Origin of the sequence: Rhodococcus sp. NPDC058521 (assembly GCF_042719695.1) — a bacterium.
In the GTDB taxonomy this organism is placed as follows: Bacteria; Actinomycetota; Actinomycetes; order Mycobacteriales; family Mycobacteriaceae; genus Rhodococcus_F.
This window is the reverse complement of the sequence record NZ_JBHXNL010000004.1, coordinates 1-115,343: the sequence shown is the minus strand read 5'-3', so window position 1 is coordinate 115,343 and position 115,343 is coordinate 1. Positions and strand designations below refer to the sequence as shown.

The 115,343-nt window shown below is 64.9% G+C and carries 107 protein-coding genes, 2 tRNA genes, 1 rRNA gene and 2 riboswitches (1 of these 112 running past the window's edge); of the genes, 38 read left to right on the top strand and 72 right to left on the bottom strand.

The features are described from left to right. On the top strand, positions 1 to 2,144 hold the 3' portion of the coding sequence (locus ACFWO3_RS08730; RefSeq protein WP_378576179.1) for a UPF0182 family protein. 799 nt of this gene lie to the left of the window's left edge; only the last 2,144 of its 2,943 coding nucleotides appear in the window; its start codon lies off the left edge, out of view; its stop codon occupies positions 2,142 to 2,144. Between the two features lie 3 nt (positions 2,145 to 2,147). Here ACFWO3_RS08730 and ACFWO3_RS08725 read toward each other — a convergent pair whose 3' ends face one another. Further along, entirely contained in the window at positions 2,148 to 2,606 is a 459-nt protein-coding gene (locus ACFWO3_RS08725) for a DUF5709 domain-containing protein (protein ID WP_378576177.1), read from the bottom strand. A 116-nt stretch (positions 2,607 to 2,722) separates the two neighbouring features. On the opposite strand from ACFWO3_RS08725, the gene ACFWO3_RS08720 reads away from it, so the two are divergent. Further along, positions 2,723 to 3,286 carry a type 1 glutamine amidotransferase domain-containing protein gene (locus ACFWO3_RS08720; protein ID WP_378576175.1) on the top strand — a complete coding sequence of 188 codons (564 nt, stop codon included), beginning with the start codon at positions 2,723 to 2,725 and terminating at the stop codon, positions 3,284 to 3,286. Positions 3,287 to 3,302: 16 nt separating this feature from the next. On the opposite strand, the gene ACFWO3_RS08715 is transcribed toward ACFWO3_RS08720, so the two are convergent. From ACFWO3_RS08715 to ACFWO3_RS08705, 3 genes are read right to left on the bottom strand one after another with little or no spacing between them, the layout of a single operon-like run. Further along, positions 3,303 to 3,686 carry a PPOX class F420-dependent oxidoreductase gene (locus ACFWO3_RS08715; RefSeq protein ID WP_378576172.1) on the bottom strand — a complete coding sequence of 128 codons (384 nt, stop codon included), beginning with the start codon at positions 3,684 to 3,686 and terminating at the stop codon, positions 3,303 to 3,305. Further along, positions 3,686 to 4,282: a hypothetical protein gene (locus tag ACFWO3_RS08710; protein WP_378576170.1), complete on the bottom strand. Its 597-nt coding sequence runs from the start codon at positions 4,280 to 4,282 to the stop codon at positions 3,686 to 3,688. Before ACFWO3_RS08710 ends, ACFWO3_RS08715 begins: the two co-directional genes overlap by 1 nt. A gap of 14 nt (positions 4,283 to 4,296) precedes the next feature. Next, on the bottom strand, positions 4,297 to 7,917 hold the full coding sequence (locus ACFWO3_RS08705; protein ID WP_378576168.1) for a cobaltochelatase subunit CobN: 3,621 nt from the start codon (positions 7,915 to 7,917) through the stop codon (positions 4,297 to 4,299). Positions 7,918 to 7,955: 38 nt separating this feature from the next. Next, a riboswitch (cobalamin riboswitch) is annotated at positions 7,956 to 8,108 on the bottom strand. A 6-nt stretch (positions 8,109 to 8,114) separates the two neighbouring features. Here ACFWO3_RS08705 and cobG point away from each other — a divergent pair. From cobG to ACFWO3_RS08690, 3 genes are read left to right on the top strand one after another with little or no spacing between them, the layout of a single operon-like run. After that, entirely contained in the window at positions 8,115 to 9,248 is a 1,134-nt protein-coding gene (gene cobG, locus ACFWO3_RS08700) for a precorrin-3B synthase (protein WP_378576165.1), read from the top strand. Positions 9,249 to 9,291: 43 nt separating this feature from the next. Beyond that, the gene (locus ACFWO3_RS08695) at positions 9,292 to 9,918 is read left to right on the top strand and encodes a precorrin-8X methylmutase (protein WP_378576163.1); all 627 of its coding nucleotides are present in this window, start codon (positions 9,292 to 9,294) and stop codon (positions 9,916 to 9,918) included. Further along, positions 9,915 to 11,402, top strand: coding sequence for a precorrin-2 C(20)-methyltransferase (locus ACFWO3_RS08690; protein WP_378576161.1), 1,488 nt, complete (start codon positions 9,915 to 9,917; stop codon positions 11,400 to 11,402). The genes ACFWO3_RS08695 and ACFWO3_RS08690 overlap by 4 nt, the downstream gene beginning before the upstream one ends. A 1-nt stretch (position 11,403) precedes the next feature. On the opposite strand, the gene ACFWO3_RS08685 is transcribed toward ACFWO3_RS08690, so the two are convergent. Genes ACFWO3_RS08685 through ACFWO3_RS08675 form a run of 3 tightly spaced genes read right to left on the bottom strand, consistent with a single transcriptional unit; the run spans position 11,404 to position 13,979 of the window. Next, on the bottom strand, positions 11,404 to 12,144 hold the full coding sequence (locus ACFWO3_RS08685) for a Clp protease N-terminal domain-containing protein (protein WP_378576159.1): 741 nt from the start codon (positions 12,142 to 12,144) through the stop codon (positions 11,404 to 11,406). A 51-nt stretch (positions 12,145 to 12,195) separates the two neighbouring features. Then, positions 12,196 to 13,098, bottom strand: a complete 903-nt coding sequence (locus tag ACFWO3_RS08680; protein ID WP_378576157.1) for a serine hydrolase — start codon at positions 13,096 to 13,098, stop codon at positions 12,196 to 12,198. Continuing rightward, complete coding sequence (locus ACFWO3_RS08675) at positions 13,095 to 13,979, bottom strand: LysR family transcriptional regulator (protein WP_378576154.1); 885 nt, start codon at positions 13,977 to 13,979, stop codon at positions 13,095 to 13,097. The genes ACFWO3_RS08680 and ACFWO3_RS08675 overlap by 4 nt, the downstream gene beginning before the upstream one ends. Before the next feature lie 185 nt (positions 13,980 to 14,164). Between ACFWO3_RS08675 and bla the strand changes: the two genes are divergently transcribed. Then, the gene (gene bla, locus ACFWO3_RS08670; RefSeq protein ID WP_378576152.1) at positions 14,165 to 15,121 is read left to right on the top strand and encodes a class A beta-lactamase; all 957 of its coding nucleotides are present in this window, start codon (positions 14,165 to 14,167) and stop codon (positions 15,119 to 15,121) included. 19 nt (positions 15,122 to 15,140) lie between these two features. Further along, positions 15,141 to 15,809: a DUF5701 family protein gene (locus ACFWO3_RS08665; RefSeq protein ID WP_378576150.1), complete on the top strand. Its 669-nt coding sequence runs from the start codon at positions 15,141 to 15,143 to the stop codon at positions 15,807 to 15,809. Positions 15,810 to 15,819: 10 nt separating this feature from the next. Here ACFWO3_RS08665 and ACFWO3_RS08660 read toward each other — a convergent pair whose 3' ends face one another. The 5 genes from ACFWO3_RS08660 to ACFWO3_RS08640 form a co-directional block, all read right to left on the bottom strand. Next, positions 15,820 to 16,335, bottom strand: coding sequence for a transglycosylase family protein (locus tag ACFWO3_RS08660; RefSeq protein ID WP_378576148.1), 516 nt, complete (start codon positions 16,333 to 16,335; stop codon positions 15,820 to 15,822). Positions 16,336 to 16,539: 204 nt separating this feature from the next. Next, positions 16,540 to 17,280: a cobalt-precorrin-6A reductase gene (locus tag ACFWO3_RS08655; protein WP_378576145.1), complete on the bottom strand. Its 741-nt coding sequence runs from the start codon at positions 17,278 to 17,280 to the stop codon at positions 16,540 to 16,542. A 2-nt stretch (positions 17,281 to 17,282) separates the two neighbouring features. After that, positions 17,283 to 18,032 carry a precorrin-4 C(11)-methyltransferase gene (gene cobM / locus ACFWO3_RS08650; RefSeq protein WP_378576143.1) on the bottom strand — a complete coding sequence of 250 codons (750 nt, stop codon included), beginning with the start codon at positions 18,030 to 18,032 and terminating at the stop codon, positions 17,283 to 17,285. Beyond that, the gene (gene cbiE / locus ACFWO3_RS08645; protein ID WP_378576141.1) at positions 18,029 to 19,276 is read right to left on the bottom strand and encodes a precorrin-6y C5,15-methyltransferase (decarboxylating) subunit CbiE; all 1,248 of its coding nucleotides are present in this window, start codon (positions 19,274 to 19,276) and stop codon (positions 18,029 to 18,031) included. The genes cobM and cbiE overlap by 4 nt, the downstream gene beginning before the upstream one ends. Next, on the bottom strand, positions 19,273 to 20,046 hold the full coding sequence (locus tag ACFWO3_RS08640) for an SDR family NAD(P)-dependent oxidoreductase (protein ID WP_378576139.1): 774 nt from the start codon (positions 20,044 to 20,046) through the stop codon (positions 19,273 to 19,275). Before ACFWO3_RS08640 ends, cbiE begins: the two co-directional genes overlap by 4 nt. A 30-nt stretch (positions 20,047 to 20,076) precedes the next feature. Here ACFWO3_RS08640 and ACFWO3_RS08635 point away from each other — a divergent pair, with 30 nt between their 5' ends. Further along, on the top strand, positions 20,077 to 20,487 hold the full coding sequence (locus ACFWO3_RS08635; RefSeq protein ID WP_378576137.1) for a TIGR03618 family F420-dependent PPOX class oxidoreductase: 411 nt from the start codon (positions 20,077 to 20,079) through the stop codon (positions 20,485 to 20,487). A gap of 12 nt (positions 20,488 to 20,499) precedes the next feature. On the opposite strand, the gene ACFWO3_RS08630 is transcribed toward ACFWO3_RS08635, so the two are convergent. Next, positions 20,500 to 21,636, bottom strand: a complete 1,137-nt coding sequence (locus ACFWO3_RS08630) for a M24 family metallopeptidase (protein ID WP_378576134.1) — start codon at positions 21,634 to 21,636, stop codon at positions 20,500 to 20,502. Positions 21,637 to 21,673: 37 nt separating this feature from the next. Between ACFWO3_RS08630 and ACFWO3_RS08625 the strand changes: the two genes are divergently transcribed. Next, the gene (locus tag ACFWO3_RS08625) at positions 21,674 to 22,621 is read left to right on the top strand and encodes a 5'-3' exonuclease H3TH domain-containing protein (RefSeq protein ID WP_378576132.1); all 948 of its coding nucleotides are present in this window, start codon (positions 21,674 to 21,676) and stop codon (positions 22,619 to 22,621) included. A 2-nt stretch (positions 22,622 to 22,623) separates the two neighbouring features. Here ACFWO3_RS08625 and ACFWO3_RS08620 read toward each other — a convergent pair whose 3' ends face one another. The 7 genes from ACFWO3_RS08620 to pafA all read right to left on the bottom strand — a co-directional run bounded on the left by ACFWO3_RS08620 (position 22,624) and on the right by pafA (position 31,069). Beyond that, positions 22,624 to 23,292 (bottom strand): DUF4333 domain-containing protein, encoded by a 669-nt coding sequence (locus ACFWO3_RS08620; protein WP_378576129.1) that lies wholly within the window; start codon positions 23,290 to 23,292, stop codon positions 22,624 to 22,626. A gap of 89 nt (positions 23,293 to 23,381) precedes the next feature. Beyond that, entirely contained in the window at positions 23,382 to 26,141 is a 2,760-nt protein-coding gene (locus ACFWO3_RS08615) for a DEAD/DEAH box helicase (RefSeq protein WP_378576650.1), read from the bottom strand. 18 nt (positions 26,142 to 26,159) lie between these two features. Beyond that, positions 26,160 to 27,110: a twin-arginine translocase subunit TatC gene (tatC, locus tag ACFWO3_RS08610; RefSeq protein ID WP_378576125.1), complete on the bottom strand. Its 951-nt coding sequence runs from the start codon at positions 27,108 to 27,110 to the stop codon at positions 26,160 to 26,162. A 94-nt stretch (positions 27,111 to 27,204) separates the two neighbouring features. Continuing rightward, positions 27,205 to 27,465, bottom strand: a complete 261-nt coding sequence (gene tatA / locus ACFWO3_RS08605; RefSeq protein WP_378576122.1) for a Sec-independent protein translocase subunit TatA — start codon at positions 27,463 to 27,465, stop codon at positions 27,205 to 27,207. 209 nt (positions 27,466 to 27,674) lie between these two features. Continuing rightward, the gene (locus ACFWO3_RS08600; protein ID WP_378576119.1) at positions 27,675 to 28,664 is read right to left on the bottom strand and encodes a helix-turn-helix transcriptional regulator; all 990 of its coding nucleotides are present in this window, start codon (positions 28,662 to 28,664) and stop codon (positions 27,675 to 27,677) included. Continuing rightward, positions 28,661 to 29,668: a helix-turn-helix transcriptional regulator gene (locus ACFWO3_RS08595; protein ID WP_378576117.1), complete on the bottom strand. Its 1,008-nt coding sequence runs from the start codon at positions 29,666 to 29,668 to the stop codon at positions 28,661 to 28,663. The genes ACFWO3_RS08600 and ACFWO3_RS08595 overlap by 4 nt, the downstream gene beginning before the upstream one ends. A gap of 42 nt (positions 29,669 to 29,710) precedes the next feature. Then, positions 29,711 to 31,069: a Pup--protein ligase gene (gene pafA, locus ACFWO3_RS08590; protein WP_378576114.1), complete on the bottom strand. Its 1,359-nt coding sequence runs from the start codon at positions 31,067 to 31,069 to the stop codon at positions 29,711 to 29,713. Positions 31,070 to 31,156: 87 nt separating this feature from the next. Here pafA and ACFWO3_RS08585 point away from each other — a divergent pair, with 87 nt between their 5' ends. Continuing rightward, complete coding sequence (locus ACFWO3_RS08585) at positions 31,157 to 32,608, top strand: bifunctional phosphatase PAP2/diacylglycerol kinase family protein (RefSeq protein WP_378576111.1); 1,452 nt, start codon at positions 31,157 to 31,159, stop codon at positions 32,606 to 32,608. Positions 32,609 to 32,622: 14 nt separating this feature from the next. Here the strand turns inward: ACFWO3_RS08585 and prcA are convergent, their stop codons facing one another. The 4 genes from prcA to dop form a co-directional block, all read right to left on the bottom strand. Then, on the bottom strand, positions 32,623 to 33,387 hold the full coding sequence (gene prcA, locus ACFWO3_RS08580) for a proteasome subunit alpha (RefSeq protein ID WP_378576108.1): 765 nt from the start codon (positions 33,385 to 33,387) through the stop codon (positions 32,623 to 32,625). Beyond that, positions 33,384 to 34,262, bottom strand: coding sequence for a proteasome subunit beta (prcB, locus tag ACFWO3_RS08575; protein ID WP_378576105.1), 879 nt, complete (start codon positions 34,260 to 34,262; stop codon positions 33,384 to 33,386). Before prcB ends, prcA begins: the two co-directional genes overlap by 4 nt. Next, positions 34,259 to 34,453 (bottom strand): ubiquitin-like protein Pup, encoded by a 195-nt coding sequence (locus ACFWO3_RS08570; protein WP_378576102.1) that lies wholly within the window; start codon positions 34,451 to 34,453, stop codon positions 34,259 to 34,261. The genes prcB and ACFWO3_RS08570 overlap by 4 nt, the downstream gene beginning before the upstream one ends. A gap of 146 nt (positions 34,454 to 34,599) precedes the next feature. Further along, on the bottom strand, positions 34,600 to 36,099 hold the full coding sequence (gene dop, locus ACFWO3_RS08565; RefSeq protein ID WP_378576099.1) for a depupylase/deamidase Dop: 1,500 nt from the start codon (positions 36,097 to 36,099) through the stop codon (positions 34,600 to 34,602). A gap of 131 nt (positions 36,100 to 36,230) precedes the next feature. Between dop and ACFWO3_RS08560 the strand changes: the two genes are divergently transcribed. Beyond that, positions 36,231 to 36,773 (top strand): NUDIX domain-containing protein, encoded by a 543-nt coding sequence (locus ACFWO3_RS08560; protein ID WP_378576096.1) that lies wholly within the window; start codon positions 36,231 to 36,233, stop codon positions 36,771 to 36,773. 43 nt (positions 36,774 to 36,816) lie between these two features. On the opposite strand, the gene arc is transcribed toward ACFWO3_RS08560, so the two are convergent. Next, on the bottom strand, positions 36,817 to 38,592 hold the full coding sequence (gene arc / locus ACFWO3_RS08555) for a proteasome ATPase (RefSeq protein ID WP_378576092.1): 1,776 nt from the start codon (positions 38,590 to 38,592) through the stop codon (positions 36,817 to 36,819). Positions 38,593 to 38,775: 183 nt separating this feature from the next. Between arc and ACFWO3_RS08550 the strand changes: the two genes are divergently transcribed. Then, complete coding sequence (locus tag ACFWO3_RS08550) at positions 38,776 to 39,261, top strand: hypothetical protein (RefSeq protein ID WP_378576089.1); 486 nt, start codon at positions 38,776 to 38,778, stop codon at positions 39,259 to 39,261. Positions 39,262 to 39,337: 76 nt separating this feature from the next. On the opposite strand, the gene ACFWO3_RS08545 is transcribed toward ACFWO3_RS08550, so the two are convergent. Then, positions 39,338 to 40,192: a tRNA (adenine-N1)-methyltransferase gene (locus ACFWO3_RS08545; RefSeq protein WP_378576086.1), complete on the bottom strand. Its 855-nt coding sequence runs from the start codon at positions 40,190 to 40,192 to the stop codon at positions 39,338 to 39,340. Between the two features lie 68 nt (positions 40,193 to 40,260). Between ACFWO3_RS08545 and ACFWO3_RS08540 the strand changes: the two genes are divergently transcribed. Beyond that, positions 40,261 to 41,160 carry a RecB family exonuclease gene (locus tag ACFWO3_RS08540; protein WP_378576083.1) on the top strand — a complete coding sequence of 300 codons (900 nt, stop codon included), beginning with the start codon at positions 40,261 to 40,263 and terminating at the stop codon, positions 41,158 to 41,160. Then, complete coding sequence (locus tag ACFWO3_RS08535) at positions 41,157 to 41,969, top strand: thioesterase family protein (RefSeq protein ID WP_378576080.1); 813 nt, start codon at positions 41,157 to 41,159, stop codon at positions 41,967 to 41,969. Before ACFWO3_RS08540 ends, ACFWO3_RS08535 begins: the two co-directional genes overlap by 4 nt. Positions 41,970 to 41,977: 8 nt before the next feature. Here ACFWO3_RS08535 and hisG read toward each other — a convergent pair whose 3' ends face one another. The 6 genes from hisG to metH are packed head-to-tail and all read right to left on the bottom strand — an operon-like array spanning position 41,978 to position 49,258. After that, on the bottom strand, positions 41,978 to 42,829 hold the full coding sequence (gene hisG, locus ACFWO3_RS08530; protein WP_378576077.1) for an ATP phosphoribosyltransferase: 852 nt from the start codon (positions 42,827 to 42,829) through the stop codon (positions 41,978 to 41,980). 54 nt (positions 42,830 to 42,883) lie between these two features. Beyond that, positions 42,884 to 43,165 carry a phosphoribosyl-ATP diphosphatase gene (locus ACFWO3_RS08525; protein ID WP_378576075.1) on the bottom strand — a complete coding sequence of 94 codons (282 nt, stop codon included), beginning with the start codon at positions 43,163 to 43,165 and terminating at the stop codon, positions 42,884 to 42,886. Positions 43,166 to 43,195: 30 nt separating this feature from the next. Beyond that, complete coding sequence (locus ACFWO3_RS08520; protein WP_378576072.1) at positions 43,196 to 44,089, bottom strand: pseudouridine synthase; 894 nt, start codon at positions 44,087 to 44,089, stop codon at positions 43,196 to 43,198. 2 nt (positions 44,090 to 44,091) lie between these two features. Continuing rightward, positions 44,092 to 44,952, bottom strand: coding sequence for a rhodanese-related sulfurtransferase (locus ACFWO3_RS08515; RefSeq protein WP_378576069.1), 861 nt, complete (start codon positions 44,950 to 44,952; stop codon positions 44,092 to 44,094). 39 nt (positions 44,953 to 44,991) lie between these two features. After that, positions 44,992 to 45,696 (bottom strand): HAD family hydrolase, encoded by a 705-nt coding sequence (locus ACFWO3_RS08510; protein ID WP_378576066.1) that lies wholly within the window; start codon positions 45,694 to 45,696, stop codon positions 44,992 to 44,994. Next, positions 45,689 to 49,258, bottom strand: coding sequence for a methionine synthase (gene metH, locus ACFWO3_RS08505; protein ID WP_378576064.1), 3,570 nt, complete (start codon positions 49,256 to 49,258; stop codon positions 45,689 to 45,691). The genes ACFWO3_RS08510 and metH overlap by 8 nt, the downstream gene beginning before the upstream one ends. Before the next feature lie 51 nt (positions 49,259 to 49,309). Between metH and ACFWO3_RS08500 the strand changes: the two genes are divergently transcribed. The 6 genes from ACFWO3_RS08500 (at position 49,310) to ACFWO3_RS08475 (ending at position 59,986) form a co-directional block, all read left to right on the top strand. Then, the gene (locus ACFWO3_RS08500) at positions 49,310 to 50,248 is read left to right on the top strand and encodes a PAC2 family protein (RefSeq protein ID WP_378576061.1); all 939 of its coding nucleotides are present in this window, start codon (positions 49,310 to 49,312) and stop codon (positions 50,246 to 50,248) included. Positions 50,249 to 50,516: 268 nt separating this feature from the next. After that, complete coding sequence (locus ACFWO3_RS08495) at positions 50,517 to 51,545, top strand: helix-turn-helix transcriptional regulator (RefSeq protein ID WP_378576648.1); 1,029 nt, start codon at positions 50,517 to 50,519, stop codon at positions 51,543 to 51,545. 151 nt (positions 51,546 to 51,696) lie between these two features. Continuing rightward, a complete protein-coding gene (locus ACFWO3_RS08490) occupies positions 51,697 to 52,800 on the top strand; it encodes a hypothetical protein (protein WP_378576058.1) in 1,104 nt (367 codons plus the stop codon). Positions 52,801 to 53,025: 225 nt separating this feature from the next. Beyond that, positions 53,026 to 54,477: a TIGR02677 family protein gene (locus ACFWO3_RS08485; RefSeq protein ID WP_378576646.1), complete on the top strand. Its 1,452-nt coding sequence runs from the start codon at positions 53,026 to 53,028 to the stop codon at positions 54,475 to 54,477. Then, positions 54,474 to 55,829, top strand: a complete 1,356-nt coding sequence (locus ACFWO3_RS08480; protein ID WP_378576055.1) for a TIGR02678 family protein — start codon at positions 54,474 to 54,476, stop codon at positions 55,827 to 55,829. The genes ACFWO3_RS08485 and ACFWO3_RS08480 overlap by 4 nt, the downstream gene beginning before the upstream one ends. Next, positions 55,826 to 59,986, top strand: coding sequence for a TIGR02680 family protein (locus ACFWO3_RS08475; RefSeq protein ID WP_378576052.1), 4,161 nt, complete (start codon positions 55,826 to 55,828; stop codon positions 59,984 to 59,986). Before ACFWO3_RS08480 ends, ACFWO3_RS08475 begins: the two co-directional genes overlap by 4 nt. Positions 59,987 to 60,013: 27 nt before the next feature. Here the strand turns inward: ACFWO3_RS08475 and mshC are convergent, their stop codons facing one another. The 5 genes from mshC to ACFWO3_RS08450 all read right to left on the bottom strand — a co-directional run bounded on the left by mshC (position 60,014) and on the right by ACFWO3_RS08450 (position 64,372). Further along, entirely contained in the window at positions 60,014 to 61,258 is a 1,245-nt protein-coding gene (mshC, locus tag ACFWO3_RS08470; protein WP_378576049.1) for a cysteine--1-D-myo-inosityl 2-amino-2-deoxy-alpha-D-glucopyranoside ligase, read from the bottom strand. 45 nt (positions 61,259 to 61,303) lie between these two features. Next, positions 61,304 to 62,113: an SCO1664 family protein gene (locus ACFWO3_RS08465; protein ID WP_378576046.1), complete on the bottom strand. Its 810-nt coding sequence runs from the start codon at positions 62,111 to 62,113 to the stop codon at positions 61,304 to 61,306. 3 nt (positions 62,114 to 62,116) lie between these two features. Continuing rightward, positions 62,117 to 62,713: a DUF3090 domain-containing protein gene (locus tag ACFWO3_RS08460; protein ID WP_378576043.1), complete on the bottom strand. Its 597-nt coding sequence runs from the start codon at positions 62,711 to 62,713 to the stop codon at positions 62,117 to 62,119. Positions 62,714 to 62,806: 93 nt separating this feature from the next. Beyond that, positions 62,807 to 63,493 (bottom strand): histidine phosphatase family protein, encoded by a 687-nt coding sequence (locus tag ACFWO3_RS08455; RefSeq protein ID WP_378576040.1) that lies wholly within the window; start codon positions 63,491 to 63,493, stop codon positions 62,807 to 62,809. A gap of 33 nt (positions 63,494 to 63,526) precedes the next feature. Beyond that, positions 63,527 to 64,372: an undecaprenyl-diphosphate phosphatase gene (locus ACFWO3_RS08450; RefSeq protein WP_378576036.1), complete on the bottom strand. Its 846-nt coding sequence runs from the start codon at positions 64,370 to 64,372 to the stop codon at positions 63,527 to 63,529. 200 nt (positions 64,373 to 64,572) lie between these two features. Between ACFWO3_RS08450 and ACFWO3_RS08445 the strand changes: the two genes are divergently transcribed. The 5 genes from ACFWO3_RS08445 to ACFWO3_RS08425 all read left to right on the top strand — a co-directional run bounded on the left by ACFWO3_RS08445 (position 64,573) and on the right by ACFWO3_RS08425 (position 69,195). Then, positions 64,573 to 65,493: an aldo/keto reductase gene (locus ACFWO3_RS08445; RefSeq protein ID WP_378576033.1), complete on the top strand. Its 921-nt coding sequence runs from the start codon at positions 64,573 to 64,575 to the stop codon at positions 65,491 to 65,493. A 78-nt stretch (positions 65,494 to 65,571) separates the two neighbouring features. Beyond that, on the top strand, positions 65,572 to 66,258 hold the full coding sequence (locus ACFWO3_RS08440) for a heme oxygenase (biliverdin-producing) (protein ID WP_378576030.1): 687 nt from the start codon (positions 65,572 to 65,574) through the stop codon (positions 66,256 to 66,258). Further along, complete coding sequence (locus ACFWO3_RS08435; protein WP_378576027.1) at positions 66,255 to 67,268, top strand: hemin ABC transporter substrate-binding protein; 1,014 nt, start codon at positions 66,255 to 66,257, stop codon at positions 67,266 to 67,268. The genes ACFWO3_RS08440 and ACFWO3_RS08435 overlap by 4 nt, the downstream gene beginning before the upstream one ends. Positions 67,269 to 67,336: 68 nt before the next feature. Then, the gene (locus ACFWO3_RS08430) at positions 67,337 to 68,335 is read left to right on the top strand and encodes a FecCD family ABC transporter permease (protein WP_378576643.1); all 999 of its coding nucleotides are present in this window, start codon (positions 67,337 to 67,339) and stop codon (positions 68,333 to 68,335) included. A gap of 17 nt (positions 68,336 to 68,352) precedes the next feature. Further along, entirely contained in the window at positions 68,353 to 69,195 is an 843-nt protein-coding gene (locus ACFWO3_RS08425) for a heme ABC transporter ATP-binding protein (protein ID WP_378576025.1), read from the top strand. On the opposite strand, the gene ACFWO3_RS08420 is transcribed toward ACFWO3_RS08425, so the two are convergent. Continuing rightward, positions 69,192 to 69,533: a hypothetical protein gene (locus tag ACFWO3_RS08420; RefSeq protein WP_378576022.1), complete on the bottom strand. Its 342-nt coding sequence runs from the start codon at positions 69,531 to 69,533 to the stop codon at positions 69,192 to 69,194. The genes ACFWO3_RS08425 and ACFWO3_RS08420 overlap by 4 nt on opposite strands. A gap of 152 nt (positions 69,534 to 69,685) precedes the next feature. On the opposite strand from ACFWO3_RS08420, the gene ACFWO3_RS08415 reads away from it, so the two are divergent. From ACFWO3_RS08415 to ACFWO3_RS08405, 3 genes are read left to right on the top strand one after another with little or no spacing between them, the layout of a single operon-like run. Beyond that, complete coding sequence (locus ACFWO3_RS08415; protein WP_378576019.1) at positions 69,686 to 70,696, top strand: YncE family protein; 1,011 nt, start codon at positions 69,686 to 69,688, stop codon at positions 70,694 to 70,696. Then, positions 70,693 to 70,959 carry a DUF5703 family protein gene (locus tag ACFWO3_RS08410; protein WP_378576016.1) on the top strand — a complete coding sequence of 89 codons (267 nt, stop codon included), beginning with the start codon at positions 70,693 to 70,695 and terminating at the stop codon, positions 70,957 to 70,959. Before ACFWO3_RS08415 ends, ACFWO3_RS08410 begins: the two co-directional genes overlap by 4 nt. Positions 70,960 to 70,969: 10 nt before the next feature. Then, entirely contained in the window at positions 70,970 to 72,040 is a 1,071-nt protein-coding gene (locus tag ACFWO3_RS08405; RefSeq protein ID WP_378576014.1) for a quinone-dependent dihydroorotate dehydrogenase, read from the top strand. Positions 72,041 to 72,106: 66 nt separating this feature from the next. Here the strand turns inward: ACFWO3_RS08405 and ACFWO3_RS08400 are convergent, their stop codons facing one another. Both ACFWO3_RS08400 and ACFWO3_RS08395 read right to left on the bottom strand, forming a co-directional pair. Then, a complete protein-coding gene (locus ACFWO3_RS08400) occupies positions 72,107 to 72,637 on the bottom strand; it encodes a YbhB/YbcL family Raf kinase inhibitor-like protein (RefSeq protein ID WP_378576012.1) in 531 nt (176 codons plus the stop codon). Between the two features lie 34 nt (positions 72,638 to 72,671). Next, positions 72,672 to 74,024, bottom strand: a complete 1,353-nt coding sequence (locus ACFWO3_RS08395) for a M20/M25/M40 family metallo-hydrolase (RefSeq protein ID WP_378576009.1) — start codon at positions 74,022 to 74,024, stop codon at positions 72,672 to 72,674. Between the two features lie 189 nt (positions 74,025 to 74,213). On the opposite strand from ACFWO3_RS08395, the gene ACFWO3_RS08390 reads away from it, so the two are divergent. The 8 genes from ACFWO3_RS08390 to ACFWO3_RS08355 all read left to right on the top strand — a co-directional run bounded on the left by ACFWO3_RS08390 (position 74,214) and on the right by ACFWO3_RS08355 (position 84,233). Then, positions 74,214 to 74,299, top strand: a tRNA-Leu gene (locus tag ACFWO3_RS08390). A 106-nt stretch (positions 74,300 to 74,405) separates the two neighbouring features. Then, positions 74,406 to 75,890 carry an SDR family NAD(P)-dependent oxidoreductase gene (locus ACFWO3_RS08385; protein ID WP_378576006.1) on the top strand — a complete coding sequence of 495 codons (1,485 nt, stop codon included), beginning with the start codon at positions 74,406 to 74,408 and terminating at the stop codon, positions 75,888 to 75,890. A gap of 91 nt (positions 75,891 to 75,981) precedes the next feature. Next, positions 75,982 to 76,386: a DUF2784 domain-containing protein gene (locus ACFWO3_RS08380; protein ID WP_378576004.1), complete on the top strand. Its 405-nt coding sequence runs from the start codon at positions 75,982 to 75,984 to the stop codon at positions 76,384 to 76,386. Positions 76,387 to 76,395: 9 nt separating this feature from the next. Next, complete coding sequence (locus ACFWO3_RS08375) at positions 76,396 to 77,655, top strand: saccharopine dehydrogenase family protein (protein ID WP_378576002.1); 1,260 nt, start codon at positions 76,396 to 76,398, stop codon at positions 77,653 to 77,655. 264 nt (positions 77,656 to 77,919) lie between these two features. Then, entirely contained in the window at positions 77,920 to 78,894 is a 975-nt protein-coding gene (locus tag ACFWO3_RS08370) for a sulfite exporter TauE/SafE family protein (RefSeq protein WP_378576000.1), read from the top strand. A gap of 107 nt (positions 78,895 to 79,001) precedes the next feature. Then, on the top strand, positions 79,002 to 81,185 hold the full coding sequence (locus ACFWO3_RS08365; RefSeq protein ID WP_378575998.1) for a malate synthase G: 2,184 nt from the start codon (positions 79,002 to 79,004) through the stop codon (positions 81,183 to 81,185). Between the two features lie 133 nt (positions 81,186 to 81,318). Further along, positions 81,319 to 83,082 carry a substrate-binding and VWA domain-containing protein gene (locus tag ACFWO3_RS08360; RefSeq protein ID WP_378575996.1) on the top strand — a complete coding sequence of 588 codons (1,764 nt, stop codon included), beginning with the start codon at positions 81,319 to 81,321 and terminating at the stop codon, positions 83,080 to 83,082. After that, positions 83,079 to 84,233 carry a metallophosphoesterase gene (locus ACFWO3_RS08355; protein WP_378575994.1) on the top strand — a complete coding sequence of 385 codons (1,155 nt, stop codon included), beginning with the start codon at positions 83,079 to 83,081 and terminating at the stop codon, positions 84,231 to 84,233. Before ACFWO3_RS08360 ends, ACFWO3_RS08355 begins: the two co-directional genes overlap by 4 nt. Positions 84,234 to 84,256: 23 nt before the next feature. On the opposite strand, the gene gcvP is transcribed toward ACFWO3_RS08355, so the two are convergent. The 13 genes from gcvP to ACFWO3_RS08290 all read right to left on the bottom strand — a co-directional run bounded on the left by gcvP (position 84,257) and on the right by ACFWO3_RS08290 (position 95,778). Continuing rightward, positions 84,257 to 87,109: an aminomethyl-transferring glycine dehydrogenase gene (gene gcvP, locus ACFWO3_RS08350; RefSeq protein ID WP_378575992.1), complete on the bottom strand. Its 2,853-nt coding sequence runs from the start codon at positions 87,107 to 87,109 to the stop codon at positions 84,257 to 84,259. Between the two features lie 181 nt (positions 87,110 to 87,290). Then, positions 87,291 to 87,410: riboswitch (glycine riboswitch) on the bottom strand. Between the two features lie 24 nt (positions 87,411 to 87,434). Next, a complete protein-coding gene (locus ACFWO3_RS08345; protein ID WP_378576641.1) occupies positions 87,435 to 88,004 on the bottom strand; it encodes a MerR family transcriptional regulator in 570 nt (189 codons plus the stop codon). Positions 88,005 to 88,351: 347 nt separating this feature from the next. Continuing rightward, positions 88,352 to 88,825 carry a bifunctional nuclease family protein gene (locus tag ACFWO3_RS08340; protein ID WP_378575990.1) on the bottom strand — a complete coding sequence of 158 codons (474 nt, stop codon included), beginning with the start codon at positions 88,823 to 88,825 and terminating at the stop codon, positions 88,352 to 88,354. Positions 88,826 to 88,918: 93 nt separating this feature from the next. Further along, positions 88,919 to 89,659, bottom strand: a complete 741-nt coding sequence (locus tag ACFWO3_RS08335; protein WP_378575988.1) for a MerR family transcriptional regulator — start codon at positions 89,657 to 89,659, stop codon at positions 88,919 to 88,921. Further along, positions 89,656 to 90,156: a glycogen accumulation regulator GarA gene (gene garA, locus ACFWO3_RS08330; protein ID WP_378575986.1), complete on the bottom strand. Its 501-nt coding sequence runs from the start codon at positions 90,154 to 90,156 to the stop codon at positions 89,656 to 89,658. The genes ACFWO3_RS08335 and garA overlap by 4 nt, the downstream gene beginning before the upstream one ends. A 305-nt stretch (positions 90,157 to 90,461) precedes the next feature. Further along, on the bottom strand, positions 90,462 to 90,866 hold the full coding sequence (gene gcvH, locus ACFWO3_RS08325; RefSeq protein ID WP_378575984.1) for a glycine cleavage system protein GcvH: 405 nt from the start codon (positions 90,864 to 90,866) through the stop codon (positions 90,462 to 90,464). 43 nt (positions 90,867 to 90,909) lie between these two features. Continuing rightward, positions 90,910 to 91,659 (bottom strand): DUF881 domain-containing protein, encoded by a 750-nt coding sequence (locus tag ACFWO3_RS08320; RefSeq protein ID WP_378575982.1) that lies wholly within the window; start codon positions 91,657 to 91,659, stop codon positions 90,910 to 90,912. Positions 91,660 to 91,664: 5 nt separating this feature from the next. After that, on the bottom strand, positions 91,665 to 92,015 hold the full coding sequence (locus tag ACFWO3_RS08315) for a small basic family protein (RefSeq protein WP_378576639.1): 351 nt from the start codon (positions 92,013 to 92,015) through the stop codon (positions 91,665 to 91,667). Positions 92,016 to 92,052: 37 nt separating this feature from the next. Beyond that, entirely contained in the window at positions 92,053 to 92,907 is an 855-nt protein-coding gene (locus tag ACFWO3_RS08310) for a DUF881 domain-containing protein (RefSeq protein ID WP_378575980.1), read from the bottom strand. Beyond that, positions 92,904 to 93,527 carry a CDP-alcohol phosphatidyltransferase family protein gene (locus ACFWO3_RS08305; protein ID WP_378575978.1) on the bottom strand — a complete coding sequence of 208 codons (624 nt, stop codon included), beginning with the start codon at positions 93,525 to 93,527 and terminating at the stop codon, positions 92,904 to 92,906. Before ACFWO3_RS08305 ends, ACFWO3_RS08310 begins: the two co-directional genes overlap by 4 nt. 22 nt (positions 93,528 to 93,549) lie before the next feature. Next, complete coding sequence (locus ACFWO3_RS08300) at positions 93,550 to 94,656, bottom strand: SMP-30/gluconolactonase/LRE family protein (RefSeq protein ID WP_378575976.1); 1,107 nt, start codon at positions 94,654 to 94,656, stop codon at positions 93,550 to 93,552. Positions 94,657 to 94,681: 25 nt separating this feature from the next. Continuing rightward, positions 94,682 to 95,299, bottom strand: a complete 618-nt coding sequence (locus ACFWO3_RS08295) for an NUDIX hydrolase (RefSeq protein ID WP_378575974.1) — start codon at positions 95,297 to 95,299, stop codon at positions 94,682 to 94,684. 20 nt (positions 95,300 to 95,319) lie between these two features. Beyond that, the gene (locus tag ACFWO3_RS08290) at positions 95,320 to 95,778 is read right to left on the bottom strand and encodes a hypothetical protein (RefSeq protein ID WP_378575972.1); all 459 of its coding nucleotides are present in this window, start codon (positions 95,776 to 95,778) and stop codon (positions 95,320 to 95,322) included. A gap of 175 nt (positions 95,779 to 95,953) precedes the next feature. Here ACFWO3_RS08290 and ACFWO3_RS08285 point away from each other — a divergent pair, with 175 nt between their 5' ends. Both ACFWO3_RS08285 and ACFWO3_RS08280 read left to right on the top strand, forming a co-directional pair. After that, positions 95,954 to 96,664 carry a hypothetical protein gene (locus tag ACFWO3_RS08285; RefSeq protein ID WP_378575970.1) on the top strand — a complete coding sequence of 237 codons (711 nt, stop codon included), beginning with the start codon at positions 95,954 to 95,956 and terminating at the stop codon, positions 96,662 to 96,664. A gap of 47 nt (positions 96,665 to 96,711) precedes the next feature. After that, complete coding sequence (locus ACFWO3_RS08280) at positions 96,712 to 97,764, top strand: fused (3R)-hydroxyacyl-ACP dehydratase subunits HadA/HadB (RefSeq protein ID WP_378575968.1); 1,053 nt, start codon at positions 96,712 to 96,714, stop codon at positions 97,762 to 97,764. Positions 97,765 to 97,831: 67 nt separating this feature from the next. On the opposite strand, the gene ACFWO3_RS08275 is transcribed toward ACFWO3_RS08280, so the two are convergent. The 19 genes from ACFWO3_RS08275 to rrf form a co-directional block, all read right to left on the bottom strand. After that, positions 97,832 to 97,905: transfer RNA gene (locus ACFWO3_RS08275), tRNA-Pro, on the bottom strand. A 72-nt stretch (positions 97,906 to 97,977) separates the two neighbouring features. Then, positions 97,978 to 99,402, bottom strand: a complete 1,425-nt coding sequence (gene der, locus ACFWO3_RS08270; protein ID WP_378575966.1) for a ribosome biogenesis GTPase Der — start codon at positions 99,400 to 99,402, stop codon at positions 97,978 to 97,980. After that, entirely contained in the window at positions 99,399 to 100,061 is a 663-nt protein-coding gene (gene cmk / locus ACFWO3_RS08265; protein WP_378576637.1) for a (d)CMP kinase, read from the bottom strand. The genes der and cmk overlap by 4 nt, the downstream gene beginning before the upstream one ends. Positions 100,062 to 100,078: 17 nt before the next feature. Then, positions 100,079 to 101,089, bottom strand: coding sequence for a pseudouridine synthase (locus ACFWO3_RS08260; RefSeq protein WP_378575964.1), 1,011 nt, complete (start codon positions 101,087 to 101,089; stop codon positions 100,079 to 100,081). Between the two features lie 18 nt (positions 101,090 to 101,107). After that, positions 101,108 to 101,818: an SMC-Scp complex subunit ScpB gene (scpB, locus tag ACFWO3_RS08255; RefSeq protein WP_378575962.1), complete on the bottom strand. Its 711-nt coding sequence runs from the start codon at positions 101,816 to 101,818 to the stop codon at positions 101,108 to 101,110. Further along, entirely contained in the window at positions 101,815 to 102,573 is a 759-nt protein-coding gene (locus ACFWO3_RS08250) for a segregation and condensation protein A (protein ID WP_378576635.1), read from the bottom strand. Before ACFWO3_RS08250 ends, scpB begins: the two co-directional genes overlap by 4 nt. Before the next feature lie 134 nt (positions 102,574 to 102,707). Then, positions 102,708 to 103,661, bottom strand: a complete 954-nt coding sequence (locus tag ACFWO3_RS08245; protein ID WP_378575960.1) for a ParA family protein — start codon at positions 103,659 to 103,661, stop codon at positions 102,708 to 102,710. 116 nt (positions 103,662 to 103,777) lie between these two features. Continuing rightward, positions 103,778 to 104,695, bottom strand: coding sequence for a site-specific tyrosine recombinase XerD (gene xerD / locus ACFWO3_RS08240; RefSeq protein ID WP_378575958.1), 918 nt, complete (start codon positions 104,693 to 104,695; stop codon positions 103,778 to 103,780). A 3-nt stretch (positions 104,696 to 104,698) separates the two neighbouring features. Continuing rightward, entirely contained in the window at positions 104,699 to 105,331 is a 633-nt protein-coding gene (locus ACFWO3_RS08235; protein WP_378575956.1) for an NUDIX domain-containing protein, read from the bottom strand. A 5-nt stretch (positions 105,332 to 105,336) separates the two neighbouring features. Beyond that, positions 105,337 to 107,076 carry a CTP synthase gene (locus tag ACFWO3_RS08230; protein WP_378576633.1) on the bottom strand — a complete coding sequence of 580 codons (1,740 nt, stop codon included), beginning with the start codon at positions 107,074 to 107,076 and terminating at the stop codon, positions 105,337 to 105,339. Between the two features lie 133 nt (positions 107,077 to 107,209). Further along, complete coding sequence (locus ACFWO3_RS08225) at positions 107,210 to 108,166, bottom strand: copper transporter (protein ID WP_378575954.1); 957 nt, start codon at positions 108,164 to 108,166, stop codon at positions 107,210 to 107,212. Next, the gene (gene steA, locus ACFWO3_RS08220; protein ID WP_378575952.1) at positions 108,163 to 109,347 is read right to left on the bottom strand and encodes a putative cytokinetic ring protein SteA; all 1,185 of its coding nucleotides are present in this window, start codon (positions 109,345 to 109,347) and stop codon (positions 108,163 to 108,165) included. The genes ACFWO3_RS08225 and steA overlap by 4 nt, the downstream gene beginning before the upstream one ends. Before the next feature lie 86 nt (positions 109,348 to 109,433). Then, entirely contained in the window at positions 109,434 to 111,203 is a 1,770-nt protein-coding gene (recN, locus tag ACFWO3_RS08215) for a DNA repair protein RecN (protein WP_378575950.1), read from the bottom strand. 2 nt (positions 111,204 to 111,205) lie between these two features. Then, complete coding sequence (locus ACFWO3_RS08210; protein ID WP_378575948.1) at positions 111,206 to 112,177, bottom strand: NAD kinase; 972 nt, start codon at positions 112,175 to 112,177, stop codon at positions 111,206 to 111,208. Beyond that, positions 112,174 to 112,989 (bottom strand): TlyA family RNA methyltransferase, encoded by an 816-nt coding sequence (locus ACFWO3_RS08205; protein ID WP_378575946.1) that lies wholly within the window; start codon positions 112,987 to 112,989, stop codon positions 112,174 to 112,176. Before ACFWO3_RS08205 ends, ACFWO3_RS08210 begins: the two co-directional genes overlap by 4 nt. Position 112,990: 1 nt before the next feature. Next, positions 112,991 to 113,236, bottom strand: coding sequence for a hypothetical protein (locus ACFWO3_RS08200; RefSeq protein ID WP_378575944.1), 246 nt, complete (start codon positions 113,234 to 113,236; stop codon positions 112,991 to 112,993). Between the two features lie 66 nt (positions 113,237 to 113,302). Next, positions 113,303 to 114,295, bottom strand: coding sequence for an HAD-IIA family hydrolase (locus tag ACFWO3_RS08195; protein WP_378575942.1), 993 nt, complete (start codon positions 114,293 to 114,295; stop codon positions 113,303 to 113,305). Further along, positions 114,292 to 115,179, bottom strand: a complete 888-nt coding sequence (locus tag ACFWO3_RS08190) for a hypothetical protein (RefSeq protein ID WP_378575940.1) — start codon at positions 115,177 to 115,179, stop codon at positions 114,292 to 114,294. Before ACFWO3_RS08190 ends, ACFWO3_RS08195 begins: the two co-directional genes overlap by 4 nt. A 76-nt stretch (positions 115,180 to 115,255) precedes the next feature. After that, a 5S ribosomal RNA gene (gene rrf, locus ACFWO3_RS08185) occupies positions 115,256 to 115,343 on the bottom strand; the annotation flags it as partial.

Sequence of the window (115,343 nt, the reverse complement as noted above, 5' to 3'; positions counted from 1 at the left end):
TCGCGTTCGTCGCCGCCATCATCGCCCACGACTTCCGCATCCCGGCCCTGGCAACAGCGCTGCTCGTACTGTCTTCGATTCTCGTCGGCGGCGTCTGGCCACTGCTGATGGAACAGTTCTCCGTCCGACCGAATGCGGCAGACGTCGAACGTCCGTACATCGAACGCAATATCGCGGCCACCCGAGACGCCTACGGCATATCCGCGGACACGGTCGAGTACGAGGCGTATCCCGGCGTCGGCACCCGGTCTCCACGTGACGTGCCCGCCGACATCGAAACGATCGCCAACACCCGCTTGTTGGACCCGGCAGTGCTGTCGCGGACATTCACCCAACAGCAGCAATTGAAGAACTTCTACAGTTTCCCAGCTGCTCTCGACATCGACAGGTACGAGATCGACGGCGAGCTACGCGACTACATCGTGGCAGCACGCGAGCTGTCGCCACCGAGCCTCACCGGCAACCAGACCGACTGGATCAATCGGCACACCGTCTACACGCACGGCAACGGATTCGTTGCCGCACCCGCCAATCGGGTGAACGCGGCCGTGCGTGACGCCACCCGAGACACGGCGAGCAGCGACAGTGGTTACCCGATCTACAGCGTCAGTGACATCGCATCCCAGGACTCCGGTCGGCAGCTCATCCCGGTGGACCAACCGCGGATCTATTACGGCGAAGTCATCTCGAGCACCAGCCCGGACTACGCCATCGTCGGCACAGCCGACGGTGAGGGACCCCGCGAGTACGACACCGACACGACCAAGTACACCTACGCGGGTGCCGGGGGCGTTCCGATCGGAAACTGGTTCAACCGGTTGGCGTTCGCCACCCAGTACACCGAACGCAACATTCTGTTCTCACGCGCCGTGGGACCGGAATCGAAGATCATCTTCCACCGGGATCCGCAGGTTCGGGTACAGAAGGTCGCGCCTTGGCTCACCACCGACGCCAACCCGTATCCCGCAGTCGTGGACGGCCGCATCGTCTGGATCGTGGACGCCTACACCACCCTCGACAACTATCCGTATTCGAAGCGCACCGCCCTCGAGGAAGCCGGCATCGACCCGATGACCGGGCGAAACCTGCCCCAGGACGAGATCGCATACGCACGCAACTCCGTCAAGGCCACGGTCGATGCCTACGACGGCACGGTCACGCTGTATCAGGTCGTGGACGACGACCCGGTGCTCGAGGCGTGGAAGAACATCTTCCCCGGGTCGGTCGAACCGCAGACTGCCGTGTCGGATTCACTTCGCGAACATTTCCGGTACCCCGAGGACCTCTTCCGGATGCAGCGTGAGCTGCTGTCGAAATATCACGTGGACGATCCCAGGGAATTCTTCACCAATAACGCATTCTGGTCCGTTCCCAGCGACCCGACCGTCGACGCCGACCGGAACCAGCCGCCGTTCTACGTGTTGGTTGGTGATCAGGAGACCGCGGAACCGTCGTTCCGGCTGGCAAGCGCAATGGTGGGATTCAACCGCGAGTTCCTGTCCGCATACATCTCCGCGCATTCCGACCCCGCCGAGTACGGGCGGATCACCGTTCTCCAACTGCCCACGGACACTCTCACCCAGGGGCCGCAACAGATCCAGAACTCGATGATCTCCGATACCCGGGTGGCGTCCGAACGCACGTTGCTCGAACGGTCCAATCGCATCCAGTACGGCAACCTGCTGACGCTTCCGATCGCGGACGGCGGTGTCCTGTATGTGGAACCGCTCTACACGGAACGGATTTCCAACACCCACGACGGGTCGACGTTCCCGCAGCTGTCCCGCGTACTGGTGAGCTTCCGCGAACCCGGTTCCGGCGGTGTGCGGATCGGGTACGGACCCACTCTCGCCGAAGCTTTGGACCAGGTGTTCGGAACCGGTACCGGCGCCGCGGCAACAGCCCCGGGTGGGGATGCGCGCACTGCCCCACCCGCAGAACAGCGCCCCCCGGAAACGGCGCCACCGGAACAGGCACCGCCCACACCGGAGACCGCCGCACCCGATGCGACCCAGTCGGGGGAACTCGCCAACGCCCTGCAAGGCCTTCGCGCTGCTCAGCAGCGTGGCGACAACGCTGCCTTCGGGGCCGCACTCGATCGACTGCTCGCCGCCGTCGACGAATACGTCCGGTCCGGTCGTTGACGATCACTCGAGCGAGTCCTCGTCCTCCACCACATGAACGGCAGCCTCCTCCGCGGACGCCGCACCACCGTCGATACCCACATCCTCGGCGACCAGATCCTTCTCGGTGTCCTCGCCCGCTCCTTCGTCCTCGGCCATCAATCTGCCCGAACGTGCATTGCCCACTTCGCTGAAGTTACGGAACTCCGCCGAATCATCGCCCTCGGCCGAGACGTCGGGCACTTCCTCCGCGAGCCGCTCGTCCAGGGATTCCCCCGCCTGTTGCTCTGCAGTGGTGATGCCGAACGCGTTCGTTCCCAGTGGACGTTCCGGTGGCGAGTAGCCCTCGTCCAGCACGTCGTCCACCCCACGGTCGACGAGCGTGTCCTCGGGCTGGAGCTGATCGTCCTCGTCGAGGCTGTACTCGCCCGTCGACCCCTCGGGAGTGGTGTCGCCTTCTCGTGCACTGTCCGGTGAACTCATACTCCCCACGATGCCACCGGACGACTCTCTCCGTCACGAAACAACGTGGCGAGAACTTGCGGAGTACGGTCGGCCGGGGAGCAACAGGACCGGATTCAGCTCGGAACGGAGGCATCATGTCGGACACGACCACGTCGACTCTCGAAGGCCGCACCATTGCTGTGCTGGCGACCGACGGCGTCGAAGAAGTCGAATTGACCCAGCCCCGCTCGGCGGTCGAGAACGCGGGTGGAACCGTGCGATTGATCTCGCTACGGGCAGGCGACATACAAGCGATGAATGCCGATGTGAACGCCGCCGGTACCTACCCGGTCGATCAGCTGGCTTCCGACGCCGCGATCGACAGTTTCGATGCCCTGATACTCCCCGGCGGCACCACCAATCCCGATCGGCTGCGACAGGATTCGAATGCGGTGGCCTTCGTGCGGGATTTCGTGCGTTCCGGCAAGCCGGTGGCGGTGATCTGCCACGGGCCGTGGACTCTCGTCGAAGCCGACGTCGTCCGCGGACGCACGCTGACGTCGTATCCGAGCGTGCGGACGGACATCCGTAACGCCGGGGGCACGGTGGTGGACGAGGAGGTCGTCATCGACGGCAATCTGGTCTCGAGCCGCAATCCGGACGACCTACCGGCGTTCTGCAAGGTGATCGTCGACGTGTTCGCAGATAGCCCGAGCTGATCCCAGCCCGAATCTCTCACTCGACGGGGCTGATGGACAACCCCGTCGTTCCGTCTTTGCCACGACGCAGTGCACTCCCCTTGACGGTGAGCCAGCCGAGGATTCCGTACTTGCGCGTGATCAACGACCGCACATGCTCGGTCCCGGAACCGTCCAAGACTTCGGCTCGGGCTTCGACCGGATCGCCTTTCGGGTTTCCACGCGCATCGCACACGGCGACGGTGACCTTCGGATTCCGACGGATTCTCTTGATCTTGTACGAGTCCGTCACCGTCCACATCAGGAGGTTTTCACCCTCTGCCGCTGCCCACAGCGGCGTTGCGACCGGACTTCCGTCCTTGCGAAAGGTCGTGAGCAGCACGTATTTCGCGGATGCGACCTTGTCGAATTCTGTGCTCATCACGCGATTCCAGACTGCGCTGCGGCCTGCGACCACGACAGCAGGGTGACCCGGTTCGGCTGTCCGTCCCACCAACCGTCGATGCGCGGGCTCTGCGAAACGCGACCATCGGTGGCGGGGCGACGCACCAACTCCACCGATCCTGCCTTCCCGTCTACAGGGTCGCCCGAACCCACGACGTGCGCGGTGTTCTCCATCGGCTGGGGCCCGGTGTCGGTGTGGCGGAACTGGTCCGCCTCGGTACCGCCCGACGCGATCACCGAAGCGACGACCGACACGTACACGGGATCATGCACGGCGTCGTACACCCATCGCTCCCCCAGAACCGAATGCTGCATGGTTCCGACGAGGGCGTCGTCCGCCCCGGTCAACGGCGCACTGCGGTACGTGAGCGGCACCTGGAACAGTGAGCCCTCCCCGTCCCTCAGCAGATGGGTTTCGATACCCACTTCACCGTCGGGGTCGTCGAAACGGTAGCTGGCCAGCTGCTCGAGCTCCGGATGTTCTCCCGACCCGTACCAGTCCTGCGACGGCAGCCAAGACGCGATGAGATCGAGCTTCGACGGCTGGAGTTCGGCGTTATAGACGAGTGCCATGCCCCGAGCGTATGTCAGTCGCCCTCGAGTTCGCCTTCGGTCTCGAGATACACCTGCCGAAGTCCGTCGAGAGTGCTCTGCTCGGGAGCCTCCCACAGTTGCCGCTCCGCCGCCTCGAGCAGGCGTTCGGCGATCCCGTGCAACGCCCACGGGTTCGATTTCTCCATGAACTCGCGATTGGTTTCGTCGAGCACGTAGGACTCGGCCAGCTTCTCGTACATCCAGTCGGCCACCACATTGGTCGTCGCGTCGTACCCGAACAGATAGTCGACGGTCGCCGCCATCTCGAACGCACCCTTGTAACCGTGTCGGCGCATCGCCTCGAGCCAGCGTGGATTGACCACACGGGCCCGGAAGACGCGGGACGTCTCCTCCGACAGTGTTCGAGTCCTCACCGATTCCGGCCTCGTACTGTCGCCGATGTACGCCTCGGGCGACTGTCCGGTGAGCGCCCGGACAGTCGCCACCATGCCACCGTGGTACTGGAAGTAGTCGTCGGCGTCGGCGATGTCGTGCTCACGTGTGTCGGTGTTCTTCGCCGCCACCGTGATCCGCTTGTACGCGGCACGCATGTCGTCTGCCGCCGGGACACCGTCGAGGCCGCGGCCGTAGGCGAAGCCACCCCAGGTCGTGTAGACCTCCGCCAGATCCTGGTCGCCCCGCCAGGTCTTCGAATCGATCAACTGCAGCAGACCGGCGCCGTACGTACCCGGTTTGGATCCGAAAATGCGAGTGGTGGCGCGCCTTTCGTCGCCGTGTTCCGCGAGGTCCGCCTGTGCGTGGGCACGAACGAAGTTGTGTTCGGCCGGCTCGTCCAGGGCGGCCACGAGTTGTACGGCATCGTCGAGCATCGCGAGCACGTGCGGAAACGCATCGCGGAAGAACCCACTGATACGGACTGTGACGTCGATGCGCGGGCGGCCGAGTTCCTCGAGGCCGATCACCTCGAGGTTCACGACGCGGCGACTGGCCTCGTCCCACACCGGGCGCACACCGAGCAGCGCGAAGACTTCTGCGATGTCGTCACCGGACGTCCGCATCGCCGACGTGCCCCAGACAGACAGCCCTACCGAAGTTGGCCACCGACCGTGATCACGCCGGTAGCGGTCGAGCAGCGAATCTGCCATCGCCTGACCGGTTTCCCACGCGAGCCGTGAAGGGACGGCCTTCGGATCGACGGAATAGAAGTTGCGGCCGGTCGGGAGCACGTTGATCAGGCCACGCAGCGGCGAGCCGCTCGGTCCGGCTGCGATGAACCCACCGTTCAGAGCGTGCAGCACCTGTGCGACCTCGTTGTCGGTCTGCCGAAGTCGGGGAACCACCTCGGTGGCAGCGAACTTCAAGATCTTCGCGACCGTCGGATCGCTTGTGAGGACATCCGCGGCGTCCGGATCCCAGTCCTTGTCGAACATGCCTTTCACGAGGTCGAAGGCCGCCTTCTCCACCTCGTCGACGCGACCCCGTGCCTCGTCACCCTCCTCGCTGAGTCCGAGGGCCTCTCGGAGGCCGGGAACGCTCTTCTCGCCACCCCACATCTGACGTGCCCGAAGCATCGCCAACACCAGTTCGACCTCCGCATCGCCGACGGGGGCCTGCCCCAGCACGTGCAATCCGTCACGGATCTGAACGTCCTTGATCTCGCACAACCAACCGTCGACGTGCAGCAACATGTCGTCGAACACGTCTTCGTCGGGGCGCTCCTCGAGTCCGAGGTCGTGGTCCATCTTCGCGGCCCGCATCAGCGTCCAGATCTGCTGCCGAATGGCCGGCAGCTTGGACGGGTCGAGCGCCGAGATGTTCGCGTGCTCGTCGAGAAGTTGTTCGAGGCGTGAGATGTCCCCATAGCTCTCCGCACGCGCCATCGGCGGGATCAGATGATCGACGAGCGTCGCATGCGCCCGGCGTTTCGCCTGTGTCCCCTCCCCCGGGTCGTTGACGAGGAACGGGTAGATCAGCGGCAGATCTGCGAGAGCTGCATCGGTGCCGCAGGTGGCGGACATGCCGAGGGTCTTGCCGGGCAACCATTCGAGATTGCCGTGTTTGCCCAGGTGGACTACGGCGTCTGCGCCGAAGCCGCCGTCCTCCGCGGCCGCGGCGATCCAGCGGTACGCGGCAAGGTAGTGGTGGCTCGGTGGCAGATCCGGATCGTGGTAGATCGCGACCGGGCGCTCACCGAAACCACGTGGCGGCTGCACCATCAGAACGAGGTTGCCGAACTGCATTGCGGCGATGACGATCTCGCCGTCCTTGTCGACGGAGCGATCGACGAACAGGTCTCCCGGGGCCGGTCCCCAGTGCTCCTCTATTCCCTCGCGCAGATCCGCAGGCAACGTGGCGAACCATTCGCGATACCGGGCGGCGGAGATGCGGATCGGATTGCCTTCGAGTTGCTCGGCGGTCAGCCAGTCCGGGTCCTGCCCGCCGGCCGCGATCAGCGCGTGTATCAGCGCATCGCCGTCCCTGTCTGCGAGGCCTGGAATCGCTTCGGCTCCGCTCTCCGGTCCGAGGTCGTATCCGGCAGCGCGCATTTCGGACAGCAGAGCGATTGCGCTCGCCGGGGTGTCGAGGCCGACTGCGTTACCGATTCGAGCGTGCTTTGTCGGGTAGGCGGACAACATCAGCGCGATCCGACGCTGCGGTGCGGGAATGGTCCTCAACTTGGCGTGCCGGACCGCGATACCGGCCACACGCGCGGCCCGTTCGGTGTCGGGAACGTAGGTCGACAGCCCGTCCTCGTCGATCTCCTTGAACGAGAAGGGAACCGTGATGAGGCGCCCGTCGAACTCGGGGACGGCAACCTGGGTGGCAACGTCGAGCGGCGACAGTCCGTCGTCGTTCGCCTCCCACGTGGCACGACTGCTCGTCAGGCACAGACCCTGCAGAATCGGAACGTCGAGTGCGGCAAGTTCGGCAACGTCCCACGCCTCGTCGTCGCCCCCGGCACCGACAGTGGCGGGCTTGGTGCCGCCCGCAGCTAGAACCGTCACCACGAGGGCATCCGCCTGCGCGAGAGTTTCCAGAAGTTCGGGTTCCGCGGTTCGCAGCGACGCGCAGTAGATCGGCATCGGATCAGCGCCGGCGGCGGTGATCGCCTCGCACAGCGCCTCGACGTAACGCGTGTTCCCTGCGAGATGCTGCGCACGGTAGTACAGAACCGCCACCTTCGGCTGTGAGTGGTTTGCGAGTCCCTGGACTCGCCAACCACTCACAGAGGAAAGGTGGCCCCAACTCGGCAGGTGAACCGGCGGCTCGAAGCCGTGCCCCGTCAGCAGCACCGTGTCGGACAGGAAGTTGTACAGCTGCGCCAGATTCTCGGAGCCGCCCTCGGCAAGGTAGTTGTGCGCTTCTGCGGCGACACCCACCGCGACCGTCGAATGCTCCATGAGCTCCGCGTCGGGCGCGTGCTCGCCGCCGAGCGCAACCACCGGAATCCCGGACGCGACGACCGCGTCGAGACCTTCCTCCCAGGCCCGCCGTCCACCGAGAATGCGGACCACGACGACGTCGACGCCGTCCAGCAGCGCGGGGAGATCTTCGTCCACCAACAGCCGGGCGGGGTTCGCCCACCGATACTCCGCTCCGCTGGCGCGGGCACTGAGCAGGTCGGTGTCGGACGTCGAGAGCAGCAGAATCACGGATGAAGCCTTCCTTGGGGGTGTCGCGCCCCGTGGCATGGGTCGAGTGGCCCGCAGGCGAGGGTCTGGCTGCCCGACGAACCGTTCTCGATCTGCCGGGTACACAGTGGCGCGACCGCACCGGATTCGCACCGGTTTCCTCGCCTGCGGTCGCAAGTGATCGTGATGCTACCGGGGTCGCGCAGTAACCTGTGACCATGCCCCGACCGCGCTCCCGCCCCGACGCCTGCCCTGGCGCCTTGCAGGTTCACGAAGCGGCGGACGGCAACCTGGCGCGCGTCCGGTTGCCTGGTGGAGTTCTCACTTCTGCGCAGATCCAGACGCTCTCCGAGTCCGCGGCCCGGTGGGGCAACGGCGAACTGGAGTTGACCACGCGAGGCAATGTTCAGCTGCGAGCTGTCTCCGACCCCGCCGCGTTCGCCGACCGCATCGCAGCGGCGGGATTGTTGCCGTCTCCGAGCCACGAACGGGTCAGGAACATCCTCGCGTCGCCGCTCAGTGGTCGCGTCGGCGGACAGGCCGACATTCGTGACCTGGTCCAGCAGTTGGATCGAGCATTGTGCGACGCGCCCGCGTTGTCGGGTCTACCGGGGCGGACGCTCTTCACTCTGGACGACGGCCGTGGTGACGTGACGCCACTGGCAGCAGATTTCGGTGTTCACGCAACGACGAACACCGAATCGGCGTTGCTACTCGCCGGACGCGACACCGGGGTGCGCCTGCATCCTTCCGAGGCCGTCGCTGCGCTGATCGAATCGGCACATGCTTTCCAGGCGGTTCGCCGAACGGAGTGGCGGCTCGCCGAAGTCCCCGACGGAATCGACCGTGTCCTCGAGCGGCTCGACCTGTCCACCACAACCGACCCGTTGCCCGCTCCCGCCGAGTCGCCTCCCCCGATCGGATGGCTGGACCAGGACGATGGGTTCGTCACCCTCGGGGGCGGTCTGCCCTTCGGCATTCTCGATGCGCGCCTCGCAGAGTTCCTCGCTGCCGTCGAACGACCGGTGATCATCACCCCGTGGAAAACCCTTCTGCTGTGCGATCTCACCGAGCACATGGCCGAACAGGTCGTCCGTGTCCTGGCACCGATGGGCCTGATCTTCGACGAGAACTCCCCCTGGCTTCACATCAGTGCATGCACCGGCCGGCCGGGATGCGCAAAGGCGTTGGCGGACGTCCGCACCGATGCCCGGGCAGCACTCGAACGTGGCGAAGTACCGATCGTCGGGAATCAGCACTGGTCGGGCTGCGACCGGTTGTGCGGCCGCCCCCGCTCCACCGTCACCGACGTCGTCGCCACCGCGGACGGATATCTCCATCAGGCAACGTGACCACGGTGCGACCGCCCACTCATCCACCTCTATCGTCTAACCCATGACCGAGTACATCCGCGACGGTGCGGAGATATACCGCCAGTCGTTCGCCACGATTCGCGCGGAGGCCGCACTCGACCGGTTTTCCGGTTCCGTCTCCCAGGCCGTCGTACGGATGATTCACGCGAGCGGGCAGGTCGATCTCGTCGACGACATCTCGTTCACTCCCGGCGTGATCGACGCTGCACGCACTGCGATGAAGGCCGGCGCACCCGTTCTCTGTGATGCCGACATGGTCGCGGCAGGTGTCACCCGCACGCGTCTTCCCGCCGACAACGAGGTGCTCTGCACCCTTCGGGATCCACGGGTGCCGGCCCTTGCCGAGAAGATGGGCAACACCCGGTCGGCCGCAGCGCTCGAATTGTGGGGCGACAAGCTCGGCGGCGCAGTCGTCGCCATCGGAAACGCACCGACGGCACTGTTCCACCTGCTCGACATGATCGAAGCCGGCGCGCCTCGGCCCGCCGCGGTGGTGGGCGGTCCGGTGGGATTCATCGGTGCCGCCGAATCGAAGGAAGCACTGATCGCACATCCCGCCGCACTGGGCCACCTCCTGGTACGCGGACGCCGCGGAGGCAGCGCCATCACTGCAGCTGCCGTCAACGCGATCGCGAGCGAGATCGAATGACCGGGAAAATATGGGGTGTCGGCATCGGCCCGGGTGACCCGGAACTGGTCACCGTCAAAGCCGCCCGAGTGATCGGGGAAGCCGACGTGGTGGCGTTTCACAGCGCACGGCACGGCAGGAGCATCTCTCGCGGCGTGGCCGCGCCCTACATGCGCGAAGGCCAGATCGAAGAACACCTCGTGTATCCGGTAACCACCGAAACCGTGGACCATCCCGGCGGCTATCAGGGCGCCATGGACGAATTCTACGAAGAAGCGGCCTCGACACTTGCCGCCCACCTCGAGGCGGGACGTGACGTCGCACTGCTCGCAGCTGGCGATCCGCTGTTCTACAGCTCCTACATGCACATGCACAAGCGGCTCGCAACCCGCTTCGATTCCGAGATCGTGCCGGGAGTCACGTCGATCAGCGCCGCGTCCGCGACGATGGGCACCCCGCTCGTCGAGGGCGAGGAAATCCTCACGGTGTTGCCAGGCACTCTTCCCGAGGCGGAGCTCACCCGTCGCCTCAGGGAAACCGACGCGGCCGCGATCCTCAAGCTGGGGCGCACCTACCCGAACGTCCGCCGGGCACTCACCGATTCGGGGCGAATCGACGAAGCCCGATACGTCGAGCGCGCCAGTACCTCGCGGGAACGTGTCACTTCCGCCGCGCAGGTCTCGGACGACGAGGTTCCGTACTTCTCCATCGCCGTCGTCCCCAGCCCCTCCAACAGTCGGCCCCGACAGGGAGTGGTCGACGTCGGAGAGGTGGTCGTGGTCGGTCTCGGCCCGGGCGACCAGAGATGGACGACATCCGAAGCGGCCCAGGAGCTCTCTCGTGCCACCGATCTCGTGGGCTACGGCCCGTACGTCGATCGCGTCCCCCACCGACCGGGGCAGCGCCGCCATGCCAGCGACAACCGCGTCGAGGCCGAACGGGCCGCCATGGCATTGGATCTCGCGAAGAACGGGGCAACGGTAGCGGTCGTGTCGTCTGGAGACCCCGGGGTGTTCGCGATGGCCGCGGCCGTGCTCGAGGTCGCCGCGGACGAGCAGTGGCGAGACGTGCCCGTCCGAATCGTCCCCGGGATGACCGCGGCCAACGCCGTGGCGAGCCGGGTCGGCGCACCGCTCGGCCACGATTATGCGGTGCTGTCGCTGTCCGACCGCCTGAAGCCGTGGGACATCGTTGCACGACGAATTTCCGCGGTCGCCGGGGCCGACATGGCCTTTGCGGTCTACAACCCTGCGTCGAAGTCACGCACGTGGCAGGTGGCTGCCATGCGCGACCTGGTTCTCGAGCACCGCTCCCCCGACACTCCGGTGATCATCGGGCGAGACGTGGCCGGTGCCGAGGAAAGCGTTCGGGTGGTGCGTCTCGCCGATCTCGATCCGGCCGACGTCGACATGCGTTGCCTGCTGATCGTCGGCTCTTCGACGACGACGGTGCGCGAACACGCCGACGGCCGAAGGGTGTTCACGCCCCGTCGTTACCCGAACTGAGCTATTCGGCGTTCTTCATCGAGTCGACGACGGCCTGCAAGGCGGTCAGCAATTTCGCCTCGGCTGCCTCCTTCTCGATTCCCAGACCCGAGAGCACTCCGTTGCCGTCCTCGTGCTCGAGCAACGCGAGAAGGACGTGCTCCGTGCCGACGTAGTTGTGGCCCAGCCGCAACGCTTCCCGGAACGTCAGTTCGAGGACCTTCTTGGACGCACCGTCGAACGGGATCAGCGCGGGAACGTCCTCCGCGGCAGCGGGCTTCGTCTCGGTTGCCGCGCGTCGCACATCTTCGAGTCCGACACCCAACTCCACGATGGCGCGCGCGCCCAGCCCTGCTGGATCCGCGAGCAATCCGAGAATCAGGTGTTCGGGAGTGATGACGTCGTTGCTCGCGCTGCGCGCCTCGTTCTGCGCCGCAACCACGACGCCGCGGGCGCGCGGGGTGAACCGGTTGAAACCCTCGTTCGGATCGAGATCCGATTCACCACTCGGCCCTTTGGGAACGAACCGTTTCTGCGCCGCCTGCTTGCTCACCCCCATGCTCTTTCCGATATCGGTCCACGAGGCGCCGGATCGGCGGGCCTGATCGACGAAGTGCCCGATCAGATGGTCGGCAACCTCGCCGAGATGCTCGGCCAGCAACACGGCGTCGGACAGTTGGTCCAGGGTATCGGGGTGACCGTTCTTGATGCCGTCGATGAGTTCGTCGAGTCGGACGTTGTGGGTCATCTTCACTGTTTCCATGCGTCAACCATAAGTTGACGAATCGCCTTCGTCAACCCTTGGTTGACGGCCTCAGTTCAAGCGGCCCGTCCGCAGCTCGGTCACCGCGATCCTGGCCGCTCGCCCAATGGCATCGTCGACCACAGGCAGCATCGGATCCGCCCTCGCCGCCCGAGTGAACACGGAGACCACAACCGGAATCTCACCCGGAAAGCTAACCACCGCAACCTCGTTACGGATTGCGCCGATGGTGCCGGTCTTACCCGCCACCACGACGTCCGTGTACGGAAACCCCGACCGAATGCGGTGTGACCAGACCTGCGCAGCCATCACCTCCCGCACGAACGCTGCGCGTTCGGGTGACAGGATCCGATCGGTCCACACCGCATCGAGCAGAGTCGTCATCTCCCGCGGAGTCGTCGCACTCACGTAGGACGGGTCGTATGCGGATACGGTCCACGCTTCGTCGTTGTTGGCCAGTGCCGCGAATGCTTCTGCAGTCGTGTGCGCTTTCGCGTCGATCACCAATCTGCGATGAACGTCTGCGGTGCCACCGACCACTCTGGTCTTCGTGAGACCGAGACCGGCCAACAACGACTCGACACGGTCCACACCGACAAGGCCGAGCACCAGATCGGCTGCGGCGTTGTCGGACACGGTCATCATGGACGTGGCGAGATCTCGCCAACTGAGCGTGACCGCATCTCTGAATAACGACACCCCGGTCGGCCCCGGCGTGCAATACGCGGGTTCGATTCTCACCGTGTCGCGCGGATCGGTTTCTCCGGCGTCGAACGCCTCGCAGAGCGCGAGCATGAGCGGAAATTTGTACACCGAGGCCAACACGACCAGATCGTCTGCGCCTACCGACACCTCTACGTCGTCGCGTCCACCGACTCGCCGCGCATGCAGGTGCCCCACGCACCCCGCATCGGCGAAAACGTCCCGAATACGTTTCTCCGTGTCGGTGGTCATCGGTTCGCCGCCAACATGACTCGGTCCAACGCCCGCACCGCAGCAGCCGGTTCGTGATCGCGCCGCCACACGATGCGTGTTCGCAACGCGAGTTCTTCGCGGAGCAGATCGACCCACGCAACCCCGGGTACCGCGGCGGGCCGCGCCGCCGTGACACCGAAACACTCACCGGCAGCGATTCGACCCAGGAGATCGCGTGCGTTCTTCGCGATCCGCACCTCGGGGTCGAGACCTTTGGTGCGCAGAAGGTCGATCAGCAGGTCGTGTGCGGGCGGATTGTCCGAACGCGAACGGGACGCGAAGGCCAGTCCGCGCAACATCCGCAGATGCGGCCGCTCCGCCTCGACGACGGGGTGATCAGCCGGAGCAAGGAGCCACCGCCGCAGCGTGAGGACGGGGCCACATTCGAGCCCTGTCAACAGAGCCGGATGGTCGACGACGGCGAGATCCAACAGCCCGCCGGCCACGGAGTCCACCAATCGGTTCGTGGAGTCCGTAGTGGTCGATACCGCAGTCACTGCGCCGGACACACTGTGTCGCAATGCGTTGACACACGCCATCGCAGCTTCGTCGGGAACCGTGTCCGTGACTCCCAACCTGATCCCGGAATCGCTGCCGCCGGCAACGCGACGCGCTTCGTCCTCGAATCGCGCGGCATCGGCAACCAACAACCTTGCGCGTGGGAGGAGTTCGCGTCCTGCCTCGGTCAGAACAGCGCCCCGGTGTCCTCGATGTACGAGATCCGTTCCCACCTTCTGCTCGAGCCTGCGCATCCCTTGCGACAACGGCGGCTGGGTCATCCCCAGCCGCTCCGCAGCACGACCGAAGTGACCTTCCTCGGCAACCGCGACAAAGAAGTTCAGATGACGGATCAGATCCATGGGACGCCATTCAACCAGGCACCTGGTGAGGGTTCGGCTTCGATCCCGCCCCGCGGCACACTCCGGACGAACGCGGGTTCGAACCGATCCATACCCCGGCGAACCTGGGACGATACGGTTTGCGACTCACAACCCGTACGCAATCGTATTTGTGAATCACAGCATCCGCGGCCAGATTGTCCGGCATGACCTGGAAACTTCGACCCGCTCGTACCGCCATTGCCCTCGCCGCTTCACTCCCACTCGTTCTGGGAGGGTGCGCCGCCGCCGACTCGTCCGCAACCGAGGCTCCGAATGCCACCGCCCAATCGACGACCTCGGTCGAGCGCAGTACCGACATCGAGCGCAATCTCGACCCCGTCATGGGGGATCTGGAAATCGGCGCGTCCGCCCGCGTCGGAATCGCGGCGGTGAACACGGTCACCGGTGAATCGTACGAACATCGGGCAGACGAATCGTTCGCACTCTGCTCGACGTTCAAGACCTACGCGGCAGCCGAGGTGCTGCGTCGAGCGAGGGCGGGAGCCACGTCCCTCGACAAGCACGTGACCATCGAACCGGGCAAGGTCGTCGAGAACTCGCCCGTCACCGGCCCCGCGGCCGGCACGTCCATGCCCCTCGCGCAGATCGCCCGGGCAGCACTGACACACAGCGACAACACGGCGGGCAACTACCTGCTCGAGGAGATCGGCGGACCACCCGCGGTGACGGCGATCGCGCGCGAGATGGGCGACGACACCACTCGACTGGACCGGTGGGAGACCGACCTCAACGAGGCCCTGCGCGGAGATCCGCGTGATACCTCCACTCCGGGCGAACTGGCCGACGGATACGAGAAGTTGTTGCTCGGAGACGGACTCTTCGACGCCGATCGCGAACGACTCGTCGACTGGATGCGGGAAAGCACCACTTCCGAGCAGCGCATCCGTGCCGCACTGCCGCCCGGCTGGAGCGCGGCCGACAAGACCGGTGGCGGCAGCTTCGGTACGGCCAACGATGCAGGAGTCGTGTGGTCACCGAGCGGTGAACCGATCGTCCTGGTGATCCTCACGGACAGCACGACGAATCGCGCCGACGAGCCGGCGAACAATCGCGTCATATCCGAGGCGGCCGCAGCGGTGATCGACGCCCTCGGATCCTGACTTCAGGCATCATGGTCCGATGAGCGAAGCCCCGAGCGCGACCACATTCCTGGACACATTGCCACCACTGATCGACCAGGCGGAGCGGTTGATCCGAGCGGACGTGCACACCAGTGCCGACATAGCCGAAGACCAGCTACGTGACTACGCCCGGGCCAACGAACGCGGAGACGGCGCGCTGCTCGTTGTTCATCCCGACCGCGCGGTGGGGGCAGCGATCGCCCCGTTGATCGAGCACGCCGGCAAGCCGGGTTTCGTCGTCGTCGACATGACGGATATCGACAGCTTCGCCCCCATCGAATCGGTCGACATCCCGGACACTTCGCTGTACACGGTGTCCGGGATCGACCGCGGTGACGACATGGCGAACTGGAGTCCGGACGAGGCGTTGCCCGCGATCACCGCAGCGGGCCGCACACCGCTGACGCTGACCGAGGGCATCCACTGGCTGATTCAGCAGCCGGAGGCACTCGAACGCAACCGCTGCTTCATGACGATCGGATCCCGCCTGGTCAAGCCCAACGGCGCTCTCGATGCCAGGACCCCAGCGATCTGGATCAGCAACGGCAGCGGGCGCGACGGCGCCGTCAATCGCAATGCACCGAAGGTCGGATGGTGCTGGGCGGGGAACCGACACACCTGGCTGGGTTTCGCGTCCGCGGAGCGGCGGGAGGCCGGTCTCGGCTAGCCGAATCCCTTTACCGGGACGCGGCTTCCGCCGCGATCGCACGGGCCCCTTCCAGGGCGACCCTCGCGATCATGGTGGAAGTACTTTCGTCCGAGGTCGCTGCCGGCGCCGAGTCGGCTTCCGTCTCGGCAGTCACGTCCTGTTCCGGTTCCGGTGTCGATTCCGACGGCGAAGTCTCCAGGGTCAGGAATTGGCCGCACACCGGCCAGGCGCCCCGACCTTGGGTCTGCAGCACGTTCTCGGCGACCATGATCTGTTCGGCCTTGCTGGCTTCCGAGGCAAGCCCCTTACCGCCATGGGACTTCCATGTTTCCGGTGTGAACTGAAGGCCCCCGTAGAACCCGTTTCCGGTGTTCGTGCTCCAGTCGCCACCGCTTTCACACTGCGCTACCTCTTCCCAGTTGTGGGGGGCGGCTGACGCAGTTCCTGCTCCGAGTCCGAGCAATGCGATGCAGAGTGCGCCGAACAGGCCGATCAAGGTCGCGCGGCGGGCGTTGCCGCTGGGTCTTCGATCGATGCGGATCATGCTGGCTCCATCTCTCCGCGGAATGCGGATGTGGCGTGCCGGCAACGTTTCGTTGTCAGCCAACGTAGATGACGTCCGAAAGCCGACTATGCGAGTGACAGAAGTGGGAATTGTTCGGTTCTGAGGTTCCGTGTCCGTTCCGATGCCGTGTCGCAACCTTGTCGTTACTGCAACTTTCAGGACACCGAACGACAAAAGACCAGTTCAGGTGATCGATTCGATCCAGGAAACCGCACCGGCAACGTCGTCGACCACCTCGATACCGGGCGGAAGGGTCGGCCGACGTACGAGGAGCACCGGAATCGCGAGGGCCGCGGCGGCATCCAATTTCGCGGCCGTGGCCTGTCCCCCGCTGTCCTTGGTCACCAAGACGTCGATCCGATGCCTGCGAATCAGCGCCGTTTCCGCGCCGACCGTGAACGGTCCGCGTGCAAATATCAATTCCGAGTTCGGGGGCACCGGCCCCTCCGGTGGATCGATGGCTCGCACCAGAAACCACAGGGCGTCCAGACCGGCGAAGGCGTGAACACCCTGCCTTCCGATCGTGAGGAAGGCGCGGGTTCCCAGTTGCGGCAGCACGGCCGCAGCCGATTCGACGTCGTCCACTGCCGTCCAGCCCTCGCGCTCGGCGCCGAGCCACCCGGGACGCTGCAACGCGACCATCGGCACACCAACCCGTGCTGCTGCCTCGGCGGCGTTCTGCGTCATCCGTGCAGCGAACGGGTGGGTGGCGTCCACGATCAGATCGACGCGGTTGTCGCCGAGCCATCGCACGAGACCGTCGACCCCGCCGAATCCGCCTACCCGGACCTGCCCTGACGGTAGGAGCGGTTCGCGCACCCGGCCTGCCAACGAGGACACCACCTCGATATCCCCCGCCGGTTCGAGGCCGGCAGCGAGGGCGCGGGCTTCACAGGTTCCCCCGAGGATCAGAACGCGGGTCACGGTCAGTGGGTGACTCGGGTGCGGGTAGCCGAATAGAGGTAGCTGTCCGGAAAGCCTTCCGCGGCCAGCACCTTTCCGACGATCACCACTGCAGTTTTCGTGATGCCGGCGTCGTGTACCCGGCCGGTCAACGACGCGAGAGTGCCGCGCAGAACGACTTCGTCGGGTCGTGAGGCGTACGCCACGACGGCCGCCGGACAGTCAGGCCCGTAGTGCTCGGACAGTTCCTCGACTATCTGCTCGATTCGATGTGCGCCCAGATGGACGACGAGGGTGGCGCGGCTACGCCCGAGCGACCGCAGATCTTCCCCCTCGGGCATCGCAGTCGACAAGGTGGACACTCGGGTCAACACGATGGTCTGCGAGACTCCGGGGACCGTGAGTTCGCGACCGAGGGATGCTGCGGCGGCCGTGAATGCCGGTACTCCGGGGACCATTGCGTAGTCCACTCCGGCAGCGTCCAGCCTTCGCATCTGTTCGGCTACTGCGCTGTAGATGGACGGATCACCCGAATGCAGGCGTGCAACGTCGAGGCCGGCCCCGTGCGCCTCCACCAACAGGGCGACGATCTCGTCGAGATTCAAACGCGCCGTGTCGATCACCCGCGCATCCGGTGGGCACTCCTTCAGGAGTTCGTGCGGTACGAGACTGCCCGCGTAGAGACATACCGGGCTCTCGGAGATGATGCGTTGCGCTCGCACCGTCACCAGGTCGGCCGCTCCCGGGCCGGAACCGATGAAGAAGACCGTCATGGTCGCTCCTGTCCTTCTCGTGCCGCCGCAGCCTGTTTGGTCACCGACCACTGCACCACCGGCAGATGTGGGCGCCAGGACGTGAAGTCGCCCAGCGGCTCGCCGCGATACACCTGAAATTTCCGCAGGGTCCCACCGTGGGCTCCGTACCAGGCGAGCAGGGTCGCCTCCGACTCGGCGGTCACCGCGTTCACAACCATTCGGCCGCCGACCGGAAGACGGCGCCAGCAGTGATCGAGAAGCCGGTCCTGGGTAACGCCGCCCCCGACAAAGATGGCGTCCGGCACCGAGGTCGCGGACGAAAGCGAATTGAAAGCATCCGGCACCTCACCGGCCGACACCAGACTCGGCACCCCCAGACGATGGGCGTTCGCCCGGATCTGCTCCACCCGCGAGTCCTTTCGCTCGAAACACACTGCTCTGCAACGCGGGTGGGTGCGCATCCACTCGATTCCGATCGTCCCGGAACCGCCGCCGACGTCCCACAGCAACTCCCCCGGCGCGGGTGCCAGCGCGCACAGAGTGAGAGCCCGAATCTCCTGCTTGGTCATCTGCCCGTCGCCGACGTACGCGTCGTCCGGCAGACCGGGAAGGCGTCCGAGTCGAGTCCTCGCCTGGTCGCCGACGCACTCGATCGCGATCACGTTGAGCGCGCCCGCCGGTCCGCGATTCCAGTCCCGCGCCGAACCGCGGAAGTCCGATTCCCGGTCGGCGCCGAGATCGGACAACACCGTGAGCACGGAGCCACCGAACCCGTGTTGCGTCAGCACTTCCGCGAGCGCCGCGGGTGTGCGCTCGTCGCGGCCGAGCACCAGCAGTCGCGCTCCATCACCCAGTTCCGGTAGCACGGTTTCGATTTCCCGATGCACCACGCTCACCACCGGGATCTCGTGGGATGTCCACCCCATCCGGGCGCAGGCCAGTGTCACCGAAGACGGGTGCGGGACGACACGAACGCCGTCCGGCCCGAGCAAACCGACGAGGGTGGAACCGATTCCATGGAACATCGGATCGCCGCTCCCCAGCACGCACACCGACACTCCGTCGTGTTCGCGAAGGAGTGCCGACAGCGCGGGAACGAGCGGCGACGGCCACACGACCCTCTTCGCCGCCGAATCCGGGACCAGCGCAAGCTGACGACGCGAACCCATCAGGACTTCTGCGGAAGCGATCTCGCGTCTCGCGGTGGGTGACAGTCCGTCCCAGCCGTCAGCCCCGATCCCGACCACCACAACGGGACTCATCGCGGCATCCGTCGCCACACCGACTGAGGGACCACCTGCATGACGAGGAACGCCGGCCGCAATCTGCGCGGGACGGTGACACGGCTTGCACCGCGCTGCAGCCCGCGGACCACCGCGTCCGCCACCTGACCCGGTGTGCGCGACAGAGGTGCGCGCGGCATGCCTTCGGTCATGCGCCCGGTCACGAATCCCGAGCGCACCAGCATCAACGACACTCCTGTGCCGTGCAGAGCGTCGCCGAGTCCACTCGCGAAACCGTCGAGTCCCGCCTTCGCGGATCCGTAGACGTAGTTGGCCCGTCGCACCCGCACGCCGGCGATGGAGGAGAACACCACGATGGTGCCTCGCCCCCGCTCGCGCAAGAGGTTCGCGAGATGAGTGAGAACCCCGACCTGCGCTACGAAATCGGTATGGATCACGTCGACCGCGTGCTGCGCCTCTCGCTCGGCCCGCTCCTGGTCTCCGAGCACGCCGAATGCGAGCACCGTGACCACGGGCGCCCCGTACTCGCGCGTCACCGACTCCAGGAGCGGCGCGTGACTACCCAGATCGTCGGCGTCGAACTCCACACAGGCGACGTTCTCGGCACCGGCGTCGAGAACGGCACGACGCTCGACCTCGAGATCACCACTTCGACGGGCTGCAAGAACGACTGTTCGACCGGGCGCCAAACGGGTCGCGATCTCCACACCGATTTCGCTGCGCCCGCCCAGCAGCAACACCGTTCCGCCGTCCGGCAATCCTCTGTGCTTGCTCGATCCCACGTTCACCCCACCAGTGTCCTGGATTACCGTCAACGCATGCACCGCACCCCCGCAACCCGTGTCGTCCTCACGGAAGCCGCGCAGGAGTTCCTCGCCGAATACCACCTCGGCACCCTGACCACCCTGCGCAAGGACGGCACACCACACGTTGTCGCCGTCGGCTTCACCTGGGACGGCGCACAGGGTGTTGCACGGGTCATCACCTCGGCCGGGAAGCAGAAGACGATCAACGCCGAGAGGGGCGGTTACGCCGCGGTCAGTCAGGTCGACGGCCGTAGGTGGTTGACGTTGGAGGGGCCGAGCCGTGTTCTCACCGACCCCGAGTCCGTCGCGGCTGCCGAGGAGCGCTACGCCGCCCGCTATCGACAGCCGCGAGTGAATCCGAATCGGGTGGTCGTGGAGATAGCCGTTACCCGGGTTCTCGGGTCCGCAACGCTCCGCGAGTGAGGACCGCCGCTCTCAACCGAGAACCGTCAACCCGTGCGGGCGGACGTTCACGGGTTCGCACCCGTCGGCTGTCACCACCACGATGTCCTCGATACGGGCACCCCATTCGCCACGGAAGTAGATTCCGGGCTCCACGCTGAACGCCATCCCCTCCCTGACCGGGACCGAGTTCCCCGCGACGATGTACGGCTCCTCGTGCACCGACAGGCCGATTCCGTGCCCCGTGCGATGGACGAAGGCATCGGCGAGCCCCTGCGCCGCCAGCACACTCCGTGCGGCAGCGTCGATGGCTTCGGCGGTGACGCCGGGAGCGATCAGATCGACTGCGGCTCGCTGCGCTTCCTCGAGCACCGCATACTTGGCCGCGACGTCCGGACTCGGCTCCCCCATGCTGTATGTGCGGGTGGAGTCGGAATTGTATCCGGGTTCGACCGGGCCGCCGATGTCGATCACGACGATGTCGCCCTGCTCGATGACTCGATCGGACACTTCGTGGTGCGGATCGGCGCCGTGCGGTCCCGACCCGACGATCACGAATGCGGCCTCGGTGTGCCCTTCCGCGAGGATCGCCGACGTGATGTCCGCGGCGACATCCGCTTCCGTTCGGCCGGCCCGCAGAATTTCGCCCATCCGTGCGTGCACCCGGTCGATCGCCTGGCCTGCACGGCGCAGAGCTTCGATCTCCTCGGTGTCCTTGATCATTCTGAGTTCGCGCAGCACGTCGGTGGCCAGGACGGGGAGGGCGCCCACGCCGGCGGCCACGGGAATCAGATGGAGGGCAGGCATCGCATCGGTGACCGCCACGCGTGCCGGTCGTGGGAGCCCTTGCGCCACTATCTCGTACGGATCGACGCCGTCGACCCAATCGCGAATCTCGAGGCCCAGTTCGTCCGCCGCCGAATCCTTCAGCGCCGCAAGTTCGAGACGAGGTATCACCACCGAGGCGGGCTCGCCGTCGGCAGGAATCACCAGGCACGTCAATCGCTCGAACGACTGAGCATTGGAACCCAGCAGGTACTGGAGATCGGGGCCGGGTGTGATCAGCAGAGCATCGAGTCCTGCATCGCGTGCGGCGGCCGCCGCGCGCGACAGCCGATCTGCATAGACCGAGGACGAGAATCGGGTACTGGCTCCGGCATGAGTGCTCATGGTCCCCACGTTAGTGCCGTTTGGCAGGATGAGTCCCATGAGTGGACCCTTGCTCGTCCTCGACGGTGCCAGCCTGTGGTTTCGGGCGTACTACGCCCTACCCGAATCCGTCACCGCACCCGACGGCCGGCCAGTGAACGCTGTCCGCGGTTTCACCGACATGGTGGCTGCGCTCGTCTCTCGCCATCGACCGTCCAGGCTGGCCGTATGCCTCGACCTCGATTGGCGCCCGCAGTTCCGGGTGGATGCTGTCCCCACGTACAAGGCCCATCGAGTGGCCGAGGAGTCCGACGGTGCATACGAAGAAGTTCCCGACACACTGACACCTCAGGTCGACATGATCATGGCCGTGCTCGACGCTTTCGGCATCGCCACCGCCGGCGCCGAAGGCCTCGAAGCTGACGACGTACTGGGGACACTCGCAGCGCGTGAGACGTCCGACCCCGTCGTCGTGGTGAGTGGCGACCGAGATCTGCTGCAAGTGGTCGCCGACGATCCGGTACCGGTTCGCGTCCTCTACGTCGGCCGTGGTCTCGCGAAGGCCGAACTTCTGGGGCCCGCCGAGGTGTCCGAGAAGTACGGTGTTCCCGGCCACCGTGCAGGCCCTGCATATGCCGAACTGGCCACGCTCCGCGGTGACGCCTCGGACGGATTACCAGGCGTGCGCGGTGTCGGCGAGAAGACCGCATCGACACTGTTGAACAGGTTCGGGTCACTCGATGCCCTACGCGCGGCCGTCCTCGACCCGGAGTCGGACCTGGCAAAGGGTGTGCGTGCAAAGATGACCGCCGCCGCCGACTATCTCGATGCCGCACTTCCGGTCGTCCGCGTCGTGACCGATGCGGACGTGTCGATGTCCAAGACCGACACCATACCTACCGCACCGGCGGATCCTGAACGTTTGAGCGCGTTGGCGGACGAATTGGGAATCCGCAGTGCAGTCGGGCGCCTGGAAGAGGCACTCGCCGCACTCGCGAGCTCCTGACGTCAGCTGGGTCGGCTGACCTCGTAGGTTCCCTCGTCGTCCGTGAAGGTCAGCGTGACGGACTTCTGTTCACCGTCGACCGTGAGGTCGCAGTCGAAACTGTTGCCCTTCTTCACTTCCTGATCAGCCGGGCAGCTGACACCTTCCACATCCTCGGCACCGTAGGACTCGGTGACGATCGTCGTGACGCCTTCCTGTGCAGCCGTCTGGTCGAGGGTGTCGCTGCCGAGCGCGCGGGCCGCGAAGATCGCGCCCACGACGGCGATGATCAGCACGATCACACCGATGCCGATGAAGATCGGTGCCTTCGACTTCCCGGTTTGCCCCTGGCCGGGCGGCCCCCACTGGGGCTGGCCGGGCTGTTGACCCCACTGCTGCTGCCCGGGCTGAGGTTGACCCGGTTGGGGCTGACCGGCCCACTGGGGCTGTTGTTGCTGGCCGGCCCACTGAGGCGGCACTGCCTGCCCCCACTGAGGCAGGCCCGGCTGAGGCTGGGAACCTGGCTGGGGTTGCTGGCCGGGTTGCTGACCCCACGGCTGCTGGCCGTACTGTTGGCCTGGCTGTCCCTGCGGACCGACCTGCGGCGCACCGTATCCCCCGTTGGGGTCGGGATTTCCCTGCCCCTGCGCCCACTGACCATTCGGGTCGTTCGGTCCATAAGGGCCGCTCATGTTCGCCTCCCGCTCACATCTCTTCATAGTGCCTGGTCACTGCATGGTCTTCACTCACCGTAGCGCCCTGTCCCCCGCACATCGGGTCATCATCCCGCATCCACCCCGACGACACCCCTGCGGATCGCGCTCACTGCCCGCCCTGCGGCCTTGGCCACTTCCGGATCGGGAGACGTCGAGCGTACCTGTTCGAGCAGGTCGATCACTTGTCGGCACCACCGGACGAAGTCACCCGCCGACAGCGCTCTCCCCTGATCACCGGCTGCGAAGAGAGCTTCGACCAACGAGTTCTCACTCGCCCACTGATGGATTGCCGACACGAAGCCGAAATCGGGTTCTCGGGTCGGCGGGAGCTTGTGCCGGATCTCGTCCGACCGCAGGTCACGCCAGACTCCAAGGGTTTCGTCGAGTCCGTGTCGCAGAGCCCCGGTGGCAGCGAAGTCCACGGTGTCCCCTTCCCTACGCGATTCGTACACCACGCACGAGACGACAGCGGCCAACTCCGGAGCACTCAGCCCCTTCCACACACCTTGTCGCAGACACTCGGCAACCAGAAGGTCACTCTCGCAATAGATTCGACTCAGTCGCACACCGTCGTCGGTGGCCTCGGGGTGATCCCCCGGCGAGATGTACCGTCGCTCGGTGAGGAGGGAGAGGATTCTGTCGAACGTTCGTGCCAACGAGTTCGTCGTCGCAGCCACCTTCTGACGCATCGAGTCGGTCTCGCGAGCCAAACGATTGTGGCGTTCCCCGATCCGTGCGAGTTGTTCACGGTCGGGCCAACTGTGGCACGGGTGACGGCGGATCTCCTTGCGCAGCCTGGTGATCTCGGCGTCTGATCCACCTGTCTTGTTCCGCTTCTTTCGGCCCGGAACCACGATGCCTGTGCTGCGCAGTGCCGACGCCAGGTCACGACGGGCCCGAGCGGTGTGGTGATCGAGACGTTTGGGCAATCGGAGAGCACCCAGCACTCTCGGCGGATCCGGGAAGTCGGCGCTCGAGACACGGCCGGACCATTTGTCGGCGGTCAGGACGAGCGGCCGCGGGTCGTCGGTGTCGTGATCCGGTTCCAGCACCACAGCCAGTCCGGAGTGCCGGCCGACGGTGAGCCCGACGATATTGCCGCGACGCAGCGAGGCCAGCGCTTCCACCGACGCTTCGCGACGTGCCGCCTTCTTCCCCTGCTCGAGCAGTTTCTCGCGTCGGGTCAGGTCTTCCTTCAACTTCACGTACTCGAGGTATTCGCTGTCCTCACCGCCGAGACGCTCACGCAATTGCGCAAGAGCCACTTCGTTCTTCTCGATGCCCCGAATCATGCCGACCACGGACCGATCCGCCTGGAACTGCGCGAACGAACGTTCCAGGAGCCGCCGCGACTCCGGTACACCCATCCGGTCGACCAGATTGATCGTCATGTTGTACGCAGGCTTGAACGAACTGCGCAGTGGGAACGTGCGAGTCGACGCGAGACCTGCCACGTCCACCGGTTCCACACCCGGCTGCCACAGAACGACCGCGTGCCCCTCCACGTCGATTCCGCGGCGTCCTGCCCGCCCGGTCAGCTGCGTGTATTCCCCCGGGGTGAGCTCCGCATGGGTCTCACCGTTGTATTTGACCAGCCGTTCCAGGACCACGGTGCGTGCCGGCATGTTGATGCCCAACGCCAGCGTTTCGGTGGCGAACACCGCCCGGACCAGGCCCTTCACGAACAGCTCTTCGACCGTCTGTCGGAAAACCGGCAGCATTCCCGCGTGGTGTGCCGCAAGACCTCGCTCGAGCGCCTTCCGCCATTCCCAGTAACCGAGTACCTCGAGATCCGCGCGCGGCAGGTCGGACGTGTGCTTGTCGATGATCTCTCGAATCTCGACGACCTGTTCGTCCGTGGTCAGATCCAGCCGCGAACGGAGGCACTGTCCGAGCGCGGCATCGCATCCGGCCCGGCTGAAGACGAAGGTGATCGCCGGCAAGAGGCCTTCCTCGTCGAGGCGCGCGATCACTTCGGGACGAGGTAGCGGCCTGAACGTGCTACGGCCCATTCCGCCACCACGTGCACCCCCACCGCGCTGTGGACCACGGCCACGGCCGCGACCACGCGATTCCCACCGATCCTCGCGTTCCTGGGCCTGACGCTGCTTCACGTAGCGAACCAGATCCTGGTCGACAATCAGGTTCTTCTTGGCGCTGTCCGAGCCGAGCGCGCGGACGTCGAACAGATCGAACAATCGACGGCCCACCAGAATGTGCTGCCACAGGGGAATTGGCCGCGTCTCGTCGACCACCACGGTGGTGTCGCCGCGCACCGTTTCCATCCAGGCGCCGAACTCCTCGGCGTTGCTGACGGTCGCCGAGAGACTGACGAGGCGAACCTCCTCCGACAGATGCAGGATCACCTCTTCCCACACGGCACCGCGGAACCGGTCCGCGAGGAAATGAACTTCGTCCATCACGACGTGGGACAACCCTCGTAGTGCAGGCGAGTCCGCGTACAGCATGTTTCGCAGGACTTCGGTGGTCATCACGACGACGTCCGCATCCGCGTTGATGCTCGAGTCGCCGGTCAGAAGCCCGACCGTATCGGCGCCGTAGCGCGCGACCAGCTCCGAGTACTTCTGATTGCTCAGCGCCTTGATCGGGGTCGTGTAGAAGCACTTGCGACCTGATTCGAGGGCAAGGTGCACCGCGAACTCACCGACGACGGTCTTGCCGGCCCCAGTGGGCGCGCAGACGAGCACCCCGTGTCCGGTTTCGAGTGCACGACATGCCTCGACCTGGAAGGGGTCCAGGTCGAAACCCAATTGCGCGCCGAATGCATCCAGTTGCGTTCCGACCGCATTTCCCTCAGGTGTCACAGCCACACCGCCAGGTTGTCACAACGTGTCGGAGAAGTCCTGTCCCGGTCCGGTGTTGTCGGCACGAGAAGTCCCCGCCGGGGATTCGGCCAGATCCGTCGGCCTCTCGATGCTGGACGCTTCTTCGTCGTCCAGCTCGCTCCAGTCGTCTCCCGTGCGTGCCTTCCGTCGATCGTTGAGCCGGGCAACCTGGACGGCGAGCTCGAAGAGCAAGGTCAGAGCCAAGGCGAGCGCCAACATCGAGAACGGGTCCTGACCCGGCGTGGCGATTGCAGCGAACACGAAGAGGCCGAAGATCAGGCCACGGCGCCACGCCTTGAGTTTCGCGTACGGCAGGACACCCACGAAATTCAATGCCACGATGAGCAGCGGAATCTCGAAGCTGACCCCGAAGATGATCAGCAGGTTGATGATGAACCCGAAGTATTCGGCACCACCGAGCGCGGTGATCTGTACGTTGTCGCCGATCGTGAGCAAGAAGTGCAATGCCTTCGCGACGACCACGTAGGCGAGCACGGCACCGGCGACGAACAGGAGGGCAGCCGACACGACGAAGCCGACCGCATAGCGGCGCTCGTTCTTGTACAACCCGGGAGTGATGAACGCCCACAGTTGGTACAGCCAGACCGGGCAGGCGAGCACGATCCCTGCCGTGATCGCCACCTTGAAGCGCAGCATGAACTGTTCGAACGGACCGGTGGCCAGCAAGCGGCACGTACCGTCCGAGCTCAGGTCCGCCCGGCTCGAATCGGGTAGCGAGCAATATGGGCCCCGCAACAGTTCGCCGAGGCTTTCGATCCCGAGAACGGTGTGTGCGTACCAGAAGAATCCGACAGCTGTGGTGACCACGATGGCGAGAAGCGACAGCAGAAGTCGCGTTCTCAGCTCGTAGAGGTGGTCTATCAACGACATGGTGCCGTCGGGATTGGTCCGTCGCTTACTGCGACGGGGATCGAACGGAATGCGCACGGGTGGGCCCTGGTTCTCGATCAGCAGCAGATGGGGTGTGCTCGGCGCGTCACCCGGGGCGACGGAAATTCACCCCGGGCGCGGCGTCGAGGGGCTAAGCCGACTTGGGTTCCGTGTGCTGTTCGGAAGTGGCGCCCTGTGCGGACTGCCCCGAGGGGAGCTCGGCCGACTTCGCAACCGTGCCGGTGTTCTCCTTTGCCTGCGCGTCGTCGTTCTGCATCTCCTTGACTTCGCTCTTGAAGATGCGCAGCGAACGCCCGAGACCGCGTGCCGCATCGGGCAGCTTCTTCGAACCGAACAGGATCAGAACGACCACCGCGACGATGGCCCAGTGCCAGGGGCTCATGGCTCCCATGATGAAACCTCCAAAAGATCAGTTGCCTGCGATGCTACCGGACGGTCGAGTCGCCCCGCTGTCCGAATCGCACCACTTCGGCTGCCGTTAACCTGCTGGTTTCCTGTGTGCCCACTGTGAGCGAAGGTCCTCGGGCAGCGACCCGCCCGGTATGTGCCGATCGCCAGCGGACTCGGCTCTGCGTATCAATTCGACGTCGATCACCGATGTCAGCTGGCTGTCGCGTCGTACACGGACAATGCACGCTCGGCTCGCGACCGGACCTCGTCCACGAGCTCCGCCGGCTCGGTGGGGGTGATTCCGGCACCGAATCCGAGCACCATCCGTGCCATCCAATCCAGGGTGGCATAGTTCATCGTCGCTTCGACCGCTCCGTCGCCGGTGACCTCGACGATCTCCATCGGGTAGTAGTCCACGACCCACGCAGTGTCCGCCGCAATCCGCAGACGGGCGCGCGGCAACGTCGAGTCCCCGCTGAACAGTTCGAGGTTCGAGTCCTCGTCCAACGCCTGCTGCGGAGGTGTGGACGGCTCCTCGAGGGCAGTGGCAGCGTCGATGCGGTCCAGTCGGAACAACCGCACCCCCTCGGCCTGGCGACACCACGCTTGAAGATAGCTGTGGCCGTCGACGAGAACGAGTCGAACCGGATCCACGGTGCGCTCGCTGACCCGGTCTCGGGAAGCGGAGTAGTAGGTGATGTGCAGGGCGACTCCCTCCTGCAGCGCCGAACGCACCGTCGCTGCGGTGGGGCTCTCGGCCACATCTTGTGGACTCTCCGCCTTCTCGCCCCCTCCGCCGTCACGTGCAGCGGCAGCTCCTGCGGCATCTTCGATTCGCGCGATCGCTCGCAGCGCAGCCGAGGGATCGACGGTGCCCGGCATCTCGACGAGGGAACGCAGCGCGATCAGGAGCGCCGTGGCCTCCGTCGAGGTCAATCGCAGCGGACGGTCGATCCCGGCCGAGAACGTCACTTCGATGCTCTCCTCGGAGAAGGAGAGGTCGATCAGATCGCCCGGTCCGTAACCGGGTAGTCCGCATACCCACAGCTGATTCAGATCGGTCATCAACTGTGATGTCGTCACACCGAGTTCGGCTGCCGCCTCGTCCGCGCTCATCCCGGGGTTCGCGAGAAAGTACGGAACCAGGTTGAGCAACCGTGCCAGCCGCGACGAGAGTTTGTTGCTCGATGTTCTCGTCACCGTCCGCCCCCCTCGTTCGCGCCGGCGATCCCCGCCGACGCCCTCAACTTTCCCAATACGTCCTGACGCAGCTCCGGTGGCTCGAGAACCAGCGCGTCCACACCGTGACCGGCGACGAGCCGGGCGATCCAGTCACGTGAACGCACAGGCAGGGACAGCACGGTGCCGGGTCTCCCGTCGAACTCCCGCTCCCCCGTTTCGGTGCCCAATCGGCGCAGTTCGTAAGCCCTGCCCGCGGCCACCCACACTGTGGCCGTTCCCGTCACCGCACCCGAACCGGTGACACGATCCACAATCTCTCGCAGGTCGATGTCGTCCGGTTTGTGGACGGCACCGACCGGACCGTATGCGGTGACGTCGTCGCCTATTCGGGATAGCCGGAAGGTACGCACCGCATCGCGATCAACATCGTGTCCGACCAGATACCAGCGGCCGTGCGTGGTCACCACACCCCACGGCTGCACCGACCGCTGCACGAACGGCTCGTTCAAGGCACTGCGGTGGGGAAACCGCACCGCGCGACCCGCATCGATGGCGGCCAGCAACTTACCCAGTGCAGGTTCGGAACCACGAGTGCGCGCAGGCACCGCGGTCACCGGCGTACTGGAAGACTCGGCGTCCACCTGAACACCGGCAGCACGCAGTTTCAACAATGCGCCCTGCGCCACCGCGATGAGCTCGGGTGACTCCCAGAGCTGGACGGCAACCGCCACAGCGGCAGATTCCTCACTGCTCAGTTCGATGTCGGGTAGTTCGTACGCATCGCGATTGATGCGGTAGCCCTCGACCGTCGAGTACCGAGAAGCCTGCCCCGTCTCGAGCGGCACACCCAGGTCACGCAATTCGTTCTTGTCGCGCTCGAACATCCGGCTGAACGCCTCGTAGCTCGACGAATCGTCGTATCCGGCGACGCTCTCCCGGATCTTCTCGGCAGTCAGAAATTGTCTGGTGGACAGCAGGCAGATGACCAGATTCATCAACCGCTCGATCTTGGAAGTCGCCACCCTCGGCAGCTTAGTGGGTACTATCCGGCAACCTATCGGGTACTACATCGACGCGATGAGTCGCTCCACGCGTTCGTCCACCGATCGGAAGGGGTCCTTGCACAACACCGTCCGCTGGGCCTGATCGTTCAACTTCAGATGCACCCAATCGACCGTGAAGTCCCGCCCGGCCTCCTGAGCCGCCGAGATGAACTCGCCGCGCAGTTTCGCGCGCGTGGTCTGTGGTGGTGTCTCGACGGCCTCGTCGATCGACTCGTCCTCGGTGATGCGTTTGACGAGACCCTTCCGCTGCAGCAGATCGAATACGCCTCGACCGCGCTTGATGTCGTGGTAGGCCAGGTCGAGTTGGGCGATCTTGGGATCCGCCAGGTCGAAACCGTACTTGTCCTGGTAACGCTGGAACAGCTTCCTCTTGATCACCCAATCGACTTCGGTGTCGACCTTCGCGAAGTCCTGCGATTCGACTGCGTCCAGCATCCGACCCCACAGATCCACGACCTGTTCGATGTGGGTGTCGGGTTCTCTGTTCTGGAGATGCTCGACGGCGCGCGCGTGATACTCACGCTGAATATCGAGAGCACTCGCCTGCTTGCCGCCGGCCAGCCGTACCTGACGACGACCGGTCACGTCGTGGCTCACCTCACGGATCGCCCGGATCGGATTGTCGAGAGCGAAATCGCGGAAGGACACACCGGCCTCGATCATTTCGAGCACCAACGCCGCCGTACCCACCTTCAGCATCGTGGTGGACTCGGCCATGTTCGAGTCGCCGACGATCACGTGCAGACGGCGGTACTTCTCTGCATCCGCATGCGGCTCGTCACGGGTGTTGATGATGGGCCGCGAACGCGTCGTGGCGGACGAGACACCCTCCCAGATGTGCTCGGCTCGCTGCGACAGGCAGAATGTCGCAGCCTTCGGGGTCTGCAACACCTTGCCTGCACCACAGATCAACTGACGCGTCACCAGGAACGGCAGCAGAACGTCGGAGATGCGTGAGAATTCGCCGGCGCGGGCGACGAGGAAGTTCTCGTGGCATCCGTACGAGTTGCCCGCGGAGTCCGTGTTGTTCTTGAAAAGGTAGATGTCGCCGCCGATACCTTCCTCGGCCAGGCGCTGTTCCGCATCGATCAACAAATCTTCGAGCACCCGCTCGCCCGCGCGGTCGTGGTTGACCAGCTGCACGAGACCGTCGCATTCGGCGGTGGCGTATTCCGGGTGCGATCCCACATCCAGGTAGAGGCGCGCCCCATTTCGCAGAAACACGTTGGAACTGCGTCCCCACGACACCACCCGGCGGAACAGATAGCGCGCAACCTCGTCCGGACTCAGTCGCCTGTGCCCGTGAAAGGTGCAGGTGACGCCGAATTCCGTCTCGATACCCATTATTCGTCTCTGCACAACCTCGACAGTACAACCCCCGCACGGGGAGGCGAGTGATTAACGCCTGCAACAGCTACGGAGCCCGCGGTGCATACTCTGGTTCGTATGCAACGCCCAATTCGAAGGTTGCGACACTTCGATCACCACCTGATGGAACGGGGCGCGGCACTGCGACCGTCCGCCGCCGACCGCCTCTTCCGAGTACTCAGCAAGACCGCTGACCACGGACTGCTCTGGTGGGCGATCGCCGCAGCTCTCTCCGCCTTCGGTGAGCGCCCACGGCGCGGAGCCGCTCGTGGATTGCTCGCGTTGGTCTGCGCGAGCGCCGTGGCCAACGGAGTGCTGAAGCCGACGTTTCCCCGGCGCAGGCCACCCCCACGTAAATGGTCGACCCCGCACCGTGGTGTGCCGATCCCCACGTCCTCGTCGTTTCCGTCCGGCCATTCGGCTTCCGCCGCAGCATTCGTGGCCGGGGTCGCGACGGAGGCCCCTGCTGCGGGGGTCGTGCTGGCTCCCGTTGCCGCGGCGGTCTCGTACTCGCGGGTACACAACGGCGTTCATTGGCCCTCCGACGTGTGTGTGGGAGCGGCGGTCGGCTGTGCCGTGGCCGTCGCCACGCGCCGCTGGTGGGCTGTTCGACCGGACGAGCACACCACCGAGGGAGAATTCGTCACGGTACCGTCTCTGGACCGCGGAGCAGGCCTACTCGTCTTCGCGAACCGCACGGCGGGCGGCGAATTCGACGACCCGGTGGCGGAAATCGTCGACGCGTTACCTGCCGCCCGACTGTGCGAACTGGATCCGGATGCGAGCTTCACGAGCCAGATGGAAAAGGCCGTCGACGAGTATCGACCCCGCGCCGTCGGGGTATGCGGTGGTGACGGCACCGTCGCGGTTGCCGCAGACGTGGCCGTTCGGCACGATCTGCCCCTGGCAGCCTTCCCGGGTGGAACGCTCAACCACTTCGTCCGCGACCTCGGCAGCGTAGACACCGGCGACATCGCGAACGCTGTCACCAAGGGTTCCGCGGCACGCATCGACTGTGCCGAGGTCGACCTCGGAAACGGACCCACTCGGTTCGTCAACACCGCCACTCTGGGCGGTTACCCCGATGCCGTCCGACTCCGTGAGTCGTGGGAATCGAGGTTCGGGAAGTGGCCCTCTGCCGCAGCCGCAATGATTCGGGTCCTCGCAGACGCGTCGCCCATCGACGCGTCCATCGACGGGCGACGAGTTTCCCTGTGGATGCTCTTCGTCGGCAACGGGCGGTACTCCCCCGCCGACCAGGTGCCCATGTCGCGACCACAGATGACGGGCGGGTTGCTCGACGTTCGTTACGTACAGGCATCCGGGCGCGGTTCTCGTCTTCGACTGTTGCTGTCCGCAGCCACCGGGAACTTGGCCGGATCATCCGTCTACAAGCGAATTCGAGTGTCGTCCTTGACCGTACGAGTCGACGGCGAACCTGTCGCGTTGGCGTGCGACGGCGAGGTGGTCGGCGACTCGACGTCGTTCGAGTTCGTATCCGAGCCGGCGGCGATCACCGTGTACCGCTGACCGCCGCCACCCGGTCACTCCTTGCTCGTGTCCTCGCCCTTCGGATCGGATGACGTCTCGCTCTTCGCAGCGGCATCCGCAGCCGGCAACAACGCCTCGAGTTTGGCGCCGGCGATCCGACGAAACGCTCGCCGAGGCCGAGATTGTTCGAGCACCGCAACCTCGAGACCCGACACACCCAGCGTGCGATGCTCGCCTTCCGCACCGCCGTGCCGGAGCGCCCGCACAGCAACTCCGACAGCCGATTCGAGGTCGAGATCGTGCTGGTACGAGTCTTTCATCGCCGCGGTGATCGGCTCCGTCGTGCCACCCATCACCACATAACCCTGCTCGTCGACGATCGACCCGTCGTAGGTGATCCGGTAGAGCTGCGGCGCCGTCGAAGTCCCGAAACGCCCCACCTCCGCCACGCAGATCTCCACCTCGTAAGGCTTGGGCTGTTCGGTGAAGAACGTCCCTAACGTCTGTGCGTACGCGTTCGCAAGCGATCGACCGGTCACGTCACGACGGTCGTAGGAGTAACCACGCATGTCCGCGTGCTGGATGCCCGCACGACGAAGGTTCTCGAACTCGTTGTACTTGCCGACCGCCGCGAAACCGAGCCGGTCGTACAACTCGCTCACCTTGTGAAGCGCGGTCGACGGATTCTCCGCCACGAACAACACACCACCCTCGTAGGTGAGGACCACCACACTGCGTCCGCGAGCAATACCCTTGCGCGCCAACTCCGAACGATCACGCATGATCTGTTCGGCAGATGCGTAGTACGGCATCGTCATTGCACAGCACCCCCGTTCGCCGTACGGGCATCGACAATGCTGCGCGCGATGTCCGAAGTGCGGTCCCGCTCCACTTCGGCGGCACCGTTCTCGTCGATGAGCACCGCAGTCGGATAGATGCCTCGGGTGACATCGGGTCCACCGGTCGCCGAATCGTCGTCCGCGGCATCGTAGAGAGATTCGATCGCTACACGAAGCGCCGTCTGCTCGTCGCTACCCGGTGAGTAGAGCTTCTTGAGCGCCGACTTCGCGAACAACGATCCGGAGCCGACCGCGTGGTATCCAGCCCGCTCTTCGTATCGTCCGCCGACGACGTCGTAGGACACGATTCGTCCGGCACGGGCAGGGTCGTCGACCTCCAGATCGAATCCGACCAGAAGTGGAACCACCGCCAAGCCCTGCATGGCGGCTCCGAGGTTGCCACGCACCATCGACGACAACCGATTGGCCTTGCCGTCGAAGGTCAGTGGAACACCCTCGATCTTCTCGTAGTGCTCTAGTTCGACCGCGAACAGGCGAACGAGTTCGATCGCGATTCCCGCGGTTCCCGCGATACCTGCAGCCGAATACTCGTCGGTGACATAGACCTTCTCGACATCACGACTGGCGATCAGGTTGCCCTGCGTCGCGCGCCGATCACCGGCGATCAGCACACCGCCGTTGTAGGTGAGCGCGACGATCGTGGTTCCGTGCGGTGCCATGTCTCCCGCATCCATGCCGTCACCACTCCTCGACGAGGACGGCCATTCCCGATTCTCCGGCAGCAATTCCGGTGCGTACCCGCGCAGGTATTCGCTGAAGGAAGACAGACTCGACCCGAACCCCTCCCCCAGACCTGCGGCGGTCGCACGAACCGCCGGACGATCGGCCGTCACTCGCCGCCCTTCTGGACGTAGGCACGAACGAAGTCCTCGGCGTTCTCTTCGAGTACATCGTCGATCTCGTCGAGGAGATCATCTGTGTCGTCGGCCAGCTTCTCGCGGCGTTCCTGGCCGGCCGCTCCGTCGCTACCGGGGATGTCGTCGTCTTCGCCGCCGCCCGCACGCGTGGTGTGCTCCTGCGCCATCGCCGACCTCCTTGTGTGAAGGACGCTCGCCGTCGAGCGTCCTGGCCTGCCAAGCAGTCTGACCTCGAGGATCCCGCTCGGACCTTCACCCTACCGACGGTGTGGCCGGAGCGTGTGTCGACTGCCCCGGTGTGTTCCGATTCCGATCAGTTGGTGAGCTGATCGACCAGCTCCGCAGCCGACTCCACCGATTCCAGCAACGCTCCGACGTGCGTCTTGCTGCCACGCAACGGCTCGAGAGTCGGTATCCGTACCAGCGAATCGCCGCCCAGGTCGAATATCACCGAATCCCAGCTCGCAGCCGCGATGTCCGCCCCGAAGCGACGAAGGCACTCGCCACGGAAGTACGCACGGGTGTCTTCCGGCGGCGCCGAGACGGCGTCGAGCACCTGCTGCTCACTCACGAGACGTTCCATCGAGCCCCGGGCGACGAGCCGGTTGTACAACCCCTTGTCGAGCCGCACGTCGGAATACTGCAGGTCGATCAGATGCAGACGCGGCGCCGACCAGGACAGGCCCTCCCGGCCACGGAACCCTTCGAGCAGTCGAAGCTTGGCGGGCCAGTCGAGAAGATGCGCGCATTCCATCGGGTCTCGCTCGAGGAGGTCCAGAACGTGCGCCCACTTCTCGACGATGTCCTGTGCACGCTCGTCGTAGTCCGTTTCCGATGCGAGAAACTCCGACACCCGCTCGTGGTAAATCCTCTGGAGGGCCAAACCGGTGAGTTCGCGCCCGTCGGCGAGTGCAACCGTGGCACAGAGCGTGGGGTCGTGACTGATGTGATGCACGGCCGTCACCGGGCGCGCGAGTTGCAGATCGGTCAGATCCACACCTGCCTCGATCAGATCGAGAACCAACGACGTCGTACCCACCTTGAGATACGTCGACATCTCCGCGAGGTTCGCGTCACCGACGATGACGTGTAGGCGGCGATACTTGTCGGCGTCCGCATGCGGTTCGTCGCGGGTGTTGATGATGCCGCGCTTGAGCGTCGTCTCGAGACCCACCTCGACCTCGATGTAATCGGCGCGCTGCGACAACTGGAATCCGGCGTCGTCACCCGACTGTCCGAGCCCGACACGGCCGGACCCGCAGATCACCTGCCTCGACGCGAAGAACGGTGTCAATCCGTTGATGACGGCGGAGAAGGGCGTATCACGCGACATCAAGTAGTTCTCGTGAGTGCCGTACGACGCCCCTTTGCCGTCGACATTGTTCTTGTAGAGCTGCAACTTCGGCGCGCCCGGGACGCTCGAAGCGTGACGAGCCGCGGCCTCCATCACCCGCTCGCCGGCCTTGTCCCAGATCACGGCGTCGAGAGGGTCCGTCACTTCGGGCGCCGAGTACTCCGGATGCGCGTGGTCGACATACAACCGAGCACCGTTCGTGAGGATCATGTTGGCCGCGCCGATTTCGTCGGCATCGATCACCGGAGCCGGGCCGCTCGTCCTACCGAGATCGAATCCGCGAGCATCTCGCAACGGGGATTCGACCTCGTAGTCCCAACGGGTGCGCTTGGCGCGCGGAACCCCGGCCGCGGCGGCATACGCAAGCACGGCCTGCGTCGACGTGAGAATGGGATTGGCCGAGGGCTCGCTGGGAGAGGAGATTCCGTATTCGACCTCGACTCCGATGATCCGTTGCATGGCCCGAGCCTAGGCGATCGCATTCGTTTCAACCGTTCAGGTCGAAAGCCGGTGGCCGGGCACTCCACCGCGGTACTCCCGGCACGGTGGTCCATACCGGGACTTGCCGGTCACGCTGGCATCATCGAGGCATGCAACCGAGCGCGAACCACGGCCGTCCCGACGAGGAAGTGGTCGCCATCTTCGACAGTGCGGGTAACGAGTGCGGCACCGCGAAACGCAGCCGCGTCTATTCGGAAGGCCTGTGGCACGCAAGTGCCGGGGTCCTCGTGCGTTCCACTGATGGAAATCGCATCTACGTCCACCGCCGATCCGACAGCAAGGCGGTGTTCGCCGGACACCACGATTGTCTGGCCGGCGGAGTCGTGGACCCCGGTGAGTCGCCTGAGCAGACTGCTCACCGGGAGTTGGCCGAGGAACTGGGAGTCGGCGGCGTCGAACTGACTCCCCTGACGCAGGTGTCTTGGGACGGGGCATGGAACGGCCGCGCACTGCGCTGCCACCTGTTCGCCTACGAGACGCGACACGACGGTCCGTTCGTCCATCAACCGAGCGAGATCGCAGACGGTTGGTGGTGGACTCGAGAGGAGCTGCTGGCCCACCTCGCGGATCCAGACTGGCTCTTCGTTCCGGATACTCGCGTGCTCTTGCGGGAATTTCTCACCGCGCCCTGAGTCTCACCACCCCCGCGGGGAAGAACTGGAAGAACCGCGCCGATCAGAGGTACTGACCGGTGTTCGTCTCCGTGTCGATCGCACGGCTGGCACTGGCGTTCTTGCCCGTGACCAGAGTGCGGATGTAGACGATCCGTTCGCCCTTCTTGCCCGAGATTCGCGCCCAGTCGTCCGGGTTGGTGGTGTTCGGCAGATCCTCGTTCTCCGAGAACTCGTCGACGATCGAGTCGAACAGGTGCTGCACCCGCAAACCGGGGTTGCCGGTGTCCAGAACGGACTTGATCGCGTACTTCTTCGCGCGGTCGACGATGTTCTGAATCATCGCACCGGAATTGAAGTCCTTGAAGTACAGAACCTCCTTGTCACCGTTGGCATACGTGACCTCGAGGAATCGGTTCTCTTCGCTCTCCGCATACATCCGGTCGACGACGCGCTCGATCATCGCGCGGACACATGCCGTCCGATCGCCCGAGAATTCGGCCACGTCGTCGGCGTGCACCGGCAGCGAATCGGTGAGGTACTTCGAGAAGATGTCCTGAGCCGATTCGGCGTCGGGACGTTCGATCTTGATCTTCACGTCGAGTCGACCGGGCCGCAGGATCGCCGGGTCGATCATGTCCTCACGATTCGATGCGCCGATCACGATGACATTCTCGAGACCCTCGACACCGTCGATCTCGCTGAGGAGCTGCGGGACCACCGTGGTCTCCACATCGGAGGACACACCCGACCCGCGGGTACGGAAGATCGAGTCCATCTCGTCGAAGAACACGATGACCGGTGTTCCCTCGGATGCCTTTTCTCTCGCCCGCTGGAAGATCAACCGAATGTGACGTTCGGTCTCACCCACGAACTTGTTGAGCAGCTCGGGACCCTTGATGTTCAGGAAGTAGGACTTGGCCTCCTTGCTGTCCTGACCCCGCACCTCGGCGATCTTCTTCGCCAAGGAGTTGGCCACCGCCTTGGCGATCAGAGTCTTACCGCAGCCGGGCGGGCCGTACAGCAGCACACCCTTCGGTGGTCGCAGCGCGTACTCGTGGAACAGGTCCTTGTGCAGGAACGGCAGCTCCACCGCGTCACGGATCTGTTCGATCTGACGTCCGAGACCACCGATGTCGTCGTAGTGCACGTCCGGGACCTCTTCGAGGACCAGATCTTCGACCTCGGCCTTCGGAATGCGTTCGAATGCGTAACCGGCCTTCGGGTCGACAAGAAGTGAGTCACCGGGACGCAGCTTGCGGGTCGGCGACTCGAGGTCGTAGGCGACGTCCGCATTCTCGGCGTCGGCGAACACCTTCGCCAGCGGCTCCGACAACCACACGATCCGCTCTTCGTCGGCGTGACCGACCACGAGCGCCCGGCGACCGTCGTCGAGGACTTCACGCAGCGTGCTGATCTCGCCGACACTTTCGAAGCCGGTGGCCTCGACGATGGTGAGTGCCTCGTTGAGACGAAGGGTCTGACCGAGATCGAGCGTGTTCGCATCGACGTTCGGAGAGCACGTCAGGCGCATCTTGCGGCCGGAGGTGAACACGTCCACGGTCTGGTCCTCGTGGACCCCGAGCAGGACTCCGTAGCCACTGGGCGGCTGTCCGAGCCTGTCCACCTCTTCACGTAGCGCGATGAGCTGCTGACGGGCTTCCTTGAGCGTGTCCAGCAGTTTGGTGTTGCGGACGGACAGCGAGTCCACCCGCGACTCGAGCTCGCGGACCTGATCGGGCGACTCGGCAAGGCGTCGCCGCAACGCCGACGCCTCAGCCCGCAGCGACTCGAGCTCCTTGGCGGCCTCGATGGCATCCGGGTTGTCTGTAGAGCTCATGTGCGTCTCCTCCCACTACGATCTGTCAACGCTACCGGCACGAGCCGAAAAGTGCGTTGTGACACGGGTTCCGTCGATCGCCGATTCGAGGAAAGCTCTCACGCCGAGCCTCGGACCACCATGTTAGCCTCACCTATCCTCTAGCTGTTACGTCGTCTGCTCTCTGTAACGAAAGGTTCGGCCTTGATAGTCCGCAAATCGGTAGTTGCCGCCGCAGCGTTAGCCCTTGCCCTCGGAGCGTCCGCGTGCTCCTCGGAAGATTCGAACGACGCGGCCGATTCGTCCGCCGCCGCGACCACGTCGGCGTCCGATTCGGACGGTGCGGCCTCGGACGTTGCCGCACCCACCGCCGAAGAACTCACCGCCACCCTGGATGCACTGGTCGATCCGCAGAAGCCGGTCGACGAGAAGATCACCCTCATCGAGAACGGCGACGAGCGTCGGCCCAACGTCGAGGCCATGACGAACGCCATGCAGAACTACCCGGTCGGTTTCGAAGTGACCAACGTGCAGACCGAAGGTGAGGTCGCCACCGCGGACGTCGCGATCACCGGACCGCACGGCGCCGCAAGCGCTACGCCTTGGACCTGGGAGAACGTGGACGGCACCTGGAAGGTGTCCGACGAGAGCACGTGCGGACTCCTCGGAATGGCCATGGCCCCCTGCTGAGCAATGTTCACCGACCGGGTTCGGCGCCGCCCCCGACGTGCGTCGCCGAACCCGACCGGCTCTCAGCGCAGGTGCTCTATCCCTTGCCGGAGCGGCGCTGAGGCTTGGGGGTGACCGTGCCCTCGGCCAGTCGCCGGGCGGTCACGAGAAATGCGGTGTGCCCCTGCATCCGGTGCTCCGGGCGAACCGCCAGCCCGACGACGTGCCAACCGCGCACGATCGACTCCCACGAACGCGGCTCGGTCCAGCATTCCTGCTCGCGCATCGCCTCGACCACTCGAGACAACTGGGTGACCGTCGCCACGTACACGACAAGTACGCCGCCCGGAACGAGGGCTTTGGACATCGCCGGCAACGCGTCCCAGGGAGCCAGCATGTCCAGCACCACACGATCGACAGGCCCACCGGCCGCCTCCGCGTCGAATTCGGCGACATCCGCGATGGTCGGGTCCCAGTTGTCGGGACGTTCACCGAAGAAGGTTTCCACGTTGCGGATGGCGTGCTCGGCGTGATCCTCGCGTACCTCGTAGGAGATCACTCGGCCTTCCGGCCCCACAGCCCTGAGCAACGAACAGGTCAGTGCACCCGAACCCGCACCTGCCTCGAGCACACGTGCGCCGGGGAACACGTCCCCCTCGTGGACGATCTGCGCGGCATCCTTCGGATAGATGACCTGCGCACCACGGGGCATCGACAGCACGTAGTCGACGAGCAAAGGACGAAGCGCGAGGTACGGCGTCCCGTTGGTGGACTTGACGACACTACCCTCGTCCGTACCGATGAGAGAGTCGTGCAGGATCCCGCCGCGATGCGTGTGGAATTCCTTACCAGGTTCGAGGTTCACCGTGTAGTGGCGGCCCTTGGCGTCCGTCAGTTGGACGCGATCGCCCACTCGAAACGGGCCACTCGGTCGCGTCTCGCGCCCAACCATCGTCACAGACTCCTCGTTCAGCGTGTCCGGCCGACTACGTGTCGGACCGCCCGCATACCCTGCCAGGTGTGAGCATCGCACCGTCGTCAGCCCCCGTCTCCAAGGGTCCCACGTCACAGAGCTCCGAGGCATCGCCCGCTCCCAGGCGACCTGCATTGTCGCCGTCGCGTGCCGGGGATTATCGGCAATGTCCGCTGCTCTACCGGTTTCGCGCAATAGACAAGATCCCGGAGAAGGCGACCAAGGCGCAGGTCAAGGGCACGGTCGTGCATGCCGCACTCGAATCGCTGTTCGCACTTCCCACCGATCAACGTGACAAGGCGCGCGCGCTCGATCTGGTCGCGCCATCGTGGGAAACGATTCTCCGAAATTCACCCGAGCTCGAAGAGCTTCTCGACGGTGACGACGATCGAGAGAAGTTTCTGAACGAAGCCGGGAAGCTGGTGGCTTCCTACTACCAACTCGAAGATCCGACTCGGTTCGATGCCCGAGCGTGCGAACTTCGCATCGAAGCAGAACTCGACAACGGTGTGCTCCTGCGGGGATTCGTCGACCGTATCGACGTCGCACCCACCGGTGAGGTCCGCATCGTCGACTACAAGACCGGGCGTGCTCCCGGGGAGGCGATGGAGTCCAAAGCACTGTTCCAGATGAAGTTCTACGCGTTGATGCTGCTGCGCACCAGGCAGATCGTGCCTGCGCAACTGCGCCTGCTCTATCTGGCATCCGAGACCGTGCTGATGTATGCGCCCGACGAAGCCGAACTTCTCCGATTCGAGCGGACGCTCTCCGCGATGTGGTCGGCCATTCTCACCGCAGGCGCCACAGGGGATTTCCGTCCGAAGCCGGGGCGACTGTGCAATTGGTGCGATCACAAAGCGCTGTGCCCCTCGTTCGGTGGCACACCTCCGCCGTATCCCGGCTGGCCGGAATCACCGCGCGAGAACGCACAGCAAGGAGAACGATGAGTGACGACGCCTATTTCGTACCGCTCGGTCAAGGTTCGTCGGTAGGTGTGGAACGATTCCTCGCCACCGACCTCACCACGAGCCTCTGGGCGTCGACCATGCAACACGGCGCTCCTCCTTCGGCACTTCTGGTGCGGGCTCTGGAGCGATGCTCACCGCGTGAGGGTGCACGTCTGACCCGAGTGGTCATCGAAATTCTCGGACCGATACCCATCACGGAACTCGAAGTGCACGCGTGGCTTCAGCGGCCCGGACGCAACGTCGAGTTGGTCGCGGCCGAACTGTCCGCAGATACCCCGGACGGTGGACGGCGCGTGGTCGCCAGCGCGACCGCTTGGCGGATGGCGACGACGGACAGCACCGAAGTCACTCATTCCGCCGACCCACAGATGCCTGCACGCGACACGAGCACAAGCGTCGGCACGCTCGGCGGCATGTGGAGCGGGGGATACCTCGATACTCTGCACTGGTCGTGGATCGACGAGATCGGTGGCGACGGACCGGGTCTCGTCTGGGTTCGTCCGAAGCCCGACTTGGTCCGCGGCGAGCCACTCACGCCCATGGAGCTGCTGTTCTCGGTTGCCGACATCTCCAACGGCGTCGGCGCCAAGATCGATCCCGCGGAGTGGACGTTCCTCAACACCGATCTCACCGTGCACGTCTTCCGGGTACCCGACGGTGAGTGGATCGGCGTCGGTGCCGAGACTTCGATCGGCCCCGACGGTGTCGGTATGTGCGCCGGAATCCTCTACGACGAATGTGGCCCGGTGGGCCGGATCGCCCAAACCCTGCTGGTGCGGAAACGCTGACGGATCGGTCAGAGAGCGCGAACAGACCTGATGTTCGACGCCAGGATGGCTTTCGCACCGAGCCGGGCCAGTTGATCCATCACGTCGTTGTGTCCCTTGATCGGAACCATCGCACGGACGGCCGTCCAGCGGTCGTCCGCCATCGGTGACAGGGTCGGAGATTCGAGACCCGGGGTGATCTTCAGGGCGTCCTCGAGGATCGTCTTGGGGCAGTCGTAGTCGAGCATGAGGTTCTGCTGCGCGAACACGATGCCACGCACCCGCTCGATGAGCTGATTGCGGGCTGCATTGTCGGCGGGCGATCCGGCCTGTTCGATCAGGACCCCTTCCGAGTCGCACAGAACATCACCGAAGGCGACGAGGTTGTGCTGCTTGAGCGTGCGGCCCGATCCGACGACGTCGGCAATGGCGTCGGCAACGCCCAGCTGGATGGAAATCTCGACAGCTCCGTCGAGTCGAATCACGGATGCCTCGATCCCCCGCGCTGCCAGGTCGGCGCGCACCAGGTTGGGGTACGAGGTGGCGATTCGGCGCCCGGCAAGATCCTCCACGGTCCACTCGCGACCGGCGGGGGCGGCGTAGCGGAAGGAAGACCGACCGAATCCGAGCGACAACCGCTCGGCGACGGGTGCGGCCGAGTCGAGGGCTAGGTCGCGTCCGGTGATGCCGAGGTCGAGCTCCCCCGATCCCACGTAGATGGCGATGTCCTTGGGACGAAGAAAGAAGAACTCGACCTGATTCGCGGGGTCGAGGACCGTGAGGTCTCGTGAATCGGTGCGACGCCGATATCCCGCCTCACTGAGAATTTCGGCGGCGGACTCGGACAGCGAGCCTTTGTTCGGGACGGCAACACGCAACATGGTGGGTCCTTTCGGAGGAAAGATCAGGAGGTCGTCAGCGGGAACGGTGTGCGTTCACAGGTGTCGGTAGACGTCCTCGAGCTTCAGCCCCTTCCCCACCATGAGGACCTGCACCCAGTACAGGAGCTGTGAGATCTCTTCGGAGAGCGCTTCGTCGCTCTCGTGCTCCGCGGCGATCCAGACTTCGCCGGCCTCCTCGAGAATCTTCTTCCCCTGCGAATGGACGCCGGCGCCCAACGCAGCAACGGTGCCCGAACCCTCGGGACGGGTTTCGGCACGCTCGGACAGCTCGGCGAACAGGGATTCGAAGGTCTTCACGAGTAGCCATTGTTTCACGACGAGAACAGGGCTTCCATTCGGGACGCTTCACCAGTGCAGGAAGCGCTCGGACTCGAACCTTCTGGCCCTCCCCGACAGCGGGTCGGTGAATTCCACGGCGGAGGCGAGTAGCTGCAGCGGCGTCGAGAAGTCACCGGGAATCGACCGTGAGAACTCGGGATAGTAATTGTCACCTTCGATCGGGATCCCGAGTGAGCACATGTGCAATCGCAATTGGTGCGTCCGCCCTGTGCGGGGCTCGAGGTGATAGAGCCCGCGGTCCGACCTGGTGTCGACGAGGTCGATTCGGGTCTCGCTGTTGGGTTCGCCGGGGTCCTCGGTAGCCGTCATCACGCCGTGTTCTTTCACGATGCGGCTCCGGACCGTCCTGGGAAACGTCAGGTTCGGATCGTGGCGCGCCACCGCCCGGTACTCCTTGGCCACCTGTCGGTCGACGAAGAGCTCCTGGTAGGCCCGCCGATGTCGGCGCTGGATCACGAACACGAGCACACCGGCCGTCATGCGATCGAGGCGATGTGCGGGCGTCAGTTCGGGGAGGTCGAACTGCTTCCGCAGCCGCACCACCGCCGTCTCCGTGATGTGGGCACCACGCGGAATGGTGGCCAGGAAGTGGGGTTTGTCGACGACGAGCAGTTCGTCGTCGTGGTGCAAAACCTCTAGCTCGAACGGAACGGGGATCTCCGGGGCCGGGTCCCGGTAGAAGTACAGGAACCGTGTCGGCGCGTACCGCGTCTGCGCGTCCACGACGCGTGCATGTTCGTCGACGATCTCGCCGCGCTCGATCATTGCGTGCCAACTCGCGGCCTCGTCCGGGTACTGCAAGGCGAGGAACTCCGCGACTGTCTTCACATCGAGGTCGGCCGGCATCCGGATGCGGTCGGGGCCGAGGCCGTCCCGAATGGGCAGTGGGGCGTTTCCCACGATCAGACGGCCTGATCCACACCTGCACAGGTGCGGCAAACCAGCACGAGGGTGCGTTCGGGAGCCGAGTCGTCGTTCTCGTACCGCGAAGTGGGCGACCCACAAGTCGTGCACCGACCGAGGGTCTTCGCACCTTCACTGAACTCGATGTTCATGCGGTTGTCGAAGACGTACAGGGATCCCTCCCACAGACCTTCGTCCCCGTATTCCTCCCCGTATCGGACGATTCCCCCGTCCAGCTGGTAGACCTCGTCGAAACCCCGCGATCGCATCAGGGACGACAACACCTCGCACCGCACCCCACCCGTGCAGTACGTGACCACTGCCTTGTCCTTGAGGTGGTCGTACTTTCCGCTGTCGAGTTCTTTCGCGAAGTCGCGCGTCGTTGCGACATCCGGGACGACAGCGTTCTTGAAGCGGCCGATCTCGGCCTCGAACGAATTCCGACCGTCGAAGAAGACGACGTCCTCACCTCTCGTGTCGACGAGATGATGCACTTCGTCCGGCGCGAGGCGGACCCCACCGTCGACGACTCCTCCATCGTCGACCTCGAGTTCGTTCGGCGCACCGAATGTGACGATCTCGGGTCGAACCTTGACGCTCAGTCGCGGAAAATCGTGCCCGCTGCCGTCGGACCATTTGATGTCCGCGGTCTTGAACGGTGCATAGCTCCGTGTGGCCTTCACGTACCGCTTCACGTTCGCGATCTCACCACCCACGGTCACGTTGATCCCGTCTGGCGAGACGATGATCCTCCCTGTCAGATCGTTCGTCTCGGCGAGGGTTTGCTGCCACAGACGAATCGCCTCCGGGTCCGGCAGCGGAGTGAAGACGTAGAACAAGACGATTTTCGGAACAGCCACGGCAATCCAGAATACCGAGCGCGGGCACGCTCGCGAAAATCAGACGCGGGACGGAGCAGCCCAGAGGGCTTCGAGGTCTCGTCCGGTCAGCCCTTCGAGTGTCGTTCGAAACACCCGGTTCGGCGACTCCGGCACGGGAACCTCACAGGGCACGACCAACACCGTGCAGCCGGCCGCTTCCGCGGCAGCGGCGCCCGTCGGTGAGTCCTCGACCGCAAGGCAGTCCGAGGGGTGAAGACCGAGCAGCTCCGCTCCGCGCAGGTACGGGTCCGGATTCGGCTTGCCGTTCGGAACGTCGTCGCCGCACACGGCGTGGTCGAAATGATGGCGCCCCAACCGATCCAGGGCGCGGTCGACCAATCGACGCTCGGTATTGGTCACCAATGCCGTCCGAACACCGTGCTCACGTGCGGTCGCGAGTGCCTCCGGCGCGCCCGGCCGCCAGCCGACGTCGGCGAACAGTTCCTCGACCCGGCTGTACATCCAGTCCTTGGCCTCTGCGAGAGCGGCCGACGACTGTTCGATGCCCAGCGACTCGAAGATGATCGACAACGCGGTGGGACTGGACGCACCGATGGTCCGGATACGAGTTTCCTCGGTCATCACCCCACCCAGATGCACCGACAGCTCCCTGACAGCGACGTCCCAGATGCGCTCCGAATCGAGCAAAGTGCCGTCCATGTCCCACATCACCCCACCGAAGGTGCGGATCGTGGGAGCTGCCGCACTCGGGTCGTCATACATTGAAATACTTCGCTTCCGGGTGGTGCAGAACGAAGGCGTCCGTCGACTGTTCCGGATGCAGCTGCAACTCTTCGGACAACTTGACTCCGATACGTTCCGGCTCGAGCAGTGACATCATCACAGCGCGATCTTCCAGATTCGGGCAGGCGCCGTAACCGAACGAATAGCGAGCGCCCCGATACCCCAGATCGAAGAACTCCTGGACATCGGCCGGGTCCTGGGTCGCGAGACTGCTTCCATCCGGAAGCACCAGTTCCTGACGAACCCGCTGGTGCCAGTACTCGGCCAGCGACTCGGTCAACTGCACGCCGATGCCGTGCACCTCGAGGTAGTCGCGGTACGCGTTCTCCGCGAACAGTTCGTTCGCAAAATCTGCGATCGGTTGGCCCATCGTGACCAGCTGGAACGGCAGCACGTCCACCGCGCCCCATGCTATGGCGTCCTTACGCGAACGCACGAAGTCCGCCACGCAGAGGAATCGACCGCGCTGCTGCCTCGGGAAGGAGAACCGGCACCGCTCCTCCGCGTCCGGTTCGGGACCGGTCAGGACGACGACGTCGTCACCTTCGGACACTGCCGGGAAGTAGCCGTAGACGACAGCCGCGTGCGCGAGGATTCCCTCGGTGCTGAGACGATCGAGCCAGTACCGCAGCCGCGGTCGGCCTTCCGTCTCCACCAGTTCTTCGTACGTCGGTCCGTCTCCGGTGCGCTGCCCACGAAGCCCCCATTGCCCGAGGAAGAGCGCCCTCTCGTCGAGCAGACCCGAGTACTCGGACACCGCAACACCCTTGACGATCCGGGTGCCCCAGAACGGCGGCTCCGGCACGGGTAGGTCCGCGGCCACGTCGGAACGCTCCGGCACCACGACCGGGGTTTCCTGCGCCTTGCGCTTCTCGGCGATTCGCTTCGAGCGTTCGTGGCGCGCTTTGCGCTCTGCCGCCTTCTCCCGGGCCGCAATCGCTTCCGGACTGTCCGGGTCGGGCCCCTCGCCCCGTTTGATCGCCATGATCTGGTCCATCAGATGCAGACCCTCGAAAGCGTCTCGCGCATAACTGACTTCGCCCTCGTACAGATCGGCGAGGTCGTTCTCGACGAAGGAACGCGTGAGAGCTGCTCCACCGAGCATCACCGGGAACTTCTCGGCCACACCACGAGAATTGAGCTCCGCCAGATTGTCCTTCATGACCACTGTCGACTTCACGAGCAGCCCGGACATGCCGATCACGTCGGCCTTCTGTTCGACAGCCGCATCGAGAATGGTGCCGATTGGCTGCTTGATCCCCAAATTGACCACGTCGTAGCCATTGTTGCTGAGGATGATGTCGACGAGGTTCTTACCGATGTCGTGGACATCACCCTTCACGGTGGCGATCACGAGACGACCCTTGCCGTCGTCGTCGGTCGCTTCCATGTGTGGCTCGAGGAGCGCCACGGCCGCCTTCATGACTTCGGCGGACTGCAGGACGAACGGCAACTGCATCTGACCGGAGCCGAACAGCTCACCGACCGTCTTCATCCCGGAAAGCAAGGTCTCGTTGATGATCTGTAGCGGCGACTTCTCCTTCATCGCCTCGATCAGATCGTCCTCGAGACCCGTGCGCTCGCCGTCGACGATGCGATGCTCGAGCCGCTCGAACAGTGGAAGGGCTGCGAGCTCCTGTGCACGAGACTCCCGCGCCGAGGCCGCCGACACACCTTCGAACAACTGCATGAGCTTCTGCAGCGGGTCGTATCCCTCGCTCCGGCGGTCGTACACCAGATCGAGCGCCACTTCCCGGTGTTCGTCGGGAATACGTGCCATCGGCAGGATTTTCGACGCATGCACGATCGCGGTGTCGAGACCCGCCTGCGTGCATTCGTGGAGGAACACCGAGTTCAACACCTGACGTGCTGCGGGGTTCAGACCGAACGAGATATTCGACACTCCGAGTGTGAAGTGAACGCTCGGGTACAGCTCCTTGAGCTGACGGATCGCTTCGATCGTCTCGATTCCGTCGCGTCGAACTTCTTCCTGCCCAGTCGAGATCGGGAAGGTGAGAGCGTCGATGATGATGTCGGACTCGCTGAGACCCCAATTTCCGGTGATGTCTTCGACGAGTCGCTTCGCGATGCGGACCTTGTGCTCGGCCGTACGCGCCTGGCCCTCTTCGTCGATCGTGAGGGCTACCACTGCCGCACCATGTTCGCGGACCAAGGTCATGATCCGCTCGAATCGCGAGCCCGGTCCGGTGCCGTCCTCGTAGTTCACCGAGTTGACCGCACTGCGCCCACCGAGGTGTTCGAGGCCCGCCTGCAAGACATCGGGTTCGGTGGAGTCGAGCATGATCGGCAGCGTCGACGCCGTCGCGAATCGGCTTGCGAGCGCGGCCATGTCGTATGCGCCGTCACGACCGACGTAGTCGACGTTGAGATCGAGCATGTGCGCACCGTCGCGCGTCTGCTGCTTGGCGATCTCCAAGCACTTCTCGTAGTCCTCGGCGATCATCGCTTCACGAAATGCCTTGGACCCGTTCGAGTTGGTGCGTTCACCGATCACCAGGATGCTCGCGTCCTGTTCGAAAGGCACCGCCGTGTACAGAGAAGACGTGCCGGACTCGTGGATCGGCGTGCGCCTGGCCCGCTCGAGGTCGTGAACGGCATCGGCGACCTGCCGGATGTGCTCGGGCGTCGTGCCGCAGCAGCCACCCACGAGATCGAGACCGAATTCGGTGACGAAACCGCTGAGAGCCTCGGCGAGTTCATCTGCCGTGAGCGGGTACTCGGCGCCTTTGGGGCCGAGCTGCGGAAGACCTGCGTTCGGCATGACCGACACCGGGATCGAGGTGTTCTTCGACAGGTGCCGCAAGTGCTCGCTCATCTCGGCGGGCCCCGTAGCGCAGTTCAAGCCGATCATGTCGACGCCCAGCGGCTCGAGGGCCGTCAGTGCGGCGCCGATCTCACTGCCGAGCAGCATCGTTCCTGTGGTTTCGACCGTCACGTGCGTGATGATCGGCAACCGTCGGCCGAGCTTCTCCATAGCGCGCTGACTGCCGAGGACCGCCGCCTTCACCTGGAGAAGGTCCTGGCAGGTTTCCACGAGGATCGCGTCCGCGCCGCCGTCGATCATGCCCATCGCCGCCTCGACGTACGCGTCTCGCAACGACGCGAAAGGCGCGTGGCCGAGGGTGGGCAATTTTGTTCCCGGCCCCATCGAGCCGAGGACGAAACGGCCCATCCCGTCGCGACCGGGACCCATCTCGTCGGCGACCTCGCGGGCCAACCGGGTGCCCTTCTCGGAGAGTTCACGGATTCGATCGGCGATGTCGTAGTCGGCGAGATTCGGCAGGTTGCATCCGAACGTGTTCGTTTCAACGGCGTCCGCGCCGGCTTCGAAATACGCTCGGTGGATCGCGCGCAGCACGTCGGGACGGGTCTCGTTGAGAATCTCGTTGCAACCTTCGAGGTTCATGAAGTCGTCGAGAGTGAGATCCGCATCCTGCAACATCGTGCCCATCGCCCCGTCGCCGATCACAACGCGCTGTGCCAACGCATCGAGCAGTGCAGAGTGAAATGGGGCAGACATGCCGTCCAGAGTAGTAGGCGCAGTGAGTGACCCTGGCCGTAGGCTGGGCTTGTGAGTTCCAGTGAGTTCCCCGTCACGCCCCACGAACGGGACGACGCTTCGACATCCGCGGCTTCGGAAGAGCCGACAACAGCGCTGCCGGTGTTGCGTGACCCCATTCTGGTCGCGGCGTTCGAAGGTTGGAACGACGCAGGAGACGCCGCGAGTGGCGCCGTCGAGCACCTGGAACTCATCTGGGACGCGCAGCCGCTGGCCGAGCTCGACTCCGAGGACTACTACGACTATCAGGTGAACCGCCCCACCGTGCGCCAGGTAGAGGGTGTGACGCGCGAGATCGTGTGGCCGGCGACACGGGTTTCGCTGTGTTCACCACCGGGCGCGAAACGCGACATCGTCCTACTCCGCGGGATCGAACCGAACATGCGCTGGCGGAGTTTCTGCGACGACCTGATCGAACTGATCGAAGATTTGAAGATCCACACCGTCGTCATCCTCGGCGCGCTTCTCGCCGACACTCCGCACACCCGGCCGGTCCCGGTCACGGGTTCTGCGTACAGCCGTGAGGCCGCCGAGCGTTTCAACATCGAACAGACCAGGTACGAGGGCCCGACGGGTATCACGGGCGTCCTGCAGGACGCCTGTGTTCGCGCGGGCATTCCGGCCGTCTCGTTCTGGGCTGCGGTCCCCCACTACGTCTCGCAACCTCCCAACCCCAAGGCCACCGTCGCCCTGCTGCAGCGAGTCGAGGACGTCCTCGACGTCGAAGTGCCGCTCGGTGAACTTCCCGGACAAGCCGAGGACTGGCAGGAAGCCGTCACCGAGATGACGTCCGACGACGAGGAGATCGGCGAGTACGTTCGCACCCTCGAGGAACGCGGCGATGCCGAGACCGAAATCTCCGACGCGATCTCGAAGATCGACGGCGATGCTCTGGCAGCCGAATTCGAGCGCTATCTCCGGCGGCGTGGCCCCGGAAGTTTCGGCGCCTGACCCCACCCCTCCCCCTGTGAGTGGTTAGCGAGTCTCTGGGGTCGTCAACCACGCACAGTGGCGCGGCCCTCGGCTCGAGGATTTCGAGAAGTACGTCGTCGTGACCGGGACGGGCTCGGTTTCGTAACGATCCGCATCTGGAGCGTGATTCGGATTATTCTCTAATTCCGTCTGTCACCGATTTTGCTACCATGACCATGTGCCAACCGACCGAAATCAGACGACCGTTCCGAAGCCAGAGCGCGACATCGACCTCTACCGGCGGTCGATGGCCGCCTTACGTGCCGCACTCCCCCCGGGTTGGACGCTGGAGTCGGGTAAGGCCCGCTCCCTCGCCGACGCCCCTGAGCGTTTGCTGATCTCCTCCCCCGAGGGCGAAACTGCGTCTTTCTCGGTAATCGCCGCTCGTGGCGTACTCGCCGGCGACGCGGCACGGTTCGCGGACGCGGTGTCCGACGCCGATCGGGGATTCGTGTGTGCGCGCTACCTCTCGGGGCCTGTTCGCAAACAGCTCGACGCAAAGGGACTCTCCTACGCGGATGCGACAGGTAACACGTCGGTGTTCGCCGACCGGCCGGCGATCTGGGTCCGCGATCGAGGCGCGGATGCCGACCCGTGGCGCGGACCGGGACGGCCCGCAGCCCAACTCACCGGCGACCCGGCAGCGCGGGTCGTGCGCGCTCTCGCCGACCACTCGGGAGAACTGTCGGTTCCACAACTCATTCGACTCAGCGGCGCCTCCACGGGCGCGACTTATCGAGTGGTGGAAACCTTGGCCGAACGTGACCTGATCGAGCGTCTTCCACGTGGTCCCATCACGAGCGTCCGATGGAAGGACATGTTGCGGGCGTGGAGCTCGGACGTCCGATTCCGCGACTGCCCGTCGGTCGGCTACTTCGCTCCCGACGGAGTGGAGTCGGTTCTCGAAAGGTTGTCGGCCCATGCAGACCTTCTGTATGCGATCACCGGGACCGTCGCGGCCGCCCACTGGACCGAGCAGGCACCCAGTCGCCTTCTGCAGATCTACGCGGACAACTGCGAAGAACTCGCGTCCGCCCTGGGTTTGCGGATCGTCGAGGACGGCGCGAACGTCGTCGTCGCGACACCTCGCTCCCCCTCCGTATTCGACCGGACCGTCTTTCGCGGCGACGTCCGATTGACTTCGCCGACGCAGGCCTGCGCCGACCTACTGGGCGGCCGAGGCCGACATCCCGAGGAGGGCGAGCATCTCCTCACCTGGCTTGCGGACAACGAGACGCAATGGCGAGTTTCACTGCGAAACGACACGCCGAACTGACGACCGAATCCGGCGCCCGGTGACGGGGCCCACTCCGCAGACATCCGGGTATGTACGCTTGCGACTTACCAGAATCGCGGAACCGCAACGAAGCACGTAACCGCGTGGCGGCGAATGTGATCCGCATGCGGTCGGAGTAGGGGTAGTTGTAATGGCCATGGGAGTCGGGCTCAGGGTCGGCAGCGTCGTGTCGACTGCCGTAGTGGCGTCGAACGACCCGGGTTCACCCGACCCGATCGTCATCGTCCGAGACACGGTTCTGCACATGTGCGGCGACGGAAGCGCAGTGCTCGGCGGTTCCACGCCGGTCGGCGTGCCGGGTGGCACCCAGTCGGTGTCGGGTTTCCTTCCCCGCGTGGCAGATCCGGCAGGCATCACCACAAAGGACGGCTCGCTCTTCAGGGCCGAGGACATCGTCGCAGGCGCCATGCGCTGCCTCCTTCGTGAATGCGAACCGCTCCCCGACCATGGCGGCCGAACCGGTGGCGCACCGGACATCATGGCCACCTATCCCACCAAATGGGATGCCACAGCAGTGGACGCGTTGCGGGACGCACTCGACTTCGCGGACCTTTCGTACGTCTCCCTCATGTCCGATGCCGAGGCTGCGGCAGCCTGGTTCGAATCCGAGATCGCCGAGAAGCCGGGCAAACTCGTCGGCATCTACCACGTAGACGACACCGGAGCGACCGTTGCTCTGGTCCGTTCCGGTGTCGCGGCCGGTAAGGCGTTCAGGTTCGCCTCCACCGTCGAGTCCTCCCCCACGTCTCGTATCGCGACAGCGTTGGGAGCATTCGGGTGGCTGCCCGCGAACCTCGATGCGGTCGTCGTGACCGGTGACGGTCTCGTTGCCCGGGATTCGGCGGCGATCCAGGCGATCGCCGAGACGGTGGGAACGCGATTCGAGGTGCGGTGCGTCGTTGGTCCGGGACCCGAACAGACTGCTGCACTCGGAGCAGCCATCCGCGCAGCCGGATTCAACCCGACCACCCACCGCGTCACACCGATCGGCCTGCCGCCTTCGTACGACGTCACCGAAGTGATCGACGCGGTCGCTCACGAGGAACGTGTCATGGCCCGCGACGCTGTAGGCCGTTCCGAGGAACCCCCAGCAGAAGAACTGCCCTCTCCGACCACCGACGACGAAACGCCCGGGAAGAAGCGTCGGCGGCGCCTGTTTCGCACCGTTGCCGGCATTGCGACCGGCGCGATCGCCCTCCTTCTCGGCATTGCATACGTCGTGTACGGCCTCTGAAACGGGCGAACACCGGTAACCACCTCAACGGTGGATCGCACCATGCGACATATTCAGTATATTCCACAGTTCCGTCCGAGTCCGATTCTTTGTACGGTTCGGCCCGGTGGTGCCGTCAGCGGACCGAGCAACGCTTAACCTGTCACGGTGACCGATTTCGCCGATACCGCCGAGTGGGCGTTTCCCTCCGGGCAACCCACCGACTCCCCGGCCGTGGACGACAGGCTGAAACTGTTCACCTTCGCCACAGCGGAGAAGCGTGCGGAATACCTCTGGGTGCTGCGTGCCTTCGACAACGCACGCGCGAACTATGTGGTCCTACTCCATGCCGCCGACGTGTCGCGCATCCTCGAGAAGATCTCGGCAGACGACCCGGCCGCGCGCCTCTCCCCCGCCGAGGTGACTCCGCTGCTCGAGCAGCTGCATGTCTGGGAGGTCCTCGAACGCAGTTACGACGGCACGCGTGCGGCCACCCTCGCCGAGTACCGGAACCGGAATTTCGTCTACCAGTTCAGCCAGGCCGGATACCAGGTCTTCCGCGCTGTCGAAGGAGTCCTCGCCGCACGCACCGACGAGGCATCCCTGTCGCGGTTGGCGCTCCCCGATCTGCTCGCGGACATGAAGGACCTGGCAGCCGCGAACCGTCGAGGTGATGCCGATGCGGTGTACCGAAAGCTGGGCCGTCTCGACGCAACCCTTTCAGGGATGGCCACGCGCGCATCGCACTTCTATCTGACGCTCGGCGATCTGGTTCGCACCACCGACATCACACCGGAGTCGTTCCTGTCGCACAAGGACGCGCTCCTCACGCACATGCGGGAGTTCAACTCGGACCTGGCGAGGTACACGCCGCGAATCGCCGAAGCCATCGTCACCGTCGAGACCACGGGGACGGATTCGATGATCCGCCTGGCTGCGACATCCGACGAGCGTGTGCTTCTCTCCTTCGACCAGCGGGTCGAAGACTGGCGGGCGAGATGGACGGGTGTCACCAACTGGTTCGTCACGGAACCCGCACGTCGCAGCGAATCCGAGCGACTCGGCGACGGCACCATGAGTGCCATCGCAGCCGTCCTGGCCCTTCTTCGGCGAGTGACCGAGACCCGCAAAGGCGGGGTCAGCCGAGAGAGCCAGCTGCGGCACCTCGGCGGCTGGTTCGCTGCCGCACCTTCGGAAGCCGCCGCTCATGCACTCTTCGACGCCGTCTTCGATCTCGGTAAACCTCGTCATCTTTCGGTCATGCACCCGGACTCGGACGTCATACCGGATTCACGATCGTGGTGGGACGCGCCGCCCATCGAAATTTCGCGAACACTGGCCGAGACCGGACGTCCACCTTCGCCAGGTCTGCCCGCACGCGTCCAACGCAACGACGGCAGTGTGCGACGTCTGCGCGAAGAACAGCTCGACCGTCAACGTGCTCGTGCCGCCGCAGCACGGTCACTTGCCGACGGTGACGCGTACGGACGGGTGCTGGGAAACGCCGAGACCGACGTGCTCCTGAGCCTGCTCAACATCGCACTCACGTCACGAGTTCCGGTGAGCGGCCGCGTCGACGGTGCCACAGGCTCGGAGAACGGAGTCAAGCTGACACTGAGCCCGCACCACGAGTCGACCACGGTGCACACGGAGCGAGGGCGACTGCTCCTCGACGGAATGAAGGTGACCATACGATGAGGGCGGAAGAGATTCCGTCTCTGACACTCGATTCCTACCAACGTGCGGCCCGGCTCGTTCTCACGAATCACCTGATCACCCGCTCGTACCCGGATCGTCTTGCGCTGCCACTGATTCGCAGGTGGGCAACCGATCTGCGCGACGATCTGCACGAGTTGTTCGGGTACCGACTCGACGTCACCGAGACCACGGCACGGCTGTTCACTCCAACGGACCGACTCGATCCGGAGTCACCGGCGAAGACTGCGTCCGACCGCACTTTCGACCGGAGTCGATATGCTTACCTCGCATTGTCGCTGGCCGCGCTCGGCCGGTCCGGCAGCCAGATCACGTTGTCGGAGCTGGCCGATCACGTCGCCGCGTCTGCCGCTCAGATCGACGGAGTCGAATTGTCCACCGAACGTGCCTCGGACCGTGATGCATTCGTCGATGCGGTCGGGTGGCTGGCGATGCGCGGAGCGATAGCCCTCACCGACGGTGATGCGAGCGGTTGGGCAGCCGACCCCGAGTCCGGAGAGGCGCTGTACGACATCGACCGCGGTGTGGTGGTTGCACTGTTCCGACCACCGCGTGCCCTTCAACATCTTCGTTCCGTGCAGGGTCTGCTCGCCGAGCGCAGCGGCGACACAGTCGAGGTCGGACGGCGGGTGCGGCGAATGCTCGCCTCCCGACCCGTCGTGTACGCCGCCGGTCTGGACGACGAGGAGCGGCTGCAGCTGGCAATTCCCCGCACCACGAAAGAGGTCGAACTCCTGACCGGGCTGGTCGCCGAGCGCCGCGCCGAAGGAGTCGCGATGATCGACACCTCCGCCCGCATGTCGGACCTCCGCTTTCCCGGTACCGGAACCGTGTCACAGGTAGCCCTGCTGCTCGCGGGCGAGATCGCCGACCGCGTGCTGGACCCGGACGCCCCGGTCCCGGAGCACCTGCCACTACCCGAGCAGTTCGGATCGACGCTCGTCGAGGAACTCGACCGTGCGATTCCCGAGAGCGGAATCGCCGACGAACTCGTCGACGACACGGATTCGGCAGGTTCGGACACGAACCCCAGAGACCCGGACGAGAGCCCGCACGAGTTCCCGCTGATCGAAGATGCGTGGGTGGACACCACCCTGCAGAGCCTCGTCGAGCGGTACGGCAGGACGTTCGCCGCAGCATGGCAGGCCGACCCGGTCGGGCTGGGGCGGGCGGCGCTCGCTCTCCTCGAACGCCTCGATCTGGTGGTACCGGTGACCGGCGGCTACCTGATTCTGCCTGCGCTCGCCCGTTACCGAGGCGTGGTCGCCACCATCCGCGAGCGCACACCCGAGATCGACTTGTTCCCGAGCACCAGTGAGGACACCACGGCATGAGCAGCACCCGTTTTCGGCCGACCCGTGCCGGCATCATCAATCTGTGGGACTACCGCGATCAGGAATTCTCGTTCGCCGACGGACGTCTGGTGCTGCGCGGGCCCAACGGATCAGGCAAGACGAAGGCACTCGAAGTCCTCTTTCCGTTCGTCTTCGACGGCCGGATCGAACCGCGTCGACTCAACCCGTTCGCAGGCGAAGAACGCACGATGAAGTCCAACCTCCTCTACCGGGGGCAGGAGAGCGCGTACTCCTATGTGTGGATGGAGTTCTGCCGCGGGTTGAAGGAAGATCCGGAAGCAGTCACCGTGGGGATCGGGATGCGTGCGAGCCGCACCAACGACAAGGTGACGCGTTGGTACTTCGTCGCCGACGGCCGGGTGGGCGTCGACTTCTCGCTTCTCGGTGACGACGACCGCCCCTTCACCAAGAAGCAACTGGCCGAGCAGATCGGAACGGATTCGATCGAGGATCGCCCCGTCGATTATCGCGCCGCGATCGACGCCCGTCTCTTCGGTCTCGGCGCAGAACGTTACGACCAGCTCATCAACCTCATCCTGACCCTGCGTCGACCGCAGCTCGCGAAGAACCTCGATCCCAAAGGTCTCTCGCAAGCTCTCACCGACGGCCTACGTCCCCTCGACGAACAGCTCGTCCTGGAGGCGGCTCGATCGTTCAGCGACATGGAAGAGGTCGGGCGGGCTCTCGAGAGTCTGACGGCGGCGGACGAAGCGGTGCACGGCTTCGTGGGTGTCTACTCCCGCTACCTCGAGCTGCAAGCCAAGTCCGATGTCGACCAGCTGTCCGCGCGCCTCGATTCCGTGACGCGCTGTTGCGAGGTTCTGAAAGCAGCTGTCGCCGAACGTGAGCGCGCACAGTCGGCGCGTGTCGCCGCCGAAGAAGGCTTCGCCCTGGCAGAACGTGAACTCGACCAGGCCAATGCCAATCTCGATGCACTGACCCGGTCCACGGCCTACGAAGGACGCACCCAACTCGACGACCTGACCCAGGCGGTCGCAACCCTCGAGCGTTCGACGGCGGGGCAAGTCGACAAGGCATCCAAGGCTGCAACGACTCTCGAACAACGCACCGAGGAGTCGGCTCGTGCCCAGGAGGTGGTTACCCGTACCGCCGAAGCCCTCGCACTGGCGGAAGACGAGCTGCAGGCAGCCGCGGAGGACGCCGGAATCACGTGGACTGCGTTGCCAGACACCAGTCGTTCCGACCAACTGACGAACGCACTTCGCGGACATGCCGAGGAGCGACACGGCGACATCAGAGCAGTCCGCACCGCTTCCGCGGCCGCCGAAAAGGCCACTGCCGCACGCGAACGGGCCGCAGAGAGCGCCCGCAGGAGCCGCGATCTACACGAGTCGGCTCGGACCGCGACGGTCGAGGCCGAGGCAGCCGTCGAAGTCGCCCGCGGCAAGTGCGGGGTGGATCTGCGCGCATGGTGGACGAAGAACTCGGAGCTGCTTTCCGGCCTCGGTGTCGCGGACACGCTCTTCGACGAACTCGACACCGCACTGTCCAAGTTCGGTGAGGACGATGCCGACTCGTTGACCGATGTGTTCAGTCGATCGATCGCCGATGCAGTGGAAACGGTTCGGGCACGCCGCCAGGATGCGGCCGCGGAGATCGCCTCGACGGAATCGGCTCTCACGGAACTGAAAGCAACCAGAAAGTCCGTTGCTGCCGAACACGAAGATGCGCCGCCGCAACCGTTGTCCCGAACAGGATCACGCGACGGGCTGAGCGGTGCACCATTGTGGCGTCTCGTGCGATTCGCCGACGGGCTCGACCCGCGGACGGCGGCGTCGGTCGAGGCTGCCCTGCAGGCATCGAATCTGCTCGATGCCTGGATCACCGACGACGTCGCGGCGGTTGCCGCTGCCGATTCCGAGCAGTACCTGACTTCGTTGCCGACGGACGATCGTCCGGATGGTCCCACGCTGAGCGACGTACTCGATGCCGAACCCGATGCGGGAGTTTCGGAGTCGCTGATCGTGGAGGTTCTCGCCTCGATCGCCTGGGATCGATCGATCGACGACGGTCCCACCCCTTCGGTGGATGCTCAGGGCGGATTCCGCCAGGGTGTGCTGCGCGGGCGGCACGCGAAGGCCGAGGCGGAATACATAGGAGCCACGGCTCGCGAACGCCGCAGGAACGCTCGCATCGCTGAACTCGACGAATCGATCGCGACGACCGAGGCCGCGCTCACGCGGCTCCGCACCGAGGAAATCGAAGCACGTGAAGTGCTGACCAAGGTGACGAGCCTCGGCCGAGAACTACCCTCCACCAAGAACGTTCGGAAAGCACTCGTCGCGGTCACCGAATCCGCAGGCGTGCTTCGCAGCAGGTCCGAGGCGGCCGCTCTCTCCGAACAGGAGCACGACCAGGCCATAGCCGATGTGACCGCGAAGGAGAAGCAGCTTCGCGCCACAGCGGTGAAGCACCGGACACCGCACAGTGCGCGAGATATCGACTCGCTCGCAGCCGCAGTACGACACTTCGAACAGCGCGGCGACTTCGTTCTGCGATTCCGACGTGATCGTGCGCGCGACATCGAGCACGCATCGGAAGCCCACGATCGCCTCACCGAGGCTCGTTACACCGCGGAAGAGTTCGCCGAAGAAGCCGCGATCGCCCAGGAATCCCTTGCACAGCAGGCCCAACGCCTGCACACCCTGCGTGAGGCGCTCGGGGCCGGCGCAGCGCAGATCGACGCGCAACTCGACGAAGCACATGCCCGCATCGAGTCGTGCAAGAAGAAGCAGCGTGACGCCCGCAAGGCAGACAAGGACGCAGGCGAAGCCATCGGCAAGGCCGAGGGCGCACACACCGCCGCGGTTTCCGCGTTGCGCGTCGCTCTCACCGAGACGCACAACGACGCTGCGCGCCTTGCTCCGTACGCTCAGCGAGAACTTCTGGAACTCCTCGGTGTCGCGACCGAGCACGCCTGGCCGGCGAGTTCCGCTGCCTGGCTGACCGTGGACCAACTCGTGTATCGCCTGCAGGAGTCGGACGAGGACACCACCGTTCTCCCGGCGGATGTTCTGTCGCTTCATCAAGCTCTTGCCGCTGCGACCGCGGCAGTTCGCGGCGGAGAGTCCGCGCGCAAGTCGACGCGATCCGCACTTACCACCGCACTTCAGGAGTTCGAGGCACGCCTGTCGGCGACCGGACAGGACTACAGATTGCATTGGGACGCACCGGACGGCGTCACTGTCGTTCGGGTTCGGGACGACGAGGGTTGGTCTTCGGTCTGCCGGTTCGCATCTCGAATCTCTGCTGCCCGTGAGCATCAGGAACTCTTGCTCACCGACGCCGAACGCCGAATCCTCGAGGACGCACTACTGACCGGTTTGGCGCAACAGATCCACGAACGCACCGTCGACGCTCGCGAGCTGATCGCAAGGATGGGCACCGAGATGCGGGAGCGGCGGATGTCCTCCGGCAGCACCGTCGGTGTGCACTGGGTTCTCGCGGACAATCTGGACGAGAGTGTGCGTGCGGTGTCGAAGTTGCTCGAACGCGACTCGTCGGCGCTGGGCCCGGACGAGCTCGCCACCATGCGAGCCCATTTCGCCACCCAGATCAGGACTGCCCGCGCCGCGCACCCCGAGCGCTCGTATCCGGAGATCCTCTCCGCCGCACTCGATTACCGACGCTGGCGGGTGTTCTCGTTCACTCTGGTCGGTGCGGACGGCAGCGAGGACCGGCTGACGGTCGCGCGGCACAGTGCACTGTCCGGTGGTGAACAGTCGGTGTCACTGCACCTACCTCTGTTCGCCGCAGCGCACGTGATGCTCGACTCCGCGGATCCGCACGCGCCACGACTGTTGGCCCTCGACGAAGCATTCGCCGGTGTCGACGACAACGGTCGGGCCGAGTTGCTCGGCCTCAGTGTCCAGTTCGACCTGGATCTGTTCATGACCGGATACGACCTGTGGATCACCTATCCGGGCGTACCGGGCTGTGCGCACTACGATTTGGCGCACTCGTCGGCCGAGCAGAGCGTCAGCGCGGCCCTACTCGTCTGGACCGACGGGGAGTTGCTCGCAGAACACGACGGCTCCGACCTTGCGGCCGCACTCGGGTCGCCCCTGCGCCGCCGCGCTCTCACATCGACGGAGGACGCGTTCGAGTTCGTGTGAACAGGCGCAGCGCGGCGGGAGCGCCGATCAGCCCAGTAGGTCGATCCCCAACAGCGCGTCCACCGCTGCGGCGAACAATCCGGGTGCTTCGGCGTCGGAGCCACCGTCCTCGACCGCACGGCGCGCCCATCCGTCCAGCGCGTCGATGGCCTTGGGGGTATCCAAGTCATCGGCCAGATGCTGACGCAATCGCCCGACGGTGTCCTCCGCGGACTGAGCCGAAGACAACGACGCAGCCTTTCGCCACAGGTCGAGCCTCGCCTCCGCATCCGCGAGCACCTGGTCGGTCCAGGCCCGATCCTGTCGGTAGTGACCGAACAGCAGACCGAGACGGATCGCGGCGGGATCGACCTGTTCGCCGCGCAACTTCGACACGAACACGAGGTTCCCGCGGCTCTTCGACATCTTCTCGCCGTCGAGGCCGATCATGCCGGTGTGTACGTAATGCCGCGCGAAGCGTCGCTCCCCCGTCACCGACTCCGCATGCGCAGAAGAGAACTCGTGGTGCGGGAAGATCAGATCGCTGCCACCACCCTGCACGTCGAATCCGCTGCCGATGCGGTTGAGGGCGATCGCCGCGCACTCGATGTGCCACCCGGGCCGTCCCTCACCGAACGGTGAAGGCCACTTCGGTTCTCCGGGACGAGCAGCACGCCACACCAGGGCGTCCAACGGGTCGCGCTTGCAAGGCCGTTCCGGGTCGCCACCGCGCTCGGCGAAGAAGGTGGACATCGTCTCGAGGTCGTAGCCCGATTCGTAACCGAACTGCTCGTTGGCATCGACCCGGAAGTAGACGTCCGGGTACTCGGGATCGTCGACGACGTAGGCCGCTCCGGAGGCCACCAACTTCTCGACGAGTTCCACGACCTCCCCGACCGACTCGACTGCCCCGACATAGTCACGGGGCGGCAGGACACGCAGTGCCTCCATGTCCTCACGGAACAGTGCGGTCTCGCGCATACCGAGCACCACCCAGTCCTCACCGTCCCGCTCGGCCCGCTCGAAGAGCGGATCGTCCACATCGGTCACGTTCTGGACGTAATGGACGTCGTGGCCGGCGTCACGCCAGACGCGATTCACCAGATCGAACGTCAGGTAGGTGGCCGCATGGCCCAGATGCGTCGCGTCGTACGGCGTGATACCGCAGACGTACATGGTCGCCGTCGGGCCGGGAACCACCGGTCGAACCTGCCGATCGGCGGTGTCGTACAACCGCAGCGGCGGCCCCTGACCGGGTACCGAAGGGACAGCGATGTCGGACCAAGACTGCATGCATCCGAGAGTAATGGAGAGCGCGGTAGGTGCAGCTGCCGCCTGTCAGAATGCCGGCCAAGGAATGGGGCGACTCCCGTTCGGCCGTGGCATCGTCGGCGCTTCGACGAGCGCGCCGGCCCGTTCACGCAGTGCAGCCACCTCGGTGGGTGTGATGTGTTCGGCCAGTCGTTCCCCGAACTCCTCGCCGAGGGTGTCCACGAGTTCGGCTATGTCCGACACCAACGCACCGGGAACCTCTCGGCCTGCCCAACCCCACAGCACTGTCCGCAACTTGTTCTCCGAGTGGAGGCAGATCCCGTGGTCGACGCCGTACACCGACCCGTCGAGACCCTCGAGCGCATGGCCGCCCTTGCGGTCCGCGTTGTTGATCAGAATGTCGAGCACCGCCATACGCTGCAGTCTGGGATCGTCTGCGTGAATCAGCGCGACGTTCGAGCCTTCCATGTCGGTGGCGTGCAGGATCTCGAAGAACCCGGGCGGTACCTCGTCGGCCGGACAGATGTCGACCAGATCGAGGCCCACGATGTCGTCCGAGGGCAGGTCCGCGCCGTGCCGGTCCGGGGTGTCGATCCAACGCTGCACCATGCCGGGACCGAACGGGCCGTCACGAAGAATCGTTCGGGGTATCACTCCCCAACCGAGTTGCTCGGAGACCAGGTACGAGGCGCATTCACGCCCAGCCAGGGTCCCGTCCGGAAAGTCCCATAACGGCTGCTCACCCCGCACCGGCTTGTAGACACATCGAACGGTCTCCTCATCCGACGTCGCGTCACACACCAGAGTGGCGTTGCTCGCGTGCGTGATCTGCCCGATGAGCGTCAGCTCACCCTCTCGGAGTGCATCGACGGGCAACCGTCACTCCTCTTCGTCCACATCGGGCGTGAGCAGTCCGAAACTCTGTCCCCTGCGATATCCGTTGGTTCGAATGCACATGTGGCCTTCCGGTGCCAGCGGCTCGCCACACAGTGGGCACGGTGCTCGACCGGCCGCGATGACCCGCTCCGAACGCAACGAGAACTCCCGTGCCTGTATCGGGGTGAGAAACACCCGCACGGCGTCCGGCCCCTCCTCCGAATCGTCCAGGACCACGGACTCGTCGAACTCCGTCTCGCTGACGGCCAGCAGCTCGACGACCACGGCTTCGGCGTCCGCATCCCAACCGAGGCCCATCGTTCCCACTCGGAACTCCGCATCGATCGGAGTCACCAGGGGGCTGGAATCGCCGATCTCACCGCCTTCGGGAGGCACATCCGTGCCGAACCGGCGATGAACCTCCTCGAGCAACAGACCCATCCGGTCCGCGAGTACCTGGACCTGCTGCTTCTCCAACAGGACACTCACCACCCGGGCTTCGTGCACCGCTTGCAGGTAGAAGGAACGGTCACCAGGCTGCCCGACCGTGCCCGCAATGAATCGATCGGGGGTGCGGAATACGTGTATCGCGCGGGACATTGCACCTCCTTCGGTTGAAGCCGGACTCGGCCGAGACCGTGCCCGCTCTCCTGTTTCTCATTATCCGTCAACACTCATGGTCAATAGTCACAGTCAGACCTCTCCGCCGGGCACCGATCGGGACACCACGCGTCCGTCGTTCTTCGGTGCTTCGACGGCCAGGCCGGAAAGATCGCCACCGGTGTCGTTCATACGGAGTACGAACGGGCGGGTGTCCGTGTAGCGAACGACGCTTATGGATGCCGGTTCCGCCACGATTCGCTGGAACCCGTCGAGGTGGGAGCCGAGCGCGTCGGCAAGGATCGACTTGATGACGTCACCGTGGCTGCATGCCACCCACACCACGTCGCCGCCGTGTTCGCGCGCCAACCGGGCGTCGTGCTCGCGCACGCCCGCAACGGCCCGCGACTGAACGTGCGCCAGCCCCTCGCCACCTGGAAACACCGCCGCGGATGCGTGCTGCTGCACGACCTTCCACAGCGGCTCCTTCACCAGATCCTTCAGCTCACGGCCGGTCCACTCGCCGTAATCGACCTCGACCAACCGGTCGTCGACCTCGACGGTCAGCTCTCGGTCGAGGGCAAGCGGCTCCACCGTCTGCTCGCAACGCAGCAGTGGCGATCGAACGATTGCCGCCAACGGGATCCCCGCAAGGCGGTCGACAACCGAACGCGACTGTTGCCGGCCGCGGTCGTCGAGCGCGACGCCAGTGGTGTGGCCCGCCAGAGTGGCGGCGGTGTTGGCCGTCGACCGACCGTGACGAAGTAAGACCACTGTCATGTGCCCAGCCTAAACTCGAGGCCGCACGCCCGGTCAGGTTGCCGAGACGACACCGGTCGCAAGGAGCGCCATCACGATCAGACCGAGACCGATGCGGTACCCGACGAACCAGTACATCGAGTGGTCGACCACGAACTTCAGCAACCAGGCGATCGATGCGTAGCCGACAGCGAAGGCGATGATCGTGGCGACCAGAAGCTGAGGACCACTGGCGTTGAGTCCGGCCCCAGCGGGCTCGAACGCGTCGGGGAGACTGAAGAGGCCCGACGCAACCACTGCGGGAATCGCCAGGAGGAACGAGTACCTGGCGGCCGCCTCACGGGTGAGCCCCAGGAACAGGCCCGCACTGATCGTGCCGCCGGATCGCGAAACACCGGGAATGAGAGCGAGCGCCTGCGCCGAACCCATGATGATGCCGTCGCGCGCGTTCAGCTGCTCGAGCGGACGGACCTTGCGCCCGTAATACTCGGCCGCTGCGATCACGAGTGCGAAGACGATCAGCATGGTGGCGATCAGCCAGAGGTTGCGTGCGCCTGTGCGGATCTGATCCTTGAACAGGAAGCCGAGCACACCCACGGGAATGGTGCCGATGATCACGTACCAGCCCATGCGGTAGTCGAGATCACTTCGGTGCTCGGCGTGCAGCAGTCCCCGAAACCAAGCCACGACGATCCGGGCGATGTCGCGGGCGAAGAAGATGAGGACCGCAAGTTCGGTACCCAACTGCGTCACCGCAGTGAAGGATGCGCCCGCGTCGTCACCGAAGAAGATCCCGGAGACGATGCGGAGGTGTCCGGACGAGGACACCGGCAAGAACTCGGTCAACCCCTGAACGGCTCCCAACACGATCGCCTGAAGCCAGGTCATCGCCTCACCCATTACTCACTCACCTTCGCGGGGCCCGTTCCGACACAGGAGTCGATGTCCACCGAATCCATGTCCGTTTCGGTTGTTTCCCGCCAATCATCCGCGTCGAGTTCACAATTCACCGGCGCCACGGTACCGGGAAGTGAAGTTCAACGATCAACTCGGCGTGGCATGGGCGAGCGCCCATGTCTGCACCACTACTCTGCCGGGTTATGGAACTGAGAACGGTGGGAGCGAGTGGACTCCGGGTATCGAGGCTCGGGCTCGGTACTCTGACGTGGGGCCGCGACACCGATGGAGACGAAGCGGCAGCACAGATCTCGGCATTCGCGGACGCCGGCGGCACGCTGGTCGACAGCTCACCCGCGTACGGAGACGGTGCGGCACAGCGGATCCTCGCCGAACTGCTCGGCGACGTCGTGCCGCGCGAGCAGTTGGTCGTCAGCTCGAGTGCAGGGATCGGCGGAGGTCGCATCGACTGCTCGCGCCGCGGTCTGCTCGCGCAACTCGACACGACCCTGCGTGACCTCGGAACCGACTACCTCGATGTGTGGCAGGTCGCTACCTGGGATCCGGCGACCCCCGTCGACGAGATCGCGGCCACCCTCGACCACGCGGTTGCGAGTGGGCGCGTTCGGTACGTCGGCGCCCGTGGATACCTGGGATGGCAACTCGCGACTGCGGCGGCCGCCGCCCGAGACACCACGCTGGTCTCGACCCAGGTCGAGTACTCGTTGCTGGCGCGCGGCGTCGAAGAGGAACTCGTACCGGCTGCCGTCCACCACGGCATCGGGGTTTTCGCAGCAGTGCCCCTCGCCGGCGGCGTTCTCACCGGAAAGTATCGAAACGGCGTCCCCGTCGACTCCCGTGGAGCGGACGAGGCTCACGCCGACCGGGTGCGGGGATACCTCGGCGACGCCTCGACCCGCGTCGTCGATGCCGTGGTCACCGCCGCGGACGGACTCGGCACCTCTCCCCTGGCAGTTGCACTCGCCTGGGTACGCGACAGGCCGGGTGTGGCCAGTGCCGTCGTGGGCGCACGCGACATTGCCCAGCTGACCGGTGTCCTCGTGGCCGAGGAACTGCAGCTGCCGCCAGCTATCAGCGCTGCGCTCGACGACGTCAGCGCCTAGGCGTCCCACACCCGAGACAGGTCAGGCTAACCTGGTACGCGGCACCGTCATCGAGGTACCGCACATGTGAGGAGCAGCATGACCAGTCAGATTCGGGCGTCCGAGCGTCGGGACGGAGTGGCTGGGTTCGCCCAGCGCCTCCGAACGGACACGGACGTCGCTCACCGCGAGACCGAGCAGTCCAGGTTCGTGAGCGCCCTCCTCGACGGCAAATTGTCCTCGGACGGCTACGCCGAACTGCTCGCGCAGTCGTATCTCGTGTACGCGAAGCTCGAAGAAGCGGGCCGCATCCACGCCGACGACGCACTGGTCGCACCGTTTCTGTCCGAGGAGTTGCTTCGCGTCCCCTCACTCGAAGCAGATCTGCGGTTCCTTCGCGGCCCCGAATGGCGGGCATCCGTACGACCGTTGCCGGCCACCGAGCGGTACCTGGCACGTCTCGACGAGGTCGCGTTCGACTGGCCACCCGGATTCGTCGCACACCATTACATTCGGTATCTCGGTGATCTCTCGGGTGGACAGATCATTCGCCGAATGCTCGAGCGCGCCTATGGCTACAAGACGGACGGTCTCCGGTTCTACATCTTCGAGGGGATACCCAAACCGAAACCCTTCAAGGATTCCTATCGCGCGAAGCTCGACACTGCGCCGCTGTCCGAGCACGACCAGCAGCGTGTGATCGACGAGGTGAACGTGGCGTATCGCTTGAACGGGCAGTTGTTCGCGGATCTGGAAGCCGACATGGATAGGTACTTCGTCGAATGAGGTGGCGCATCGCAACCGCTGCAGTCGTGGCGGTGGTGGGGCTGTTCGGTGTCAGCGCATGTGCCTCGGGCGCAGATCGCAACCCGGACTCGTCGGGCCCGCACACCGCTGCACTGGCGGACCCGAACCCCCAACCCGTTGCCGATCGACCCACGCCGACGTTGCCGGCCACCGTCCGCAGCTTCGACGGCGCCGAAGTGACCGTCGACGACGCAAGTCGTATCGTCACCGCCGACCGATACGGCACGCTCACCGAGACCGTCTTCGCGCTCGGCCTCGGACACAACGTCGTCGGTCGTGACATCTCCTCCGATTTTCCTGCCGCAGAGGATGTTCCGGTGGTGACGCCGGGTGGACAGTCCCTCAACACGGAGGCGATTCTCGATCTCGCTCCCACGGTCGTCCTGACGGACACGAGCATCGGCCCCAAGGGTGTTCAGGATCAATTGCGCGAGGCCGGAATCCCGGTGGTGTTCTTCGATCCCGCGCGCACTCTCGAAGGTGTCTCCCCGCAGATCGAAGCCGTTGCGGCGGCACTCGGGGTCCCCGATGCCGGGCGAGAACTGGCCGCGCGAACGGACACGGAGATAGCCGCCGCGCACGATCGAATCCCCGAGGGCACCGATCCACCTAAGATCGCATTCCTGTACATGCGCGGAACGGCTCTCACCATGATGGGTGGGCCCGGATCCGGCGCGGATTCACTCATCGAGGCGCTCGGGGCGGTCGACGCCGGTACCGAGTCCGGTCTCACACAACAGTTCTCGCCGATCACCAGCGAGGCGATGATCGCCGCGGCCCCGGACGTCTTCCTCATGATGACCGGCGGACTCGAATCCATCGGCGGCATCGACGGGCTCGAGAAGATCCCCGGAATCGCGCAGACCCCGGCAGGTGAAAACCAGCGAGTCGTCGACATGGCGGACGGGGTCCTCCTCAGCTTCGGACCCAATACCGGCCGGGTCCTCGCCGCGCTCGCCGACGCCGTGTACCCGCCCGCGTCTACGTGAGCGTCGGCATAGATCTCGGCTCGGGCAACAGATCACGCAGCCGTGCAGCAGTCGTCATCGCCGGGCTCATGGTGGCCCTCGTGGTGTTTTCGGTTCTGTCGGCCTGCATCGGCCAGGTTCCGACCAGTCCGCTGGAAGTGATCGGAAGTGTCCTGCACCGCATCGGCTTCGATCTCGGTCCCGTCCCCGCACACCCGAGCGGTGAAGTCACCTTGTGGGAGGTTCGTTTCCCCAGGGTGGTTCTGGCCATCCTCGTGGGTGCGGCTCTCGGATGTGCGGGTGCGCTCTTGCAGGGCGTCTTCGCGAACCCGCTGGCCGAGCCCGGGGTCATCGGAGTCTCCGCGGGTGCGGCCGTCGGTGCGAGTGCGGCGTTCGTCGTGGCTGGAACCTTCGCTGCGGGGTGGTCCGTCGCGGCCGCCGCCTTCGCCGCCGGCCTTGTCACCACTGTCGGCGTCTATCTGCTGGCACGGCACGATGGCCGCACCGAGGTGGTCACCCTCGTGCTCACCGGTGTCGCCGTCAACGCGTTCGCGGGTGGACTCATCGCCTTCTTCACCTTCGTGGCCGACCCAGCCGCCCGCGATCAGATCGTGTTCTGGCAGCTGGGCAGCCTGAACGGTGCGGCCTGGAGTTCGGTGGCGGTGGTCGCACCGATGGCACTCGCCGGCATCGCCGTCACGACACTGATCGCGCCGAAGCTGGACTTGCTGGCGCTCGGTGAGAATGCCGCACGTCATCTGGGCCTCGACGTGGAGCGCCTCCGACTGGTCGCCGTTCTCCTCGTGGCGATTCTGGTGTCCTCGAGTGTGGCGTTCACAGGAATCATCTTGTTCGTCGGTCTCGTCGTGCCGCATCTGATGCGCATCGCGGTCGGACCGGCCCACCGCATCTTGATACCGGCCAGCGCGCTGTGCGGTGCGCTGGTTCTGCTGCTGGCGGATCTCGGTGCCCGCACCCTCGTCCAGAACGCCGACCTGCCGCTGGGCATGCTGACCGCACTGGTCGGTGGCCCGTTCTTCTTCTGGTTGCTCCGTCGTACCCGAGCGAGCCAGGGAGGTTGGGCGTGAAGGGAGGCTGGCGACGGATGTTCTCCACACGCCGCGCAGGAGGACAGCCAGGGGCGACGGATATCGGTGCGGTCACCCTGCGCGCCGTGGGAGTCGGTGTCGAACTCGGTTCTCGCAAGATTCTCGAGGACGTGTCGGTGAGCGTCCGGGCGGGTGAAGTTCTCGTTCTGGTCGGGCCGAACGGTGCCGGCAAATCCACCCTTCTTGCTGCGCTGTCCGGTGACCGGGCCGTGGACGCAGGATGGGTCGAGCTCAGTGATCGTCCGCTGTCGGGATGGTCGCACCTCGAGATGGCGCAACGCAGGTCCGTCCTGCCACAACAGCACACGGTGGGCTTCTCCTTCACGGCGCGGCAGGTAGTCACGATGGGACGCTCGCCATGGGCGCGCACCGATCGGGCCGACGAGGACTCCGCCGTGATCGAACAAGCCATGCGGACCTGTGACGTCGAAAGATTCGCCGACCGACCGTTCACGGCACTGTCCGGCGGCGAACGCGCCCGTGTCGCACTCGCCCGCGTCCTCGCTCAACAGACCGAAACGATTCTCCTCGACGAACCCACCGCAGCGCTCGACCTCGCTCATCAGGAGACGGTGATGACCGTCGCACGTGAGAGCGCCGCCCACGGCAATGCCGTCGTCGTGGTGCTCCACGACCTCGCGCTCGCCGCCGCCTACGCGGACCGCATCGTGGTACTCGAGAAGGGGCACGTCGTTGCCGACGGGCCACCCGACGAGGTCCTGTCGGAGACGCTGCTCACCGCGGTCTACGGCCATCCGGTGGAGGTCATGCCGCATCCTCGAACCGGTGCGACCCTTGTCGTTCCCAAACGCGACCGATCCTCGTCCGGCAGCGACTAGAGGCCGAACCTGTCGAGAACCGCACGCACCGTGGACCCTTCCTCGCGGTCCTGGCCGCCGGGGCCGATCACCGGATCCGCAACGGCGTCCCGGACGACTGCGACAACACTGCGTTCGTCACCCAGGTCGATCTCGGTGACCGAGCGCCGCACCTCCGCGATCACATCCTCGCGACCGGGCACGAACTGCCCGGCTCGGTGCCGATAGACCTCGGCGACCAGGGTTCGACCGCGAACTCGAAACGCGTACGGCCGACCGTCGTCGGTGGTGCCGAAACCGTGTGCGTGCGCGCCGGTGGAGATGTATTCGACTGTGAACTGGGAACCGAATCGTTCCACGGACCTCTCCTCGTTTACGGCGGTGCTCGACCGCGTGAACCGCCAACACGGTAGCCGAAATCGCCGCTATCGCGAGTCGCCTGCGTCGGCGTTGCGCCCATCAGGGATGCTGATGAGGTCGAAACGTCTGCCTGAATCCGAGGGAGCACTACATGGAACGTCCGGGAAAGCGTGTGGTTGCCGCACTCGTCGGATCGGCATTGCTGCTGGCGGCGGGTTGTTCCTCGGGCGACGACCCGGACAAGATTCAGACGATCGACAAGGCAACGGCCGCCGAGTCTCCGCCTCTGACGACCACCCCGGCAGGCGACGTCGCCGCCCTGCCCTTCGCTGTGACATCGACCACGATCGACCCGATCACCCAGACGTTGATCGTGACGGGAGACGACGGGAATCGGATCGAGCTGCTCGGGACCGATCCCGCTGCCCCACCACGAGAGGTGAGCACGGAACACCCGGTTCGACAGGTCACACCCGTCGGCGACGGAACAGCACTCCTTGCCATGAACGGACAGGTGGGACGTCTGGATCTTCGCACCGCCGAGGTCACCTCCACCCCGGTCGACGGTGACGTTCTCACAGTGTCACAGCTCGAAGACGGGCGGATCCTCGCAGGTACCGACAACGGGACCATCGATGTCGTCGACCCGGAGACGTCGGATACGCGCACCGTCACCGGCCTCGCGTCGGTCGACGCGCTGGCGGTGGTCGGCGACACCGTCACCGCCCTCGACCGGAAGCAGACCTCGGTGACCGATATCGACATCGACGGGGAATCACTCGGGGCGGCTTTGCGCGCGGGCGAAGGCGCACACTCGCTCGCGACGGACTCCTTCGGACGCATTCTCGTGACGGACACTCCCGGAGACGAATTGCTGGTCTACACCACCGATTCCCTGACTTTGCGTCAGCGATTCCCGGTCGGCCCTGCGCCGGTCGGCGTGGCCTTCGACGAGACCACCGGCACCGTATGGGTGACGCTGTCCGGCACCAACGAAGTGGTCGGCTTCGAGCTGTCGTCCGGTGTGGGAGTCGAGACGGCGAGGTTCCCGACCGTCCGCCAGCCGAACTCGATCGCAGTCGATTCCGGAACGGGCGTTGTCTTCGTCGGTTCCGCGGCAGGCGAGGGCCTGCAACGTATCCCCACCAGGACTGCGCCGTGACGACGCCACAGCCGTTGCCGCCGTCGACTTCGCGGTTGCCCAAAGGCTGGGCAGTGGTCGCGCAGGATTCCGAGGATGCGGAGTTCGTGCACCTTCGCCTTCCGCCGGAGGTGACACGCATCAGCGCAGCCCTGAGACTGTCGATCCACGCAGAATTCGGTGGTTGGAAACTCTCACGCGTCCGCCTGTACTCGGACGGAACCAGACGCGTTTTGCTCGAACGGCGTAAGACCACGCATCATGTTCCGGACCCGGGAATCTAGGGAGAACTACGTGTATCACCTGCTCTTGCGCTTGTTGTTCCTCGTTCCGCCGGAACGAATTCATCATCTGACGTTCGTCGTCATGCGATTCGCGGCCCGTGTGGCACCCGTGCGGTGGCTGATGTCCCGGGTACTCGTAGTCGACGACCCCGTACTTCGGTCCACGGTGTTCGGTGTCGACTTTCCGGCACCGCTCGGCCTGGCAGCCGGATTCGACAAGGACGCCACCGGAGTCGACGTCTGGGCGCCGCTGGGATTCGGGTTCGCCGAGATCGGCACGGTGACGGCGCAGGCCCAGCCCGGCAACCCCGCTCCCCGGCTGTTCCGCCTGCCTGCGGATCGCGCCCTCGTCAATCGGATGGGGTTCAACAACCACGGGGCCGGCCACGCCGCCAACTACCTGCGCCAACGGCGTGGCGGCGTCCCGATCGGCGCGAACATCGGCAAGACCAAGGTGGTTCCGGTCGAGGACGCAGGCGAGGACTACCGCCAGAGCGCCCGACTTCTCGGCCCACTCGCCGATTTCGTGGTCGTCAACGTGAGTTCACCCAACACGCCTGGCCTGCGAGATCTACAGGCCGTCTCATCGTTGCGACCACTGCTGCAGACCGTTCTGGACACGGTCAGCGTGCCCGTGCTGGTGAAGATCGCACCGGACCTCTCGGACGAGGACATCGAAGCCGTCGCGGACCTCGCCCTCGAACTCGGGCTCGCAGGAATCGTGGCGACCAACACGACCATCCGACGAGACGGACTTCTCACCCAACAACCGGACGTTGCCGCCATCGGTCCCGGCGGAGTGTCGGGCGCACCCGTCGCCGATCGCTCGATCGAAGTGCTGCGCCTGCTGCGGGCACGCGTCGGCGACCGAATCGCGTTGATCTCGGTCGGCGGAATCGAGACGGTGGATCAGGCGTGGGAGCGAATCCTCGCCGGCGCCGCCCTCGTACAGGGCTATACCGGCTTCATCTACGGCGGACCGTTCTGGATGCGTCGCATACACAAGGGGCTGGCGCGCAAGCTTCGTGAACGCGGCTACTCGTCGATCTCCGAGGCGGTGGGTGCCGGCGTCCAAGCCTGAAGGACCACACACGAGAACGGGGGTGGGCCGCGGTGTGCGGCCCACCCCCGTTTCACCGGAAGGTGCTCACTGTTCGTAGGTGCCGGTGAGGGTGGCGCGGGCGATCGCATGCGAGAAGAGATTGAACCCGAGGAATGCCGGGGTGGAGTCCGTGGTGACTCCTTCCAGCGTGTCCACGTCCACCGCGTGCACCGCCACGATGTACCGGTGCGGTCCGTGGCCCGCCGGCGGAGCAGCACCCAGGAATCGGTGAAGACCCCCGTCGTTCTTCAGCGTGATGGCCGGATGCGGGATTCCGGTGCCGCCGTCGTCACCGGCTCCGACGACGAGTGACGTCGTCGCAGCGGGAATGTTCGCCACGGCCCAGTGCCAGAATCCCGACGCCGTGGGCGCATCCGGGTCGAACATCGTCACGACGAAACTCTTCGTTTCGGGCGGGAATCCCGACCAGGACAGCTGCGGCGAGTTGTCGTGTCCGCCTGCACCGAAAATTCCGCTGACCTGCTCGACCTTCAGGGGCTTGCCCTCAGTGATGTCTTCCGACGTCAGATCGAACGTGGGCAACTTCGGAAGGTCCGCGTACGGATCGTGGGGCATACCGTTCCTCTCTCTCGGGGTCACATCTGTCGAATCAACTGTGCTTCAGGAGGTGTTCGAGCACCCGTGTGCCGAACTTTAGTGCGTCCACCGGAACGCGCTCGTCGACTCCATGGAACAGGGCACTGAAATCGAGGTCGGCCGGGAGTTGAAGGGGTGCGAACCCGAAGCACCGAATACCCAGCTTCGCAAAGGCTTTCGCGTCCGTGCCACCCGACAGCATGTAGGGGACGGTCCTCGCCTCGCTGTCGTTGGCGAGGATCGCGTCGTTCATGGCGTCGACGAGATGACCGTCGAACGTCGTTTCGTAGGAATCGAGCTTGGTGACCCATTCGCGAGTCACGTCCGGCCCGATGAGCTCGTCCACCGTCTTCTCGAACTCCGCTTGCCGTCCCGGCAGAATCCGGCAGTCGACGACCGCGTGCGCGGTCTGCGGAATCACGTTCGCCTTGTAACCGGCCTCGAGCATCGTCGGATTCACGGTGTCACGAAGTGTCGCGCCGATGATGTTGGCAATGCTGCCCAGCTTGGCGAGCGTTCCGTCCAGGTCCGGCGACGCCGGATCGAAGTCCAGACCGGTCTCGTTTCCGACCGCTTCGAGGAACTCCGCGACGGAGTCGGGCACGACGAGAGGGAAGCGGTGAGCGCCCAATCGTGCGACGGCCTGCGCCAGGATCGTCACTGCGTTGTCCTCGTGCAGAAACGAACCGTGTCCGGCTCTGCCCTTGGCGGTCAGACGCATCCAACCCAGGCCCTTCTCGGCCGTTTCGACGAGATACAGACGGCGCTCGCTGCCGTCGGGCTTGGGCACGGTGAGCGAGAAGCCACCCACCTCCCCCACTGCCTCGGTGACGCCCTCGAACAGATCGGGACGGTTCTCGACCAACCACTGACACCCGAACTTGCCGCCCGCCTCCTCGTCTGCGACGAACGCGAAGACGAGGTCACGCGGCGGTACGGTCCCTTCGGCCTTGAACTGACGGGCGACCGCCAGAATCATGCCGACCATGTCCTTCATGTCGATCGCGCCGCGGCCCCAGACGTAGCCGTCCTCCACGGCACCGGCGAACGGGTGGACCCGCCAGTCGGCCGGCTCGGCCGGAACGACGTCGAGGTGGCCGTGCAGCATGAGGGCTCCGCGACTGCTGTCCGCACCCTTCAACCGAGCGAAGACATTTCCGCGGCCCGGTGCGCCAGATTCGACGTACTCGGTTTCGTAGCCGACTTCCTGAAGTTGTGCGGCGACCCACTCCGCGCAATCACGTTCGCCCTTCGTGGTCGACGGATCGCCCGTATTCGAGGTGTCGAATCGGATCAACGAGCTGACGAGATCGACGATCTCGGCTTCGGCGCGGCAAGGACTTCGGTTGTTTTCCGTGGAAGACACCCCACTTTCCTACCACCGGCCAGTGGGAAACGCTCAGGTGAACCGCCACCTTTCGAATGCACCCCACGGTGCGATTTGGGCAGGGGCGGTTCATCGGTTAGTCTTTCTCGGCACCACGGAAACGGGCACGAAGTGTTCGGACGATGTGGTGTTCCGTGTCCTGGTCTTCCGTGCCCCGGTGCGGAGCAGGTCCGAGTGGCGGAATGGCAGACGCGCTAGCTTGAGGTGCTAGTGTCCTATTAACGGACGTGGGGGTTCAAGTCCCCCCTCGGACACGCTGAATTTCAGACAGCACTGATTTCAGGAAATTCTGAGTTGAGACAGACGAGAAGCCCCGGTTCCTTGGAACCGGGGCTTTCTTCGTGAGAGGGCGACACCCGCGTGGAAGAGCAACGACGCGTAGAACTGGACGAGCCGCGCACGGCCGCCGCCATCGACCCGGCCGATCTCGAGATCTGCCTGCGGGTGCTGGATCAGGCAGGGGCGCTCGACAAGGACGATCCGGACTCGATCACAGTGCAGCGGGCCGTCGGCCATCTCTTCAAGAAACTGAAGAAGCGCCGCCGTATCTCGGCTCGCAACGCGATCTCGGAAGCCGATCGACAGGTCGTTTCGGCAACCGCAACCGGCTCCCCCGATCGGATCGACGACGAAACTGCGGGCATTCTCCTCGAGTCGAAGATCGACGGTTCGGTCGCCGGAACGCTCATTCGCCCCCGCCCGTGCTACATCTGCAAACAGCGATACACCCGGGTCGATGCGTTCTATCACCAGTTGTGCCCGAAATGCGCGGCCCGCAGCCATGCGAAGCGTGATGCCCGCACAGACCTTACGGGCCGCCGCGCTCTCCTCACTGGTGGCCGCGCGAAGATCGGTATGTACATCGCCCTCCGCCTGCTCCGGGACGGTGCCCACACCACCATCACCACACGTTTTCCGAACGATGCCATTCGTCGCTTCACCGCGATGGAAGACAGTGCGCAGTGGTTGCACCGACTTCGGGTGGTCGGTATCGATCTCCGCGACCCGGCACAGGTCGTTGCGCTGGCGGAGTCGGTGGCAGAACAGGGGCCACTCGACATCCTGATCAACAATGCCGCACAGACCGTGCGGCGCTCCCCAGGTGCCTACAGCGCCCTCGCGGAGGCCGAGCGCGGTGCACTCCCTTCGGGTCAGCTTCCCGAGCTACTGACGTTCGGCAAGACCAATGACGCTCATCCGGCGGCGCTCGCCGGCTCGCTATCGGATGCCTCCGCCCTCGCATACGCTGCGATGACCCCCGAATCGATCAGCTCCCTCGCGATGGTCGCGAAATCGGCGTCCCCGGACCGGATCGAGCAGGGTCTGGCCATCGACGCCGGCGGGCTACTGCCGGATCTCGCCCACAGCAACAGTTGGGTCCAGACCGTCGAGGAAGTCGATCCGATCGAGCTCCTCGAAGTCCAACTCTGCAATTCCGTTGCGCCGTTCATCCTCGTCTCGAAGCTTCGGCCCGCCATGGCCGCGGCATCCGCCCGGCGCAAGTACGTCGTCAACGTCTCTGCGATGGAGGGTCAGTTCGGACGCGCCTACAAGGGGCCTGGACACCCGCACACCAACATGGCCAAGGCCGCACTGAACATGCTGACCCGCACCAGTGCCAAGGAAATGCTGGAAGACGGCATCCTGATGACAGCTGTCGACACTGGATGGATCACCGACGAACGTCCGCACCACACCAAGATGCGTCTCGCCGACGAAGGTTTCCATGCCCCGCTCGACCTGGTCGACGGCGCAGCCCGCGTGTACGACCCGATCGTGCAGGGCGAACTCGGGGTGGACCTGCACGGATGCTTCCTCAAGGATTACCAGCCGTCACCCTGGTGAACACCAGACGCAGACGATCCCGCATCCGCGCCTCTCGACGTAGTCTGAAACGAGACGGCATCTGGCCGTCACGGTCGAAGGTGGGGCGCGGATGCTCTATTCGGTGATTGCGGACGTCACGTTCGCGGCTCATCTCGCGTTCATCTCGTACGTCGTGGTCGGCGGGTTCGTCGCCTGGCGATTCCCTCGGACCCTCGCCGTTCACGTCGCTGCCGTCGCATGGGGATTCGGTGGCATCGTCTTCGGTTACGACTGCCCGCTCACCGCACTGGAAAGCTGGTCGCGGGTTCACGCAGGCGAAGCACCGCTACCGTCCACGGGCTTCATCGATCACTACCTCACCGGGGTCATCTACCCCGAATCCGCCATCGGTGTGGTTCAGGTGCTGACGGCGACGCTGGTCCTCACATCCTGGATCGGTCTCACCGTCCTTCACACCCGCGGGCACGGGCATTCGATACATCGCACCTCGAACGCCCGGGTTCGCCACATATAGGGTTGTTGCATGAGCGCAACCGAATCGAACGGAACCGCACGCGAACTCGACATCGTCGTTTACGGCGCAACAGGATTCGTCGGTAAGCTGCTGGCCGAGTATCTGGCCGAGAACGCTCCCACCAACGCACGTATCGCGTTGGGCGGCCGATCCCGCGAGAAGCTCGAAGCGGTACGCACGGGACTTGGAGCGGGTGCGGCTTCGTGGCCGATCGTCGTCGCCGACGCCGACGACGCAGCAGCACTCGACGCGCTCGCCGCTCGTACCCGGGTGGTCGCGACAACCGTCGGCCCTTACGCAAAGTACGGCCGTGAGCTCGTGCGCGCCTGCGCGGAAGCCGGGACCGATTACGTCGACCTCAGCGGTGAGGTGCTGTTCGCCCGCGACACGATCGACCGACATCACGACACCGCGAAGTCCACGGGTGCCCGCATCGTGCACTCGTGCGGGTTCGACTCGATTCCCTCCGACCTCGGGGTCCACGTCCTTCACGAGGCGGTCGCGGCCGATGACGCCGGCGAACTGACGGACACCACCCTCGTGGTGACGTCGCTGAGCGGCGGTGTCAGTGGCGGCACCATCGATTCGTTGCGCAACCAGGTCGACCAGTCCAAGAAGGCGCCCGAACTCCGGAAGATCGCCGCCACGCCGTACTCGCTCAGCCCCGACCGGTCTCACGAGCCGGACCTCGGCCGACAGTCCGACATGAGCATCGTGAAGGGCGAAGACATAGCCCCCGGCGTGTACGGCTGGAAGATTCCTTTCGTGATGGGACCGGCGAACACACGCGTCGTTCGGAGAACGAATGCCCTGCGGGATTGGGCCTACGGCCGCAAGTTCAAGTACCGCGAGGTCATGAGTGTCGGCTCGTCCGTCTTCTCCCCCGCGATAGCGGTCGTGGCCACGGCCGGTATCGGCCTCGGTGTCGCCGGATTCGCCTTCCCTTCGACACGTGCCCTTCTGGACCGGCTACTGCCCAAGCCCGGCGAAGGACCGGACGAGGCCACTCGCGACAAGGGGCATTTCACGATCGACGTGTTCACCACCACGACCACGGGCGCCCGCTACGCCGCACGGGTCAAGGCGAAGGGCGACCCGGGCTACAAGGCAACGGCCGTCATGCTCGGGGAATCCGCGCTGGGTCTCGCGTTCGACAGGGATGCGCTGCCGGACGTCGCCGGCGTCCTCACGCCGGCGACGGGTATCGGCGATGTATTGGTGAACCGCCTCCGCGCGGCAGGGGTCGAATTGTCGACCCGAAAGCTCTGAGAGACACACCGATTTCCGTCCCGGATGTGACTGCAGTCCGTCGGACGTCTAGCCTCGTAGTGCGCGCGTGAACTCTCGTGCGCAATCGTCGTCTACCGCACTGGAGTCACTGTGAACCGCACGAGCCAGGAAGGCCCCGCAGCCTCCCTCGCTCTTCGGCCCTTCTGGCCGTCACGTCGCGGACACTGCTTCGACCAGGGATGTTGCTGAACCGGCTCAGCGCCGGTTTCACATGCCCTTTATCGCTCTTCGGTCGGAGTTTCCTTGCTCAAGCTCTTGGTGTTCACGCTCGTCGGTGTCGGCGCTCAACTCGTCGACGGCGCTCTCGGTATGGCGTTCGGTGTCACTGCGACCACGCTGCTGGTCTTCAGCGGTGTCGGTCCTGCACATGCGAGTGCCGCAGTTCACTTCGCCGAAGTCGGCACCACGTTGGCGTCGGGTGTGTCGCACTGGCGATTCCGCAACATCGACTGGAAGCTCGTCCTCAAGCTCGGCGTTCCGGGGGCGGTCGGCGCTTTCGCAGGCGCGACCATCCTTTCGAGTCTGTCCACCGAGTCCGCGGTTCCGGTCACCTCCACCATCCTGCTGGCCATCGGCATCTACGTTCTGCTCCGTTTCTCCATCAGGCCGCCGGAGGTCACTTCGGCACGAACTTCCCCGCACACGGCGAAGTTCCTTTCACCGCTCGGACTGTTCGGCGGCTTCATCGACGCGAGCGGCGGTGGCGGATGGGGCCCGATCACCACGAGCACCCTGCTGTCCCGCGGCAAGACCGCTCCGCGAACCGTCATCGGATCGGTCAGCGCATCCGAGTTCCTCGTCTCGGCGGCCGCCAGCGTCGGCTTCCTACTCGGACTCGGTAGCGACTTCTTCGACAACCTGCTGATCATCGCCGGACTCGCGCTCGGTGGAGTGATCGCAGCTCCCATCGCGGCTTGGCTCGTCAGCCGCATTTCCGCAACACTCCTCGGCACCGCGGTCGGGGGCATCATCGTCATCACCAATGCGCAGAAGCTGCTGTCGAACGCAGATATCGGCGGCGCCCCCGCTGCCGCTGTCTACGTCGTTCTGACCGCCGCATGGTTTGCATTGCTGTCCGTCGCGTGGCGGCGGTCTCGTCTCACGGCCGCAGAGGCAGCCGGCGAGTTCACCGATGCACCGCCGATCGAGGCTGCGCCCGCCGACGTGGATCCGAGTGCACCCCTCGCCGGGACCGAAGGCGATCGATCGTCGCGGTGATTTCGGACACCCAGGTCACCGACACTCACGCGTTAACTCCCAGGTAACATCGACTGCGATGCACGGCATCGATCAGGTGCTCCGATAGCGGAAAAGTGAGGCTATTCATGACTGAGCGTGTTCAGGTCGGCGGTCTTCAGGTCGCCAAGGTTCTCTACGATTTCGTCGGGAACGAAGCCCTTCCCGGCACGGGCGTCGACGCCGACGCCTTCTGGGCGGGCGCCGACAAGCTCTTCACCGATCTTGCGCCCAAGAACCGCGACCTGCTCGCCAAGCGCGACGACTTCCAGACCCAGATCGATACCTGGCACCGTGACCGTGCCGGTAAGCCGATCGACATGGCGGAGTACAAGGCGTTCCTCGAGCAGATCGGCTACCTCGTCGCCGAACCCGCGGAATTCTCGGTCTCCACGGCCAACGTCGACACCGAGATCACCACGACTGCCGGTCCACAGCTGGTAGTCCCGGTTCTCAATGCGCGATTTGCACTCAACGCCTCCAACGCGCGCTGGGGCTCGCTCTACGACGCCCTGTACGGCACCGACGCCATCTCCGAAGAAGGCGGCGCCGAGAAGGGCTCGGGCTACAACAAGGTCCGTGGCGACAAGGTCATCGCCTGGGCGCGCAACTTCCTCGACACGGCGGCACCGCTCGAGTCGGGCTCGCACGCCGACTCGCAGAAGTACTCCGTCGAGAACGGTGTCCTGAAGGTCACTCTCGCCGACGGCTCCGTTTCCGGACTGGCACAGCCCGAGAAGTTCGTCGGCTACCTCGGCGAACCGGAGGCGCCCACGAGCGTGCTGCTCCTCAACAACGGCCTGCATGCCGAGATCGAGATCGACGCTTCCTCGCCGATCGGCAGCACGGATGCGGCCGGCGTCAAGGATGTCGTGCTCGAGTCCGCGATCACCACGATCATGGACTTCGAGGACTCGGTTGCAGCCGTCGATGCCGACGACAAGGTTGTCGGCTATCGGAACTGGCTCGGGCTGAACCGCGGCGATCTGTCCGAGAACATCGCCAAGGGCGGAAAGACCTTCACCCGGTCGCTGAACGCCAACCGTAAGTACACCAAGCCCGAGGGTGGCGAACTCGACCTGCACGGCCGTTCGCTGCTGTTCGTGCGCAATGTCGGCCACCTCATGACCAACCCGGCAGTCCTCGATGCCGAGGGCAACGAGCTTCCCGAGGGCATTCTCGACGCCCTCGTCACGAGCCTCGGCGCGATGCACGGCCTGAAGATCTCCGAGGAGAACGGGCCGCTCGACAACAGCCGCACCGGGTCCATCTACATCGTGAAGCCCAAGCAGCACGGCCCCGAAGAGGTCGCGTTCACCACCGAGCTGTTCGGTCGTGTCGAGGAAATCCTCGGTCTGCCCACGAACACCCTCAAGGTCGGCATCATGGACGAGGAGCGTCGAACCACGGTCAACCTCGCTGCCTGCATCAAGGAGGCGAGCGAGCGTGTCGTCTTCATCAACACCGGCTTCCTCGACCGGACCGGCGACGAAATCCACACCTCGATGGAGGCGGGCGCCGTCGTCCGCAAGGCCGCGATGAAGCAGCAGAAGTGGATCGCTGCCTACGAGGACTGGAACGTCGACACGGGCCTGGCCACCGGACTGAAGGGCAAGGCGCAGATCGGCAAGGGAATGTGGGCGATGACCGAGCTCATGGCCGACATGCTCGAGCAGAAGATCGGCCACCCGAAGGCCGGCGCGAACACCGCATGGGTTCCGTCGCCCACCGGCGCCACCCTGCACGCCACCCACTACCACCAGGTGGATGTCGCGCAGGTGCAGGCCGAGCTCGAGGGCAAGAAGCGTGCACAGCTCGAGGACATCCTCACCATCCCCCTCGCACCGGACACCAACTGGTCCGATGCGGAGAAGAAGGAGGAGCTGGACAACAACTGCCAGTCGATCCTCGGCTACGTCGTCCGTTGGATCGACGCCGGCGTGGGTTGCTCGAAGGTTCCGGACATCCACGATGTCGCGCTGATGGAGGACCGCGCCACCCTGCGTATCTCCAGCCAGCTTCTCGCCAACTGGATCCGGCACGACATCGTGTCGGAGGCAGACGTGGTCGCAGCCCTCGAGCGGATGGCACCGGTCGTCGATCGCCAGAACGCGGACGATGCCGATTACCGTCCGATGGCTCCGGATTTCGATTCCAACATCGCCTTCCAGGCCGCGAAGGAACTGATCCTCGAGGGAACGAAGCAGCCGAGCGGCTACACCGAGCCGATCCTGCACCGTCGCCGTCGTGAGTACAAGGCCGCGAACGCCTGACACACTCGCGCAGCTGCACCCTTCTCGACCCCGTCGCCGCAGGTGGCGGGGTCGAGATGTCGGTACGGGTGCGAACCTTCATTAGACTCGGCCGGGCTGGTAACGAACAGCCGACACAGAGGAAGAGAACCAGGTGGGTCAACATCGCGGCGACGGTGGCATCAGAGGCATAAGCAAGGGGCCCGTCATCGTCGTGGGTCTCGTCGTCCTACTCGTACTCGCGGTGATCGGTTGGTTCCAGCTTCGCGAACGTATCGACTCGCAGGGCGAACAGGCTGCGGGTGCCTGCGTCGAAGGTGACGCTGTTCTGCACGTGACCGCAAACCCCGACATCGCTCCGACCGTGGACGAACTCGCTGCGGCGTACACCGACACCGAACCGGTCGTCCGTGACCACTGCGTGCGAGTCGAAGTCACCTCGAAAGCCACCGGGGCCGTCGGCGCTGCTCTGAGCGGCGACCCGGCAGCGACGTGGGACGAGAACGGCCTGGGTCCTCGCCCCGACCTGTGGATTCCCGACTCGTCGGCGGCACTCGAACAGCTGGACCGACCTGACGTCGTGTCCGGCGAGCCGCGATCCGTCGCTTCGACGCCGGTGGTTCTTGCAGTACCTCGTGATGTGTCGGCGGCTCTGTCCACAGTCCCGACCGGATGGCAGGACCTGCCTGCTCTCCAGAGCACACCCACGTCACTTCAGGACCGTGGTCTGCCCGGATGGGGCAACCTACGACTGGCACTACCCCTCGGTTCGGATTCTTCTTCCACGGGAATGGCAGTGCACGCCGTCGCCGCTGCGGTGGCCGGCCGCGAGTCCCTCACTGCCGAGCAGCTGTCGGCAGGACCGGTTCGCGCCGCCGTGACCCAACTGTCGCGAGACGCACCCCCGAGACCCTCCTCCGATTCGACCACATCGAACGTGGTGGCCGAGATGATCGCGGGGGCAGACGAGGCCGACGCGAAGATCCACGCTGTCCCCAGCACGGAACAGCAGGTCTTCGCCACACTTCGTGAGCATCCACGCGCGAGAATCACCACCTTCGCTCCCCACGGTCCGACACCCGTGGCCGATCACCCCGCGGCGATCATGAGCAGCACCGACGAAACACGGGCACGGGCAGCATCCGAGCTGGTCGAGTTCCTGCGATCACCGCAGCAGGGGCAGAGGTTCTCCGATGCCGGTTTTCAGGTTGCTGGGGCGAACGCGCCCACCGACTCCCCGATCGATTTCACCGAGGTCGGAACTCCACTCGCACCCTCCGACGCAGCTACGGCGGGGGCACTGAATCAGATCGTCGAATCCCCCGTACCCGATCGGGCCACCACCGTGCTACTCGACGAATCCCGTTCGATGGGCACGACGGAAGGCTCGGGCACCCGTCTTGTCAACACGGCCTCGGCGATCGGCAGACACATCGAGTCGAGTCCGAACACCTCCAACTTCGGTCTGTGGGTGTACAGCCAGAACCTCGACGGCGCAGCTCCCTACCGAACGGCTGTCCCCACCGGGCCGCTCTCGGACAGCGACCGGAGACAGGACTTCACGGACGAACTCGCCGATGTGGAGCCGGGGACCGGTTCGTGGACATATGCCTCACTCGCCGCGGCATACGAAGACGCGGTGACCAACTTCGTACCGGGCCGAACGAACTCGGTTCTTCTCATCAACGACGGCGCAGACGACCAACCGAATTCCACGCGCGCGCAGCTGCTGGCGGCCATCGCCGAGACGAGCGACTCCAACGCTCCCGTGCAGATCGACGTGATCTCGATCGGTGACAACCCGGCCGAGAGCACGCTGCAGGCAGCATCGGATCGAACCGGCGGCACATTGATCACCGTCGACTCCACCGACGGCCCCGCCCTCGACGAAGCGATCGAAAGGCTCACCACGCAGTGATCAGAATCGTGATCTTCGGACTGGTTCTCGGCCTCGTCACCTGGTTGCTGCATCGCCGACTCGTTCGCGCGACCGACCTTCCACGCCGGTGGGCCCGAATCGCCGACGCCGTGCTGGTCGTCCTGTGGGCGCTGACCCTGGTAGGCGTCGGGTCGGGCGAGGTGTTCGACACCGGATGGGCTCGCCCCGTCGGCTTCGTCGGCTGGGTGTGGCTGGCATCGCTGCTCTATCTGTTGTGCGGACTGCTGATCATCGCGATCGTCTCGGGAGTTCTGCGGGTTGCGCGGAACCGTCGAGGCAGCACCGACACCGACGGAATCGACACATCCCGTAGGAGCGCGCTCCGCGTGGGCACGGGTGTCGTCGTACTGGGCGCGCTGGCCACTGCCGGTTACGGCGTGAGCGAAGCCGCGAACCCACGTCTCGTCCGAGTACGCGTTCCCATTGCTCGGTTACCTCAGGATTTCGACGGCACGCGGATCGCGCTCGTGTCGGACCTTCACGTGGGTCCCGCCCGCGGCATCGAGTTCACGAGACGGGTGGTCGATCTCGTAAACTCGGAGAATGTCGACCTCGTCGCTTTGGTGGGCGATCTCGTGGACGGAACCGTGGCGAAGGTTTCACCCGACCTCGCACCGCTGGCCGACCTCCGGACACCGCTCGGTGTGTACGGAGTCAGCGGCAATCACGAGTTCTATGCCGACGACGGGGGGCGGTGGCTCGACGTCTGGGACAGTCTGGGCATCCACACCCTCCGCAACGAGCGAGTCGAACTCCGGCGAGGTGAGGGCGTGCTCGACCTCGCCGGCGTACACGACCTCACCTCCCCGGCGCCGTACGAACCCGATCTCGCGGCCGCACTCGACGGCCACGACCCCGACCGTGCGGTCGTACTGCTCGCCCATCAGCCGAAACAGGTCCTGGAAGCGTCCGAACTGGGCGTGGACCTCCAGTTGTCCGGTCACACCCATGGCGGGCAGATGTGGCCGCTGGGCTATCTGGTCCCGGCGCAGCAACCGTCGGTCACCGGTCTCGACCGGTTCGGTCCGACCACTCTCTACACGAGCCGTGGCGCTGGTGCCTGGGGTCCCCCGGTACGAGTGGGGACGCCACCCGAGATCACGATTCTCGAACTGGTTCGCGAATCCTGACCCCGAGCGGTCATCGGAGCTGATCAGGCGTCTTGAAACGCCTCGATCGGCGGGCACGAGCACACGAGGTTGCGGTCGCCGTGCGCACCGTCGATGCGGCGAACGGCGGGCCAGACCTTCGGACGCGCTTTGCCGCGCGGGTAGACCGCGATCTCTCGGGTGTACGGATGGTTCCACTCCTCGACGAGGCATTCCGCAGTGTGCGGAGCACCGCGCAGCGGGTTGTCGTCGTCCGGCCACTCACCACTGCCGACGCGATCGATTTCCTTGCGGATCGAGATCATCGCATCACAGAACTCGTCGATCTCGGCCAGATCTTCGCTCTCCGTCGGCTCGACCATCAGGGTTCCCGCCACCGGGAAGCTCATGGTCGGTGCGTGGAATCCGTAGTCCGCGAGACGCTTCGCCACGTCGTCGACGGTGACGCCGGTTTCCTTGGTCAGGCCACGCAGGTCGAGAATGCACTCGTGGGCAACCATTCCACCTTCGCCGGTGTAGAGGACCGGGAAGTACTCGTCGAGCCGACGGGCGATGTAATTGGCGGACGCGATAGCGGTGAGGCTCGCTCGCCGCAGACCAACAGCACCCATCATGCGGATGTATGCCCAGGTGATCGGCAGAATCGACGCACTGCCGTACGGCGCCGCCGACACCGGTCCGCTGCCACCGAGTTCGGGCGCCATCGGGTGGCCCGGCAGGAAGGGTGCCAGGTGCGATCGCACGCCGATCGGGCCGACGCCCGGTCCACCACCGCCGTGCGGGATGCAGAAGGTCTTGTGCAGGTTGAGGTGACTGACGTCGCCGCCGAACCGTCCTGGCCGGGCCAACCCGACGAGGGCGTTGAGGTTGGCGCCGTCCACGTAGACCTGGCCACCCGCGTCGTGTACCGACGCGCAGATATCCGAGATCTCGTGCTCGTACACACCGTGCGTCGACGGGTAGGTGATCATGATGGCGGCCAGCCGCTCGGCATGATCCGCGATCTTCGTTTTCAGATCGTCGACGTCCACATCACCGTTGGGCCTGCAGGACACGACCTCGACGCGCATCCCCACCATCACGGCCGACGCGGCGTTCGTGCCGTGCGCACTGGACGGAATCAGGCAGATGTCCCGCTCGACGTCGCCGCGCGAGAGGTGGTAGTTGCGAATGGCGAGCAGGCCCGCGTATTCGCCCTGGCTACCGGCGTTCGGCTGCAGGCTCACCGCGTCGTAGCCGGTGACCGATACGAGCCACCGTTCGAGGTCATCGATTACGGCGAGCATCCCGGGCGCGTCGGAGGTGGGCGCAAAGGGATGGAGTCTCGAGATCGAAGGCCAGGTGACGGCCTCCATCTCCGCGGTCGCATTGAGCTTCATGGTGCACGAACCCAACGGAATCATGCTCCGGTCGAGCGCGATGTCCTTGTCCGAGAGTGCGCGGAGGTAACGCAGCATCGCGGTTTCGGTGCGGTACCGGGTGAACGCCTCGTGCTGCAGGAACTCGGAGGTCCGACGCTGCTCCGACGGCAGCGCCGGCTCGCCGGCACCCACGAGTTCGATGTCGAGACCGAACGCCGAGAGAACGGCTGTCAGGTGCTCGTCCGTCGTGGCTTCGTCACAGGCGATGGACACGTGGTCCGCGTCGACGCGCCGAAGGTTGATCCCCGACCGGGCGGCTTGCGCGACGACCTCGTCGGCCGAGCCCTCGACCTTCACGAGGACGGTGTCGAAGAACTTCTCATGTACGACTCGTACACCTCCCGCGGACAGCGTCTCCGCAAGGCTGTGCGCCTGCCTCCCGACCCGTTCGGCGATCGCCTTCAGTCCTTCGGCGCCGTGATAGCTCGCGTACATGGCGGCCAGGATGGCCAGCAGCACCTGTGCGGTACAGATGTTCGACGTTGCCTTCTCGCGGCGAATGTGCTGTTCACGCGTCTGGAGAGCCAGCCGGTACGCGGTTGTGCCGTCTGCGTCGACCGAGACACCCACGAGACGACCCGGCAACTGACGCGCATGTTTGGTGTGCACCGCGAGATAGCCCGCGTGCGGACCACCGAAGCCCATCGGAACTCCGAAACGCTGGGTGGTGCCGAAGCAGGCGTCTGCGCCCAGTTCCCCGGGAGGAGTCAGCAGGGTGAGAGCGAGCAGATCGGCTCCCACGGCAACGAGAGCGCCCCGTTCGTGGGCTGCATCGATCACCGAGGAGAGATCGACGACGCGCCCCGAAGCACCGGGCGTCTGCGCGAGAACCCCGTAGAAGTCACCGTCGGGCATGCCTGCTGCGAGATCCGCCACGACCACCTCGATACCCAGAGGTTCGGCGCGAGTCTCGATCACAGCGAGGGTCTGTGGGAACAGGTCCGCGTCCACCACGAAACGTGGGGATTTGCTCTTGTTCGCACGCCTGAGCAGGGTCATCGCCTCTGCTGCCGCCGTGCCTTCGTCGAGCATCGAAGAATTGGCCACCTCCATGCCGGTGAGGTCGCCCACCATCGTCTGGAAGTTGAGGAGTGCCTCGAGGCGGCCCTGGCTGATCTCGGGCTGATAGGGGGTGTACGCGGTGTACCAAGCCGGGTTCTCGACGATGTTCCGGAGAAGCACAGGTGGTGTGAGGGTGTCGTAGTAACCGAGGCCGATCATCGACGTCGCGACCGTGTTACGACCTGCGAGCGACGCCAGCTCGGCCAAAGCTTCGTGCTCCCCCACCGGCGCCGGCAGCGTTCCGAGGCCATCGGCCACGCCGGATGCGGCGCCGTCCAGGATCGAGGCGGGCACTGCCTTGGAGGCAAGGGCGTCGAGCGAATCGACACCGATCAAGTCCAGGATGTGCGAGAGTTCGTGAGTGCTCGGCCCGATATGACGATCGGCGAAAGTAAGGCTTGCGGCGTCGACCACATTGACTCCAGACGATTCGGAGGATCAGGACACGCACCGCCTCACGGTGCGTACCTCCCCCTCTGTCGCCTGCTCGCAGTCACGAGCGCCTGAGAGATTCGGTTCCGATCCGACCGGCAACGGCGGGATCGGCCCTTTCCCCGTGGGCGGGTGGGTACTCCCACCGCTTTCCAGAGGCGTCGGAGCCCGCACGGTCCTGGTTGCCTGAGAGATTGACGGGGAGGTGTTGCTCCTTCGGCGCCCGAACTCGTCACCACAGTCAAGCTGCGGCGCGAACTCGGAACTCTCCCGCACGGCGTCGACGCAGGATCAGTCTAAGCCACCCTCAACCGATCTTGCGGTTCGCACGGTTCTTGCGGCGTGAGGCGAGTTCGTCCTCCGGGCTCTCTTCGGCTTCGCCGTCCACGGCACGCTCGGCCGGGAAGTCCGCGATGGTGCCGGTGAGCTCACGCATCGCACCGCTTACTGCGATACCGAACACGCCCTGGCCGCCCTGAAGTAGGTCGACCACTTCCTCCGGTGAGGTGCACTCGTACACCGTAGTGCCGTCCGAGAACAGCGTGATCTTCGCGAGATCACCGACGCCACGCTTGCGTAGGTGGTCGACCGCGACACGAATGTTCTGCAGCGAGATGCCCGTATCGAGAAGTCGCTTGACGATCTTCAGGACCAGGATGTCCTTGAAGGAGTACAGGCGCTGACTACCCGATCCGGCCGCTCCACGAATCGACGGCACGACCAGCGACGTACGTGCCCAATAGTCGAGTTGCCGGTAGGTGATACCCGCGATCTGGCAAGCACTCGGCACGCGGTAGCCGACCAACTCGTCCGGCACCGAGTCGTCCGGGAAGAGACCTGGCTGGATGTCCTCGGACCCGAAGTCGGAATCAGCGATTCGCTCGTCGTCCGACTGCCCGGCGCCGACGCCAAGCACGAGGTTCGCCTCGTTCTCCTGCGACCGATCTCCCACTGAGTACTCCCTCTCGCATGTTGCACCGAACCCGACGATCAGTGCGCCTGTGACGCGCGCCGCCAGAGTGACATCGAGCAAATCCGCAACTGTGGTAAATCTCCCGCACCGCGGTGTGGACCAGTTCAGCTTACTCTCGATGCCCCCTACAGGGCATTCGTTCACTGCAGAGAACGCTACGACCCGCCCGAAACCGGGTCAATGCGACGCGCCGCAAACCTCAACCTTTACTTGAGACTTTCGAGGTTCGCCTGTCAGCAGCAGAGAGCAATCTATCCGTCGGTGGCCTTGAAATCGTCCGGCGACACGGACTCGAGGAACTCTTTGAATTTCTCCACCTCGTCCTCGCGCTCGTCCGGCATCACGAGGCCAGCCTCGGACAGCACCGATTCGTCGGCAAATATCGGAACACCGCTGCGCAGCGCGATCGCGATGGAGTCGGACGGTCGCGCGGACACTCGCAGGTCTCCGTCGAAGACGAGATCTGCGTAGAAGGTCCCCTCCTGCAGATCGACGATCCGAACCTCTTCGAGGGTGCGCCCGAATGCCTCGATCAGGTTCTTGATCAAGTCGTGGGTGAGCGGCCTTGCCGGCTCGACACCTTGCTGTTCGAGGGCGATCGCCGTGGCCTCGGTCTGTCCGATCCAGATCGGGAGGTATCGATCGCCTTCCGTTTCGCGCAGGAGCAGGACGGGCGCATTCTGAGGCTGCTCGACACGAACTCCGATCACGTGCATTTCGCTCATCGCGTCGCCTCCAACCTGCGGACTGGGTACGGAAACCACGAGCATGAATCCGTACCTGGATTCTATTCGATCCGGCCGAACCGTTCGACCGCGTCAGCGATCGAGTGCACCACGCACAGCCGACTTCACAAGACACGTATGCAAAGTGAGCGACAGTGCGGCGAGCTCGCGCACCATCTCCTCCGCCCTGTCACGCGCACCTGCGTCACGCCCCTTGGCGATCGGGCCCGCGATCTGGGCGACAAGTCCCGCCTCACGGTCGGCAGCGAGCTTGAAAGCTCGCAAGTGGCGCACTTCGAGCCCGAACTCGGACATCGACTTTGCCGTGCGAGCCAGGGCGACGGCCTCTTCGTCGAAGAAACCCGCCGGTCCGGGAACCACGAGACCTGCGCGGACGAGCTCGCCGAGGAATTTCTCGTCGATGCCCGCACGCGCGATCATGTCTTCACGGCCGACGCGAACCTCGCGGTCCGAGCGGAAATCCTCGGGTGAGACGGCGCCGGGCGCGACGACCAAGGTGCGGGGGCGACGCGGCGCGTCGTCCCCGCCCACCGTGGCGACACCACTGTCGATCGCCTCGAGTTGTTCCTTGATGACCTTCAGCGGCAGATACTGATCCCGCTGCGCCGTCAACACGTAACGCAGACGTTCGCAGTCCGCGAGCGAGAACCGCCGGTATCCCGACGGTGTCCGCTCGGGACTGATGAGCCCCTCGGCTTCGAGGAAGCGAATCTTGGAGATCGTCACATCAGGGAAGTCGGTACGAAGTCGGTCCAGAACGGTACCGATCGACATACCGGCTTGCGCCTGCTGCTGCTGCCGCACCGCCGTCATTGGCTACCTGCACCAGCCGACGATTCACCGATCTGGCTGCCACCGGACGCCGCGCGCGGGCCCGTCAGGAACACCAGTCGGAACTTGCCGATCTGCACCTCGTCGCCGTTCGCCAACACGGCAGAGTCGACCGGTTCGCGGTTGACGTACGTGCCGTTGAGGCTGCCCACGTCCACGACCTGGAACTCGTCCTCGTCCTGCCGGAATTCCGCATGACGACGACTCACCGTCACGTCGTCGAGGAAGATGTCGCTGTCCGGGTGCCGACCCGCCGACGTCGTCGGCTGATCCAACAGGAACCGAGACCCGGCATTCGGTCCCCTCTTCACGACGAGCAGTGCGGAACCAGCGGGAAGGCCCTCCACGCCGGATACGGGTGCTTCCGAAGCCTGTGAACTCGTCGCATTGTCGAGCTCGTTCAAGAAATCTGCACGGAAGACCGATGTCGTTTCCGCCGGCGTTTCCCCATAAGCCGCGTCGTTGCCGTTCTCGCTCACCGTTTATCCTCCTCAGTCCGATCGTCCAGTCGCGCTCGCTGGACCACGCAGTGCTCACATGCTAATTCGCTTACTACCGCTTACGTACTACACCGAACTATCTCGGTATCCTTCGTCGCCGTACGGCCCACTTGGACCCTCGACGTCCTACCTTCTTCCGCACTCGATCTCCCGCGGCGGCCTGGCGCTCGGCATCGGCACATGCGTTCACCTCGACCGTACCCTGCAGCGGCCCGCACGTGTAGCGAGACAGGCGAGTACGGGCCGGAGGGCTTCGGCTGTGACCGCACCGAGACCCGATCCGACTACCCTGCGGTGAGCTCGTTGTATCCGGCCGCGTCGAGAGTCTCGGCGAGTGCCGCATCGAGAGCGCTCTCGTCGGCTACTTCGAGGTCGACGAGCCACCCCTGCGCGTACGGAGCCGAATTGACGAGCTCCGGACTTCCGTCCAGATCCGTGTTCGCAGCAACGACTTTCGCGGTGAGCGGGGCGAACACGTCGGAAACACTCTTCGTCGACTCGACCTCACCGAACGACTCGCCGGAGGTCACCTCGTCGTCCACTGCCGGGAGCTGAACGAAAACGACGTCGCCCAACTGCGCCTGGGCGAAATCGGTGATGCCGACGCGAACCGTCGTCGGTCCGGTTCGCTTCACCCACTCGTGCTCTGCCGTGTACCGCAGATCGGTGGGGGTTTCGGGCTCACTCACGGTGGCTTCCTTTCGATTGCAATCCGATGTCGGGCTGCGAAGATCATTTTCCGGGCTGAGCGTATTGGCGAGGTTTCGCCTCTCGCAAGGCGGAGATCGTGACCTGCTCGGCTTGTTCGATCGTCAACCGTCCGCCGCTACGCGAAACATTGTCCACCACTCCGCCCGGAATGTTCAGCGCGGCTGCCAGAGTAGGTGGATCGCCAATCGCCGACACGTCGTACGGCGCCCGAATCGACTGGCCGTCGAGTCGTAGATCACCTGCCGGTCCGGACACCCAGGAGTCGACTCCGATGCGAATGGGCGCGCCGCCCGCACCTGCGACCTGTATCGCCTCCGCTCCGGCGGCACGAAGTTCCTGCACGAGGTCGAGGAGCACCTCGGAACTCACTCCCCTGTTGGGATCGGTCACGGTCATGGTCACGCCCGGCCCGGTCGCCGGTACCGAACCCACCTGAACCGACAGGCTTTGCAGCCGTGCCCGCGCCTCGGCGAGAGCGGCCTCGGAACTCCCGCTCTGTTGCAGCGTGGACAAACTCTGTTCCAGATCACCGATCTCCTGACGGAGTGCGGCCTCACGCTGGTTGAGAGTGTCGAGGACGACGAGCAGATCGGCGGGACTCGCCGACTCGAGACTGTCGCCGGAATCGGTGTTGCGGACCTGCGTGACGATCGCGATCCCCAGACCCGCGAGCAGTATCGCGGCAACCACCCCGAACACGAGGTGCGTCCGAACCGAAACGGTTCGCTTCTCGCGCAGTTCGTGCTTGTTGGTGTGTTCGTCGTCGTTCATCGCGCTCACGCCCCGAACAGCCGTCGGCGCAGAGCCGCTGCGTTCCCGAATATGCGTATGCCGAGCACGACCACGATGGCAGTGGACAATTGGGTGCCGACGCCCAACTGGTCTCCGAGCCACACGATCAGCGCGGCGACGAGAACGTTGAACACGAAGGACACCACGAACACCTTCGGGTCGAAGATCTCGTCCAGATACGCCCGAAGTCCACCGAACACGGCGTCGAGGGCCGCCACCACCGCGATCGGGAGGTACGGCTGAACCAGGTCCGGCACCTGCGGGCTGAACACCACCCCGAGGACGATTCCGACGATCAACGCCAGCACACCGTAGATCGCCGATCCGCGCTTCAGCACTGGGCTACTCCTCTCGAGGTCGAAGTCACTGCGGTCACGATCCGCCTTCCCGGGCCACCCGTATCTCCCGAATGGTGGCCGCCGGTAACGAGAGGTCGTCCGATTCGGCGACCGAGAAGTCGATGCCGTACAACTGCTGCACGCTGGTCAGTCTCAGGTAGGCGTCGCTCACCACGAATTTCGTCTGCATGTCGCTCTGGGGTCCGATGGCGGACACCGCGTAGGGCGAGAACACCGGCTGGTTGTCGACGAGCATGGCTCCGCCTGCCTGTCGCACGGTCACCCCGGGGCCGACGCGTACGTCGTTGATGGCAATGGCTTCGGCGCCACTGGCCCACATCGCGTTCACGACGGATTGCAGGTCACGGTCGAGCACGACCGCCCTGCCACCCACGCTCCGCTGCGACGAATCGGAAAGGTCGGGCGGGGCAACCGGATCCGTCAAGGTCACCACGAGCCCGGGCCCGTGGACAGCTTCGGCACCGGCAGTCACCTCGACTCCGTGCAACTGTTCCAGCAGACCAGAACCGTCTCCCGCCAAAGCTTCGCTGCGCGCCGCGTCGACATCGCCTGCGAGCGCGTCACGCTCCCCTGTGAGTGCGTCGATGTCGGCTTCGACGTCCTCGACCTTCGAGAGCAGGTCGGAGCGGACATGGTTCGTGCCCGGGACCTGTTCGACTGCCTGGAGGTATGCCGTGCACAACACGAAGCCGGTGAGAAGGGCGCCCACGATCAGCCACAGCGACGCCGAGGTCGGAGTGGATTTCCGCTTCCCGTGTTCGCGGGCCCGGGCAGAAGCCGCGTATCCGGGATCGAGGTGCTCGGTCATCAGCGAGCGGAGCAGCGACGGTTCCGGATTCCGAACGACGCCCTCGTCGCTGCGTTTCATTTCGCGATACCCGATCGACGCCGGTTGGCTCGGTTCGGGGAAGGCGGAACATCACGCATGACCGCGAAGGCTTTGCCGAGGTAGATCACGCCCGTCCAGACGTACAGGACCGTGCCCCAGACCAGGAAGGCGAACCCGAGTGGACGCGCAACGTTCGCGAATCCCCAATCCCCCTGCGCTGCAAGGATCAGCGGCAACGCGAACATCAGCAGGAACGTCGCCGCCTTACCGAGGTAGATCACCTCGGGGGGAGGCAGGCCGCGTCGGCGGTAGACGACCAGGCTGAGCGCGAGGATGGCATCTCTGCCGATCAGTATCGCCGCAACCCACCACGGGATGAATCCTCTGATCACGAACGTGACGAGTGTCGTCACCACGTACAGACGATCGACGAAAGGGTCCAGAAGGGCCCCGAGCCTTGTCATCTGACCGAGAACTCTGGCGAGCTTGCCGTCGAGCCAATCGGTGAACCCGCTGGCCATGAGCACCGCGAGCGCCCAACCGTCGGCTTTCTCGACGACGAGCAGGTATATGAACAGCGGAACGCCCAGCAACCGGACCACACTCAGGACGTTGGGGACCGTGAGGATACGGTTCGACCGCACCGTCTCGTCGTCCAACTGCTTCACCCCGTCGTGTCGGCTACCCCGTTGCCCGACCACTCTTCCACATGGGATCGCCGACATCCCGGCACCCTCCGGGCAGTCGCTCGTATCGCCTCGGCGCCGGCACTCGTGCCACGGCCCCGGCGGTCAAACTGCCAAGATAGAGCCATTCGCCGTGCTCTCGAACGCCGGTGACCGGTGCGTAACTTCCCCGCCCACCTCTCAGACTGTGAACGACGGTACCCGTCGAGTCGATGGCTACGACCCAGCCGGCCTGTTCGGGTGACGGCTGGATCTTCTCCGGAATGTTTGCTGCCAGGACCCGCAGATTCGGATATGGCGCGATCATGTCGAGCAGTTTCATTCGAGGACTGTAGAGAGCGACCCAAAACAGCCCTGATGCGGTCTCGGACGTGATGTTGTCGGGAAGTCCCGGCAGATTCTCCGCGATCACCGAACGCATACCCGCATCCGGTCCGGAGAGTTCGACCCGTGAAACGCTGTACGCCCCGGTCTCAGCCACCAACAGGTGCGTTTCGTCGGCAGCAAGTCCGACACCGTTGGCGAACTGCAGCCCGTCTGCAAGCACGTCGGTCTCGCCGGTCGCCACGTCGAACCGCAACAGCCGCCCTGTCCCGCTGTGCTCGAGAATGTCCAATCGATGATCGGCCACGCTGAACCGCGAAGACGAATCAGTGAAGTAGACGATCCCGTCTCGCCCGACGGCGGAGTTGTTGCAGGCGGTAAGCGGACTCCCCGCCGCGGTGTCCGCCAACAAATCGACTCGACCCGATACATCCACTCGAAGGAGTCCTCGCTGCGTGTCGCACACGAGGAATCTTCCGTCGTCCAGCGTTTCGATGCCGAGCGGGCGTCCGCGGGTATCGGCCAACTGTGTGGGAGTGCCGTTGCGGTCGAAACGCCAAATCTTTCCATCGTCGCCCCCGGTGACGACTCGCCCTTCGTGGTCGACTGCCACATCCTCGGGCCCCTTCCCCACAGGCAACCGCCATTGCTCGGCACCGTCCAGATAGTCGTTCGGCGCGAGAACGCCTCCAGGAGAAGGCGGTTCGGGTGCGCGCCACGCAACCGGCTCCACGCCGGTTCTGTCGATCAGTCTTGCGAGGGATTCGAGAACAGTCACGGAAGGTAAGGCTAAACGGCGTGCCTCATCGCCACGCGAATACGGGCTGATCGAAACCGTCCACCCGGGTATGTCGACCATGCAGCGCCACTTCGCAGAACTGATGAATGACGGCGCCGGTCGGTGCGTGGATCAAGTGGCCCCGGAACGGCCACTGAATCACGGGTTTGGTCGACTCCGGGATATCGACGAAGCGAGGTGGGACATCCAGTTCTGCCGCGGACACCGCGAACACCGTCTCGACCTCGTCGGGACTACCCACTATCGAATCGATGCTGCACTCGGACCAGACGACGAACGGGGTGATGACGAATCCGGAGCGGGTCACGTAGTCGTCGAGTCGTCCGAGTACGTCGCGCGCTTCGGCGGTGATGCCCAATTCCTCTTCCAGTTCGCGAACCGCCGCCTCGATACCGGACTCCCCCGGGTCGACGCTGCCACCCGGCAACGCGAACTGACCCGGGTGGTTTCGCATCGTGGCGGGACGCATCGTGAGCGGTATCGCACGGCCGCCGACGCCGTCGCCCAGGACTGCGATAACAACCGATGCGGCGCGCCGCCCTTCGTCAACTACCGAGATCGGATCGAAGTCACCGAGTGCCGACTCGAGGGCGTCCCGGTCGAGAGGGCTGCTGGCGGTCATTTCGCGAGGATACGTCCCGGTCAGGAACTTCGCCGAAGGGCGAGCACACCGACCAGCCCACAGACCCAGGCAAGGACGTAGCCGACCGAGAGTCCCATCGGTATCACGGTCTCCCCGTACTCCCGCATCACAAGTGGAGGCAGCACTGCCAACGCCGCGGTTCCGAAGGTGACCCACCCCCACAATCGTGCCGACTTCGCGCCTTTGGCCACGACCTTCGAGTTTGCCCACCAGCACACGAGAGCCAGGATGCCGACGAAGTAGAGGTATCCGTACAGCGGTCCCGGCTCGCCGGATTTACCGACCGGGTCGTACATCGCGTGTAGGTGCTCGTCCAGCCCGCCGAGTGCGATCTGGTCGACGAGGGCGTAGCCGAGGCCTACTGCGGTAGCGAGCGCGCCCAGTCCGTAGGCGAGGAGGGTTGTTCCGTTCTTCTTGGACGAGACGGAAACCGATCTCGTCTCGAGCTTGTTCACCATGAGTCCCACTCCTTTGGTACTTCGTGTACCAATTTGGTACATCAAGTACCGTAAGACCGTGACCGGCAGATTGGAACACCACGTACCAAGATCGTCCCGAAAATCAGGGGAAACCCCGAGACGGCGACCTCGACTCCCACTGAGCGAAACCCGGCAGCGTGTACTCGACAACGCCGTGAGCAAGATCCTGAGCACCGGTATGGGTAGCGGACTCGAACACGTTCGACTCGAGGACGCAGTCCGTGATGCGGACGTCTCCCGCACCGCGGCCTACCGTTGCTGGCCGAATCGGGACGACTTCCTCGTCGATGTGCTGGCCGAACTGGCGGGGCAAGCCCTTCCCGTCGAAGGCGATCGAGGACCACACGCCACCGCGGTCCTGCGGGCATCCCTGGACGACGATCCGAATGTTCTACGCACGGCCGAAGGTCGGCGGGCCGCACTCCGAAAGGCGGTCGCGGTGTCGGCCAGCGACGACCTGATCACCGATCGAAGCGAGAACCGACGCTGGCAGCTGTACCTCGCACTTGCCATGGCAGTGCCGAATCTGCCCGAGGGACCGCAGCGCGACCGGGTGTCAGCGGCGGTCACGGACGCGGAATCGCAGGTGCTGCAGCGCCTCGAACGCAACTACCGCAAGCTACTCGAGCTGTTCGGGTTCACTTCACGCGTCGTGTACCGCGAGCTGGCCGAGATCGGAATCGCGTTGATGCGGGGGTACGTCATCGGAAGCTACGCCGGCTCCGGCGCCGCTGCACCGGGCGAGGCGTATGCATTACTCGTAGACGGAGTCGCCACCGCTACCGACACCTCGATCTGGGACGCAGAACGCACCAGAAGACTGTTCGACGAGCTCGATGCCTACGACGCCTTTGCCGCCGAGTGACCGATGCAGTGTCGCAGCAGACGGGCGCGACACGTAGTTTGTCCGGTGTGACTGTACCTACACCTACCCCAGCAAGCTCCTCCGCCGACGCATCCCCGCTCGCGTCGCGTGTCGGCCACTACTACCGAATGAACGAAACGTTCGAGGTCGGTAGGGAGAAGGTGCGCGAGTACGCGCGTGCCGTGCAGGACTATCACCCCGCACACTGGGACCCGAAAGCAGCGGAGGCCTTGGGGTATTCGGGCCTCGTCGCTCCCCTGACGTTCACGTCGATTCCTGCGATGGCGGCAAACCGTCATCTCTTCGAGTCAGTGATCGTCGGTTACGACACCTATGTGCAGACAGAGCAGGTATTCGAGCAGCATCGCCCGATCGTGGTCGGTGACGAGCTGGTCACCGACGCCGAACTGTCGAGCGTCCGACGCATCGCCGGCAAAGACCTGATCACCGTGACCAATACGTTCACCGACGTCGCCGGCGAGACCGTGCACACGATGCACACGACCGTCGCCGGCGTGACCGCCGAGGAAGTCGATCCTGCGATCACCGAGTCGGTGCGCAAGGTGATGATGCACGACGTCAACATCCTCGGGCAGGGCGACTCCGACACGGACTACACGCGAGCAGAGCGCCCCGAAACCCAGATTCACATCGCCGCAGACACCCGAGGTGCGCCGGGCAGCCTTCCGTTCGAGGACCTGAAGGTAGGCGACGAGCTGTCCTTGCACCACGCCCGCATCTCTCGCGGGGACCTGGTGAACTACGCAGGTGTCTCGGGTGACGCAAACCCCATCCACTGGGACGAGAAGATCGCCAAGTTGGCGGGCCTTCCCGACGTGATCGCCCACGGCATGCTCACTATGGGCCTCGGTGCCGGATTCGTCTCCGCGTGGTCTCACGACCCAGGAGCAGCAACCCGTTTCGCGGTGCGACTCGCTTCTCCGGCGATCGTCTCCGCCGAGGAAGGAGGCGACATCGAGTACAGCGGCAAGATCAAGTCCCTGGACCCGGAAACCCGCACCGGCGTCGTTCTCGTCGTCGCAAAGTCGGCCGGCCGCAAGATCTTCGGTCTCGCCACGATGACGATCCGATTCCCCTGACAGCCGATGTACCTACTCCGGCATATGTAGAGGCCCTACCCGAGTTCGGGTAGGGCCTCTACATGTGTCGGGCTGACAGGATTTGAACCTGCGACCACTTGACCCCCAGTCAAGTGCGCTACCAAGCTGCGCCACAGCCCGTCCGCACCTCGTGTTCAGGTGCCCGATGAGATTACATCAGTGACAGTCTGGAATACTAATCGCCTGGTCAGGTCACTTTTTGCGGCGATCCCGCTTTTCGCGCACTCGCACGGACACCCGCACGGGGCTGCCGTCGAAGTTGAATTCCTCGCGCAGCCGACGCTCGAGGAATCGGCGATAATTCGCCTCGAGGAAACCACTGGTGAAGAGGACGAACGTCGGCGGCCGAGTGGCAGCCTGAGTGGCGAACATGATCCGCGGCAGGCGGCCACCACGCATCGGCGGTGGTGTCGCCGCCGTAACCTCCTTGAGCCAGGTGTTGAGGCGTCCGGTCGGGATTCGCTTGTCCCAGGAGTCGAGCGCCGTATCGAGAGCGGGCACCAATTTCTGAACCGCACGACCGGTGTGAGCCGAAATGTTCACCCGCTGTGCCCACGGCACCCGCGCGAGATCACGGTCCACCTCCTTGTCGAGCTGCAACCGGCGGTCCTCGTCCACGAGATCCCACTTGTTGAACGCGATCACAAGAGCGCGTCCGGCATCAGCCACCATGCTGAGTACACGCTGATCCTGCTCGGAAATCGGCAGTGAAGCATCGATCAGCAGGATCGCTACCTCCGCCGCCTCGATTGCGCCCTTCGTCCGCAACGACGCATAGAACTCGGCGCCACTCGAATGGGTGACCCGCTTACGCAGACCGGCGGTGTCGACGAATCGCCACACCTTGCCGCCGAGCTCGACCAGCGTGTCGACAGGGTCGACGGTCGTGCCCGCGACGTCGTGCACCACGGAACGTTCGTCACCCGAGAGTTTGTTCAGCAGACTCGACTTGCCCACGTTCGGCTTGCCCACGAGCGCAACACGACGCGGGCCTCCACCGGGAATTCCCTCGCGGGGGGTTTCCGGAAGCGCTGCCAGCACCTCGTCGAGCAGATCGCCCGTCCCGCGGCCGTGTGTGGCACTGACCGAGTGCGGTTGCCCCAGCCCCAACGACCACAACGCGGCAGCTTCCGACTCGGTGCGCTCGTCGTCGACCTTGTTCGCCACCAACAGCACAGGGGTCTTCGACCGGCGCAGGGTTCGTGCGACCGCTTCGTCGGTTGCCGTGGCCCCGACGACCGCGTCCACGACGAGCAGAATTGCGTCCGCGGAGTGCATCGCCTGCTCGGCCTGGCGTGCGACGGCCTGCTGCAGACCCTTCGCGTCCGGTTCCCAGCCGCCGGTGTCCTGCACCATGAAACGTCGTCCACTCCACGTCGCCTCGTAGGAGACACGGTCACGGGTGACGCCCGGGATGTCCTCGACCACGGCCTCGCGGCGACCGATGATGCGGTTCACCAGGGTCGACTTGCCGACGTTCGGTCGCCCGACGATGGCAAGCGTCGGTACGGCGACGGCATTGTCGTGCTCGCCCCCTTCGTCGAAGTCCACGAACTCCCAGTCCGCTTCCTCGCTCCAGGTTCCATCGCCTGCGAATTCGACAGATTCGTCGGTCACTGCACTGCTCCCGTTCTTTCGGATACCACCAGCAGCAACCTGCCGATCACGTCATCGATTCCGATATCGCTGGTGTCGACCAGCACAGAATCCTCTGCCGGACGCAACGGTGACACCGCACGCGTGGAGTCGAGGTGGTCGCGACGTTCGACATCAGCGAGGACGCCGGCGTAGTCGTCGCCTCGCCCCTCGGCGATGTTCTGGGCGTTTCGGCGCTGTGCACGTGCCTGTGCGGAGGCGGTGAGATAGATCTTGACGTCTGCATCCGGCAAGACGACGGTTCCGATGTCTCGGCCTTCCACGACGATGCGTTCGGCTTGTCCGGACAGTCGACGTTGAGCTTCGACGAGCAGTTCTCGCACTTCGGGCACCGCAGACACCGCGGATACCGCCTTGGTAACTGTTCCCCCGCGAATTTCCTCCCGGACGTCTTCACCGCCCAGGAGAATCTCTTCTCCGGACGGATCCGTTCCGACCGACCAGGGCAGGGCAGCAGTCGCTTCGGCGATGGCGACAGGATCATTCAGGTCGACGCCCTTGCGCAGCACGTGGAGCGTCGCGATCCGATACATGGCACCGGTGTCCAGGTAGCTGGCGTCCAACTTCTGGGCGAGTCGCCGCGACACGGAAGATTTCCCGGTGCCGGACGGGCCGTCCATGGCAATGATCAATGCGTTCACAGGTCCACCGCCCCGTACAGGCCGCCGACCTCACCGCGTCCGAGGACGCGGAGGGTGCCGGGACGCTGATCGCCCAGTGCAACCGGACCGACATCGGTCCGCACGAGTCGAATCACCGGGTGACCGACTGCGTCGAACAGACGTCGAACGATGTGCTTGCGACCCTCGTGAAGCGTGACCCGAACAAGCGACTTGCCCTCGTTGATGTCGAGCAGAGTGAACGTGTCCACTTTTGCGGGGCCGTCGTCGAGTTCGACGCCGTCGCGAAGCTTCTTGCCCACGCCGCGTTCGACGCCGCCCGCAACGGTAGCCATGTACGTCTTCGACACCTCGTAGGACGGATGCATCAGCCGGTGAGCAAGATCACCGTCGTTGGTGAGCAGAAGCAGCCCCTCGGTGTCCGCATCGAGGCGTCCGACATGGAACAGCCGTTGGCCCGCAGCGACCCGCTCGGAGACGATGTCGCCGACACAGGGCCGACCCAGATCATCGGACATCGTCGACTGCCAACCACGCGGCTTGTTGAGAGCCAGGTGCACCAGATCCTTCTGCACGACGACCCTGACGCCGTCGACGCGCACCACGGCGTTCTCCGGGTCGACGCGCAATCCCTGTTCGATCACGATGCGGCCATCTACTTCGACGCGACCCTGGGATATCAATTCTTCGGCCGCGCGCCGCGAAGCGACACCGGCCTGAGCCAGTACTTTCTGCAGCCGTACGCCATCGCCCTGTGGTGGGCCCGAACGGCGGTCGGGTGCGTGCTGATGCCGCGCCGGCTTTGCGTTGCTGATCTTCGGCGCGCGCGCTTCGGTGCGCTGAGGCTTGGCGGACTTGGGCTTGCCGCGCTTGTTCTTCGGTGCCTCCGACCTGGTGGAACGGTCGGCGGTACCTGCGCGTTCTCCGCGCTTACCGGCTTCGGGTCGGCCTGCTCGGCGACCCGTTTCTGCGCGGTCGGTTCTTTTCTTTCGGTCCGGTGTGCCATCTCGGCGAGCGGGTTTGTTCACTTTTTTCTTCGATCCCTGTCAGTCATTCGTGTCCGGCTCGTCCGGGTCGACCGTGTCGGTCGGCGCGGACGCCTTGTTCATCCTCGCAAATCGTGGATCGGTTTCCAGGCTTTCGCTGAGGTCGTCGATCAGATCGACGTCCGGAAGCAACGGAGCAAGAGGCGGCAGATCCGAAAGCGATGCCAGCCCGAGCCGTTCCAGGAACAACTCCGTGGTGGCGTACTGCGTTGCGTTGGTGTCGGGGTCGTTGCCTGCTTCGGCAATCAGCCCCCGCGCCAGCAACGTGCGCACGACACCGTCCACGTTGACGCCTCGCACGGCACTTATCCGTGCGCGGGTCAACGGTTGACGGTATGCGACCACGGCCAATGTTTCCAATGCGGCTCTCGTCAGCTTCGACCGTGCACCGTCGAGCAGAAGCTTCTCGACGTAGGGAGCGTGCGCACTCCGGGTGTAGAAACGCCAGCCGTCACCCGCATAACGAAGGTCGATTCCGCTCCCCCGCGACGTGTACGACTCCGCCATCCGGGCGAGCACTTCGTCCACGCGTGATCGACTCGTTCCCGTCACGGAGGCGAGTTGATCCGCCTCCGCCGGAGAGTCGACGACCAACAGCAGTGATTCGAGTACGGACTCGAGTTCGGAGTCGGTGAGTTCTTCCTCGACTTCTGCCGCCTCGTCTGCGGCGACGTCCGAAAGTACGTCGGGACGGTCTTCCGCCGAAGTCATCCGTAGTCCTCCTCCATCACGGACACGTCGGAGCCGCCCCCTGTCCAACTGACAAGCAGATCACCCAACGGTTCGGGCTGTTCGAACTGCACCGTCTGCTCTCGATACAGTTCGAGCAACGCCAGGAATCTTGCCACGATGTGCACGGTCGACCCGCACTCGGACACCAGTTCCGAGAACGGCGTCCACTCCCCGGCGCCCTGAGCCTTCAGTATGTCCAGAACCATCAGAGCCTGCTCGGGTACCGATACCTTCGGTACGTGGAGGTGATCGAGTCCCACCGACGGCACCGGTCTCGGCGTGAACACGGTCGCTGCGATCTCGGCGAAACGCTGTGCGTTCACCCCGAGCAACACTTCGGGCAGCAGGTCGTTGAACTGCTCTTCCACAGCCACCGAACGCGGGTAACGTCGCAGTGCGGCAGCCTCGAGCTCGCCGAACATCTGGGCGACCTGCTTGTAGGCCCGATACTGCAGAAGACGCGCGAAAAGCAGGTCACGTGCTTCGAGCAGCGCCAGATCCTCGGCATCCTCCACCTGCCCCGCAGGAAGTAACCGTGCCGCTTTCAGGTCGAGGAGGGTCGCCGCAACCACAAGGAACTCGGTCGTCTGCTCGAGGCCCATCTCGGCTCCGAGTGTTCGCGTGTAAGCGATGAACTCGTCGGTCACCTCGTGAAGCGCAACCTCGGTGACGTCGAGTTGGTGTTGATTGATCAGTGACAGAAGCAGGTCGAAAGGACCTTCGAAGTTCCGCAGCGAAACCCGGAATCCGGAACCACCCTCACCGGACTCCGTTTCCTGAGACTGTTCCGGTTCGACCGACGCACCCGTGTCGTGCTCGTCCGTGTCGAGCTCCCCGGGAGCTTCCAGAGTGTCCTGTACGTCCACCACTACCGGCCGGATCGGTGGATGACCTCGCGCGCCAGCGCGCGATACGCCTCGGCGCCAGTCGACTTGGGCGCCCAAGTGGTGATCGGTTCCCCGGCCACACTCGTCTCCGGGAATCGAACCGTGCGGTTGATCACCGTGTCGTAGACCGTGTCGCCGAATACCTCGACCACCCGAGACATCACCTCACGGGCGTGCAGAGTTCGAGAGTCGAACATGGTGACCACTATCCCGGCCAGCTCCAGGCGAGGGTTGAGCCTGTCGTGCACCTTCTCGACGGTGTCGTTGAGGAGAGCGAGACCACGGAGGCTGAAGAACTCGCATTCCATCGGGATGAGCACCGAGTCCGCGCAGGCCAGCGCGTTGACAGTCAACAGTCCCAGCGAGGGCTGGCAGTCGATCAGGACGTAGTCGTAGCGGTCGAGCACAGGGTGCAGGACCCGACCGAGCGTCTGCTCGCGGCCCACTTCCGTGACCAATTGAATCTCGGCCGCGGACAGGTCGATGTTGCTGGGCAGGAGGTCGAGGCCTTCGACCCTGGTCCGCATCAGGACGTCGTCGATCGACACCCGGGGCTCGACCAGAAGATTGTGGACGGTCAGTTCCAGATCGTGGTGCGCGACACCCAGGCCCGCGGACAAAGCGCCCTGGGGATCGAGGTCGACGAGCAGGACCCTACGGCCGTAATCGGCCAATGACGCACCCAGGTTGATCGTGGACGTCGTCTTGCCGACGCCACCCTTCTGGTTGCACATCGCGATGACCTTGGCCGGCCCGTGTGAGGACAACGGGGTGGGCTCGGGGACCTCGCGGGGTGGACGCCCTGTCGGTCCCAGCTCGGACTTGTCCTCCGAGGCGGCGAACAGATGGGGTGCTGCCGTACCTGCGTCGACCATTTCACCCTCCGGTTCCACCTGCGATTGCGCTGACTCCGCCGCTGGCGGCTGCGGTGTCATCACGGTCCGATACTCCCCTGGTTCTCTCGTCTCGATCACGAAGCGTTATCCGAAACGCTACCGCTTCGTGTCCGCAAATCCAGATCGGACACGCAATTGCGCGCCCCCGGGCCAAGTCACCTGGCCCGCGGGTGAGCGCCTGCCCACACCTCTCGCAGGGTCCCCACGGTGACGAGTGTGTAGATCTGGGTGGTGGTGACGGACGCGTGGCCGAGCAGTTCCTGCACCACGCGCACGTCCGCGCCCCCGTCCAGGAGGTGAGTGGCGAACGAGTGCCGCAGCGTGTGCGGGGACACTCCACTGCTGATACCCGCGGACTCGGCAGCCGTCTGCAGTACCTGCCACGCGCTCTGTCGTGACAACCGGCCGCCCCGAACGTTCAGGAACAGCGCCGGGGTGCCACGTGAAGCGAGGGCCGGCCGACCCCGAACGAGGTAGGCGTCGACCGCCTCGAGTGCCGGCCGACCGACAGGAACGATGCGCTGCTTGCCTCCCTTGCCGTGCAACACCACCGCTCGTGCCTCGGTTTCGATGTCGTCGATATCGAGGCCCACCGCCTCGGAAATTCGTGCACCCGTCGAATACAACAGTTCCAACAGGGCACGGTCGCGCAGTTGTCGCGGCCCGTCGGCACCACCTCCCGCGGCCTCCAGGAGCGCGAGCACGTCGTCGAGAGGAAGGGATTTCGGTAGTCGCTTCGACGGCGCAGGTGGGTGGACCTCGCGTGCCACGTCCACGGCGACGCCGCCCTCCGCAACCGTGAATCGGTGAAGACCCCGAACTGCGATCAGAGCACGGGCAGCCGAACTCGGGGCCAACGGAGTCTTCCCGGTTTCCTTGTCGCCCTTGCGAAGTGCGACCACGAAATCCGCGACGTCCTGTTCACGCACCCGGACCAGGTCGTCGATGCCCCGATCCTCGAGAAAGTCGACGTACCTACCGAGATCACGTCGGTAGGAGCTGAGTGTGTTACGAGCAGCGCCGCGTTCGACCGCCATGTGGTTCAGGAACGTGTCGACCTGCTGCTCGATCACCGGTCACCGACCCGCTTTGCGAGTGCCGAATCGGCTCGGCCTGCCCTCCCACGGCGCGTCGGCGGGCCGCAGCGAGGCCACGGACGATCGCGCGCCGGCAAGCGCCATGATGCCCGCAACGGCGGTTGCGTTCGCGATCTCACCGCGTAGTGCCATCGACACCGCGTCAGCGACGGGAATCCGGTCGATGTCGAGGTCGGCTTCCTCGTGTTCGGGGTCCGCCCGATCCACGTCGTGAAGCTCTTCGGCCAGGAAGATTCGGACAGCCTCGTCGGTGAAACCCGGCGAGAGCATCACGTCGACGAGCACGGACCACCTATCGGCGCCGAGTCCGGTTTCCTCGGCAAGCTCACGGGCCGCGGCGACATGCGGCGCCTCGTCCGGAACATCGAGCAGACCTGCGGGAATCTCCCACAGCCGACGACCGACAGGATGCCGGTACTGATGAATCAGGACGAGTCGGTCTTCGGTGTCCACCGCAACGACCGCCACCGCCCCGTGATGCTCGACCACTTCACGCTCGGCGGTCTCGCCGCCTGGCATCGAGACCCGGTCGACCCGAAGCGCCACGATCGCGCCGTCGTAGACGGTGCGCGAATCGAGAGTCTCGAAAACGTGCCGCCCCGGATCGGTCATCGGTCTCAGCCTGCGTTCTGGACAGCGGCCTCGGACATCTCCTCCGGGGAGTCCGCACCGTGCACGTCCACCGGCAGACGTTCTTCCAACTTGTAGTCCAACGCCGCATCGACGAATGCTGCGAACAGCGGGTGCGGTCGCGTCGGGCGACTCTTCAATTCCGGGTGCGCCTGCGTCGCCACGAAGAACGGATGCTGATCCGCCGGATACTCCACGAACTCGACGAGATGGCCGTCCGGTGACGTACCACTGAATTGCAGGCCGCTCTTCGCGATGCGGTCACGGTAGGAGTTGTTCACCTCGTAACGGTGACGATGTCGCTCCGACACCTCCTCGGACCCGTAGGCGCGCGCGACCACGGAGCCCTTCTGCAGGACAGCCGGGTACGCACCCAGTCGCATGGTGCCGCCGAGATCGGCTTCACCCGCGACGACGTCCTCCTGATCGGCCATCGTGGAAATGACCGGCTGCGTGGTCTCCGGTTCGAACTCGGCCGAGTTCGCGTCGTCGAGGCCCACGCTGCGGGCCGCCTCGATCACGACGCACTGCAGCCCGAGGCACAGTCCCAACAGCGGTAGCTTGCGGTGGCGTGCGTACCGGATCGCACCGAGCTTGCCTTCGATACCCCGGATTCCGAAACCACCGGGGATCAGCACACCGTCGACGTTTCCCAGCGCAGCCTGGGCACCCGCTTCGGTCTCACATTCGTCCGACGGCACCCACACGATCTCGACCTTGGAGCGGTTGGCGAATCCGCCGGCCCGCAGAGCCTCGGTGACCGAAAGGTATGCATCCGGAAGGTCCACGTACTTGCCGACCAACGCCACCCGAACGATCTCCCGCGGCTGGTGGACACGCTCGAGGAGGTTTCCCCACACCGTCCAGTCCACGTCACGGAACGGCAGACCGAGCTGACGCACCACGTATGCGTCCAGACCCTCTCGGTGCAGAACCTTGGGAATGTCGTAGATGGAGGGTGCGTCGGGAGTGGAGATGCAGGCGTCGACGTCCACGTCGCACATCAGCGCGATCTTGGCCTTGAGCGACTGCGGCACGTCACGATCACAACGAAGGATGAGCGCGTCGGGTTGGATACCGATGTTGCGCAGAGCAGCAACCGAGTGCTGCGTGGGCTTCGTCTTGAGTTCGCCGGACGGTCCCAGGTACGGCACGAGCGAAACGTGCAGGAAGAAGACGTTGTCTCGGCCGACATCGTGTCGAACCTGACGGGCCGCCTCGAGGAACGGCTGCGATTCGATGTCACCGACGGTCCCGCCGATCTCGGTGATGACCACGTCGGGACGATGGCCTTGCAGGTCTGGTCCGCTCATCGCGAGGATTCGGCTCTTGATCTCGTCGGTGATGTGTGGGATCACCTGAACGGTGTCACCGAGGTATTCACCGCGACGCTCCTTGGCGATCACGGTCGAATACACCTGCCCGGTGGTCACATTGGCCTGCCCCGACAGATCGCGATCGAGAAAGCGCTCGTAGTGGCCGACGTCGAGATCCGTCTCGGCGCCGTCCTCGGTGACGAACACTTCACCGTGCTGGAAGGGGTTCATCGTGCCCGGATCGACGTTCAGGTACGGATCCAGCTTCTGCATGGTGACGCGCATTCCGCGCGCTGTGAGCAGTTGACCGAGACTCGAAGCGGTGAGTCCCTTGCCGAGCGAGGAGGCGACACCCCCGCTGACGAAAATATGCTTGGTAGCGGTACGCGTGTGAATGCGTGACTGTGGCAAAGGGGCTCCCGTGACGACTGTGCAGGACTTGGTCTGTTCGCGCAATGCTGGGGCCTGCCGACCCACGGGACTTCACGGTAACACCTCGCGAGGGCAAGCGTGAACAACGCGCCGATCGGATCGGAATAGCGCGTCAGCCGGGTTGCGCCCCGACGGTCACTCCGGTGGTCCCCGGAGCAGTCCCGTAACGTCCGGACGCGCCCGCCAACTGCTCCTGCAGGGCAAGCGGCACGGTGATCCTGCCCGACTCACGATCCACGTTGTCGATGGTCGTGACTGCCTGCGAAAGGGCTGCGTCCGCACGTGCAACAGCTACTGCACCGTTGCCCTGCGCGGAACCGGGCCGTCCAGCCAACACGGCGCCTCCGCCGCGGCCGTCCAGAGCACCTGCGAAACGAGCGATCACTGCACCCCTGTTGCCATTGGGGCCGCTCTCGTCCTCCTCGGCACCGCTGCCGGTGAGTACGAGGACCGATTGCGCGGGAGCGAGCGCACCGTCCTGATATTCGACGAATCCCGCGCTCCGCAGTGTCTCCAGGGCGAGGCCCATCTCCTCCGGAGTGCTCTGCGGCTCCCCCGTGTCGCGGTTCAGCATGAGCACGGATCCCAGCAGATCACCCGCCAGACTGCCTTGGTCGACAGCTCCCGTGCGCAACGTCGTCCCCGCCGGAACGACGTTGTTCACGATGGTGCGCAAACGGTCGCCACCGGTGGCATCGACGAACGAATCCGTCAACGACAGCCTTCCGGTCACCGCTGCTCCGGACTCCCCCAGCAACCGGTTGACACCGTCGAGGTCCGACGGATCGGCGTCCGGCGTGGTCACGACGAGAACCGAACGCTGCGCGAGCGAATCGCGAACAACGCGCGACGAGACTGCCGCATCGAACCCGTCGGCGGCGTTCAATTGCTCCGCGAGCTGATTGTTCTTCTCGTTACCCTCGGCGATTTCGTTCTGCAGATCCGACTTGTCGTCACGCAGCCCGGAGACGAGGCCGCTCGAAAGCAGCCCGGATCCCAGCACGACGCCGATCGCCAACGCAAGGAAGATCGCCGCTATGGATATTGCATGTTGGCGCAGTGAAATCACTTGATCAGTCCCTGAACCCACGCGACGAAGCTGTTCCAGGTGGCAACCATCCAGTCCCACACCTCGCCACCGATGTTCGACACCACCAGAGCCACGATCACCGCGACGAGAGCCGCCAGAACGAGCAGGGCAATGGCGCCGCCCGACACCCGGCTGCGGTACAACGTCGAAACAGCCTTCGCGTCGACGAGTTTCGGCCCCACCTTCAACCGAGTCATGAATGCGGACGGGTTGCTCTCTCTGCGACCGCGATCGAAGAACTCGTCGAGTGAAACCGTGCTGCCCACGGTCACGATGAGCGAAGCTCCGTGGTGGTCCGCGAGAAGCAGCGCAAGATCACAGGGCGACCCGCTCGCGGGAAACGTCATCGCACCGATGCCCAGGTCCTGGATCCGTTCGAGTCCGGAAGCGTGCCCGTCGGGGTCCGCCGGCAATACCACCTCGGCACCGGATTTCAGGGTGGCGCTGGTGATGTCCTCCGGGTCGCCCACGATGAGATCGGGACGATACCCGGCGGAACTGATCGCATCGGCACCTACACCGACACCGATCAGCACAGGCGAGTACTCCTTGATGAACGGCTTCAGATTCTTGAGATCCGCTCGGTGGTCCGGCCCATCGGTCACGACCACCACGTGGCGTTCCTTGAGGTCCAGATCGATGTCGGGCACGCCCACGCCGTCGATCAGAAGCGGGCTCTCGGTACGAATGAACTCGATCGTGTTGCCGGAGAAGGCCTCGAGGTGGTCGACCAGACCGGTCTTAGCCTCGATCATCCGGTCGGAGATCTCGGCCTCGGTCTGTTCCTCACCCTTGGCCATGCGTCGTTCGCCGCTGTAGATGCCGCCCCCGTCGAGACGAATCTTGCTGCCGTCCTTGATCTTCTTGAACACGTCCGCGCCGGCGGAGTCGATCAGCGTGATCCCGTTCGCCACGATGACTTCCGGCCCCAGATTCGGATAGCGCCCCGAAATGGACTGGGAGGCATTGACTACAGCCAGCACTCCCGCCTTCACCAGCGCATCCGCGGTGCCGCGATCGATGTCCGGTTCGTCGAGCACGACGATGTCGCCGTGTCCGACCCGTCGCAGCAATTTGGCCGTGTTGCGGTCCACCCTGGCGATGCCACTGATCCCAGGCAAGGTTTCGGTGTTACGTGACAGCAGAGCCGGCATCTTCATGGCAACGATGATGAACCCGAAAGGCCCCCGACCTGTGGAGGCGCGCCGAACCGCGCCCCGGTAGGACCATGATCACCGTTCGAATCTCACGCAGACCGCTCACTGCTCGCGGTGGCGAGGAGTTCCTCCGCGTGTGCACGGCCGGTCTCCGTGTCGTCCAAACCGGCAAGCATTCGTGCCAACTCGACCACCCGTTCGTCGTCGGACAACGTCCGGACGCCGCTGCTGACCACACCACCGTCGTCGTCGGTCTTGTCGACCACCAGATGTGTGTCGGCGAACGCCGCCACCTGAGGCAAGTGGGTCACCACGATCACCTGATGAGTCCTGGCAAGGCGGGCGAGCCTACGGCCGATCTCCACCGCGGCACGGCCACCGACGCCGGCGTCCACCTCGTCGAACACCATCGTCGCCCCGGTGTCGGATCCCGCGAGCACGACCTCGAGCGCGAGCATCACACGCGACAACTCACCACCGGACGCGCTCTTACCCAACGGCAACGACTGAGCACCGCTGTGGGCGGCCAATCTGAATTCGATCTCGTCGACACCGGATGTTCCGGCATGAAGCTCTGTGCCGTCGATCGTCAGCGGAGCACTGTCCTGAGCGGCAGCAGGGCGTGGACGTACCGATACTTCGAGTTCTGCCTTGCCCATCGCCAGCCCGGCCAGTTCGCTGCTGACCGCCTTGGCCAGTTTGGTCGCAGCCTTGACCCTCGCGCCGGTGAGCTTCGTGGCAGCTTCTGCAGTTGCCTCGGCAGCCTGGTCGACCTGTTGTGTCAACGCGGACAGCGCATCGGAGGAGACGTCGATTCTGGCGAGTCGCTCACGTGCCGACTTCGCCCACGCCAGAACGCCGTCGACATCGGCCGCGTACTTGCGGGTCAGGGTCTTGAGCTCGGCCTGACGCGACAGCAACGAGTCGAGCGCACCCGGGTCTGCGGGTAGCCCCCCGAGATACGTTGCAATATCGCCGGACACATCCGTGACGACAGCAATGGCTTCCGCGAGCCGTGCACCGATTCCCTCGAGTTCGGGATCCGATGCACTTTCGATACGCGCCCGCGCCTCGGACATCAGGTCGAGTGCTGCAGAGGCACCGCCGCCGTCCATGTCGTCGACTCCGGTCAACGCTGCGTGGGCCTCGTCGGCGGCAGAGCGCAGGGAGTCGAGGTCACTGAGCCGCTTCACGTCGGCGACGATCGATTCGTCCTCACCGGGTTCCGGTGCCACACCGTCGATCTCGTTCAGGGCGAACGTCAACTGATCGGCTTCCTGTGCGAGCTCACGCGTTCGCCCCGTCCGCTCGATCAACTCGGAACGCGCAGTCAACCATTCGCTCCGGTGCTTGGCGTACCGCGACGACAATGGACCGATCGTCTTGTCTGCGAACCGGTCGAGGGCCCCGAGCTGCTGATCCGGGCGCAACAGGCGCAGCTGATCGTTCTGTCCGTGCACCGTCAGAAGGGGGCCGGTGAAGGCGGACAACGTCCCCGCGGGCACGCTTCGGCCGCCGAGATGGGCCCGCGATCGCCCGTCGCCTCCCACCGTGCGAAGGGCGATGATGCTTCCGTCCTCGTCGCGTTCGGCACCCGACGACTCGAGCAGTTCGGTGATCTCGTTGTCCACGGACTCCGATACCTCGTCCGCCAAGAAACGGCCCTCGACCACGGCCCGTTGTGCACCTACTCGCACCCTCCCGGCGTCGGCACGGGCGCCGCTCAGCAGATGAAGACTCGTCACGACCATGGTCTTGCCTGCGCCGGTCTCGCCCGTCAGAACCGTCAGTCCCTCGTGGAACTGCGCTGACGCCTCCGAGATCACGCCGAGATTGTCGATGCGAATTTCTGCCAGCACGTCTAGGGCTTCCTTCCTCGCCAGCCGGTGACGGGCAACTCGAATTTGCGCACCATACGGTCCGCGAACGGTGCCGAATCCAGCCGAATCCAGCGCACCGGGTCGGTTCCGCGAACGATCTCGACTCTTGCGCCCGCGGGCAGTTCCAGGGTTCGGCGACCGTCACAGAACACCAGTCCGTCGTGGCTCCCCGCGACGGTCTCGATCGCGATGATCGATTCGGGACTCGTCACCAACGGACGGGCGAACAGCGCGTGCGCGTTGCTGGGCACCACCAGAAGTGCTTCCAACTCCGGCCACACCACCGGTCCGCCGGCAGAGAAGGCGTACGCGGTCGAACCGGTCGGAGTGGAGACAAGAACGCCGTCACAGCCGAACGCGGACACGGGACGTCCGTCGACTTCGAGAACGACCTCCAACACACCGAGCCGTGAGCGATTCTCGATACTCGCCTCGTTGAGAGCCCAGCCACGGGCGATGACTTCGTCGTCGACTCGAATCGCAACATCGAGAGTCATGCGTCGTTCGACGCGGTACTCCCGCCGAACGACCTGTCCCAGTGCTGCATCCAGGTGCTCGGCCTCGGTCTCCGCGAGGAATCCGATACGTCCGAGGTTGATACCCAAGACTGGTACCGACGCGTCGTGCGCAAGTTCCGCGGCACGCAGAAAGGTCCCGTCACCTCCGAGGACCAGAACCATCTCGCAGCCCCGGGCTGCGTCGGGCCCCGCATGCACGACCGTCACATCCAGATCGGGTGCCAGGAATCCGTCGGGTGCCCTGGTGGTCATCGGTTCGATCCGAGTGCTGTCGACCTCGTCGACGAGAACACGGAGCCCGATTCCGGCGCTTTCGAAGATCTTTCCGACACGGCGTGCGGTCTCGGTGATCTCGGAACGGCCCGGGTGTGCAACGAGAAGAACCTCACGCTTGTCGACTGCGTCCGACGCGTTCGCGTTCGTGTTCGTAGTCACTGTGGCCCCTCCTGCACCGCTGACCTGATCAGCGCTTCCACGTCCACTTCCCCTGCTTCGGGTTCGGACTTCAACCACAGAAAGTACTCCACGTTTCCGGACGGTCCGGGCAGCGGACTTGCCACGACACCGGCGGTGCGGAGCCCCAGCTTTGCTGCAGCCCTCGAGACCTCCGACACGGCTTCGACTCTGAGTTCCGGATCACGGACGACTCCCCCGGCGCCGACCCGGTCCTTACCCACCTGAAACTGCGGCTTCACCATCGGTACGACGTCTCCCCCGGCCCCCAGACAGGCCACGAATGCCGGCAGAACCAGTTCGAGAGAGATGAACGACAGATCCGCGACGACGAGGTCCACCATGCCCCCGATGGTTTCCGTGTCGATCGAGCGAACGTTCGTCCGATCCACCACGCGCACACGCTCGTCCGATTGCAGGCGCCACACCAACTGTCCGTATCCGACGTCCACCGCGACAACTTCCCGAGCCCCGTTGTGCAGTAGAACGTCGGTGAATCCACCCGTCGATGCACCGGCATCGAGACAGCGTTTCCCCGACACGGTCAGTCCGTGCGGGGTGAAGGCCTCAAGGGCGCCGATAAGCTTGTGCGCACCACGGGATGCCCACGAAATCTCCGAGTCGACTTCGACGACACGGAGCGGAGTGCCCGCTTCGATTGCAGTCGCCGGCTTCGTCGCCGTATTTCCGGAGATGAGAACTCGGCCTTCCGCGATCAGCTCACGAGCGTGATCGCGAGAGCGTGCCAAACCGCGTCGAACGAGTTCGGCATCGACCCGTGCGCGACGGGCCACCTCAGACCTTGTCCACGGTGGACAACGCTTCGACGAGCACCTCGTGTGCCTGCTCGAGGAGATGAGCTTTGCGAGGAATGACGCTCGATCCGTGCTGGTCCTCGGGTTCGGCGATCACGTCGCCGAGTTTCGACAACAGTCCGTCCACCTGGGCATGAATAGCTTCCGGGTCGACAGAAGCTGCACTGTCGGAACGAGTCGTCTGCCCAGGTAGATGGGCCCCCGGGCGCGGTATCGGCGTGGTCATCGGGCACAACGCTAGTCGATCAGGGTCGGATACGCATGTACCGAATCGCCCCTGGATTCGTCCGCGTCAGAGACCCCACCGTTCCAGCAGAACACGTACGGGCGGGTCGGCCGGGACGATTCCACCGAACTCGGGGTACTTCCACGCAACGTGGGCAAGGGCGCGGACCAGGTCGACGTCGCGTTCATCCGCAGCGTCACCAGCAGACTCCACAACGAGATCGGACCCGTCGAACGTCACGTTCCAGGCCTCTGCACCGGCTACGCGCACATCGTCGACATCTTCGTCCAGGACTGCCAGCTCTCGACCGATGAACGTCGGCCGCTGGGATGCGGGCGCGCGAAGGACCTCCGCCACAGTACTCACGCCACTGAGTACGAGAAGCGAGTCGATTCCAACAGCATTGGCCCCCTCGATATCGGTATCGAGACGGTCGCCGACTACCAGAGGCCGTTGCGCACCGCTGCGGGTGAGAGCGTCCTGCATGATCGGCTCGGCCGGTTTTCCTGCGACGAGGGGTTCACGACCTGAGGCGGTGGCGACCGCGGCGACCATCGAACCGTTGCCGAGAGTCAAACCGCGCTCCGTGGGCAGCGTGGTGTCGACATTCGTCGCCACCCATCGAGCGCCACCGCGAATCGCAAGCGTCGCTTCTGCCAGCATCTCCCAACCGGTCGCGACGGAGTGCCCTTGTACGACTGCGACCGGGTCGTCTTCGAAACGACGGACCGGACGTAGGCCGACATGGGCGATCTCGTCACACAGGGCGTCTGTACCGACGACGAGAACTGCAGATCCTCGATCCACCGTCTCGCTCAGGAGTCGGGCTGCGGACTGTGAACTCGTCACCACACGTGACGGGTCCGAGTCGAATCCCAGCTCGGTGAGGTGGGTCGATACCGATTCAGGCGATCGGCTCGCATTGTTGGTTACGTAGTAGAGACGCTGATCACCACGGGCGAGGGCTTCGACGGCGCCGGGTATCGCCTGCGCACCCTGGTACAGGGTGCCGTCGAGATCGAGAAGCAGTGCGTCGTAACCCGACCGGAGCGACGTCACTCGTCGCCTCCGGTCAGTTCCGTCACACGCTCCTCCGCGTCGGTGTCACCTTCGAGGTCTGCGGCCGCAGAGTTCAAGAACCATTTCAGGCCATCTTCGACACGACCCGCGGCAACCAGAGCGTCCGCGTACGCGTAGAACAGCCGCGCCGCGGCCGGTCCCGTCCGCGAAGCATCCAGGTCGGGCGTCTGAAGACTGACGACTGCTTGGTCGAACTGCCCGAGGTCCAACCGAGCGCCGGCCACCACGATCCGCAGTTCGGCTGCTTCGTCGCCGCTGAGCGCACGGGCCTCGTCGCTGCGGCCGAGCTCGATGGCACGCTCCGGACGTCCGAGCCCACGTTCACAATCGGCCATCACTGCAAGGAGGCCGGGCCCACCCGCCATTCGGCGAGCCGCACGAAGCTCGGACAACGCCTCGGCCCACTCTCCTGCGTGGTAAGCGGTAATTCCCGCGGTCTCACGCACCACGGCAATACGTCCCGCTCGCTGCCGAGCCGCACGCGCATGCAGAAGTGCTGTGGTCGGATCATCGTCGACGAGCCGGCCGGCCATCACCAGGTGCCGAGCGACCGCGGCAGCGTTGTTCTTGTCGAGACTGAGGAGGTCGCGGCGAACGGCCGAATCCAGCGCACCGGGTTCTACGTCGTCCGGCAGGTCGGGTTCGTCCGGACGTGCCGGGCGGCTGTCCCTACGTCCCGGAGCGAATCCGACTTCGCCGCCGCGCCGATTGCTGTCTCGCCTCGGGCCACCTCGACGATCGTCGCGGCCGCCACCCCGGCGGTTGTCACCACCCGTCCGCGAATCACCACCGGATCGGCGTGGTCGATCAGTTCCGAATGGCCGACGATCGCGGTCGGCACCCGACCTGTCGTTGTCAGGCACGAACGTTCCTCTCACAAACACGTAAACAAAACACGAAAGGGGACCCAGTATATTGGGTCCCCTTTCGGTAACGGATGTTCGGCGGTGTCCTACTCTCCCACACCCTGTCGGGTGCAGTACCATCGGCGCAGGCAGGCTTAGCTTCCGGGTTCGGAATGGGACCG

Excerpts from the sequence above, each read along its gene's own strand:
- ACFWO3_RS08425 (WP_378576025.1), top strand. The coding sequence starts at position 68,353 with ATGTTCTCCACACGCCGCGCAGGAGGACAGCCAGGGGCGACGGATATC.
- tatA (WP_378576122.1), bottom strand. The coding sequence starts at position 27,465 with ATGGGAGCCATGAGCCCCTGGCACTGGGCCATCGTCGCGGTGGTCGTT.
- ACFWO3_RS08675 (WP_378576154.1), bottom strand. The coding sequence starts at position 13,979 with ATGGATCTGATCCGTCATCTGAACTTCTTTGTCGCGGTTGCCGAGGAA.
- ACFWO3_RS08295 (WP_378575974.1), bottom strand. The coding sequence starts at position 95,299 with ATGACCGCCAGCAGCCCTCTCGACCGGGACGCCCTCGAGTCGGCACTC.
- arc (WP_378576092.1), bottom strand. The coding sequence starts at position 38,592 with ATGAGCTCTACAGACAACCCGGATGCCATCGAGGCCGCCAAGGAGCTC.
- ACFWO3_RS08710 (WP_378576170.1), bottom strand. The coding sequence starts at position 4,282 with ATGGCACTCGTCTATAACGCCGAACTCCAGCCGTCGAAGCTCGATCTC.
- ACFWO3_RS08310 (WP_378575980.1), bottom strand. The coding sequence starts at position 92,907 with ATGAAACGCAGCGACGAGGGCGTCGTTCGGAATCCGGAACCGTCGCTG.
- ACFWO3_RS08490 (WP_378576058.1), top strand. The coding sequence starts at position 51,697 with ATGGCCATGGGAGTCGGGCTCAGGGTCGGCAGCGTCGTGTCGACTGCC.
- ACFWO3_RS08695 (WP_378576163.1), top strand. The coding sequence starts at position 9,292 with ATGACCGAGTACATCCGCGACGGTGCGGAGATATACCGCCAGTCGTTC.
- ACFWO3_RS08690 (WP_378576161.1), top strand. The coding sequence starts at position 9,915 with ATGACCGGGAAAATATGGGGTGTCGGCATCGGCCCGGGTGACCCGGAA.
- cbiE (WP_378576141.1), bottom strand. The coding sequence starts at position 19,276 with ATGAGTCCCGTTGTGGTGGTCGGGATCGGGGCTGACGGCTGGGACGGA.
- hisG (WP_378576077.1), bottom strand. The coding sequence starts at position 42,829 with ATGTTGCGTGTTGCCGTCCCGAACAAAGGCTCGCTGTCCGAGTCCGCC.
- ACFWO3_RS08570 (WP_378576102.1), bottom strand. The coding sequence starts at position 34,453 with ATGGCGCAGGAGCACACCACGCGTGCGGGCGGCGGCGAAGACGACGAC.
- cobG (WP_378576165.1), top strand. The coding sequence starts at position 8,115 with ATGCCCCGACCGCGCTCCCGCCCCGACGCCTGCCCTGGCGCCTTGCAG.
- ACFWO3_RS08365 (WP_378575998.1), top strand. The coding sequence starts at position 79,002 with ATGACTGAGCGTGTTCAGGTCGGCGGTCTTCAGGTCGCCAAGGTTCTC.
- cobM (WP_378576143.1), bottom strand. The coding sequence starts at position 18,032 with ATGACGGTCTTCTTCATCGGTTCCGGCCCGGGAGCGGCCGACCTGGTG.
- ACFWO3_RS08480 (WP_378576055.1), top strand. The coding sequence starts at position 54,474 with ATGAGGGCGGAAGAGATTCCGTCTCTGACACTCGATTCCTACCAACGT.
- cmk (WP_378576637.1), bottom strand. The coding sequence starts at position 100,061 with ATGGACGGCCCGTCCGGCACCGGGAAATCTTCCGTGTCGCGGCGACTC.
- ACFWO3_RS08335 (WP_378575988.1), bottom strand. The coding sequence starts at position 89,659 with ATGACGGCGGTGCGGCAGCAGCAGCAGGCGCAAGCCGGTATGTCGATC.
- ACFWO3_RS08245 (WP_378575960.1), bottom strand. The coding sequence starts at position 103,661 with ATGACACCGCAGCCGCCAGCGGCGGAGTCAGCGCAATCGCAGGTGGAA.
- bla (WP_378576152.1), top strand. The coding sequence starts at position 14,165 with ATGACCTGGAAACTTCGACCCGCTCGTACCGCCATTGCCCTCGCCGCT.
- ACFWO3_RS08375 (WP_378576002.1), top strand. The coding sequence starts at position 76,396 with ATGAGCGCAACCGAATCGAACGGAACCGCACGCGAACTCGACATCGTC.
- ACFWO3_RS08435 (WP_378576027.1), top strand. The coding sequence starts at position 66,255 with ATGAGGTGGCGCATCGCAACCGCTGCAGTCGTGGCGGTGGTGGGGCTG.
- ACFWO3_RS08720 (WP_378576175.1), top strand. The coding sequence starts at position 2,723 with ATGTCGGACACGACCACGTCGACTCTCGAAGGCCGCACCATTGCTGTG.
- ACFWO3_RS08545 (WP_378576086.1), bottom strand. The coding sequence starts at position 40,192 with ATGGTTGGGCGCGAGACGCGACCGAGTGGCCCGTTTCGAGTGGGCGAT.
- ACFWO3_RS08665 (WP_378576150.1), top strand. The coding sequence starts at position 15,141 with ATGAGCGAAGCCCCGAGCGCGACCACATTCCTGGACACATTGCCACCA.
- ACFWO3_RS08495 (WP_378576648.1), top strand. The coding sequence starts at position 50,517 with ATGGCCGCCTTACGTGCCGCACTCCCCCCGGGTTGGACGCTGGAGTCG.
- ACFWO3_RS08660 (WP_378576148.1), bottom strand. The coding sequence starts at position 16,335 with ATGATCCGCATCGATCGAAGACCCAGCGGCAACGCCCGCCGCGCGACC.
- ACFWO3_RS08715 (WP_378576172.1), bottom strand. The coding sequence starts at position 3,686 with ATGAGCACAGAATTCGACAAGGTCGCATCCGCGAAATACGTGCTGCTC.
- ACFWO3_RS08235 (WP_378575956.1), bottom strand. The coding sequence starts at position 105,331 with ATGACCGATCCGGGGCGGCACGTTTTCGAGACTCTCGATTCGCGCACC.
- ACFWO3_RS08340 (WP_378575990.1), bottom strand. The coding sequence starts at position 88,825 with ATGAGCGAAATGCACGTGATCGGAGTTCGTGTCGAGCAGCCTCAGAAT.
- ACFWO3_RS08460 (WP_378576043.1), bottom strand. The coding sequence starts at position 62,713 with ATGTCCCGCGCGATACACGTATTCCGCACCCCCGATCGATTCATTGCG.
- ACFWO3_RS08535 (WP_378576080.1), top strand. The coding sequence starts at position 41,157 with ATGAGTGACGACGCCTATTTCGTACCGCTCGGTCAAGGTTCGTCGGTA.
- ACFWO3_RS08510 (WP_378576066.1), bottom strand. The coding sequence starts at position 45,696 with ATGTATGACGACCCGAGTGCGGCAGCTCCCACGATCCGCACCTTCGGT.
- ACFWO3_RS08380 (WP_378576004.1), top strand. The coding sequence starts at position 75,982 with ATGCTCTATTCGGTGATTGCGGACGTCACGTTCGCGGCTCATCTCGCG.
- dop (WP_378576099.1), bottom strand. The coding sequence starts at position 36,099 with ATGCAACGGATCATCGGAGTCGAGGTCGAATACGGAATCTCCTCTCCC.
- mshC (WP_378576049.1), bottom strand. The coding sequence starts at position 61,258 with ATGCAGTCTTGGTCCGACATCGCTGTCCCTTCGGTACCCGGTCAGGGG.
- ACFWO3_RS08585 (WP_378576111.1), top strand. The coding sequence starts at position 31,157 with ATGCAACGCCCAATTCGAAGGTTGCGACACTTCGATCACCACCTGATG.
- ACFWO3_RS08455 (WP_378576040.1), bottom strand. The coding sequence starts at position 63,493 with ATGACAGTGGTCTTACTTCGTCACGGTCGGTCGACGGCCAACACCGCC.
- scpB (WP_378575962.1), bottom strand. The coding sequence starts at position 101,818 with ATGACTTCGGCGGAAGACCGTCCCGACGTACTTTCGGACGTCGCCGCA.
- ACFWO3_RS08290 (WP_378575972.1), bottom strand. The coding sequence starts at position 95,778 with ATGGTGAACAAGCTCGAGACGAGATCGGTTTCCGTCTCGTCCAAGAAG.
- ACFWO3_RS08725 (WP_378576177.1), bottom strand. The coding sequence starts at position 2,606 with ATGAGTTCACCGGACAGTGCACGAGAAGGCGACACCACTCCCGAGGGG.
- ACFWO3_RS08440 (WP_378576030.1), top strand. The coding sequence starts at position 65,572 with ATGACCAGTCAGATTCGGGCGTCCGAGCGTCGGGACGGAGTGGCTGGG.
- ACFWO3_RS08200 (WP_378575944.1), bottom strand. The coding sequence starts at position 113,236 with ATGACCACGCCGATACCGCGCCCGGGGGCCCATCTACCTGGGCAGACG.
- ACFWO3_RS08625 (WP_378576132.1), top strand. The coding sequence starts at position 21,674 with ATGAGTGGACCCTTGCTCGTCCTCGACGGTGCCAGCCTGTGGTTTCGG.
- prcA (WP_378576108.1), bottom strand. The coding sequence starts at position 33,387 with ATGACGATGCCGTACTACGCATCTGCCGAACAGATCATGCGTGATCGT.
- ACFWO3_RS08685 (WP_378576159.1), bottom strand. The coding sequence starts at position 12,144 with ATGGAAACAGTGAAGATGACCCACAACGTCCGACTCGACGAACTCATC.
- ACFWO3_RS08430 (WP_378576643.1), top strand. The coding sequence starts at position 67,337 with ATGGTGGCCCTCGTGGTGTTTTCGGTTCTGTCGGCCTGCATCGGCCAG.
- ACFWO3_RS08635 (WP_378576137.1), top strand. The coding sequence starts at position 20,077 with ATGCACCGCACCCCCGCAACCCGTGTCGTCCTCACGGAAGCCGCGCAG.
- metH (WP_378576064.1), bottom strand. The coding sequence starts at position 49,258 with ATGTCTGCCCCATTTCACTCTGCACTGCTCGATGCGTTGGCACAGCGC.
- ACFWO3_RS08475 (WP_378576052.1), top strand. The coding sequence starts at position 55,826 with ATGAGCAGCACCCGTTTTCGGCCGACCCGTGCCGGCATCATCAATCTG.
- ACFWO3_RS08680 (WP_378576157.1), bottom strand. The coding sequence starts at position 13,098 with ATGACCACCGACACGGAGAAACGTATTCGGGACGTTTTCGCCGATGCG.
- ACFWO3_RS08445 (WP_378576033.1), top strand. The coding sequence starts at position 64,573 with ATGGAACTGAGAACGGTGGGAGCGAGTGGACTCCGGGTATCGAGGCTC.
- ACFWO3_RS08630 (WP_378576134.1), bottom strand. The coding sequence starts at position 21,636 with ATGAGCACTCATGCCGGAGCCAGTACCCGATTCTCGTCCTCGGTCTAT.
- ACFWO3_RS08400 (WP_378576012.1), bottom strand. The coding sequence starts at position 72,637 with ATGCCCCACGATCCGTACGCGGACCTTCCGAAGTTGCCCACGTTCGAT.
- ACFWO3_RS08450 (WP_378576036.1), bottom strand. The coding sequence starts at position 64,372 with ATGGGTGAGGCGATGACCTGGCTTCAGGCGATCGTGTTGGGAGCCGTT.
- ACFWO3_RS08560 (WP_378576096.1), top strand. The coding sequence starts at position 36,231 with ATGCAACCGAGCGCGAACCACGGCCGTCCCGACGAGGAAGTGGTCGCC.
- ACFWO3_RS08415 (WP_378576019.1), top strand. The coding sequence starts at position 69,686 with ATGGAACGTCCGGGAAAGCGTGTGGTTGCCGCACTCGTCGGATCGGCA.
- ACFWO3_RS08320 (WP_378575982.1), bottom strand. The coding sequence starts at position 91,659 with ATGAACGACGACGAACACACCAACAAGCACGAACTGCGCGAGAAGCGA.
- ACFWO3_RS08620 (WP_378576129.1), bottom strand. The coding sequence starts at position 23,292 with ATGAGCGGCCCTTATGGACCGAACGACCCGAATGGTCAGTGGGCGCAG.
- steA (WP_378575952.1), bottom strand. The coding sequence starts at position 109,347 with ATGAAGATGCCGGCTCTGCTGTCACGTAACACCGAAACCTTGCCTGGG.